Source organism: Maritimimonas sp. 2205BS37-2, from assembly GCF_056591755.1.
The window spans coordinates 1153427-1268769 of sequence record NZ_JBWQOI010000001.1 but is presented as its reverse complement, the minus strand read 5'-3'; the positions used below and the strand labels follow the sequence as shown (position 1 = coordinate 1268769).

The window sequence follows — 115343 nt, the reverse complement described above, 5'->3', positions numbered from 1 at the left end:
TCATTGCATTATTTGTATAGTTTGTAGTTAGAAAGAGAATATCTTCCCAGAAATTTGAAATTGTTTTTAAATGCGAATCGAGCTGTTCTTCTTTTGTAATATGATCAAAGAAATGCTTTAATTTATGGTCATTTAGAAGCTTTTGATAAAACTTATGAACAAACAACTCAATATCTGCTCTGTTAGCGATATCTTTTTTCATCTTCTTTATAAGAAAGATTTATCAAAACCAAGAGGGAGTAAGTTTTCAAGCGACTCTGTTTGTACCACCTTTCCAGTTTCGCCCATAAATAATATGGTTATAGGTTGCTCTTGTTTTACCTCGTATTCGGCAATTGTCTGTCTACAGGCCCCGCATGGAGCTACAGGTTTATCAACTTGTTTAGATAATGAGCTTGCCGAAATGGCAATTTTTAAGATAGAATTATCCGGATAATTAGCTCCTGCATTGTAAATAGCAACTCTTTCTGCACACAAGCCCGATGGGTAAGCTGCATTTTCTTGATTATTACCTAAAATAACTTGCTGATTATCTAACAAAATAGCAGCTCCAACACTAAAATTTGAATAGGGAGCATATGCTTTTTTTCGAACGTCAATAGCTTGCTTCATTAAATGTTGATCATCTTTTGATAATTGAGTTAAATCATCATAAACCACAAACTCTGATGTAATTGCTATTTTTTTCATTTAGCTAAATAGGAATTTTAAATATAGGCAAAAAAATAATCATTTTAGCGACTAGCCAAAATGATTATTTCTTAATGTGTTATTATATAATGTTATATTTTAATAATCTTCATAAACATCACCAAAGTTAAATGCTAAAGAGAATCTCAAAGTATTCTCAAGAGGGTTATTTACGTCAGATGAGTTTAGAAGATATGATAAGTTTAATTCAATTGCATTAAATCTAAAACCAGCACCTAAAGTAAAATATTTACGTTGACCTTTTTCTTCACTTTCATTAAAGTACCCTGCTCTAAAAGCAAATGTATTATCATATAAATACTCTGCACCTAAGGCCCAAGTAAATTCTTTTATTTCTTCGCTAAATCCACCAGGAGCATCACCAAACGATTGGAAGATACCACCTAAGAATCCAACATCTTCTTGTCTATATGGTGGTTGCCCATCTCCATTAATAGATTCGCTAGGTGTAGGTACCAATAATTTATTAAACTCAAGATTTGTAGAAATGGTATTAAAGTCATCTAAAATGAAATCAAATCCACCACCCAATTTAAGGTTTGTAGGGATAAAATTTTCTTGTCCTCCATCTGTTAAGGTAACTTTAGGGCCTATGTTAGAAATATTAAATCCACCACGCCATTTACCATTGAAGCTGCCATAGTTTTTTTCTTCACTTTGGTAATAACCGGCAACATCTACTGCAAACGTATTTACTGTATTAATATTAGAATTTTCAACATTTAACGCATAATCTGAGCGAATATAGCGTAGTGCTACTGCCATTGAATATTCTTCGCTTAATTTCAATGCATACGAAAGATCAAGAGCTAATTCATTTGGGTTTTCAGAGCCAATACCTTGCCCTTCAAAATTTGTTAAATCAATAGTACCTAGAGAAAAGTATTTTAAACTGGCTCCCCAAGCACTGCCTTCATTAATTCTATTTGAAAAAGTTACACTACTAATAAATACATCATTCGTTAAATTACGTAACCATGGTGTATAATTAGCTCCGATAGAAAATTGAGATTCTTGAAAAGCATATTTTGCCGGATTATGATGTTGAGAATTTGCATCTGGTTTGGTAGCCACACCTATGTCACCCATACCACCAGCTCTCGCATCCGGCACAATTAACAGAAAGGGTGCAGCAGTTGTTATTGGATTGTCCTCTTGAGCGATTACTTTCGAAAAAGATAATAAAGTAGAGGCTGCTAATAAAAATAAAGTTATTTTTTTCATGAAAATGAGAGTCAATTATTTAATAAAAAAGGAATTTACTGTAATATTACTAATTTTTCAAATTTTTTGGCCTTGGCATTCGAAAGAGTTGAGCGTACATTTAGTTTATAAACATAAACTCCCTTACCTATTTTATTGCCAAAATCATCTAAACCATCCCATGAAATTGATCTTGCTAAATTTCCTTCAGTTTGCACAGTTTGATTAATCGTTTTAATTAATTTACCTGATACTGTGAAAATTTGAACTTGAACTTCAAGGGGTTCATTGGGTTTATTATGATTAAACCAAAATTGTGTATAGTTGATCATTGGATTTGGATAATTTAAAACATTATCCAATACCAAGTCTCTATCATCTACTACAACAAAACTTAACGTAGCTTCTGAGGGATTATTGTATGTATCCCAACATTTAAATTCTATTGTATGTGTTCCAGCTTCTAAATTTCTAAAAGGAAACTTTACTTTTCCTTTTGTAAAGTCATCTAATTCAGTCTGATAGAAGTCGTTTAATATAAACGGATTTGCCCGATCACCATCTAAAATAGCAATAATATCATGATCAACAGCAGTAATAGAAGTATTAATACCTGAGGCATCCTCTAAACTAGCTATTAAAAATGGCGATTCGTTGGTGTTTCCGCCATCTACAAAAGACTCATCATTCATGAAGAGTTGAATGGTAGGGCCAGTAGTATCTTCTGGAGCATTCTCATTAATTCCACCAATAATAACATCTGTATTAAAACCAGACTTATCTAATTGTTGGTTATCAGCATACATACTAATTTTAGCCTTACCAAAAGCAACACGAATATCTCTTGGAACGATAAAGTCGAATTTAAACGTTCCATTAGTAACAGATGCTTGGCCTCTAAAAATTTTACTTTCTATGGCATCAAAAGTTAGGGTTCTACCAAAATTGTCATTGTCAAGTGTAGTTCGATCTACAGATTTATCAAAAATCGTTGCTGAAAGTGTTCCATTAAATGAATTTAGTAGATTATCAGACGCATCTGTTACAATACCTTCTAAAGTTACTCTAGATAAGGCCTTTAGGGTATCTAATGATTGAGTTACATCAACGTCATTCATTTTAGTGATCTTAATATTTGGCCTAGGCTGTGCCAATTTCATTGCTGGATCTCCTAAAAAATATACGAATAATCGTTGGCTGGTTCTTGGCGACAATGGGTCGTTTTTCATTTCCATTAGAGCTTGAGCAATGGTATAATCTTCATTGTTAAAAGCGAATAATTTACGTACCAATACTTCATTAAATCGTTGCCCAACTGAAATAAAAATTTCTCTCGTAGTGGTTATCATGCTTGTAGCACCACCACTTGGATTTAGAAAGACAAATTCGCCAGCTGTTGGTCTAATAGGATTATCAAATCTTGAAAATTCACAAGTAACAGTAATCATTAAGGGCAATGTATTCGGATTGCGCCAGTCTCTTATTTGATCGACTTCCAGTATTCGTTCACTTGCCCAACCATCTTCACCTCCATGCCCAAAATAATCTACCACAAGCGATCCGGTTTCAATAGCATTGTTAATAGCCTCTTCAACATCAGGATATCGTTCTCCTCCAGAAGATGTTTGTTGCACAAAAGCGTCCGAATAGACTTTAACAATATTAAACTCTGGTTTATTAGCTGCTATATCATCAGCAATTCGTTCTACGGTTTGTTGTAGAACAAATTCTCCGGCTGTATCGGGGTCATCGGCAATTACCGCTATTTTATTTCGCCAATCTCCAAACGAAGTAGTTGCATAATAAGATAAGGTTTTATCTACTGCTTGTTTGGCTTCAGTGATTGTAGATACCGGAAACCTTCCTGTGGCTACATCTTGTTGATCGGTGACAACTAAAGTGCCTTCATTAAGGTCCATCATACCGTAATAATCATCGGTTACATAAGAACGGGCAAGATCAAAACTTTCAAAAGATTGAAATGCAGGAACAATATTATTATTGCTGCCGATTCGATCTTTAAAATCAAAAGTAGCATCCCCAAACAAGCAAACGTACTTAATTCGATTTTCTTGAGTTGTGGCATTAATGTATAAATGCCTTATGAAATCACGTATAGCGGTGAGATCTGGAGAGCCCGACGCGAATTCATTATAGATTTGCTGTAGCTCTATTACGCGTACATCTAAGTTGGAATTAACCCTGTGGTATTGTGCAAGTTTTTCAGCTTCCCCCATTAAATAATTCTGAGTAACAATTACATAATCAACATCTTGTAGCGCGTGTAAGTTCTGATTGATAACCGTATTGTCTATGGGTATTTCGGGGATTATATAGTCATTATTGCTTAATACAACGTATTCTTTTAATGCTCCACCTGTAGCCTTAAAACTAAAATTTGTTCCTCCAGACTGATTTGTGATAATTAGTGGGGTGATAGGGTCGGATACATCCCATACGCTATTAATTAAATTCGCATTTTGAATTGAATATTCAATAATTGAGGTAAAAGGTTGATTTGAGGCTTCAAAATTTCTAAAAGAGTATTGCTTATTGTTTGCTATTAAGTTTTTCTCACCAATAACTTCAACATAGTCTAAATGAGCTTTCGCCGAAGGGTTTCCATTATTATTATAGGTTATTTCTACTGCTATTTGTTCACTTGATACCCTAATTGCATCTATTGCTTCTCTTGGAATAGCAAGTGTTAGGTTATTAATCGATGTAGAAATAGCTGGAAAATTGATTGTTGTTAGATCTTGACCATTTACTCTAATACGCATGGAGGTTGGCGTGAACGATTCAATAACACCTCGAACTCGCACATAAATATCTTTGCTAGTATCAATATTGCTAAAAGTAAAGTTAACAAGCGTTGTATTTTCAAAACTTAAATTTTGCCCAAACCATTGTTGACCATTTGAGAATAAATTTACTTCATCTTCTTCATGCACAAGATAATCATTAAAAGTGGTGACTTGCAGATTAGCAGTGCCATTAATATCAGGCGCGGTTGTTAGGCGTTTTCCAACTCCATTATCAACGCTTAAAAAATAATAGGCCTTTTCACTATAAATATTGTTTTCATGGCGTGTTAATTCAGGTTGTGTTGTATTTGGCGTCCAACCATGCGGACCTCGCGCATAGAAAAGAATAAAATCATTTGTATCGAAGCTATTATCATCTTCACCTTCAACATAAATGGCATTTTCTTGTAATCCATCATACCGAAAATCACTGTTAAGCATAGGTAGTAAGCGCCCGCCGTTTCCAAAAATCCTAATGTCTTTTGGATTGAGTTCATTAACATTGACTCCAAGATTTTGCAAAAAAGCTCTATCTATTCTTACAACACCGGTTGTATCAACAGAAAACTTATACCAAGTACCACTTGAAAGCACCGAGTTTTTTACTGTAGAAGATTTGGTAAATATGGTTTGTGCTTGCTGAGCCTCTATAAAAGAACAACAAATAAATACTAGAACTACTACGTATTTTAAGGATTTTAACATCATATAATTTAAACGAAGTCAAAAATGAGTTATTTTAATATTTTGCAACGATACACATAATAAAGAAAAAAAACAATCGTTATACATGCATCAAAGGCATTTTACGCCAAGTTGAATCAAATAAATAAACAGGACTTCAAAACCCCTAAATTAAATATTAAAGTAAATATGAAAAGGTTTATAGGTAAAAAAGTTTTCTTAGCTGTTCTCGCTGCAGGTCTTTTGATTAGTTGCGGTAGAAAAGGTAGAACATCTTCTGAACTAACAGGTTGGAACTTTAATGATCCTACGTACGGAGGATTTACAGCTAACACCAATTATCAAGGGCAAAAAACGCCTCCAGGAATGGTACTTATTGAAGGTGGTACATTCACCATGGGTAGAGTACAAGACGATGTGATGTTTGATTGGAACACAACTCCTACTAAACAACAAATTCGTTCGTTCTATATGGATCAGGCTGAGGTAACTAATCTTGAATATTTATTTTATTTACAATATTTAGAAAAGGTATTCCCTCCAAGTGATGATAACTATAGAAAAATCTATCAAGCGGCCTTACCCGATACTTTGGTGTGGAGAGATGCTTTAGGATTTAATGAGTTATTAACCGAGACATATTTACGTCACCCATCGTACGCAGATTATCCTGTGGTTGGAGTATCTTGGTTACAAGCTACAGAATACTGTAAGTGGAGAACGGATCGCGTGAATGAAAAAATATTAATAGATAAAGGTGTTTTGAATTCTACTTTTGAAATGGATTCTGTTACAGTAGAAGGAAAAAACAGATTTGATACAAGTACCTATTTGGCAAATCCTAATTTATTATTTGATGGTGATTCTTCAATCTATAATAGAGGATTGCCAGATTATAGTCAAAAACGTGCTAAAAGCAAGAAAAAGAATAAAGCTCCAAAAGTTGATGCTGACGGAAATAAAATTTCGAAAAGAGAAAGAAGAAGATCGGGTAAATCATCTAAAGGACAGTTTACAGGTCGTCATGTTAAAACATCTGATGGTATCTTAACTCCTCGTTTTAGATTACCTACCGAGGCTGAGTGGGAGTATGCAGCAAAAGCATATATTGAAAATAGAGAATATAACACGATTAGAGGTCGTAAAAAATATGCCTGGAATGGTCGTCATACTAGAGATCGTTCAAAACGTAGAGCTGGTGATCAACTGGCAAACTTTAAACAAGGTAAAGGTGATTACAGTGGTTTAGCTGGATGGAGTAATGATGGTGCTGATATCACAATTAAAGTAAAATCTTATGACCCAAATGCATTTGGATTATATGATATGTCGGGTAATGTTGCTGAATGGGTAGCTGATGTTTACAGACCAATAGTTGATAACGATGCAAATGACTTTAACTACTTTAGAGGGAATGTATTTAAGAAACCATTAATAGATGAAGAAGGTAAGGTAGTTGTGGTTGATTATAATAATGTTGAATTTGATACATTAGATAATGGTAAAATTGTACCAAAAGATTTACCAGGTAGTGTAAAATATGTTCCAATCACGAAGCGTGATGCGTTTATGAGACCTAATTATGAAAAAGCTAACAATATAGCATATAGAGATGGAGATATTGCTTCAACAAAGCAATACTACCAAGACGAAGATGAGTTAGAGATTAAACCAAGAATGTATAATTCACCTAAGAACCCACGTCAGATTGGTGAAAGTGGATTAATCATACAGCAATATGATACAAAAAAGCGTACTACGTTAATTAGTGATCAATCTAGAGTATACAAAGGTGGGTCATGGAGAGATAGAGAGTACTGGTTAGATCCTGCGCAACGTAGATATCTACCAGAGTATATGGCAACGAACTTTATAGGTTTCCGTTGTGCAACAGATAAACTAGGCGCAATGACCCATAAACGAAGACGTAAGTCGGCTGTAGTAAAATAATTAAATCAGACACCAACCAAATATTAAAAAAGCTCGGTACATTGTATCGAGCTTTTTTCTATTTTTAGCCAATGAATATAAACGAACTTTATAATTTATATACACAATCGTATCTTGTAACAACAGATACCAGAAAGATTGCTAAAAACAGCATCTTCTTTGCCTTAAAGGGCGATAACTTTAATGGAAACAAATTTGCGGCAGAAGCATTAGAAAAAGGAGCTTCCTATTCGGTGGTTGACGAAAAGAAGTTTCAAACGAATGAAAGGATTATTTTGGTGTCTAATGTATTAAAAACACTGCAAGACTTGGCGAGATTTCATAGAAGAAAACTTGGAGTTCCAATCATTTCTTTAACAGGAAGCAATGGTAAAACAACAACTAAAGAACTTATCAATACTGTATTGTCAAAAAAGTTTAATACAACCGCTACCTTAGGAAATTTAAACAATCATATTGGAGTTCCACTAACATTATTATCAATGACTCCTGAAACAGAATTAGGCATTGTTGAAATGGGGGCGAATCATCTAAAAGAGATTGAGTTTTTATGTACGATAGCCGAACCAGATTATGGGTATATCACCAATTTTGGTAAAGCGCATTTAGAGGGTTTTGGAAGCCTTGAAGGCGTAGTACAGGGGAAGACCGAACTATATGAATTTTTAAAAGCAAATAATAAACATGTATTTGTTAATACCAATGATAAGAAGCAAGTTGAAAAATCTCACAATATTCAAAAAACTACTTTTGGTAATAATGGTGTCGCTGTTAAAGTAGCATTTGTAGATGCAGACCCTTTTGTTAAGGTAGTTTATAGAGATGAACAAATTGATAGTCAACTCATAGGGTCTTATAATTTTAATAATATCGCTGCTGCTATAACCATTGGTAATTATTTTAAAGTTGATGATGCCCAAATTAAGGAAGCAATTGAAAATTATAGACCGACTAATAATCGTTCTCAAATTATTCAAAAAGGGTCGAACAAGATTATTTTAGATGCATATAACGCAAATCCTAGTAGCATGCAAGCGGCTATTGAGAACTTTTCTGGTTTAACAGACGATCATAAAATTGCTATTTTAGGTGATATGTTCGAATTAGGAACTGAAGCAAAAGAAGAGCACCAGAGAATAGCTGATTTAGCCACGGATTTGAATATTGACAAGATCTTTTTAGTAGGTGAAAATTTCTATAATGTCTCTTCATCGAATATTTACCGATACAAAACTTTTGAAGATTTTAAAGATTATTTTATAAATCAAACCACCAAAGATTCAACATTACTTATTAAAGCTTCTCGAGGAATGGCTTTAGAGCGTATTCTAGACTTATTATAATTTTAAGTCGTTTGTTTATTTTAATAAAAAAAGGAAATAGAATGCTCTTATTTTAGTTAGCGATCTTTTCTAAAAACGTTTTAAATGCATCCCAGTACCCTTGATATCCATCGGTAGTGTTCCAAAGTGCGCGAGAACCATGAATCCCAACTTCCTTTGGTTTATAGTGCATTACATATTCTGGCTTTACATTTCGTAATAATTTAGTAACCGGTGATGTTTCACGTTTAGAAGATGTAATAAAAACGGGTATTTTTATCGGTTTTATAAGCTTAGCTAAGTCTTTACCCTTTAGATATTCTCCCGGACTGAACGCGGCTACCGCTTTAATTTTCTTATTACGCTCACCGGCAATCCACAAGGCCAATGAAGCCGAGTAGGAGCTTCCTATTAGTATAATTGGTTTTTCATTATTATATGTATACAAATAATTAATAGCAGCTTCAACGTCTTGTTTAGCTCCGGCAAACCCTACATTTCTTCTCTTTTTATTAGCATCTATTGCAGTTAGATTCTTAATATTATTTACTTCTTTACCAGAGCGTTGATCAATCGCCATACACGAGAAACCTAATCCGTTCAATTCTTTTGCTGTTTTTATATATTCTCCACGGCTAAACCCAGCTTGGTGGCATAAAAGCACCGTAGCCTTGGCATTATCAATAAAATAGGTGTCAGCCGTTATTTGAACAGAGTCTTTTGCATAAAACGTAATCGTTTTACTTTCTCCGTTTTGAGCAGAAAGTATAGACACCGTTGCTAATAAAAATAAGAGTATAATCTTTTGCATTTGTTTATTTTATATGTTGTACCTGCTCTTTATTAAACAAAACTCTTCTAAACTCATTAGGTTTTTTGCTGTTAAGTAACCTTAGTTTTCCTCTTTTTTTAATAAGTTCTTGAAAATGTTCCTCCCTTTTGTCGTATTGTTCTTTATTTGCATACGTTGTGATTAAAACTATCTCAACTTTACTCTCTTTTGTTAAAGGTGTTTTTAATAATTGATAAGACTTTATGTAGTTTTTCTCTAATGCTAATATTCTTAATTGTTTCCAGTTATTATTATAGTAGTATAAGACTTCATCTACATTATTATTTAAAATTTCTACAAAATCTATAGTTGAAATCCTTTGATCTGTGTGAATTAATTCAGGATTGTTATTGTTTTGAGAATAAGTGGCTAACGAAATCATTAGAACCAGAGCAGAAATATATAATCTCATTTTTATTGATTTATAGTTGTTACTAATTTAATCAATAAGAGAATGGCAATTAAAAATTTAACACGACTTTAGCAAAATGGCTATTTTAACTGAAGATTGCCTGTTGCATATCTTAAATTGTATATCATTTTCGTAATACGCCATCCTTCAGGATTTTTTACAAGATTGAAATCATAGGTTCCAATAAAGTTACGGGTAGTACCATGTTTCGCATTTTTTTTATAATGAGTGGCTGTGGCATAAGCGAAAACTTCAGCTTTATGGTCTTTTATAGTTACTAAATGATTTCCTGAAAGGTGATTAACGGCATCAAGATCTTTAAATCCTTGTTGCCAATTTTCACAAATTTCATGAGCTAATAATTCTCTGGCTTCACCACCCATAGAGGTCATATCTAAATTAACAAACTTGGCAAAAACTTCATTTTGAAGCTTATCCCAGTTCATATGATCTGTATATATAAATAACTTATTAACGGTTTCAATAACCTGTTCTCTTTCTGAAAACTGATTCATAAATTTTTAAGATTTTTGATAAATGTTATAGCCATCCAGCACCAACGAACTCAAGTTTTTCAGCTTTCGGAGGATGAACAGGGCCGCTTGCTTTTAATTGCATTCTAAAACTTCCGAAGGCCTCAACATTATTCAATTTACTCATCGTTTCATCGTCTTTCGCTACATTTAGATGCATAAATGTAACATCATCTTCAAGTTGATAAGTAGAATAATACATTCCTTCTATTGGATTAGCCTTTAGTGCTTCCATTACTGCCTTAATATTTTTCTTATTCTGCTCAACATATTCTGGCTTTACTGTGTATTGTACGCGTACCGCTTTCATTTGTATTAGATTTTTTCTTAAAAATACAAAGTATTAGTTTAGCTACCTAATACAATTGAGTAATGTACTTTGAAAAATTTCTTAAAATGATTTCTAAAGAAGGCTTGCATGTTTTAGATGCAACCATTCCATTGAATGCCTACGTTAACATTGATTTATCTATTCACAATGAAGGTTTAAAGGCCATTGATATTTCATTGGTTGAAGCATGCGAAGCGTATATTTCTAATTACTTATATGAAAGAAAAGCTCAGGTAGCTTATGGTGGTTATCTTGAAGAGCGAAATTTATATAACGGGGCGCATAATTTTATCGGTGTAGAAGAACGATCAATACACTTAGGGATTGACCTTTGGAGTGCTGCGGGAACAAACGTATTAGCCGTACTTGATGGTGAAATTCATAGCTTTCGAGATAATAAGAATTCTGGTGACTACGGGCCAACAATTATTTTACAACATAATATGAATAACATAATGTTTTATTCGTTATATGGACACTTAAGTTTAGATTCATTGAAAGATTTAGAAATTGGCAAGAAAGTGTTTCAAGGTGAAACAATTGCAGTATTGGGTTCGTCTGAGGTTAATGGCGGTTATTCACCCCATTTACATTTTCAGTTAATTAAAGATATTCAAGGATTATTTGGCGATTATCCTGGCGTTAGCAGTAAAAAGAATTTAGATTTTTATAAAGAAAATTGTCCAAACCCTGATTGGTTATTGAAGTTAGCTTAGTTCTATATAAAATAACCCGTAGTAGATTTTAAACTTTATAATTGTTCGATCAATGCTCTTGCAAGCACGGTGTCATAAATGATTTTTAGCTTCTTAATTTTATTTTGAGAATTAAATTCTACAATATCAACAACATCAAAAGTTACTTTTTCATTATTCTTTAATGTCCAATTATAAGTAAAATAAAGTGCTAGATCGTTGGAATCACTATCTTCAAATATTCCTTTTAGAATAAGTTTAGAATTAGAGGTGTCATTATTTAGTTCTTGATAAAACTCTGGAGCAGATTTAATTCCATATAAAGGAGAATCTACGATTCCATCCTTATCAAATAATTCTATAATCTGCTCAATATTTCCCTGTTCAAGAAAATTTAAATATTCTTTTACTAATTCTTTTTTACCCATAGTTAGTACCAACATAAGTAGGCTTAGTAAGAAAAACTAGGCTTGTTAGCTAGTAGCTAATTTAACAAATAAAACTGGCGATAGTTCTTTTGCGAGTGATTTTCCGAGGTAAAATTCCGTCGCAATTAATTATACACGTTGTTAACAAATGTATTCTATATTCCCAAAATTTGTTCAGTTCGGTTTAGGTCAAATTCATTCCAATCTTTAATATACACTTTAATGTTCTCATTTTTAAAATCTGAATAATTTTTCATTCCTATTCCAATAAAGTGCAATCCTAAATTTCGTGCAGTTTTTAAGTCCCAAATCCCATCTCCAACTGAAATTATATTGCTAAATGATTCTACTTTATGAAATTCTTTCGCTTTTTCAATGGCCATTTTTACAATTCCTTCTCTTTCATAAATTCCATTAGATCCAACAACTAAGTTCTCATCATAATTTATTTCTGATTGCTTTAGTTTGATGAATGCTGGTTTTAACAGTGAACCTGTGGCGAATGAAATAACGTAGTCATTTTTATCAATAAAAAAATCTATGATGTTTTTAGCGCCCTTGACTTCAGTAACTTCCTTTAAGGAAAGAATTAATTCCGTCATTCGATTTTCAAAACCTTCAATGAATGAAAAATCAAACTTTCTCAAAAGATTCTTTTCATAGTTCTCTTTTAAAATATAACTATCGGTATGATGCTTATACTCTTTCCAATTTTGGTTGATTTTTGTAATTCCGAATTCCTTCATCGTATTTACATAAGCCAATTGATGTTGGTATTCACTTTTCGTCAGCGTATCGTCTATGTCAAATACAATTAAGTTCATTTGCTCTTTTAGTAACTATTGTTATTATCGTATATATATAAGTACATCTATTTAATATCTACAAATCTAACAGATTCTCAAAAAAGGAAAAGCTTTATAAAGACAAATACGTTCTTATTTTATGACAAGATTATATGGATAAGAAGAATGAGATTAAATGATTTTATGTAATTAGCTGAAATTATTTTCCAATACAAAAAGTAACAATATTTTATTTTACTGGGCTTACAGCCTATTGAGGTGTAAATGAGACGCAAAATAATGATACTTTATATAATCCTTTACGATTTTATAGGCAATATTAATAAAATTTGATTACGTTATCTTCAATATAGTAGCTTTATTAAAAGGGAATTTAATATTAAAATTCACTTTCGAAATTAATCGTGTATTGATTTAACGGTTCTAATTGACTTACATTATTCTTATATTTATGAATACTTATTACTTACAGTATACTAGAAATAATTAAACCTGTACGTTATTTGGTAAGATGGTCATTTATATGAAGAATATTAAATTATAATGAAATACAGAATGAAAAATTTATATTCCTTTAAAGTCGGTAATTTCAAATGTACACTTTTTAAAGATTTTCAATACAGCTACCATATGAAAGATTATTTCCAAAATGTCAGTACAGAAGTGGCCCTTAAAGCTCTTGAAAAATATAGTGTTAATGAAGGTTTGATTCCATCTCCTTATGTAGCTTTATTAGTTGAAACGGATGATAAAAAAATACTGGTGGATACGGGATTGGGTAAGCGATCTCAGATATTAGAATTCAAAGGACATCAATTTAGATTCGATGGGCACCTAATACCAGATCTAATTGAAAACAAATTGCTATCTAAGATAGATAAAATTGTAGTAACCCATTTGCATCCTGATCACGTAGGAGGATTGTTTTCGGAGGACAAAAAATGTTTTTTTCCAAATAGCGAAATTATAGTGCATCAAGCAGAATGGGACTATTGGCGTAAGGATTACATCATGGGTTCCTCTCCAGTATTTGATTATACTGTTCTAGAACAGGTGAACCCACTTAAGAATCAATATTTAACATTGATCGATAAGCCGGAGGTAGAAATTATTCCAGGTATTAACTTGATTCATATTCCAGGTCATACACCCGGCCAACTTGCTGTACATCTCAATTCAAATGAAGAAAATTTATTGTATATATCTGACGCTTGGCTTCACCCACTGCATATAGAACATTTGGATTGGAAGAATACTGTTGACCTAAACCACGAGCTTGCTAAAAAGTCAAAGCTACGATTGTTAAGTATGGCCTATGCTAATTCGATGCTAGTACAAACTTTTCACTTCGATTTTCCCGGGTTAGGTCGAATAGACAAAACAAATAACAATTGGTCATGGGTTATCGAAAAATAATATGTAAGCAACCCCCTTATTCTATTGCAATTTTTATAACCAACCTAAATTTTTACATTTTCTATAAGCTTCAATAGCAGTTTTAGTTTCCATTTTGTCAATAATGTTTCTTCTATGTGTATCTACAGTGTGAACACTAATAAAAAGCTTAGATGCAATAACCCGACTTGTAAAGCCTTCGCTAAGTAAATTCAAAACTTCTTTCTCTCTATTTGTTAAAATGCATTCCTGACCATTTCCTGACCTGTACATTTGATAAAACTTTTCCTTATTAGGTCCGTCCCATTCACAATCAAAATGCTGAAAATTGGTCAAGCCTGTTAAGTCAGTAAGCTTGCCTAGCGTATAACGCAATGCTCCGGCTGAGTCATAGATTAAACCCGTAGTAGATTTTAGTAAAACCTTCCCGTTAATTGTCTTATACAAACATTTGTATACATCTTTCTCAATTTGTACACCTGTAGACTTATGGAAAGATGTCTTTAAATTGGTCATCACCCAATGGTAAAGAGCAGCAGAATTCGAATCATCTACATGATCATATAATAAAGATATATCGTTTTTATTCTTTCGTTCTATTCCAATGATTTTATAGAAATTCTCTGAAATTGCTTCTAATTGTGCCTGCTTACAGTCAATAACATACAATGCCTCATTTGGAAACGCATGGTACTTATTCAATATAACATCAATATCAAGCTGTACCTTCAACTCACCATAGGGTTGATTAAGATGATATTCAACTATATCTTTCTTCCATGGTTGATTAGTGTCAGAATTTCTCATATCACTAATTTAAAACTTTATTTCTTATATCTGCTAATTTAGAGCTTTCTCTAATTCTAAAAAATACTCACTATTGAGTATTTCAGAATCAAATTCAGTCTCTTAACTTTGAACTCAATAACTATTTATAAAACCATTTACTATGAAAAATGTTCTAGTTGTTGGTGCTACGGGTAATCTTGGACCACATATTGTAAAGGCCTTAGTTAAAAATGGTCATCAGGTATCAGCATTACTAAGGTCGACAAGTATAGCAGATATTTCTAAAACCCAACCGCTTAAAGATCAAGGCGTGGAACTCTTGGAAGGAAATTTTGAAGACTATGACAGTTTAAGAAGAGCTTGCCATAAGAAGAACGTTGTTATCTCTTGTGCAGGAGGAGATCAAATTTTGAATCAAATCCATTTAGCGAAGGCAGCAAAGAATGCTGGTGTAGAAAGATTTATTCCAAGCGAATTTGGTATAGATCCATATGTTGCCAAAAAGGGGTCTTGTGATTTGTTTGATGCCAAAGCCGCAGTACAAGAACAAATTAAAGAAACAGGTATTGGATTCACTCCTATTTACACCAATGGTTTTATGGAATTTTGGGCTACCGGACTAGGTGAACTTGGAGCCCTTTCCCCGCCAGATCATGTAAAGGTTTTTGGGGATGGACATACATCTGCACATATGACAGCCTTGTCTGATATTGGGCGATATACTACCTCCATTCTTGAAGACCCAAAAACAATAAATAAAGAAGTCCTAATATCTACTACAAGCTCAACTCAGAATGAGATGATTTCTTTGTGGGAGGACATCAGTGGGAAAACTGTGGAAAAAGAATTTGTTGCTGCTGGTCAATTAGATCAGGTCATAAACTCGTCGAATACATCAGACAGTATGTTGACCAAAATATTCACTCAACTGCATCGGTCTGTGTGGATTAAAGGAGAGGCAAATAAAGAAAGAGATGGGGTGCTGAATGCAGTGTCTAGATATCCTGATATTCAACCGATGAGTTTGAAAGCATATTTAACGAATTTCATTAATTAAGAGCTATTCTCATTCATCATAAACCTTAATAGGTATAGTACATAAAAGCCTAAGTAAATGACAGATATTAAACTTAAAAAAGATTTTAGTGGAACAAACTAAGGGCTATAGACTCTAAAACCGAACGGACTGTTTAGGTTAAAACTAATTTAACATTTATTAGCTCTTATCAATAGAGAATATTTTAAAAGCAATTGCTTATGCAATGGTGCTATAGGATGTTATTGTCTAAGGATTCGCAAATCAAATTACATTTTAGTCGTTTTTGTACCTCCTTATTAGTCTTTTTATTCAATATTTTTCACAAAAAAAAGAAGCTATGAACTTTACAAAAAGAAACAACAGAAACTATTTAAACAAAATACGGATAAAACTACCATTATTAATTATTGCATTGATCTTTATAACAAACGGACATGCTCAGCTGTTAAAAAAACTACAAAAAAGAGCTGAAGAAGCTGCAGCACGTGCTCTTGAGCAAAAAGTTGAAGAAAAAACAGAAGATGTAACTGCAAAAGCATTTGATTCTGTATTCAATAATCAAGGCAAGCTTTTTAAAATAAAGCGAAAGAATAAATCTAAAAAGAATAAGCCAGTTAATGAAAATGTACCTGAAGCTTTCAAACCATATGTTAAGTTTGATTTTATACCTGGTGATGAAATTATATTATATGATGATTTTTCATTAGATGAAATAGGTGACTTTCCTTCAAAATGGAATACCAATGGTACTGGTGAGTTGGTAGAGATAAATGACAGTAAATGGTTGATGCTTTCAGGTAAATCAACTTATGTTCCAGATGTTCAAAAGCTGCTACCCGAAAATTATACCATAGAATTTGATATGGTAACCAATGGGCTAGACCAGAAAACGAGCTCACAGGCAAAATTTGAGATTTGGTTAGAGGACAATAATTCATTTATACGCGCTAAGAACAGAGTAAAAATTGAAATACCACTCGCACTGTTTATTAGTACTGGGTTTACATTTGAAAACAATATTGATGGTGAGCGTGTCATTAGAAATACTATTGAAAAAGATATTCGGGCAGCGATTGTTGATTTTTTACATGTTTCAATAGCAGTTAATGGAGCTAGGCTTAGACTATGGATTAATGAAAATAAAGTGATTGACATACCCAGATTAGTGCCTGAGAATATCACTTCTTTTAAGCTACATCCAAGACAATTACGAGATGAACAAGATCAATTATTCATTACCAATTTAAAAATAGCAGAAAGTGGTGTTGATTTACGAAGCCAGTTGGTAAATAATGGTAGGTTTTCAACTACAGGTATCTTATTTAATTCAGGTTCTGACCAGATTAAGCCAGAATCATATGGGGTATTAAAACAAATTGCTGAAGCCCTACAGCAAGAAACGGATCTAAATGTAAATATTATTGGTCATACTGATGCCGATGGTGATAATGAAAACAATCTATTGCTTTCAGAGCAAAGAGCGACGTCAGTAAAGAATCTATTGACCTCACAATTTGGAATTGATATAAGCAGATTACGTACTGAAGGAAAAGGAGAAACTGAACCTGTTAGTGATAATTCTACCATAGAAGGAAAAGCAAATAATAGGAGGGTGGAATTTGTGAAAATCTAAAATAGAGGCAGTATCAACAAAACAAGAATCACTTAAAATAAAATCATGAAAAAGATCATAAAATTTTTAACGCTTTTATTCTTCTTTAATCTAAATGCACAGAAAATTATTAGCCATGTGGCTAATACAAGTAATACCATTGGTCATATAACCACAATTGATAACCAAGCTACAAATGGGAAAAGCAATACGGTTTTAATAGTTACACAGAACTACGGTGTAAAAAACTCTGGAACATATAATAACAATGAAATAGGGGTTTGGTATAATGGCGGAAAATGGAAAATTTTTAATCAGAATAGAAAACCTATACCAAGAAATGCAAGATTCAATATTCTAGTAATTCCAGAGAACTCAGATAAGGTATTTGTATATAAAACAAGTGCTACTAATACCAAAGGTCACATAACAACTATAAATTCTTCATTAACTGACAACAAACCAAAAGCATTGATTTTTGTGACTCAAAATTATGGAAAATATAATACTTCAAATATAGGTACTTGGTATAGCCAAGGTAAATGGAAAATTTATAACGAAAACACAAAACAGAAAATACCTATTGGTACAAAATTTAATGTACTTGTATTAAATTCTGGTAAAAACAAAATCGGTTATTTAAATCTTCACGGCTTTAAGTATAGTAATAATTCTAAGGGGCATGTCAGTATAATAAACTCTCCTTTACAGTTAACAAAAGAATCTACGCTATTCACTACACCAAACTGGATAGGCACATATAACCCTAATGCTACTGGTGTTTGGTATAATGGCAGTAAATGGACTATTTATAATCAAAACAGGAAACTACTTCCAAAAAAAGTGCAATTTAATGTGTTGACAACCAATAAGTATATTAGGGCGAAGCCGAACTCTTCAGTTATAAGTAATGTAAAAGTTTTGAAGAAGAATGTGTTACTTCCAGGTTTTAAAACAAAACAAAACATTTCTTATATAATAAAAAATAATCTTGCTATTTATCAAGGAGATATTGTTTTAGGAGATTCACGAAATGTAGTTGATCCTAAACCAAAGCCACACCCTAAAAAAAGAGATTTTAGTACTTTCAAGACATCTAATTCTACTTCTCAAGCTGCTACTGTGCGTATTAGTGATGGGCTTATAGACAGAGACTGGTTATGGCCTCATGGTATAATTCCTTATAGAATTAGGAATGAGTTCAGTTCTTCAGAACGACGAGCGATTAGAGAGGCAATTCAAGAAATAAATTCAAGAACTAACTTAAATATCGTACCAAACAATGGACAGGTACATCATATTGTATTTTTTAAGAAGCCTGGTTTAGGAGGAGGAACTAGTAGAGTAGGTAGACATAGGTTGTGGCAACGAATAAACCTTGATCATGATATGCCAAAAGATGTGATTATACATGAAATCTTACATGCTGCTGGGTTTTGGCATGAACAAAGTAGAAGTGATAGAGATAGATTTGTAAAAGTACTTTGGGAAAATATTATAGATGATCAAAAGCATAATTTCGAAAAACATGTTGGTGATGCCTATAAAGTTACACCATACGATCCAAATTCCATTATGCATTATTCTGGAAATGCCTTTAGTAAAAATGGCAGACCAACTTTAGTGAATTCAAGAACCAATGATGCAGTAAGAGGTGGTAGAGGATTATCGGATATGGATGTGGATGGTGTTAATTTAGTTTATAAAAAAGATTACATAAGCTTCGTTACAAAGCCTTTGACTTCAATACGTATTGTAAAAACTACTATACAAAGAGTGAGATCAAATGATAAAGATGGAGGTCGTAAAACGGCTATAGATTTTTATATGAAAAATGAAACTGGTCCCGGTTGGAACTGGAGACCAGGAAATAGCGGTAATCCAACTGAAAGGTTTAACAGTGGTAAAGTAGAAGAATCAGATAATGATATTTCACCAAATTGGCAATTTAGATATGCCATACCTAGAAATGAACAATTTGCTAAAGTTTGGTTAAAACTGAGGGATGATGACGGGCTTGCTAGTAATGAAAATAGAGATGAAACTGTAGATATTAATCCTTTTCCTGGTATTAAAGGGATTGAGCTTTTTATAAACACATCAAATGGTGAAATATATCTAGGCGATATAGATGGGGTACGGTTTGATGTAAATTATGTAGGTCAAGTAGGTGAAGAATTGGAGATTGAAGGATATGATAGTGGAATCAAAGCCAAGTTAACTTTTAAAATTGAGATTGAATAAAATTAAAAAGCATTAATCATGAAAAAATTAGTAATAGTCATTTTAGCTGCATTCGCAATTACAGTTAATGCACAAGTTAAGCCAAAGATATATACAAGTAATAAAAAAGTTAAGATAAAGAAAAATAAGCCTACACCACAAGGTATAAAAATTACAAATTTTAAAAAGATATCTATTAATGATTTGAATAAACTCGATATCCCAATTTCACAAATTAGTGCAGATAAACTCACCGATAAGCCAACGAGAATATGGAGTATAAATCCAATGAAACAATATGACGATAACTTATATCTAACGTTGTTATATGGAATATGGAGTCGAGAAACTTGGATGATTGGAAGTGGAGCTGTGAGTGAAAGAATAGGTTTAAATATTATAGACCGTAAGGAAGAATTTAGTAATAGAGGAGGTTATAATGGTAGTGGACAGTGGAGGCATATTTTCCCTCAAATAATAAAATTTATAGCCGCTGGCGGAACAGAATATATTTTAAAAATAAAATTTCACGAAAGCATAAATATTAGTAGAAATCCCTCAATTTATATAGGTAGAGAATCATATATTTCAGAAGTTAATTTAAATGAACATAAGGAAGTTAACTACTTATTCAAGCAAAATAACTCGGGAGAAGTTTATATATATATATCGCCAAGATTACACAAATTAAATGGTAAAGTGGATGGTTTTTTATCCACAGGAATAAAGGAAATAATAATAAGTCGTTTTGACTAGAAACAGGAATTATACAAATTGAATTCTAATCATTTACAATGATACTTTTTTACTAAACCAACATCAAATAGATAATAATATTCATTTTAAAAACTAAAACTATGGACTTTTCAAAGAAAAACCACGAACACTACAAGGGTAACACCAATTTTGTAAATAAAAAAACGCTCTCTACGGTCATCTTAATAGTGCTAACACTTAGCACAATCTATGCACAAGTTAAACCTAAGGTGTCAGTAAACTCTAAAAATGTTAAAATAGGTAATGCTAGACAAAGCTTGAAAGTGATGGATTTAAGTAAAATAAAATCCATTGAAAATTTAAACAAACTCAATATACCAGTAGCCAAGGCGACAAAAGAAAAATTAAGTGCTAAGCCGACTAGAACATGGAAAATTCATCCTCAGAGGCTAAATGATGGATTCCTAAGATTCGAATCAATTAAAGGAACATTTAATAAAGACAGGTGGATTTGGGGTTGGAATATTGATAGACAATTACAAAACTCACTTGAGTTATTGGATAAAGGTCGTGTAAAAAACAATAAATATGATACTTTTCCACTTAAAATTAAATTTAGAGTAACAGGAGGTGTAGAATACAGGTTAAAAATCAGGCAGCTTTATGTTTATCCAGAATCTAGATCTCATTATTTATATATAGCGATAAATTCTTTATCTAATAACCAGGGATCTATTTCTAAAATATATAATGAAAACAATGTGTTTAACTATGTTTTTAAAAAATCAAAATCAGGAGAGGTTATAATTTCATTATCTGGCGTACCCATAGTTAATCGCAAAATTAATGATGGTAGAGGATACTGGCAACTTATCAATACTCACGAGATAAAAATTGACCGTATTAATTAAAAAATTGACCCTATGAAAAAAATAGCAATGACAATCGTTTTTACATTATTAATGTTAACAGCAACTTATGCCCAAATTAGAAAACCTAAAGTATCAATTAACACAAAAAAGGTTAATAAAGTTAAAATAGAACAAGGGCTAAGAATAAATAACTTAAGTAAATTAAAATCAATTAAGGATTTTGAAAAATTAAAAATTCCAATTGCACGAGCTACGCAAGAACAGATAGAGTCAGAACCCAAGAGAATATGGACAATACGCCCTAACAAGATGATTGATGGGGCATTAAAATTAACCGTAAATCGTGGGTCAACTTCTCCAAGTTATTGGTATTATAACGAAAAATATGGACCTGACAGTGAAATCGATGATTATGTTAATGATATGAATGATGGCTATTCTTATTTTCCTAAAAGTAAAATTTGGCAGTTATGGTTCAAATTTAGAGCAATAGGAGGGGAGGTTTACCGTATAAGTTTTAAGAATAATACAAGAAGGAAACAGGCTAGAGAGTTTATTTATATAAATAGATCAAATGGGCGAACATATGCATCTGATAGTTGGGTGTCAAGAGTCGAATTAAACGAACAAAACGAATTCATATATATATTTGAACAAAACGAAAACGCCGATATTATCTTCAGTTTTTCACCAATTCCAATGATTGATAGAGGAGGAGAGAATCATACGTGGCATGGTGTTCTGATTAGTGAATTAAAAATCGAAAACCTTAAATAATATTGAAAACATGAAAAATTATGTCTTTATAAACTTATTCATTTTTGTTACATTCTCAATAACCTCACAAAACCTTACAGGAAATAGTAAAGTTGATAATTTATATCATCAAATGATTAAAGTAAATAGTAAAAAATTGCATAGTTGGGCTAAAAAAAATGCAAGGAAAAGTTCTTCTAAGTCATTTAATCTTAATTCTTCTACCAAATTACCACTAGGATTAAAATTTAAAAACCTTACCGCTTCTGACAAATTACTGTTGAAGTTTTTTACTGTAGCTGAGGGATACAAACTAATCGATGAAAAGATACGAGAACTTGAAACACTAATGGACTTTGATTGTATAACCCTCAAGCAACTTTTAAAAAAAAGAAAAGAGGTAAAGCATGAATTAAACAACATGGAAACTAATTCAAATAGTGCATTAAAGAAAAAGGATGGTACCTATAACGCCGTAATTCAAAAGGTGGGGTAAAAGTAGATCAAATTAATTAAAAAAAGAGACAATGAAAAAGGTAGTGATAATAATCGTTTTTGCGTTATTAACGTTAACAGCAACCCATGCCCAAATTAAAAAGCATAAAAAGTCTGTCAATATTAGCAAAGATGATATCAGTAAAAAAATAAAAGAACTTAAGATTAATCTTAAGGGTATCTCAATCAATGATCTTAATAGATTGAAAATACCTGTATCTAAGGCAAATAGTGCACTTCTCAATGAGGAACCAATAAATTCTTGGAAAATCACTCCGTCAAAATCAGTTGATGCCCAACTAAAACTAGAATCATTTTATGGCCTATGGAGAGAACGTGCATGGAGCATAGGAAACATCTTATGGGGGTATGCAACTTCTAAAGATGAGATTACAAGATTAAAAGGCTCTTTCCAGGAGAGAACTTCAGATGGTAGTATAAATTATGGAAGAATATTTCCGATAGTATTAAAATTTAGAGCAACTGGAGGAGCTAGATATATCCTTAGCTATAAGATGTTTAATACTCACCCTGGTGAATCAGTTCTTCTAGGAAGAGGACAGTATATAACTGAAGTTTATGCAGTTGATGGAGAAATAAACTATGTATTTAATCAAGATACTTCAAAAGAAATCTATATCTATATTTCGCCAAAATTAGCAAAGATATCTACAGGAGAAATTCAGTTTTTTAGACCTTCTTATCTTCATAACGGAATAGAAATAAACCGTATTAATTAAAAGTGGTTGAAATCATTTATGAGTATAATTTAACCTTTTATACTAAGCTTGATATTACTTGTTGTTTCTAGATATGTTCTCAATAGTGGTAGTTTGTTTAGGTTTTTCTGGGATTACGTTTGTCTGATAAGCATACTCAAAGATGCCACTGAAATCACAATTGCAAGAATAAAAGTAATAATCGCCCATTTAGGATAGACTCCTGCTTTTTTAAATAAGGCTTCAAATCTTCTATATTGTCTTTCTTGTAGTTCGCTTTGCCTTTTAAGTTCCTTATTATACTCTTCTAAGAGAGGTTTGATTTCCGAAAGGTCAATGGCTACTTTTACATCTTTGATTTGGTCATTAATATTCTCCAACCTGTTTACGTCACTACGGAACTCTTCTAGTTCAGAAGTTAGCAGTTCCATATATTCTTTGATTCTAGTCATTATTTTAATTTTTTAAATTCCTATTCCTGCATCAATAGAATGCTTTATAATACGTTTCGCAATTTTCTTTGCTATACTTAATGCCAATCTTGGAGCTAATGGTATAGCTTTATCCAAAACTTTTACCGGAGCAATATTTTTCACCAAATTGTTAGATTGCCCATAAAGCCGTTGCCCGATGTTGCCTCCGGTCATACTACGATGCACTTCACTTCCCTTTAAATTATAACCGTTAAATTCAAATCGAAATCCCTGAATATTCCCTGCTTTATTGATACTTGGAAGTACTTTTACGCCATTGGTATGCATGGCTTTGATATAAGCTTCAAAATTCTTAGGAGTGAATTGTTTTAGGCTCAATTCATGCCTTCTCCTGATTTCCTGTCGAACTTCTTTTAACAAAAATTGCTTTTCAAATTGTACTTGCTTCACCATAGTCAATTGTAGTTGCTCCGCCACTCTTTCAGCTGCATGTTGACTTCGTTTTCCGATAAAGCTATCATTATAAGCGACACCATGAAAGTCAATACGATTTACATATAAGTGGATATGTGTATGCTCTTTATTTCTATGGACAAATGCAATAGCCTGTCTTTGCTCCAATTTCATTTCTTTCATAAATCGCTTACAGATCATTTCTAAATCTTTTTGCTGTAATCGTTTTCCATCTTCTATGGTTGGACTAATCACAAAGGACAGTGTATTCTTTTGGCAATGGTAGTTCTGGTCCTGGACCATTTTAAACTCCTGGGTAATTTCATTAGGGTTATCCCCAACCAGTCCCTGCTTGAAGATAACTTCCGCTCCTTTTTCCTGATTCCATCCATATGCTACCGAAGCTTGTGTATGAGCGATTGCTTTTCCTTTTCCAATCATGGTGACAATTTTTGTAAATGAGTTTTTATCTCATTGGCTAATCGATATACTTCTTTAGTAAGTTTAGGATTGCGTTTGCGATACATGTTACCAATAGATTTAAAGTTGTTATGAAATTTGACCAGTGTGCTGTATATTAGAATCTCATCTTCTGTTAAGCGTTCAGTAATCTTTTTTTCAAATGCTACTCGTCTAAAATATTCACTGAGTGTCAACCCAGATCTTTTCGCCCTGTTCTTCAATAATTTTTTTTCCATGGCAGTACACCTGAATTTTATGAGTTCGGTTTTCCGCTTAAACCGACTCTTTTTTTCATTGCGACCATCGGGAGTAATCGAGACTGTGCCCACAGGCACACATCTCGAATTTGTTTCCAACAAATCTTTTTTACCGATATCTAAATGAATAGTAATACCATTTTTTAAATGTTCTTCAGTTAACTGAAGAACTGTTTTGTCAGGATTTTTTTTGTTATGTTTATTTGTTGTTATTCCCATGACATCAGCTTTTCATTTGCATCCTTATATTCTTTGTAAAACTCCCTGCAATCATGTGCTTGTGAGCATGCATTCAATAGATAATTTGTTACCAAATCACCCGAACCGTCATTGTCTAAATAGAGAAGGACTTTTTCATAATTATTGAGAATAGGAATTATTCTTTTTACAAAAGCCACGGAATTAAGAATTAATAGACCGAGTTCGTCTATTTTCTCTTGTAACAAAATATCCAGAGAAAACAGATCAAACATACCTTCGGTAACCAGTAAACTTTTATGACCCTTATTGATGTAACTAAATGTTTTAGGGGAGGTAGAAGTTTTATAGTATTTGTTTCGCAATTCCCATCCGCCATCATGATTTTTTAACCCCATAGCAAAAAATGATTTACCATTATTTTGATACCAGACCTCTTGACAATAATTCTTGGCAATAACCAATGGTATTTTTCTTGAGGTTACATAATTTATTAGCCCCGAATGCTGTATTGGTTGTACTTTTATAATTGACAACCCAGTACTTTTCATTTTAGAAATGGGCGGCTGTTGAAAAGAGAAGAGAGAAGTGTCATTGTTTAAAAAAATCAAAGCTTCTTTAACTGTACAATTCAATAGTTGAATGATTAAGTCAATAACATTTCCACCAATGCCTAAACCATGATCGTACCATCTATTTTTTAGTTTAGATACTTTAAAAGAGGCTTGTGTTTCTGACCGTAATGGACTTAGAAACCAAGCTTCTTTTTCCGATTCCTTTTTGGGAAAATGCTCAAATTTTGCCAACACCTGGAGCAGGCAAAGATTTCGAGCTTTTTTACAGTTTATTTTTTCTTTTTTCATGAGCTCTTCATTTTTTAGAACATTTTTGATGATTTGATGACAATCCCTCTGTAAGATTGGTAAACATTGAGTTTTCTCTGTCATCGTTTTGTCATCACGTCATCATTTTTGTGTTTTTTACATTATTTTCTGTCATCACTTTTTATTTTGATGACAGAATGATGACAAAGTGATGACGGCGTTAAGCCCCATAAACACTGGCTTCGGCTCAATCTGTCATCAATTCATCAAAATTTTGGGTTAGGAAAGGCTTTTCTATGGTAAAATACCTCCCTTTTGCATCTTTTAAATCCATATCACCATCACTCCAAATCACAAACTTTTGATACTTATTAGAATTGTCCTGGTTCTTTAATTTCCAATCCTTTTTTAATAATCTTCGAAGTTGTGTTAAATCTGTTTTAACTCGTGTCTTGTTAAGTGCATGTAATGCATCAATAGGGCATAGGTGTACTTTTTCCAAATCAAATTTTTCCATCACACTTAAAATGATACTCGCCAACTCTTTTTCAACACGATTACGATTGTGTTGAACTAATTTTTTCAAAGCAATTGTTTTGATTTGCTGTGGTGTAAACCACATGCGTGTCAAATGTTTTGTAGAGAGTTGTCTTTGTTTAAGGAAATGAAGAAATGCGGGAATTTCAGAGGTAAGCTTTTTAAGGTAATCTGTATGTTCTTTTTCAATGACTGGTACTTTGATTACCCAGAACCGGGTTTCGTTGGCGTCAATTTTAATAAAGTTGTCTTCGTTATTACTACAAAGGATAAATTTTCCGAAGAATTCAACTTCACGTTTGTCTTTACCCTTAGCTTCAAGCTTATTGATATTAGTAGTGCTTAGATATTTGATCCGTTCAGTAAGTTCTTCTTTATTAAATAATACTTCATCAATACAAATCAATAGCTTATTTGCCCAATCAGAATTGAATTGACTACTAAAGCTGTCATTGGTTAAATAGGTAAGGTTATTATCAAAGATCTCCTTAAGCCATTTCAAAAAGGTACTTTTCCCAGTTGAACGCTCTTTTGATACTAAACAAAGAATAGGGAGCACTTGAATGGGTCTAACATATAATAGTTGTAGATAATCTAGGCCTAATTCATATTGTTTCCCAAAAATGTGTTTTACAAAATTCAGAGAAGTTTCTATTATACCTTCTTTCGGTGTTTTGCTAAGAGGGGAGTAGATATTATAAAAGCCTTTGTATTCCTGTTTAAAATCAATGTGATTTGGTATACAAGTAAATCCATCATACTTTGAGATTTTACTCAAATAAGACTTACCATGATCTTGCCGAATGGTTTCAATACTCCATGGTACTAGTATTTCATTAAAATGTCCAGCTATGGTAGGAGCTTGTACTTTTTTATAATAGGAGGTTCCCACCCTTATATATGGTATTGTCTTCATGATGATGTGATTTAGATGTTTATTTTTTCTTTAAAACATAGTCTAGTGCCATGTTCTCTATTTCACATTTGGATTTTCGATCATTTCGTAAAAGCCATTCATTTAGGCGATTGATATCAAAAAATATCATTTTACCATTTGGTTTACTGTGAGGAATAATACCAGCGGAAGTTAATTTATAGAGATAGCTGCGTGATATACCTGTATAATCACACGCTTCTTCTAAAGTAAGTACTTGTTTAGAGCCTAATAATAAGCTCTCAATTCTATCGAGTTTTTCTTCTAGTTTAATATTGTCCATTTTCTTCTATTTATAGATTAATAATGAACAAAGCGCTTTGTTTCTTTTTGTTGAATTCTTGAAATAAAAGTAAAAAGAAAGAAGGTGTAAGGTGGATTTTTCAGAATTTTTTTATTCACAAATAACTGATAAACAGTTAAATACATTCATTTAAGCACATATAAATCCAAAATACACGAAACTCATAAATTAAAATTTTAAAACGTTTGATTTAAAAGTAAATAAAATGAGATTAAATGATGAAATATGAAGTTATTAACAACAAAAACGTTAGATTGAGTCTTATTCGATGTTTTCAAGTTCAAGTTTAGGTACTAAATGTGCTGCTTCTTTCATTTTTTTATCAATAATTTTGGCATAAATCTCTGTAGTTCTTATTTCTTTGTGTCCTAGTCTTTTAGAAACTGTATAAATATCAGCTCCATTTTCTAAAAGTAGAACAGCATTCGTATGTCTGGCGGAATGAAAAGTGATATGTTTAGTAATGCCAGCAAACATACACCATCGCAATAATTTTAGATTCATATGGGCACTATAATGAAGATTGGTAAATACGCGATCATTTGGCTCTTTCCGTTCTCCAAGCAATTCCCTTGCCTGTTTAGAAATATACAAGTACTCCATTCCTTCCGTTTTTTTCTGCTTGAAAATGATACGAAAGATTTCATTTCCTGAACTATCTATTCCTTCATTTCTTACTTCAGACCAGGTTAATTTATTGATATCCGACCATCTTATACCGGTTAGTGCTGAAAATAGAAAGGCAGACTTTAATACCTTTACTTCACAAGGGGTTCTCGAGAGTTTTTGCAATTCTGCAGAAGTTAAATATTCTCTTTTGGATTCCGCCATGGTAAACCCTTTGACCTTTGTTATTAGGTTTTCTTTCATATAGCCTTCGTCAAAAGCAGCTCGCAATGCTGCTTTAAACTTGTTAAAGTATGTGTGTTTTGTATTTTGTGCCAGATTCTTATTGCCTTTAGTTACTGCTACAGTATTCAAATATTTCTTGAACCCTTTTATGAAATCAATATCTACATCATTAAAGGTTATGTGTTTCGGACAATACTTTTTTAAGTGCTTTTGTGCGGCTTCCCAATTGTCATAATTCCCTTTTGTCTCATAACGTTCCTCTTTCTTTTGTTCATAAAAATCTAGTAAAGTAGTCTTACCTTTATGTTCACTCCGAATTCTGTATTTTCCTTGGTAGACTTCTGCTTTCCTGATTGCAAGAATTTGCTCAGCTAATTGGAGTTGCTCTTTATTCTTCTTCTTTTCAATGGCAGATTTTGGGTTAGTAACTAAATAGAGTTGTAAATACTCGTAATCTCTAAGGTGTTTAATTTTTCCGCTTTCTAGGGTTTGTATGCCTTTATAATATTCAATATATAGACTTAGTTTTCCTGTCCTTAATTTTTTCTTTCTTAAATGAACTTTTATCATAACGACACATTTTTTTGTGTCTCGCCAAAAATGCGACACACATGAGACACAATAAAAGTATGAATATTATTAAATTAAAGGAAAGAAAAATTTATAAAGTTTTTAACAATCATTTGATTTACAACTATTTGAGGGTAAATAGAACCAAATAAAATTAATATCTATTTTCCAATACAAAAGTTAGAAAATATATTCCCTAAAATATCTTTATCAACATCATATTCTCCTGTAATATTACCCAAATGTCGAAGACACTCTCTAATATCAATTGCAAAAAGATCTGACGGTAAATTATTTTCTATACCATTTTGTACAGCAATAATACTTTCAAGAGCTTTATTCAATGCTTCAAAATGACGTGAGTTCGTAACAATGGTTTCATTGCTACTTAAAGCACCAGTATTTACCAAAGAGGTTAATTCAGATTTTAAATTTTCGATACCAGTTCTGTTTTTAGCAGATAGCAACAATGCCTCAGGAATATCTAATTTTATTGAAGCAATTGTTTGTTTAGAAAGCGCATCAATTTTATTTATTATGATCAAAAGACGTTTATTAGCAAATCGCTCTTTTATCTTTTTCAGATCAGTATGAAATTGAATGCTATTCGCATTGAGTTTTTCGGCACTTACTAAGAAAACTACTAATTGCGCTTTTTCGGCCTTTTCATATGCTTTTTTAATACCTATGTTCTCAACTATATCTTCTGTATCTCTTATGCCTGCCGTATCAATAAACCTAAACGCAACACCATCGATAATTACTTCATCTTCAATGGCGTCTCGAGTGGTTCCGGCAATAGCAGATACAATAGCCTTTTCTTCATTTAATAAGGTATTTAAGAGTGTAGATTTTCCAACGTTCGGTTCGCCAATAATCGCAACAGGAATCCCATTTTTCATAGCATTTCCAAAGGCAAAACTATCGATTAAGCGCTTTAAAACAGAAGTTATTTTAGCTACTAATTCTTTAAATTGTGTTCTATCTGCAAATTCAACGTCTTCACCAGAAAAATCTAATTCTAATTCAATTAAAGAGGCAAAATCTAATAATTGTTGGCGTAATGCTTTTAATTCATTGGTAATACCGCCTCTCATTTGCTGAATTGCCATTTGATGAGAAGCTTCTGAATTAGAGGCGATAACATCGGCAACGGCCTCTGCTTGGCTTAGATCCATTTTTCCGTTAAGGAAAGCACGCATGGTAAATTCACCATTATCGGCCATTCTACATCCATTTTGTAAAAAAAGTTGAATGATTTCTTGTTGAATATAAGCAGAGCCATGGCATGAAATTTCTACTACATTTTCACCTGTGTATGAATTAGGGGCCTTAAAAATAGAAATTAAGACCTCATCTAATACCTTCTGGTCATTTATAATATGACCGAGATGTATTGTATGCGTGCGTTGTTTTTTTAAATCTTTATTATGTATCGATCTAAAGAATTGTGCTACAACATGTATTGCATTGGTTCCAGAAATCCTTAATACTGATATAGCTCCAACACCAGAAGGCGTTGCAAGAGCAATAATGGTATCATTTTGAATCATAAGTTTACTATAAAGAGTGTAAAATTAGTAAAAACTAAAGCTTTAGCGCTTAAATTAGGAAGTACTTCAATGAGTTGATTCATAATGTATTGTAACAAAAAAGTAGTTTTAGCGTCCTATTTATAGAAGCATTCATTAATCAAACTGCCCGTAATAACGGGACAAAAGCCAAAAACCATGAAAAAAAATAATCAATTATTAGTCATTACACACTTAAGTCAATTGTTAGATTTAGTAACTATAATAGGTGGATTTTTAGTACCGCTTATTATTTGGGTAACCAATAAAGACAAAATTAACGATATGGATGAGCATGGAAGGAGTATTATCAACTTTCGCTTAAGTATGATTATATACTCTTTATTATGTATACCATTAATCTTATTTTTTGGTCTTGGATTGTTAGGTTTTGTAGTACTTTCAGTCTTTTACTTTATATTTCCAATAATTAATGCTATAAAAGCGAGTAATGGAGAGCAACCGAACTACCCGTTTTCCATGAGAATTGTGTAATTGTGAAAAAAAAATGAAAAAAAATACCGGTTTTTTTGACCGGTTTTTTTGGCATAAATCAGATTTTCGGCATTTTTTTAGTGTTAAAACATTGTTAATAAGTTGTTTATAAATACTATTTAAACTCCCTGAAAACCATGAGTTTTAAAAATCACCGATAGCTCTATTGACTGATAATGATGTTCGCCATACATTTGTCCTGTACAATAATCAAAAGTATAATAACGTTCATAACAATATACTCCTAGAGAGTAAAGTATAAGGGGAGAAAGGAGAGAAGTGAAAAGTTTAATAACGCTACAAGTAGCTTTTCTCCTTACTATACAACTTATCTACTCTTTAACGGAGCTAAAGAAAAGGGGAGAAAGGAGAGAAGCGAAAAGTTAAAACTATGAGTTAACACCTACGAGTAACTTTTCTCCTTACTATTTTTTTCGTAAAATTCACTCCAAATTAATTTGGAGTTAACAGAAAGGGGAGAAAGGAGAGAAGTTATCAGCTAAACCAAGCAAATTCTACAATAACTTTTCTCCTTATTTTTTTGCCCAAATTTAATCGATTCTCTTACTTACTATTAAGATTTAGCCATGTACTTTAGGCTTTGTGCCTCTAGATTTCATAAAATCTGCTTCATAAGCTAATAATCCTTGCCATTTTTCATCTACAAGATCTCTATCTAAATACGTACGAGCAAACCCTAAAAACAATGTGTAATGATTGGCTTCAGAAACCATAAGGTCTTTATAAAACTCAGAAAGTTCTTGATCTTCTAAATTCTCTGAAAAGACTTTAAAGCGCTCACAGCTTCTGGCCTCGATCAAGGCAGCATATAATAATCTATGCACTAATTGTACTTTTCTATCACCGCTTTTTTGAAAGAACTTATGCAAATATAAGGCATAATCATTACGTTGTTCTCTTCCTAAAGTCATACCGCGAGCTTTCATTAGTTCATGTACCATTTTAAAATGTTCCATTTCTTCTAAAGCAACATCTGCCATCGCTGTAACCAATTCTGTTTCTTCAGGATAATTTATAATTATAGAAACAGCATTAGATGCCGCTTTTTGTTCGGCAAAAGCATGATCGGTTAATATTTGTTGCAAATCATTTTCAGCAACTTCTGCCCAAGAAGTTTCGGTATCAAATTTTAATCCTAACATTTTACAAATCTAATTTAAACGTATTCTTTAGTTTGGCTAGTGCTTTATTCTTTTCGAGCAATTTATTATATTTTTCTTGAGGAGTGTACGCAAACTTCTTTGTGTTTTCTTCATTTACATTTATCTGAAAATCAATACTATAATTGTTTAACGCCTCTCGTAAGAATTTTAATATTCTTGGTTTTACTTTATTAAACTCACCTTTCATCATACTGTTTGGAAAGGTAAGTTCGGCTATAAATCCATTTAACTTAGGGGTATCGGTGTTCATAATTGACGCTACAATTTTCTCACCATTATTTTGTAATTTTTCTATATACTGATGCCATAGTTTTAAAAATGAAGCTTCAGTAAATGGGTCTTTAGGTAAATCATCACTATTAATTTCATCTACATTAATTGATTTTTTTACCTCTTTCTTTTTATGAATACTGTTTAATGAAAGGGCAGATGCTCTTCTTCTTTCTGTTCTTAAAACAGGCTTTTCAAGTATTTCTACTTGCTCATCCACCTTTTTTGCAGGTTTTACTATAGAAGATTGTTTAGTAGTGGCCAATGGTTTTGCACGTTTTTCTTGTTTTACCTGAGAAACATCTGCAGGAATTTTAGAAGTATTAATAAAATTCTTTGCCGAAATTATAAAGTGCTTAGGCTTTTTTTTTTCTCCATCAAAAGTGATAGAGGCTAATTGCATAAGAGTTAATTCAACGAGTAAACGCTGATTTTTACTCAACTTATATTTTAAATCACAATCATTAGCAAGGTCTATAGCCTGCAACAAAAAGCGCATAGGTGCTTTTATGGCCTGTTCTAAGTATTGCTTCTTGGCGGTATCACCAACTTCTAATAGCTCAATTGTGGCTTTATCTTTTGCAACTAATAAATCTCTAAAATGAGATGCCAATCCGCTAATAAAGTGATGCCCATCGAATCCTTTGGCCAAAATTTCATTAAAATGAATTAAACCATTAGGAATATCATTCTCTAAGATGAAGTCGGTAGCTTTAAAATAGGCATCATAATCTAATACATTCAAATTTTCAGCTACAGCTTGTCTCGTAAGTTCTTGACCAGAAAAACTAACAACCCTGTCAAAAATTGATAAAGCATCACGCATGGCGCCATCAGCTTTTTGTGCTATAATATGTAATGCATCATCTTCTGCATTAATACGTTCTTTCTGGGCAATTTTCTTTAAATAGTCTTTGGCATCAGAGACTCCAATTCGTTTAAAATCGAATATTTGACAACGAGATAATATGGTAGGTATAATCTTATGCTTTTCGGTAGTTGCCAGAATAAAAATAGCATGTGCAGGTGGTTCTTCAAGAGTTTTTAGAAAAGCATTGAAAGCCGCTTGCGAAAGCATATGTACCTCATCTATGATATATACTTTGTATTTACCCGTTTGAGGAGGAATACGTACCTGATCTGTTAAACTTCTAATATCATCTACAGAATTGTTCGAAGCAGCATCTAATTCAAAAATATTAAAGGCAAAATCTTCATCAGGATTAATCTCTTGCCCATCTTGATTGATCTGCTTCGCTAAAATTCGGGCACAAGAAGTTTTACCTACACCTCTTGGGCCAGTAAATAAAAGTGCCTGTGCTAGATGATTATTTTTTATAGCGTTTTGCAACGTATTTGTAATGGCTTGTTGCCCTACAACATCCTCAAAATTTTGAGGTCTATATTTTCGTGCAGATACTATAAAATGTTCCATTGATTGGGATAGAAATAATAAGGACGAAATTATAAATTAAATTTAAAAATGTGCTATTACGCACCCTCTTTTTCAATGATATTATTAACATTATTTTTAGTAGATAAGAATTTTCTCACATTTTTCATTTCTTTCCTAACAGATGGATGCATCAGCATTACTTTTTGAAAGTTAATAGAAGGCTTACTCATTAATCTTCCTGTTGCAGGTTGTACCACTTGGTATTTTATAGAAGTATCGGCAGTTTGATTTTCAATTAAATCAATTATTTGTTGATTACTTTCTTCAATTAACTTAATTATTTCGAGTTTTTCTGTCTTATCAAAATCGGGTTCACCACCTAAGGTGCTTACCAAGTCTTTAAAAGAAAATGTATGTGGTAATACAACCTGAATTAATCGACCACTATTTCTCAATTTATTAAGTATATATGCTGGCACACCGCTTGTTGCAGCCCCAGTTGCGATAATTGCAGGTAATTCAGCGGAAGCTTTAATTTCTTTTCTCTGAATTTTATTTCTGTCAATAAAGTCTTGTATAAATGCATTTTTAGATACACTTATATTGATAAACTTCACTGCTGAGCTATCTTTGATTTCTTTTTTAAGATAATTGTAAAGATTTTCGGTGCTTAACGCTGCAGAATTATCAAAACCACCTCCATCAATAAAGTGCCCCTTACCTTCAATGCTAGCAGAAGGACTTAAAATAGGAAATCTATTTGTTGGTGAGGCCGCTCCCAAATATGATAAAGAGGTGTCTTTTTTACTGTTCAGTATATTAATTGCTCCCGGGAAGATAGTATCAAAAGTACGATTATTGTTTACGGGTAATGAGAAGGAGATTCCCTGCTTCCCTGTAGTTGAAATGGTATTAATTATTAATGGCGGGAAATAGTTTCTAGCATCAAAAGTACGTTTAAATTGTTCAAAATAGCCAACATCATGTAAAGAGCAAGGAGACGCATCTCGTGCCAATAAATGTTGTTGCATACCATAATAAGCTCGATCTCTACCTTTAAAATAATTCTTAGAAGGTATATATTCTCTTATTAAATCACCTCCAGTTAGATATGTTAGGTCTAACGTAATGAAATTGAATCGAGAAATAGCATCAATTTGTTGCTTCCGTCGGGTAGGATCATCACTAAGTAAGGCATAATTGGTAATACCTATTCCGCCACCAGAAACTCCAGAAAGGCATCGCACATGATCGAAAAAGTTATCTGTAGCGTTTTCTTTCTCTAATGCATTTAAAACCAACATGGTCCATACATTAGATTTTAGACCTCCGCCATATGAACTAACAAACAAGTGCTTATCTTTAGTTCTAATAGCGTCTTTAAAGGCATTTAAACTTATTTCGTTAGAAGGCTCTCTTTCAATGTCATTCTGTATATAATGCAAGTCGTTACCATTTACAACCGTAAAAGCGCCAACACTAATAAAAAGAACCGCCAATAATGGCATTAGTGACTTCCAAAAGAAATATTTAAAACCAGAAAACAGAACATATTTTCTTTCTTGATTGATATAAAGACGATGCTTATAATAGATAAGAAATACACCGTAGTAGGTCATATAAACAATTAATAAAACAGTAATAAAATTGATTAGATGATTTAATTTCCAATCTACATTTAAAGCAATAAAAGCAGCAACACATAAACTTCCTAAAATAATAATGCCTCTTAGATATTTTATATTATCACTAAACCAATACAACTTATTCAAAAATGACATAGCCTTGGGGGCTTTACTAATATTCCCAGCAACAACCGTACTTGTATAATTAGCAGACCCATCTTCACTTACCGGACCACCTGCCTTAAACCAGAAAACATATTTAAACCACGACCTACAAACACTAAATAATATAAAAGTGATTGCCATAATTATTAAAGTAAGTACAGTAAAAAACAAGGTGGAAGCTCTCCAATCACTAATATTTACAAGATATAGGCCTGTAGCTATACAAGCTATACTTATTAAAAACATTGGATAAAACCCAGCGACGTATTTTTGAAATTTTTTAATGGCATTTTTTTCACTTTGAGTTGGTGTTTTTTTGAAAATATGTTGAAAAGCCTCATTTTTTAAATTAGAGATGTAATTCACAAAGAGAATTAATAATAAAAGAGTACAAAAAACAAAAGCTCTTACAGGGAACTTTACATTTAAAAAAGTTCGATAGTTATCTAGAAGAATATAAATAAAAGCAATGAATAAAAGAACACCAATGCTTCTTCTAAAAACACTAAACTGCGCCCCTTCTCTTTTTTGAGCACCAGAGAGTGTGGTTAAATTTGGCTTTCTTTTGTAATAGATTATCCGAAATGGTGAAGCTTCTATAATCTTATTGAAAATGCCTAATAAAAAAGGTCTGGATTTTTTTGCTTGGTTGATATGAAATGCATACCTAGAGTTATTTCCATCACTTTTAATTTTAAAATATTCTGGATAATGAGATGTTGGTATCGCTATGGTGACAATAAGAATCAAGGTGATTACATAACTCCAAGGGGTGTAGAAGAGATGAATAACAATATCTCCACCCATTTCAATTTTGGTAATCAATACTACAATTACACCTATAAAAATCAAACTTACCCGGGCGTACCACACAAACCTTAGTAATTTTTTATAAACCGGAAGTATTAGAAAATAAAGAAATAGTAAAAAACTTAGAGCATAGAGTCCCTCTTTTACTGCTATAAATGTTTTGATAACAGAAATGTTACATGCAAGATATAAACTATTCTCTATGAAATCTGTTATTAATGCTAATAGCGCAACTACTATAAAAATAATTTTACATGCTTTAAGCCTAAATCGTTTTAGGCTTTTTAAAATCCGATAAAGCATAAACATTAAAAGTGGTGCCCAGAAAAAATCTGTGATAAAAAACAACACTTTAGATGTAATTCTATTCTTCTCTTCAATTAATATGTTCGCGTTTTCAATAAAAGCATTACTGCTATCAGATTTTATAAATTGAGGATGACTAACTGCTTCGTTGATATAAAACGCATAGGCGGCAGTAACCATGCCAATAGATAGTAATAAAACGATGAAAAAAAGATGGTGTAGCTTTAGCTTATTGAGGTATTGGTAGAAGGTCTTAAACATAGCAGTATAAAGGTATTAAAAAAAACAATACCTACTGCAAGATGTAGTTGTAAAATTGGTTAAATCAGATTGTTAGAAAGGAAACTGTCTTAATTAACTATAAATTTTATCATAAAGATCCTTATAGATTTCTTTAATAACTTTTCGTTTCATTTTCATAGTAGGGGTAAGCTCGCCACCATCAATACTCCATACTTTAGGAGTTAATTCAAAACGCTTAATTTGCTCCCATTTACCAAATTTCTCATTACAAGCAAAAACTTCTTCTTGTATCTTATTAATGATAATTTCAGAAGTAATTATTTCTTCATTGTTGGTTCCAACTTCAACTCCTTCTTTTTGACTCCATTCTTTTATAAATTCAAAATTAGGTTGAATTAGCGCAGCTGGCATTTTCTCACCTTCTCCAACTACCATTATTTGTTCAATAAATAACGATTGCTTAAACTCTCCTTCTAATAATGGAGGTATAACATACTTTCCACCAGATGTTTTAAACATTTCCTTAATACGTCCGGTAATTTTTAAGAAACCATCTTCAATTTTTCCTTTATCACCAGTATGAAAGTATCCATCTTTTAATACTTCTGCACTCTTTTCTGGGTCTTTATAATATCCTTGCATAATATTCGGCCCTTTCACAAGTATTTCATCATTTTCAGCAATTTTTACTTCAACGCCATCAATCACTTTTCCTACAGTACCTATTCTAAAACCACCATTTCTTTGGTCGTTTACAGAAACTACCGGCGAAGTTTCGGTTAAGCCATAACCTTCCATAATAGGCATTCCGGCTGCCGCAAAAACTTTTGTTAATCTAGGTTGTAAAGCTGCACTACCCGAAACCATTAATTTTAATTCACCACCCAATGCTTCTCGCCACTTAGAAAAAATGAGCTTACGCGCCATACCTAGTTGTTTCTCATACCACCAACCATTTTCACCATAAGGTTTATATTTTAAGCCTAAGTCAATCGCCCAAAAGAATAATTTTTTCTTAATGCCACTTAGCTCTTCACCCTTAGCATAAATTTTATCATAGATTTTTTCATAAAGCCTTGGAACTGCCGTCATAACATGTGGCTTCACTTCTTTGGCATTATCACTCAGCTTATCAATAGCTTCGGCAAAGTAAATTTCTACCCCACAATATTGATATAAATAAAGAATCATGCGCTCAAAAATATGGCAAATAGGTAAGAAACTAAGCCCTTTTGCATTGCCATAATCAAGAGGCACCCTTTTTTCTGAGTTAATTACGTTAGAAACAATATTATTATGTGAAAGCATTACACCTTTTGGTCTACCTGTAGTACCCGAGGTATAAATAAGTGTTGCCAAATCATCTGGTACAACCGCATCTTTTCTATCATCAACTACATCTTGATTGCTCGTATCTTCTCCCAACTCCAAAACTTCTTTCCAATTCTTTTCCCCTTCAATTTCATTAAAAGTATAAACTCCTTTAAGTTTCGTGTTTCTTTTAATTTGATTTAGTTTTTCAAGAATAGCCTCGTCTGAAACAAAACAATACGTGGCCTCAGAATGATTTAAAACATATTCATAATCTTCTTTAGATATGGTTGGATAAATTGGTACATTTTGAGCACCTGTTTGTAAGATTCCAATATCACAAACGTTCCATTCGGTTCTATTTGTAGTAGAAATTACCGCTATTTTGTCATTTTTTTTAACTCCTAAACGCAATAATCCTCTACTAATGGCATTTGCCTGGTCTATATATTCTTGCGTAGAAATTGAAATCCATTTACCATCATATTTTGTGGTCAATGATTTTTGAAGGTTAAATTTGGCAAGTTGATAATACGGAAAATCAAATAATCGTGTAACTTCTGGGGTCATAAATCATAAATTTCGAGCAATGCAAAGTAATAAAATTTAACGAATTATAGAAACCCGTTCATCGGCCGGTAAACACTCGAGGTTCTATAAAATCATTTCTTAAACAACTCGATTCTATTATGTATCTTTGCACACTTTAAAAAGAAATCTGAATGAAAATATCATACAATTGGTTACAACAATTTTTAAAGTTAGACTGGCCTTCTGAAAAGACAGGAGAGTTATTAACCGATTTAGGTCTGGAGGTAGAAGGTATTGAAACGGTTGAATCTATAAAAGGAAGCTTAAAAGGTGTGGTTGTCGGTGAAGTACTAACTTGCGAGCAGCACCCAAATGCAGATAGATTGAAAGTAACAACTGTAGATTTAGGAAATGGAGAACCGGTTCAAATTGTCTGTGGTGCACCGAATGTATCGGCTGGACAAAAAGTTCCTGTAGCAACTATTGGTACCTTGTTATATGATAAAGAAGGCAATGAGTTCAAGATTAAAAAAGGAAAGATACGAGGAGAAGAAAGTCATGGAATGATTTGTGCTGAAGATGAGCTTGGTTTGGGTGAAAACCACGATGGAATTATGGTATTAAATGAAAATATGGAAGTTGGTAAAACCGCCGCTGAAGTATTTAATATTACTACTGATGAAGTTTTTGAAATTGGCTTAACTCCAAACAGAGCAGATGCCATGAGTCATTTTGGAGTTGCTCGTGATCTTAAAGCCGGGCTACAACAGCAAGATGTTGATTTAGAGTTAATTACACCTTCGGTAAGTAATTTCGATGTTGATGTAAGAACCCTTAAAATTGATGCTGAGGTAGAAGATCATAGTTTAATACCACGTTACGCCGGAGTTACCATTACAGATATTAAGGTTGAAGATTCACCACAATGGATTCAAGACCGATTAAAAGCTATTGGATTAAGCCCAATAAACAATGTTGTTGACATTACCAATTACGTATTGCATGAATTAGGTCAGCCTCTACACGCTTTTGATGCTGCTAAGATTAAAGGAGGTAAGATTGTTGTAAAAACACTGCCAGCAGGTATAAAATTTAAGACATTAGATGAGGTAGAGCGCGAATTGCATGAAGAAGATATTATGATCTGCGATGGTGAATTAAATCCGATGTGTATTGGAGGCGTTTTTGGAGGTATTGATTCTGGAGTAACTAAAGATACAACTTCTATTTTCTTGGAAGCAGCGTATTTTAATCCGGTTTCGATTCGTAAAACAGCGAAACGCCATGGATTGAATACAGATGCTTCATTTCGTTTTGAGCGAGGTATTGATCCTAACATCACAGAATATGCCTTGAAAAGAGCAGCTTTATTGATTGAAGAAATTGCGGGTGCCAAGATTACTTCTGATGTAATTGATATTTATCCTGAGAAGATTGAAGACCATCAAGTACACTTATCGTATGAAAGCGCTTTTAAACTAATAGGTGAAGAGCTTCCACAAGATACTATTAAAAATATATTGGCTTCATTAGATATTAAAATTAATAATCAAACCGAAACGGGGTTGGGTCTAACCATTCCGGCATATAGAGTAGACGTAACTCGGGAAGCAGATATTGTTGAAGAGATCTTAAGGGTTTATGGTTATAATAATATTGCCACATCACCTAAAATGAATACTTCAATATCATATTCTAATAAGATAAATGCCGATAAAATACAAAACTTGGTTTCTGATCAACTGGTTTCTTTAGGTTTTAATGAAATGATGGCTAATTCATTAACGAAACCTGAGTATGTTGAATTATCAGAGCTTCTTAAGACAGAACATAATGTTGAGATGCTAAATCCCTTAAGTATTGATCTTTCCGTAATGCGACAGTCGTTACTTTTTAGCGGGTTAGAGGCCATAGCTTATAATATAAACAGAAAGAATGCACGTTTAAAATTCTTTGAGTTTGGAAACACCTATCATAAATATGAACGTGGATATAATGAAGATAAGCGCCTAACCCTCACAGTAACTGGAAACAGAACTAAAAATGATTGGGGCGCAACAGCTAAGACATCTGATTTTTTCTATTTAAAGGGCGTTTTAGGTAGTATTGTTCAAAGACTCGGAATCAATGGGGTAAAATCTGCACCAACCAAGAATGATATTTTTTCTGAAGGATTATCTTTTAAACAAGGTAAAACGCAATTAGTTGAGTTCGGTGTTGTAAAACGTTCAATTTTAAAAGAATTCGGGATTAAACAAGAAGTACTTTTTGCAGATTTTAACTGGAATACAATTTTAAAAGTAATTGGCAACAAATCAATAAAAGTTAAAGATCTACCTAAATTTCCTGAAGTAAAGAGAGATTTAGCTTTACTTTTAGATGATTCGGTTTCATTTAAAGAATTATATACTGCAGCATTGCAAACAGAAAAGCAGTTATTAAAATCTGTAGATCTATTTGATGTGTATGAAGGTGAAAATTTACCTAAAGGTAAAAAATCGTATGCGTTGAGTTTTGTATTACAAGATGAGTATAAAACCTTAAATGATAAACAGATCGATAAGGTGATGCAAAAATTGCAGCAAGTTTTTGAGCGTAATTTTAACGCTAAACTAAGATAAAGTTTCGTTTTAATGCTCGTTATTTTTCTAAAAGAGTAACCATAAAGAACTATGTACCAAACCATTATCAGGCCATTTTTATTTCTTTTTGACCCAGAAAAAGTACATCATTTTACTTTTTCGTTCTTAAAGCTAGGATTTAAACTACCGTTTGTTTCATCACTTACAAGAAGTTTTTATCGCGTAAATGATGAGAAATTAGAGCGGAAACTATTTGGATTAACATTTAAGAATCCGGTTGGTTTAGCTGCAGGTTTTGATAAAAATGCATTGCTAATTGATGAGCTTCCAAATTTTGGATTTGGTTTTATTGAAATAGGAACAGTAACGCCTAAACCTCAAGAAGGAAATCCTAAAAAAAGACTTTTTCGCTTAAAACAAGATCAAGCTATTATTAACAGAATGGGCTTTAATAATGATGGCCTTGATATTATCTGTAGACGTTTAAAGAATAGAAAAGGAACAATTTTAATTGGTGGAAATATTGGGAAAAATAAAATCACTCCAAATAGTGAAGCTGTAGAAGATTATTTGCTAAGCTTTAATGATCTCTACGATTATGTAGATTATTTTGTAGTAAATGTAAGCTCTCCTAACACACCTAACTTACGCGAATTGCAAGATAAAGAGCCTTTAACAAAATTGTTGAATGCTTTGCAAATCGAGAATAAAAAGATGACAGATAATAGTGCGCTAAGAACAATGAAACCTATCTTATTAAAAATTGCACCAGATCTTAATGAGGAGCAATTACTAGATATTATAGACATTGTTAAGAGCACAAAGATTGATGGTGTTATTGCAACGAATACTACCATTACTCGTAACGACTTACAATCTGAGAATAAAAAAGAAACGGGTGGCTTAAGCGGAGAACCGTTAACAAAAAGATCAACTGAGGTTATTCGTTTTTTATCAGAAAAATCTAATAAAGCATTTCCTATTATCGGTGTTGGAGGTATTCATTCTGCAGAAGATGCCTTAGAAAAAATTAAAGCCGGCGCAGATTTAGTTCAAATCTACACAGGCTTTATATATAAAGGACCACGCCTTGTTAAGCAAATTAACAAGGCTTTGCTCAATTAATTATTTAGAAGGTATTTAGATAACCCATCTCCATTAATATCAGTATACTTTGAATTGATATCATGGGCAACTTTCATTCCTTTAATATTAAAATCACCTCTTACTTTTGTATATTTTAAATTAAGATCTTCTTCAAATCTAGCATTATTAAAAGAAACACCATCTTTGAACTTTGTGTATTTAAAAGTGGCATACTCTTCAAAAAGGGTATCAGAAAAACCAGCATGTGTATCAAACTTAGCATATTTAAATGTTGATTCTCTTAAGAATTTTGATCCTGAGAAATTGGCTGTACGTTCAAAGGCAGAATATTTAAACATAGCATTCCTTTTAAACTCACAGTTTTTAAAACGTACATCGTTTTCAAAATTTGCTACAAATGTATATTTACTGTACTCGTCATGAAAATAAGCTAATACATCATCTTCAAATACGCAGTTTACAAAAGAGATTTTTCCTTCAATGGTTTCTTTTATGGTATTACTACCTCCATTCTTGTACCATTTATGCTTTTTAGGCAAATCTGGTAGTTTTTCATCCATAAAGGTCATATCAAGCGTTCCGGTGATGGTTACATTTTCATAAGAAACTGATTTTCCGGCTTTAATATCTTTCAAAATTTTCGAAGCACTTACGGTGCGTTGTGCCGATGCACTTAATGAAAGAGATAAGATAAAAACAAAAGTTAAAAGTTTATTCATGATTGGTAGTTTTTGTAGTATTATTATACTATTAAGACTACATAAAATAAAAACTGTTACAGTTTTTTTATATTTTATACAGAGGCAGCCAATAGTAAAACTGTAACAATTATTAATAATAGATGTCTATACAATAAAACCATTAAAAACTATAATAAAAAGTACGATGAAACTACGTTTACAATTAACAATTTTATTCTTAGCATTCAGTGCTATTTATACAGCTGTTGCTCAGGAAAAAGTAATTACACTTACCGATGATTTTGATAAAATTATTGTGAGTCCTCATTTAGAAGTAGAATTTGTTCAAGGGGATACACCAAAAATTGAAGTTCAAGAAATTATAGTTCCTATTGAGAAATTCAACTACGAAATTGTCAATAAAACACTTCAGGTATATCTAGAAGGAGCAAAAACAGTAACTAAGCACGAAAAGTATAAGCATGGAGACTACAAACATAAAGTACCCATTTATAAAAATACTGTGGCTAAAATTAAGGTTACTTATACCGATGTGAATGTATTTTCGCTGAGAGGAGAAGAAAAGATAACTTTTGAAAGTCCACTTGATCAAGATGAATGTGCAATGAGAATATATGGTGAATCTGAAGTTTTGGTGAAGAAAGCGAAGCTTAATGATTTGAGAGTTGCTATTTTTGGGGAGAGCCATTTGGTAATAGATGCGGGCAGTATCATGAATCAAAAGATAACGGCTTACGGATCAAGTAAAATAAGAGCTTTGAATGTGAAAACAAAACAGGCTAAGATAGTTGCATATGGCGAGGGAACCTATCAATTGAATGTGTCAGATAGATTAAAGGTAACCTCATATGGTGAAGCGAGCATTCTTTATAAAGGTAATCCAGACCTTAAAAAAGGAATTGTAATTGGTGAATCTACAATAACAAGCGTTAGTGAATAATATTATATAGTTATAAATAAAAAACGGCTATAGAATTTTCTATAGCCGTTTTTTATTGAGTTATTGCTCTACTAGCTCTTGTTTTCTATCCACTTTCTTGCATTAACAAATGCCTCTAACCAAGGTGAAACCTCATCTTTTCTAGTATCAGGATAATGCGCCCAGTTCCACTGGAACGTTGAGCGTTCAATATGCGGCATTGTTACTAAATGACGTCCTGTCTTATCGCACATCATAGCTGTATTGTAGTCAGAACCATTTGGATTATGAGGATAGCCTTCATAGGAGTACTTAGCACAGATATTATAATTTCCTTCTTCTTCTGGAAGCTTATATTTCCCTTCACCATGTGAAATCCAAACACCTAAGGTGCTTCCGGCTAAAGACGATAACATTATAGAATTAGTATCTAGAACTTTCACTGAAGTAAAAGCACTTTCATGTTTTCCAGAATCATTATACGTGAGTTTACCATGTATTTTATGATCCGGATTAATTAACTCTAACTCCATCCATAACTGAGCGCCATTGCAAATCCCTACAGAGAGCGTATCTTCCCGTTCAAAGAATCTTTTTAGGGCGACATTGGCTTTTTCGTTATATAAGAATGCACCTGCCCATCCTTTGGCTGAGCCTAATACATCTGAATTTGAAAAACCACCAACGGCACCAATAAATTGAATGTCTTCTAAAGTTTCACGTCCAGAGATCAAATCGGTCATATGTACATCTTTTACATCAAAGCCTGCTAAGTACATGGCGTTTGCCATTTCGCGTTCAGAATTACTTCCTTTTTCACGAATAATAGCTGCTTTAGGCCGTTTTTTGCTGTTATTGGTTTGATTTATTCCACCGGAAAAAACGTCAGTAATTTTACCCGTAAAATGTTCTGGAAACTTATAGTTTAATGGTTGGTTCTTATAATTTTCAAAACGATCTTTTGCTAATTCGTTCGCAGTTTGTTTATCGTCTAAAAAGTAAGAGGTTTTGTACCATGTATCTCTTAATTCAGAAATTGATAGGGCGAAAGCATCTGATCCATTCTTAATATTTAATCGATCACTTTCTGTTACAGTTCCTATTTTGAAGAATTCAACAGAATTCGATGATAATAGATGTTCAACAGATGTATCTGTTGCTTGAAATACGATTCCGGCATTTTCAGCAAAAAGAAGTTTTATGCTGTCAGATTCGTTTAATGCGGATAGATCAATATTGGCACCTACATTAACCTCTGCAAAAGACAATTCAAGTAGGGTAGTAATTAGTCCGCCTGAAGCAACATCATGACCCGCAACAATTCTATCTTCTTTTATTAGCTGTTGGATCGTATTAAATACCGATTTTGTGTAATTAGCATTCTTAACGTTAGGTGTCTCATTACCAATTTTATTTACAATTTGAGCAAATGAACTTCCACCTAACTTAAAATCATCTTTTGATATGTTGATATAATAAACAGGGCCGTTGTCTACTTTAAATACAGGTTCTACCACTTTTGTTATATCATTACAATTGGCACCTGCGGAGATAATGACTGTACCAGGAGCTATAACTTCCTCATTTGGATACTTTTGCTTCATTGAAAGAGAATCTTTACCCGTTGGAATATTGATTCCTAATTCAATTGCAAATTCTGAACATGCTTTTACAGCTTCATAGAGCCTCGCATCTTCTCCTTCATTCTTACAAGGCCACATCCAGTTTGCTGATAATGAGATAGACTGAAGCCCATCTTTAAGCGGAGCCCATATAATATTCGTTAAAGCTTCGGTTATAGAATTTCTACTTCCTGCAATGGGGTCTATCAGTCCTGAAATTGGTGAATGACCTATAGAAGTTGCGATCCCTTCTTTTCCATTAAAATCTAGTGCCATAACACCAACATTATTCAAAGGTAACTGTAAAGAACCAACACATTGTTGCTTAGCTACCCGGCCTCCAACGCATCGATCCACTTTATTTGTTAACCAATCTTTACATGCTACTGCTTCTAACTGTAAAACCTGTTCTAAATAAGTGTGAAATTTATCATTGGTATATGAAACTTGATCATAATTTCTGATGATCGTTTGATCATTCATAATGGTTTTAGGAGAGCTTCCGAACATATCTTCTAGTGCCAAATCCATGGGTTTATTGCCCTTGCTTTTTGACTCAAAACAAAATCGATTGTTTCCTGTTACATCACCAACCGTATACATAGGAGAACGCTCGCGTTCGGCTATTTTTTCTAAAGTCTTAATATGTTCATTAGAAATTACAAGTCCCATACGTTCTTGAGACTCATTGCCAATAATCTCTTTGTCAGATAGTGTAGGATCACCGACGGGTAATTTGTCTAAATCAATAGTTCCACCCGTATCTTCAACTAATTCAGATAAACAATTTAGGTGACCGCCCGCACCATGATCGTGAATAGAAACAATAAAATTCTCTTCACTTTCTACCATGCCACGTACTGCGTTCGCAGCTCTTTTTTGCATTTCGGGATTTGAACGTTGAACGGCGTTCAGCTCAATACCAGTTGAAAATTCTCCGGTATCTGCAGAAGATACGGCCGCGCCTCCCATACCAATTCTATAGTTTTCACCACCTAATAAAACAACCTTGTCACCTTCCTTCGGAATATCTTTAATTGCTTGGTTGGCTTTACCATAACCAATTCCACCGGCAAGCATTATTACCTTGTCGAATCCTAGTTTCCGAGCCTCTTCTTTATGCTCAAATGTTAATAATGATCCACAAATTAATGGTTGCCCGAATTTATTTCCAAAATCTGAAGCACCATTAGAAGCCTTTATTAAAATGTCTATGGGGGTTTGATATAACCATTTGCGCGCGTCCATTGCACGTTCCCATGGGCGATTTTCTTCTAAACGAGAATACGAAGTCATATATACAGCAGTTCCTGCCAGGGGAATGGCTCCTTTTCCTCCTGCTAAACGATCTCGAATCTCACCTCCCGAACCAGTGGCGGCACCATTAAAAGGCTCAACTGTAGTTGGAAAATTATGAGTTTCTGCTTTTAGCGAAATAACAGATTCGAAATCTTCTGTTCTATAGTAATCAGGAAGGTCTGGGCGCTTAGGAGCAAATTGCGTTACTTTTGGCCCCTTTATAAAAGCTACATTATCTTTATAAGCCGAAACTATATCATTAGGATGTTTCTTTGATGTTTCTTTAATCAGTTTAAAAAGGGAAGTAGACTTTTCTTGTCCATCTATAATGAAGGTACCATTAAATATTTTATGGCGACAGTGCTCAGAATTTACTTGCGAAAATCCAAATACTTCAGAATCTGTAAGCTTTCTGCCTATTTTTTTTGAAACATTATCTAAATAGTCAATTTCATCATCACTAAGAGCCAAACCTTCTTGTTCATTATAGGCAGCAATATTAGCTATTTCTATAATAGGTTCAGGTTGAATATCAATAGTGAATGAATCTTGATCTAATCCATCATATTTTTCTGAGATCATAGGGTCATAATCAGAAAAATCTTTTGAGACCGATTTAAATTCTTCAATACGAATGATTCCTTGAATACCCATGTTCTGCGTGATCTCTACGGCATTCGTGCTCCAAGGTGTAATCATTGCCTTACGAGGTCCAACAAAAAAGGCGTCAAGAGACGCCGTGTTTATCTTAGGTTGGTTGCCGAACAACCATATTAATTTTTCTTCTGTATTGTTTGAGAATTCTGATGTGGCTTGCACAGCATAAATCTTGCTGTTTACATCCCCAAAAAAGTGAATCATTTAGTTGTGTTTTTTGAAAGCACAAAAATACATATTTTGATGATTTGATGGCGTAGATTTATTACGATTTATTAACGGTTTTAATTTCTTGATGAACAAAGCCCCCTTTTTCTTTTGCTACTATAGCATCCCATTCAGCAATTGATGTTAAAACAGGCGTCAAACTTTGACCAAATGAAGTGAGTGCATATTCTACTTTTAGCGGCGGTTTTTTTATAGATACTTTTTCTGAAATTAGTTTATCTTGATTTCATTAATAAATCAAACAGAAAAAATATTGAAATAACTAACTTATATTGCATATAAATTGAAGTTTAAATGCAAAAGGTTATTCCAAATATAGTCTTTGAGTCTAGTTATAAAGAGATTAATGGAATAGAAATTATTTCACTTGAAAATCTAATTCAAAGAAAGGACACAATTGATCATGATTCTGAAAAAGCACATCAATTGGCCTTTAATATTATTGTATACTACACCGCTGGTAAGAGTAAGCACCTGGTAGATTTTGTTTGGCACAGTGTTCAAAAAAATTCTGTTATTTATGTACCAAAAGGGCAAATAAATGCGTTTAAATTTACGGAAGGACTTAAAGGATTTATGATTCTTTTCACCGAACGTTATTTCGAACAACAGTTAAATAAATTGCCTAAACAAGCCATTGTTCGACTCTTTTCATCTCATATGTTCTCGCCAAAAATTCAAGTGCCAGAAAATTACAATGTTGGCACATACATAACGCTTTTTTTCAATGAATTCTATAATGAAATTAATGCTTTTAATAAAGTAAATATTATTAACTATTTATTTAATATTATCTTTTCTAAACTTGAGAATCTAAAGAAGCAACAAACATTTTATTTAAAGGAGTCTGTAAGATTAGAAGCATTTTTAAAATTTAAAACCTTGCTTGAAGAATCATATCAAAAGAGTAGAAATGCAGATTTCTATGCAGAAAAATTGAATATTACATATAAGCATTTAAATAGTATTTGTAAGGAAGTAGTTGATATCACTGCCAAACAATTTATAGATGAATTTGTTATCCTCGAAGCCAAAAGAAAACTTATAAATTCTGAAATTAAAAGCTCTGAACTGGCATATTTAGTGGGTTTTGAAGAGCCGACTAATTTTATAAAATACTTTAAAAAACATACAGGATTTACCCCTAATAGCTTTAAAAAACTGCATAAATAATTATTAAGGTTCGATATTTACCATTTTTTGAATGCTTTTTACCTTTCTACACACTAGTTTCAAAAGTAAATTTGCAATAGAAAATTAAACCGATATGAAACAAACTGTAATAGCTTTTGCGGTACTATTAATAGTTGCTTGCAAAACAGAAAAAAAGGAACAAAAAGAAGTTCAAGAAGTAAAACAAAAAACTGAAGAAACAATGGAATTATCGAACAAAGAAAAGGCAGTTGCTTTATTAGAAAGTCTCGAAACAGGAGCCAAAGAACCAGTGGGATACATTAACCCTAACAAATATATTCAGCACAATTTAGCCGTTGGTGATGGTATGGCTGGTTTTGGAGAAGTTATACAAAATGCTCCCGAAGGAGGATTCAAAGCTAAAGTAGTGCGTTCTTTTGAAGATGGTGATTATGTATTCACACAAACAATTTACGATTTCTTCGGACCAAAAATCGGATTTGATGTTTTTAGATTTGAAAACGGAAAAATTGTAGAGCATTGGGATAACTTAATTGATATACAACCCGCTAATCCAAGCGGACATACGCAAACAGATGGCGCCACTGAGGTTAAAGATTTAGATAAGACGACAACCAATAAAGCATTGGTTAGTGACTTTATCACTACAATTTTAATGAAAGGAGAAATGGACAAGATCGGCAACTTTATAGATGCGGGGGAAGCCAATTATATTCAACATAACCCTGCTATTGCTGATGGTCTATATGGTTTAGGAAAAGCACTGGAAGGTATGGCGAAGCAAGGAATTTCTATGGTATATAATACAACGCATAAAGTATTAGGTGAAGGTAATTTCGTTTTATCAATAAGTGAAGGAACGTTTGCAGATAAACCAACTTCTTACTATGATTTATTTAGAGTAGAAAATGGAAAAATAGTTGAGCACTGGGATGTTATGGAAACCATTGCACCTAAAGATACTTGGAAGAATAAAAATGGTAAGTTTAATTTCCCAAACGAATGAAAAAATGCCTTTTTATTTTAATCTGCATGACACTTTTTGGATGCCAAAAAAAGACGAAAACCATGGATAAGTCACATGTTGTAGAGATTACTACTTTTAAATACAAACCTTCTGTAAATATCGATGACTTTTGGAAAGAGGATGCTAAGATTCAGGAAAATTATACGAGCAAGCAACCGGGATTTATACGTCGAGAAAGTGGCTATTCTAATGACAAAAACGAGGTGTTGGTTGTGGTGTATTGGGAAACTAGCGCTGATGCCGAAGCTTCTATGAAGAAATTCATGCAAGATAGCTCTCTGGTTGAATTTACCAATATGATTGACGGTAGTTCAATGAAAATGGCACGATATACCATTAAATAAACAATCTAGTTTTATACATTGAATCCTGTTTTCGAAAATGCTCGAGAGCAGGATTTTTTAATTCCTTTTTCTCATAAAATGATTTTGAACAATGGCATTTAGATATATTTTAGAAGATATACACTCAAAATGGAGTTTTTTGGATAATTCACCAAATAAAGGAGAGCCGCCTCCCAATAGGGTAGGAATTATTGTAATTACCATTTCATCAATCAAGTCTTCATTTAAAAAACTTTGAATCACCCTTCCACCATCAATATACAATTGATAGTATCCTTTACTGTGGATAGTTTTTAATACTTCTTGAAGGCTTCCGTTAACCAAAAATACCTTATTAATTAAATCTTCAGGTGCTTCTTTTAAAGTGCTGCTCAAAACAAAAACGGGCTTTTTGTAAGGCCATTCAATACCAAAACCTAAAACAGTTTCGAACGTAGTACGCCCCATTACTAAGGCATCGATATCTTTCGTAAATGCCTCATAACCTGCGTCAATACTGTTGATTTCAGGGATTTCATCTAGCCAATCGATTCCACCATTTTTATCGGCGATATAACCATCTAGGCTTGTTGCGATAAATACCTTGTTTTTTGTTGCCATAGACTCAAAGTTAAGAATTGAATAAGACATAATGATGACATCTGTCTAGAACATTTATAAGTACTTACTAATAATTCGCTTTACAGAACTAGCGTAAGTGCTTCCGAACAGGTTTAAATGTACCAATAAGTAATAGAGTTGATATAGTTCTAATCTGACAGTAGTTTTAGGCGTTGAAGGAATTATTTCATTATAAGCTTTGTAAAAGGATTTAGAAAAACCACCAAAGAGTTTGCTCATGGCAATGTCAATTTCGCTATGTCCATAATAAACTGCTGGATCGATCAAATAAGGCGTACCATCTAATGCAATTAAATAATTACCACTCCAAAGATCACCATGAAGTAAAGATGGTTTTATATTTTTAAAAAGCTTTTTTAAGATAGGTTCCATAGATTCTTTATCAGGAATTTCATTTTGATGTAATAAACCATTTGAAACTGCCATTTGAAATTGTGGAATTAGCCGTTCATTAATATAAAAGTTGGTCCAAGTGGTATGATTATTATTACGTTGAGGCAAACTACCAATAAAATTATCTTTTCGAAAACCATGCTTTTCTGAAGACACTTGATGTAATTCTGCTAGTTGAGATCCTAAGATTTCAAAATCTTTTTCGTCAGGATTTTTAGGCTCAATATATTCCAGTAGTAAAAAAGCGCTGCTATTTAACTTGTCAATGAGGAAAATATTAGGGACGGCAATTTTTCCTGTTTTATGAATTTCTTCTAAACCATTTTGTTCAGCTTTAAACATTTCAAGAGCATTTTTTCTTGAATTTACCTTTAAAAAATAACGCTGATGAGATGATTCTAATAAAAAAGCCCGTGAGATATCGCCGCCCAAAATTGGTTTGTAAGATTTAATTTTCTCATTAAGTAGTTCTGAGATATAATGAACGAGCTTTTCCATAAAACAAAAATAAACCAATGAAGTTTACCTCATTGGTCTATCAAGTTTGATATTGTTGATTTATTAAACTTTTACTTCTTTAATCTCTTGATCTAAGTGCTTAATAAATGGTTGTTTGAATAAACGTTGCCCTGTAGCTGCTTTAATTGCGTTGGCAATAGCACCTCCTGCAGGCGGTAATCCTGGTTCACCTAATCCGGTAGGAGAGAGGCCATTTTCAACGAAATATACTTCTACTTGCGGGGTTTCATTCATTCGTATTAATCGGTAATTATCAAAATTCACGGACGAAGGCCTACCATTTTCAAAAGTAAGATCTCCATACATGGCATGACCTATACCGTCGAGCACGCCACCCTGAACTTGATTAATAGCTCCGGTTGGATTCACCACAATACCACAATCTACAGCAGCTACTACTTTTTTAATAACAGGTTTTCCATCTTTCATTTCAACTTCTGCAAGCTCTGCCACGTGCGTATTATGGCTATAATAAGCACAAAAGCCTTGGTATACACCTTCTGGAGCATCACCCCATTTTCCTTTTTCTGCACAGAGCTTTATAGTATCTTCCATGCGCTGACCAGAATATTGAATATTTTCATCAGTAGTTCCTTTTACATTTTGCAAAAGATCTATTCTTAGTTGAACCGGATCTTGTTCTAATTCTTCAGCCAATTCATCGAAGAAACTTTGCTCTGCAAACGCAAGGAAATTCGTATATGGAGCTCTCCAAGCACCTGTAGTAATATTACTTTGATAGCTATCAGTTTCTACCTTATAATTTGGAATACATCCAGCTGGAAAAAAGTGTGGGATTAATCCATACATATTTGAATTTATAGCTGCTTCTTTAAGGTGATAACCCGTTATTTGACCATCTTTAAGTGAAGCGGCAATTCTATATTTAATTGCGGGTCTATATACACCATCTGCCATATCATCTTCTCTAGAGAAAACAACTTTTACTGGTTTTTTAACCATATCAGAAATTTCTGTAGCCTCTACTACAAAATCTCCATAAAGCCTACGTCCAAATCCACCACCCATACGAGTCATTTCTAAATGAATATCTTCTTCAGGGCGCTCTAGCATTTTTGCTATATATCCGGCTGTCCATTGAGGTGTTTGAATAGGACCGACTAAGTGAATTTTTTCGGGAGTTACATCTGCATAAAAATTCATAGGTTCTAAGCAGTTATGTGGCAAAAAAGGAGATTCATAGGTTCGAGCAATTACTTTATCTGCTTCAGCAAAAGCTTTTTTCACATTACCATCTTCTCTTCGAACTTCTAGTTTTGGGCTATCTAAAATTTTATCTAATTCTCTATTATGATCGGCAATGCTCTCTAGTTTTCCACCCGCTTTCCACTCTGCTTTCAATGCCTTTTTTCCTTTCATAGCGGCCCATGTACTAGTAGCAATAACAGCAATTTTATCGGCAACTATGGTAAAACGATCAACTTGTTCACTAATAGATTTTGCTTTACCTCCGAATCGTATTACATCAATAACTCCGTTTACAGCTCTTGCCTCTGCATCGTCAAAACTAACTAGTTCTTGCCCAAATGCAGGCGGACGTAAAACCGAAGCATAGACCATTCCATCTTTTTTATAATCAAGACCAAATAACGGTTTACCTGTAACAATTTTTTCTAGATCAACATTGGTAGCATCGGTGCCAATAATTTTATAATCTTTAGGATCTTTCAGAGCAACATTTTCAGGAATTTCTAGAGCAGCGGCGTCAACAGCTACTTCACCATAACCTAATTTATCACCATTAGCATTGGTGATCACTCCTTCAGAAGCTTTACAAGTATTGGCATCAACACCCCATTTTGCGGCAGCAGCATTCAGCAACATCTGCTTGGTTGTAGCGCCTGTTTGACGTAATGCATCCCACCCTTGTCTAATAGATTGGCTACCGCCAGCTACCTGACGTGTGTATTCATTTTTATTATAATCTGCCTGCGCTACTACAACATGATCCCAAGGAACATCTAATTCTTCTGCAATAATCATGGGCATGGATGTTTTTACTCCTTGACCAATCTCAGGGTTTGGGGCATATATGGTTACATAGCCATTATCGGCAATCTTAATAAAAGCATTAAAATCGTTAAAGTTTAAGCTAGAAATATCTATTACTTCTTTGGGTAGCGATGCTTCATTCTTACAAGCTGTGAATAAGTTAAACCCAATGAGCATTCCCCCTCCGGCAAGTGCCGAGGTTCTTAAAAAGTTTCTTCTACTTACGGTAAGTGTATTTTGTTCTGTTTTCATGATCTTCATTTTTAAGAAACTTTTTTAGCAGCTATTGCTACGGCTTTTTCAATTCTATTGTAAGAAGCACAGCGGCAAATATTACCATGCATGGCTTCACGTATTTCTTCGGAAGAAGGGTTAGGATTATTCTTTAAAAAAGATGCTGCAGTCATTATTTGACCAGCTTGACAGTAACCGCATTGCGGTACGTCTACTTCTTTCCAGGCTTCTTGCAATGGATGATCACCATTCTCTGAAAGTCCTTCAATAGTGGTAATTTTTAGTCCATCAAGATTTGATACACGTAGCTGACAGCTTCTAGTTGCTTGTCCATCTACATGTACAGTACAGGCTCCACATTGTGCGATGCCACAGCCGAATTTAGTACCGACTAAGTTAAGCTCATCACGTAAAACCCATAATAAAGGAGTGTCTGCGTCAACGTTTACAGATAAAGTTTCTCCGTTGACATTGAGATTGTAGTTTGGCATTTTTGAGAAGTTTAAAATTGCCTGATTAAATTACAAAAAAGTAACTGGCTTAAGTGTTAAACTTTTGGCAAACTTTTGTGAAAAATGTTTATTTAGAAATATTCTAAACAGAAGTTAGTTTTGTTTTACAGCAGCAAAACCAATAGGTTGATCTTGATAATATATCTTGCCGTAGGTAAATTCTCCGTTAACAGGGAAATCTATAAAATAAGTAGCTTTAGATTTAAGAATCACATTCTTTATTGACTTAATTGAAGCAACTTGTCCTTTCTTTTTCTTGCCCAAAATATTTGGCTTGTAAGTTTTTTCTTGTTGATTCTTAAATCCTTCAAGAGAATGAGCTTCAAAAGCATTATAATTTGTATTAACAGCTTTTGACTTTATGTATACTTTTTTATCTCGTCCTTTTATATAATGAGCAGCACTAGGGCGAATTCTTGTTTTTTTAACTTCATCAACAAGTGATAAATGATTAAAGTTTAATTCTTCATTCTTAGTAGTAGGCTCAACAATTACACGAACGGTTAAGCTACTTAATTCTTTATTTTCATAACGATAAGGTTGTAACCAAAGTGATTTATTTACCTTGGCCCATTCAACTTTAAATTTAAACTCGTCTTTATTTGTAATTGAAAAAGAGGAGCTTAAAAGAAGAATAAGAACTGAAAAGATCAGTGTTTTTTTCATCTTTTACTTAATTATTAGTAACGTTCTCAATAGCCATTCATTTATTAGAATGTATCCTAAGAACGCAAAAAGTAATAAGTAAATTGTTTAAGAATAATTTTAGCCGATTAAATTAGAGGTAGCCGGCACATAGTTTTCCTTCTAATAAAGTGAAAGCTTTTAGTATGTTTCAAGTCTTGATTCTAATTATTTTCTTTCTAATAAAGCCATATAAAACCCATCATAATTTGATGTAGAAGAAAGCACTTTATGATCGCTAATAAAGCTAAACTCATTATTAGATTTTAAGAAGTCCTCAACTTGATTTTGATTCTCAGATGGTAATACAGAACATGTTGCATATACCAATTTACCACCGGGCTTTACCATTCTTGAATAGCTTTGTAGTATTTCTTGTTGTGTTTTTTTAATATCATCTAAGAATTCTGGCTTCAACTTCCATTTAGAGTCGGGGTTCCTTCGTAAAACACCTAGGCCTGAGCATGGCGCATCAATTAAAACTCTATCGGCTTTCTCATAAAGTTTTTTAATCGGTTTAGTTGAGTCAATTACTTTAATTTCTATATTATGAACACCATTTCTTCGAGCCCTCACTTTTAATTTTTTAAGTTTACTTTCGTAGATGTCCATAGCAATAATTTGACCCTTATTTTGCATTAAAGATGCCAAATGCAATGTTTTTCCGCCTGCTCCCGCACAAGTATCTACGACTTTCATACCTGGTTGAACTTGTAAATAAGCCGCGACCAATTGAGACGAAGCATCTTGCACTTCGAATAGTCCATCTTTAAACGCTTGTGTTTTAAAAACGTTAGCTCGTTCAACTAGTTTTAGTGCATCAGGATGATTAGCTAACTGCTCGGTAATTATGTTTTCTGTTCTCAATTGCTTTTGCAATTGTGTCTTTGAAATTTTTAAAGTATTCGTACGTAAAATGACTTCTGCCTGTTTATTAAGAGCGGCAATTTCTTTTGTCCAGGCTTCCTCACCAAGTTCACTAACGCAAAGCTCATCAATCCAATCGGGAATAGACTCGCGAAATTTTCTAGTTTTTGATAGTTCATCAAAACGTCCTTTAATCCTTCTTGATGGTGTGGGTTCAATCTGATTCCAATCTGGTAATGGGATACCTTTTAAAACACACCATACTGAAAAAAGCCTCCATAAGTTTGGTCGGTCAAAGGGTTCTTTTACATTTGCTATTTCGGCATACAATCGTTTCCATCGAACAATTTCATAGATGGTTTCAGCAACAAACTTTCGATCTCTACTTCCCCAGCGTTTATCTCTTTTAAGTGCTTTTTCTACAGCTTTATCTGCATATACGCCTTCATTAAAAATATCGCGTAGGCTATCGATAACCGCAAAAACTAAATTTCTGTGTAGTCTCATTAAAATAGTTGTTTTTATTTGGAGAAATTGCCGAATAAAATGTTTGCAAAGGTAGCTATTTAAAACTTCTCAAACACACCTAAACCAAATAAAGCGAAGTCATACTTTACAGGATCATTGGCATCGAGCCTTCGAAGATTTAGATCTAACTCATTTAATGCTTTGGCATCGTTTTGCTTTCTTTTTAATAATCCTAATTTACGAGCCACATTCCCAGAATGTGTGTCCAGTGGACACGATAACTGAGAAGGTGATAGTGAATTCCAAATTCCAAAATCAACACCATTAGTATCTTTTCGTACCATCCAACGTAGAAACATATTGATCCGTTTAGCGGCCGATCCTTTTACCGGATCCGAAACATGTTTTGTAGTTCTTTCAGGATGCTCTAATTCAAAAAATACTTTTTTAAATACACTGATAGTTTCTTGCAAGGAACTTTTGGAATTCGCTCTAAATAAAGATTCGAGTCCATTATGATTTCTATAAATATTTTGAAGTGCTTTTATAAAATATTGTAAATCAACGCCATTAAAGGTTCGATGCACAAAAACCTCTAATTTCTCTAAATGATGTTCTTGATGATTTTCAATAAAATCATAAGGAGAGTTTCCTAAAAAGTCCATCATTTTTTGAGCATTATTAATGATCATTTTTCGATTACCCCAGGCAATGATCGAGGTAAGAAACGCCGAAATCTCTATATCTTCTTTTAAGGTAAATTGATGTGGTATTTGTATAGGGTCTGATTCAATAAACTTCGGATTATTATATAAAGCAGCTTTTTCATTAAGGAAGCTTTGTAGCTCATTAAAACTTAAATCCATCTACGTACTTTTGAGGTATATTCAAGGTATTTACCACCAAAGATGCTGGTTAATACTTTTTCTTCAGGTTTAATTTGAAATTCGGTTATATACCAAATATATGCAACTATAATTATAAGATTATAAAAATTACCCAATCTTATAAAAAATGCTACTAATACAAATAACATAGCGACGTACATTGGGTTTCTTGAATATTTGTATAGTCCTTTAACAACTAAATTAGAGGCTTTATTAGGGTTTAATGGATCTACTGTTGTCTTTGCCTTTTTAAATGAATACACGGCTAGTATACCTATAAAAACACCTATTATGCAGATGATCCAGCTGGATTCTTTTTGATAGCTAAATTCGAAATGCGTTACACTAGTAAGTTTCTTTAATAACCACATTAAGAATCCAAAAAATAAAACTTGAACGGCCGGTGGTATTTTTAGTTTCATCAATGAAAACTTTTATAGTTTTCAAATATAGATGTTCTTTAAACAAGAAAAAAGGCGATGTCTAAAGAGTACCCTAGATGTCATTTTTAAAACGAATGACACAATTTCAGACATCGCCAGTTAATTTATAATACGGAGCTGTTTATTTCAATATCGGCATCTGCCCAGGCTTTATCAAATTCTTTTTTAATTGCTTTTGCTTCTTCAGTTTTCCCTTGCAATTCTAAGCTATTATATAACCCGATTAAAGACCATCCATTTTGTCTTAATTTCGCTAGATCTTCTTTGTAGATGGCTTCAGCTTCAGCATACCTATTAGCTTTCAATAGAATGGCACCTAGATTTTGTCTAGTTGGAATATACCAAGCAGCTGGCTCTGTATAGGTTAATTGATCTTCATATTGAACTGCTTTTTTAAGATGTTTTATGGCATTTGTTAGATCCCCTTTTAAAGCAGATAACTCACCAGCTACTACTTCATAGGCAATATTCGCTGATCTTGATGAAGGATTATGCGCTGTAGCAACCAACTCTTCTAATTCTTGATCTTTTTTTAATTCGGCTAACGCATCTAATTCCTCTTGTGCTTCTTTGATATTATTTTTTCTAATGAAAGCAATTCCTCTTGCATAGTGCCAGATAAGATTAAGATGTTTAATGTCTGCATTCGGCTTTGGTACTGTTAAGATTTCATTCCATTTACCAAATCGTGTATATGCTAATAGTGGTGTTGAGGCAAAATCTTGAAGAAATGGTAACTCTTTTAACTCTCCTGTTGGAACCTTTTCAGCAGTTTTTTTTGCCGCATCTATGGCAATAGCGCTTGCTCCTAATAAACTAGCTGATGACCATAAGAAATGAATATTATGAGGGTAATAGGCTAGAGGATAGATACCTTGCGAATAGCATTGCGAAATATAATCTTCGTCCGCTAAAATAGCTTGTTGATTAACCTTCACTGCATCTTTATAGCGACCAATTCGAATATAAATATGTGAAGCCATATGTACTATATGGCCAGCACCAGGCATTAAAGCGCCAATTCTATCTGCACTATCTTCAGCAAGGTCAGGCATTGGAAGTTCGACCATATGTATATAATAATGATGTGCACCGGCATTATTTGGGTTACTATTAATTGCTTTTTCTAATGCATTTTTAGCTTGATCTATATAGGGAGAAGGATTACCGTCTTTATCCCAATAATTCCAAGGTGTGGTGTTCATAATTGCGGCAGCATATAATGTTAGTACATCATCATCTTGTGAGAATTTTTCAGCTACTTTAGCCATAGCTTTCATATAGTTCATGTTTAACTCAGCAATGTCTTTTGTAAGATCATCACTATATCTAGTTTGTAATGCTTCGATTAAGGCCTTTTCCTTTTCGGTAGCATTAGCCAATAAGTTTTTCGCTTTTTGAGCAGCTTCAAAAGCCTGTTTTTTACGATTATCATCGGGTAGTGGGTCATTGATATTTGGTCCTAAAGCATATGCCTGCCCCCAAAAAGTCATAGCAGCATTTGGATCTAATCTTGACGCTTCCAAAAATGAACGATGTGCTTCTGCATGATTAAAAGCATAGGTTAAGTTTAACCCTTGATCGAAAAAACGTTGTGCCATTTTGTTTTGAGTACTAATTGCTACACTGTGACTTCCTAAGTTTTCAAAAAGTGGAGAGATTTGTCTTGTAGTGTCAACATTCTCTAATAAGAACTTTGCAGGAGTACATTTTATAAAATTCATTGCAATCTTCTCATCTTTAATACTTTCCTTCTTTAGTGATGGGATAAAAGTGAACATAGTAAGTAGTACTACAACTGCGATCATCAATACGGATACTAATTTAGTTTTCATCTGTTTAGATTTTAAGGTTTAAATTGGTTAGGTGAGTTTCTCTATAACATCAATGTGAAAATCAATCTTAATGTTTTGAACTCATTTCGCAACCGATAATTTCTATTATTTTGAATATAGCTGTCTTAAAACAGCTTAGTACGCAGTTAATTAGGGTAGGGACTTCAAATTTACAAAAACCTAAACTCAGTTGACGACATTTTTTACCAATAGCATCATTTATTGTATTATACAACTGTTTTTGTGTGTAATTGAATTAAACTCCAATAGTAATTAGACAGAAAATAAGTTTGAACGGTTTTTAGACGCTAGTTTTGAATAATAAAAGGTTGATGTGTCTTTTCTAAACATCTTTGATTTACCTTGTTCTTATCGTTATTCATCATTGGTGCGATATTATCAATTGATTTCAACGAATTTATTTTAGGGGTAGTTTTTTTAACAGTTAAGGTGCAAGTTAATTTCTGTCTATTAGGAGCTTGTTTGGCACCGCCAGCTATATCATAAAACGGAAAGATTAAAACGAATGGGACTAAAATAAATAGTAAGGTTAAAGAGATGGTTAACTTTAAATTTAATTTCATATTTCAGTTTTTTCTAAAAAGAGATATAACCAGAACGATGAATACTCAAGTATATTTAGATTTTAAAAGTAAGTATAGTTTCTTGCTAAAGTTCCCAAAGTAATGTTAAAGATTTGTGAGTATTTTATTAAAGTTATTTATATACCAAATTAGTATCTTCGTTTTTATTTAAAACTTACGTTACAATTGATAGATCTGCATACTTCTATTGACTATCTAAAAGGTGTTGGACCAACTAGAGCTGATCTTTTAAGAAAAGAGCTAGGAATACGAACTTTGGCAGATCTTGCCAATTTTTTTCCTAACCGATACATTGACAGAACGCAATTCTTAAAGATTAATCAGCTGCAACAAAATTCAACAGAAGTGCAGGTAATTGGAAAGATTACTCACTTAAAAACGATTAAACAAAAGCGAGGCAGTCGTTTGGTAGCTACTTTCGTTGATAGTACCGGTGTAATGGAATTAATTTGGTTTCGCGGAACAAAGTGGATCAAAGATAATTTAAAAGTGGATGAACCGTATGTGGCTTTTGGCCGTGTAAATTGGTTTAATGGTATGTTTAACATGCCGCATCCTGAGCTTGATTTAATTCAAGATTATAAAAAAAGCCTACAGACAGCCATGCAGCCTGTGTACCCATCAACAGAAAACCTTTCAAATAAAGGAGTTACAAATAGAGTGGTGGTAAAGATGATGCAGAATTTATTTGAGATCACAGGTAAAAATTTCATAGAAACATTATCAGATAATATCTGCAAGCAGTTACAATTAATTCCAAAAGGGGATGCGCTATTTAATTTGCATTTTCCACAAAATCAAGAGCTACTAACCAAAGCTCAGCAACGATTAAAATTTGAAGAATTATTTTTTATTCAACTGCAATTACTTCGTAAAAAACTCATTCATAAGTCAAAGATCAAAGGATTTGTTTTTGATAAGGTGGGCACGTATTTTAATAAGTTTTATACAGAACATTTACCATTTGAACTTACAAGTGCTCAAAAACGTGTTATTAAAGAAGTTCGTAGAGATTTGGGTTCTGGAGCGCAAATGAACCGTTTGTTGCAGGGAGATGTTGGCTCTGGAAAAACGATCGTAGCTTTGCTATGTATACTACTTGCATTAGATAATGGTTTTCAATCAGCTTTGATGGCTCCAACCGAAATTTTAGCTACACAACACTTTAATGCAATTATAGAACTCTTAGAAGAAATGGAGCTTAATGTGGCGCTTTTAACAGGATCTTCTAAGATGAGTGAAAGAAGAGTTATTCATGAGCAATTAGAAAGTGGAGAATTGCACATTATAATAGGAACACATGCATTGCTAGAAGACAAGGTAAAGTTTAAAAACCTAGGACTGGCAATCATTGATGAACAACATCGTTTCGGTGTTACTCAAAGAGCAAAAATGTGGATGAAGAATCAATTGCCACCACATATTTTGGTAATGACAGCAACTCCGATACCACGAACTTTAGCTATGAGTGTTTATGGTGATTTAGATATTTCTGTTATTGATGAATTACCTCCTGGAAGGAAAGAAGTCAAAACGGCACATCGTTACGACAGTAATCGTCTAAGTGTTTTCAAGTTCTTAAAAGAAGAAATTGCTAAGGGAAGACAAGTGTATGTCGTTTATCCGTTAATACAAGAATCTCAAAAATTAGACTTTAAAGATTTAATGGATGGATACGAAAGCATTACCAGAGAATTTCCAAAACCGGCCTATCAAATTAGTATTGTGCATGGTAAAATGAAATCTGATGATAAAGAATATGAGATGCAGCGTTTTCTAAAAGGCGAAACCCAAATTATGGTGGCCACCACCGTAATTGAAGTTGGAGTTAATATCCCTAATGCATCGGTAATGGTTATAGAAAGTGCTGAACGTTTCGGTTTGTCACAATTGCATCAGCTTCGAGGAAGAGTTGGTCGAGGGGCCGAACAAAGCTATTGTATTTTAATGACTAGTTTTAAGCTTACCAATGATGCTAAAACACGATTGGAAACAATGGTGAGAACGAGCGATGGTTTCGAAATTGCTGAAGCCGATCTTAAGCTAAGAGGGCCAGGTGATTTAATGGGAACTCAACAAAGCGGTATTCTAAATTTGCGCATCGCAGATGTAGTTAAAGATTCAAACATTCTACAAAAAGCAAGGAAGGTGGCGATAAGTGTTTTAAAAGAAGATCCAAATCTTGAAAAGCCCGAAAACAAAAAAATTAATATGGTGTATCAGGAGATTACAAGAAATAGAGCAATTTGGGCAAATATTAGCTAAAAAAAGCTGAGTATCTACTACTCAGCTTTTTAATCATTTACTTTTCTAAATCTTTAAGAAAGTCTTTTACAACTTCCCAATGTTGAGTGGTACCTCCTTTTACTCGCTCATTTACGAGCATAGACGATCCATGAACACCATTTTCGGCAATATAAGTTTGGTGGCCTAAGCTTTTTGCTAATTCAAATTGTTTTTTTGAATTTTCAGATTGCATTTCACTAGTTGGCCGTAGCATTAGCAATGGCACTTTCAAGTCTGTAAAATATTCATCTGGTTGACATTCTTTCATTGGTTTTCCAGAAGCAGGTGAGAACGCCAAAACCCCTTTAACTTGGCTACTATGCTCTTTAGCAAGTTTAATAGATAGTGTGGCACTATAACTACTTCCCCATATTATTTTATCACCTGTAAATCCAGAATCGATTACAAATTTAAGAGCCGCTTCCAAATCGGGATAAGCATCACAATAGGTATAGCCGTTAAATGAAAAATTCTTGTATGCTATGTTCGAAACTGTTTTATTATAATGCCCAAAAAGCTGACCTCCCAATCGTTGATCAATACTTAATATGTTGTATCCAAGATCGGTAAGCTTTGGAATTATGGAGGTGTATTCTCCTTTGGCATTGGCTCCACCTTGATGAAATAATATGATGATACTCGACGATTTATCATGTTTGAATAAATCGCCAAATATCTGTATGCTATCTTGTGTGTAAAACTGCACTTCTTCAAACTTGTTTTTAGGAGTTGACACACTCAAATCTTCTTGTTTGGAAGACGCTTCCTTGCAAGAAACCAAACTGAAAAAGGCTAGTATTACAATGATTAATTTTTTCATAATTAATCTTTAGTTAATATCTTCTCCTTTTTTAAGCTTATCAATATTAGCTTGTACTCTGTCTTTATTTGCTTGAGCAGGTGCCAATTTTAATGCTTTGTCTAAATATTTTAAAGCTGTTTTATAATCACCTTTTGCAGAATATGCTCTAGCCAAACCGTAATTTACAGGCCAAGTATTTTTGTTGTTAGCTGCATTCCATTTAAATACCTCTAATGCTTTATCTTTTAATCCTAAGCCAATTAAAGTACGTCCATAACCATGAACTTGAAACACGGTACCGTCTTTTAACGATTCATTCATTAATTTAAGCCCTTCATCTTGTTTTCCCATTTTATTCAAGATGTTCGCTTTTATTTGAGCGTTAGCAAACGTTTTTTGACTGAAGAATTGACCTTGTCTTGCGGCATCTACCCATGTTAACGCCTGTTCTAAATCTCCACCATTATTAGCGGCCCAGTTCGCTGCTTGCTCCCAGTTGGTTCTTGTAAATCCTTTTTGACCTTTTAATACATTCTTTAGATCAGTCATTACAATATCTGCAACAGGTACTTCAATCTTAAATGGTATTTGCTTTTTCTCCCAGACAAGAGCAGCTGTTGTTGAAGTTGGTTGAATATCTACAAATTCAAATGTTAGAAATTCTCTATGTGGTACTTCTTCTGTTTTAACAGTTACTTTTGCTACATCATTAGCTGGATCGTAAAAGAAACTTCCCCAAGCCGAATGATCTTTAGATAAAATTATATCGGCGTCACCATTTTCTTTAACTACCATATGAAGTCCATATTTGCCAGCTTTTACAGGTACTCCTTCAAGAGTAACGTCATCAGTAAATTTAATAATGGTGTTTTCGTTAGCACCTGCACGCCATGGTGATTCTTTAGCAGTTCCAAAACCTAGATTATTCATTCCATAAGGAACTAGTTTCCCCCAAATTTCACGTTTGTTTACACGTGGTCTTGAATAGTTAATGTAGATATCTGTAGTACCTACTCGTTGTTTAACGGTTCCTTGTTGACTTCCTCTAGGCGTATTTAATTGTGCCTCAGCAGAGGTTCCCAAAATCAAAAAAAGGGTAAGCACAAGTGTGGATAAAAGATTTTTTGTAATAGACTGTTTCATAATAGTTTGGTTTATGTTAATAATTAATTAGTAAAAATGGAAGAAAGTGGTTTTGGTTGTAAGCCTTGAAATTACCCATAACCTTATCTTTTGCTAGTTATAGCTTTGTTAAAGTTTTTTTTAAAGTGTTAAAAAGTCTAAGAATTCTATTCAATTGATATCGATATTTTACATAACTACAAAGAAATCATATAACTAAAATTATCATGAGTACAAGAAATAAGAGGCGAAAGCCCCGGCTCTCATGGATTTTTTCTTGATTAAAATTATAAAGATGTCAAAATAAGCTACCTGTAGATTATCATATTGCATTAAAGATAATTTTACATACCTATTTTTTAACATTCTATAAAAAAATGAGACAAGCTTGGATGAGTTGTTATGTTTTTTAACTTTACCGCTCCTAATTTTATAGAATGAAATTTATAGTTGATAGTGGGTCTACGAAATGTGATTGGATAGCAGTAGATGAAAACGGAATTCAATTATTTGAAAAAGTGCGGACAAAAGGGTTAAATCCTGCAATTTTGAGCTCTGATGAATTGTTGGGCAGAATGAAAGAGAATGAGGTATTAAGCCTGCACAAGAGTAATGTTGAAGAACTATATTTTTACGGTGCTGGATGTGGAACCGAAGGCCCAAGGATAGCTTTAAAACAAGTACTCGAAAGTTATTTTGAAAATGCTAGAGTAGTTGTTGAAGAAGATACTTTGGCTGCGGTATATGCGACTATCGAAAATAATGAAGCTGCAATTGTATGTATTATGGGTACAGGGTCTAATTGCACTTATTTTGATGGAGCTAAAGCTCACCATAAAGTAGCTCCTTTAGGTTACACCATTATGGATGATGCTAGCGGAAATTACTTTGGCAAAGAATTAATTCGTGATTATTATTATAATCATATGCCAGAAGAACTTAAAGTTTCGTTCGCCGAAAAATATAATGTAGAAGCAGATTTTATTAAATATAATCTATACAAGCAACCTAACCCTAATGCTTATTTAGCTTCATTTGCAGAATTTATGTTCTTAAATAAAGAAAGCGATTATATAAAAAATTTAATTAAGGTTGGTTTCAAACGTTTTACCCATAATATGATTTATCAATATAAAGATATTCTTGATGAGGTACCCGTTCATTTTGCGGGCTCTATCGCTTTCCTTTCACAAGATGAAATCAAAGAGGTGGCAGATGAAATGGGTTTTAGAGTAGGTAATTTTGTAAAACGCCCTATTGATGGATTGGTAAAATACCATACGCAACAGTACAAGGTTTAAATTGAGGCATACCCATTACCTCAGAATGGTGAAAATTGAACTCAACTAATAAATTAGCAGCAGAAGCTATTTGATAGCAATCATCGAAATTTCTACGTTCACATTTTTAGGCAAACACGCTACCTGTACTGTTTCTCTCGCTGGAGCCGTCTCATTATTAAAATATGATCCATAAACTTCGTTTATTGCAGAAAAGTCATTCATGTCTGCTATAAAAATAGAAGTTTTAACAACATCTTGAAAAGACATGTTTGCTTCATTCAAAACGGCTTTCATATTTTCCATCACCTGCTTAGTTTCTGTTCTGATGTCATCTACTATAAGCATTCCATTTTCTGGATTTAAGGCTATTTGCCCTGAAGTATAGAGTGTATTGCCGCTTAAAACTGCTTGGTTATAAGGGCCAATAGGTGAAGGTGCTTTGCTAGTATTGATTATTTTTTTCATTTTATTTAATCTTTTATCAATTGTGTATTTAGAATAATCTACGGTCAGGTACTTTACGTTGATCGTATTTAAGATCACTTAAAACAGATGCTTTTACCCCAATAAAGAAATAGTAAGTAGTATTTCTACCAAAAGGAATCCAATTAAAGCTCATCCGCCAACTGTCAAGATCACGTTCAAAGTTTAAGCTGGTTGGTGTTATACCTTTGTTTTTAAAATCATAACCAGAGGAAATACCTACATTCCATTTTGGAGATAATTCTACACTACCCGAAAATTGTAATGAGTTTGTTGAAACTTCATTTTGTCGTCTGCTATTTGAATAACCAAACGTATGTCTAAAACTTAAATTCCAAGGTATGCTTGCTTGGTAGAGTTTGGTTGTTTCAGTTTCTTCTTTTTCAGAATTTTTATCTTCAAATTTACTATTTCTAGTGGTTAGGTTACCACCCAATAAATCTTTTGAATCTGGACTTTGACCTTGAGGTGATTCTCCCTGTTTCGATTTCTCATTCTTTTTGCCGAGTTCTTCACTAGAAATTGAATAACTGGTAGAAATACTTGCACTCGTTAGTCTGAATAAACTTCCACCATTATTAATATTAAATGTATTAATACGTGTTCCGTTAGCATTTAAAGCATAAGGGTCTAAGCTAGCGCTCATGGTAAGGTTAAGCTTATTATTAAAAAAACTTGTATTGGCGCTGGCCCTTACTGGGCTCCATTTTAAAGAATCAGCGGCTACATTATAGCTAGTAGAGAAGTTTAGACTATTTAAAAGTGTAATCTTTTTAGCTTCGGTTTCAGTTGAGTCTTTAGACATAATTTTAGCTTCAAATACATTGTTTAATGAGATACCAATGCTACTTGAAACACCCCTGCTTGGTTGTCCAAAAATACCACCTTCAAAACGGGTGTATTCTAATAGATCATCTTCATCTTCGCTTTGTTGAACTTCATCGTAAAAATTACTAAAATCCGGGCGATAATTAAATGAGATGGAGGGGCGGAATGTATGACGAATGGCTTTAAGTCGTCCTTTCTTAAAGTTAAACGTTCCATAAATATTTGTTGAAGCCGAAACACCCATCGAATATTCTCTAAAAGCATCAAAACCATTAATAGTGTCGGTTACCACTTGATTACCCTCGGGTAACGTTTCATCAAAAGTTCTATCAATAGTTTTTAGATACCATACTTCATTATAGTTTGCACTTGGTGAAATGGTAATATAATTTAGTGCTTTTATATTAGTACTTGCCGATACTGTTTGACGAGCTCCGCTTCTAGCATTTTTAAACATGTCAGACTTAAAAAAATCTTCATCGTTAGTAGAAATACGATTTTGAAGATCTAGATTATAGGTAACACCAATATTTTGAATGGCATTTTTCTTAGTACCTGTTTTTGGTGCAAACGGATAGATACGATCCATGCTCAATTGTAACGAAGGCAAATTCATGTCTATTTGCTCTGTATTTGTATTTTGAGTATGCGTAAGCGACATGTTCATATTAAACGGAGTGCCAACAAATTTTTTATAATAAGAGATAGACGAGCTGAAGGTATTGGTTACATTTTGAGATTGATTGATCTCGTTCAATGATTCTCTAAAATATTGACTGCTTCCCAAATTTACTGAAGCTGAAAAACGTGAATTGGGATTAGAAAGCGCATCTTGACTATGTGTCCAACGCAAGTAAAAATTATTCGTTTTTCCAAAATTTGGGAAACCACGTTGTCCAGAAATTAAATTTTCAAAACGTAAACTAAAATTACCGTTAAACTTATAACGTAGGGCATAACTTGATTCTAAACGTAATCCCCAACTACCATTCGTATATACGTCACCTAACACAGCAAGGTCAATATAATCACTAATAGCAAAATAATAACCTCCGTTTTGCAGAAAGAACCCCTGATCATTATTCTCTCCCCAAGTTGGTAAAATAATCCCTGATTCAGCTCTCTCTTTACTTAATGGGGCATAAAAGAAGGGTAAAATTGCCGGTGTTGGTACTTCGGCAAGATATAACTGAGATAATCCTCCAACTACCTTTTTACCCGGTACAACTTTAATATTATTAGTTGCGATATGATAATCTGGCCGTTCTTTTCTAGAGGTGGTAAATCGAGCTTTGTTAATGTAAAGTGTAGAATCGTTTTCGCGCTTCGTAATTTCACCTGTTATAATTACACCCGTTTGCTCGGTCTTAGTATTATAAATAACGGCCTTTTCATTTTTAAAATTATAGATAAGCGAGTCTTGTTCAGATTCTTGACTACCTTGCTTGAATATAGGTTTTTGAACATAATTACCTGTACTATCAATAATTCCTTTGGCATAGGCCAAATTCTTACTATAATCTATTATAATTATCCCTGCCTGCAGTTCAATATCTTGATATAATACTTGTGCATTATTATACAATGTTGCGCGCCTATTGATAAAGTCATTTGAGATATAATCGTCAGATTTTTTCTTTATAATATCTTCGAGAAATTCCTTAGGAGTTTTTAGAGTATCAGTTTTTATAGAATCAGTGGCCTTTACAATGAGCCTGTTTTCTAGATTTATAGTGTCAAGTTGCTTGGTATTGACAGAATCTTTTTTGTTAATCTCCTGTGAATAAATTACCTGAACCATACTGCTAAAAACAAGTAAAACTAAAAGTATGTACCTTAAATTTGTGTGCAACGCGATTAATACTATTTTTGTGTTCGTTTAAAAACGGCTCAGTTTTTGAGTTTACAAACTTACATATATTTTTTATGTACGATTGCTTAAAATGAAGTTAAAAAAGGGAAGCTTTTATTTTTCTTTTAAATCATAATTTAGATTGATGAAAAAGATATTTATAATTTTAATTGTAGTAGGCTTATTAATACTACCAACAGAGATTTTTGCGCAAGATAAGTTTAAAGTGGTGCTTGATGCGGGGCATGGAGGAGCTGATCCTGGTAATTTAGGTGCGCCAAAAACTAAATATCGTGAAAAGGATATTGTCTTGAAAATTGCACTAGAGGTTGGAAAACTCTTAAAGAAAGACAAATCTATTGAAGTGATTTATACACGGAAAGATGACACTTTTATTGGCCTTAGAGAGAGAGGTGAGGTAGCGCATAAATCGGATGCCAATATTTTTGTTTCAATCCATTGTGACGCGTTTACAAGTTCACATGCTTATGGCGCAGGCACATTTGTTTTGGGACAACGTGGGAACGAAGGTAATTTTAGAATAGCTCAAAAAGAAAACTCAGCCATTTTTTTAGAAGATAATTATGAAGAAAAGTATGGAGGCTTTGATCCGAACTCACCAGAGTCTACCATTGGGATAACAATGATGCAGGAAGAATTCTTGGATGAGAGTTTACTTATTGCAAGCTTAATTCAAGAACAATTTGTCGAATCCTTAAAGCGTAAGAACAGGTTAGTTAAGCAAGACAATTTTCAAGTGCTTAGAGAAACATTTATGCCAAGCGTTCTAGTAGAGACCGGGTTTTTAACGAATCCAAAAGAGGGTGCATATCTCAACTCTCTAAAAGGCCAAAGGGAAATAGCCAAAGCTATTTATAATGGCATAATTGCTTATAAAAAACAATTTGACGCAAACACCGTGGTTGATGTCAAACCTGAACCCAAAAAGCCTATTAAAAAGAAAGATAAACCGCGGGTGTTTAAAGGAGTTGATTTTAAAGTGCAAATTGCTTCTAGCACAAAAAGAGTGAGTACAGAATCATATAACTTTAAAGGTCTTAAAGGGATAGAACGTATCAGAATTGGAGCTCACCATAAATATTACTATGGAAAGACGTCAGATTATACAAAAGCTAAGCAATTACAAAAAGAAGCAAAGAATAAAGGTTATAATTCAGCTTTCTTAGTTGCTTTTAAGTCTGGAAAGAAAATTTCTGTAAGAGAAGTTTTGAAAACAGAACAAAAATAAATCACAGCTTTCTACTGCCAAAAATAATTAGTAATATTGCTTGACTAAAAAGCAATCTATTGAAAATTTCAAGTGAATTAAAAACTGGCCTTATTGCATTGATAGCAATGGCTATGTTTATATGGGGATTTAGCTACTTAAAAGGAGAGAAGTTATTTGAAAATTCTCGCCATTTTTATGCTGAATATGATAATGTTCAAGGCTTGGAATCTTCAGGTTCGGTAACCATTAACGGTCTTAAAATTGGTAAAGTAGATAAAATATACTTTCATCCTAAAAAAGTTGGTAAGCTTGTTGTTAAATTTTCAATAGATAATCCTGTTAAATTTTCAAAGAATAGCACAGCCGAAATTTATAGTCCAGATTTTATTAGCGGAAAGTCGATCAAAATAATTCCTTCAATGGATAATGGATCGATAGCCAAAGCAGGAGATTCCCTACGAGGAAATATTGAAACAGGTATTTTAGGAACAATTAATGATCAGATTGCACCATTACAATCAAAAATTGAAAGTTTTTTAACAAGCGCCGATGCAGTCTTTAAAGAATTCAAACCTATTTTAGAAGATGGCGGAGATTTAAAAAAATCACTTGAAAATCTTAACTATACATTGGCAACTTTCAAGAATGCTTCAAGATCACTAGATAAAATGTTAGCAGATAATGGACGAATAGATTCTATTACAAGAAATGCGCAATCTACATTTGCAAACCTTTCTGATCTTACAGATTCATTAAATAATGCAAACCTTAAAACTACTGTGAAACAGTTGGAAACAACCGTTGCGAACTTCAACGCTATCTTAGCAAAGGTTGATAGTGGAGAAGGGTCATTAGGCAAACTCTTAAAGGATGAAGGCCTCTATCAAAATTTAGAAGGAGCTACCAAAGAAATGGAAGAATTACTACGTGAGTTTAAATTAAACCCGAAACGTTTCGTTCATTTTTCGTTATTTGGTAAAAGACCAAAACCATATCAATCTCAAGAAGATCAGCAGGTAGAAGAAAAGTAATGGCTTTCATTAAAACGATATTATATAAAGATGCTGTTGGTACTTTAAAACGTTTATATAATAGAGTGAAGGGCCCAAATGGTTCTATTGATAATATTCTCTTGGTACATAGCTTAAGGCCTCATACTTTATCTGGCCACATGAGTTTGTACAAAAATGTACTTCATAATAGTAATAATACTTTACCTAAATGGTTTTTAGAAACCATTGGAATATATGTTAGTATTCTTAATAACTGTGATTATTGTGTAGAACACCATTATCAAGGAATGAAGAGGCTACTTAAAGACGATGAGAAATCAACAATTATTAAGAAAAAGTTAATAACTAATTCTTATGAGTCTATCTTCAATAAAGATTATTATTTAGTTTTACGCTATGCTGAAAAGCTAACCTTAGAGCCTCAAAATATTACCGAAAATATGGTCGAAGGGTTAAGAGTTGAAGGGATAGATGATGGACAAATTCTAGAGGTGAACCAAGTAGTAAGTTATTTTAACTACGCTAATAGAACGGTTTTAGGCTTGGGTGTAAATACAAAAGGTGATATTTTAGGATTATCGCCAAATGACAGTGATGACGAATCAAATTGGAATCACGATTAATTAAGTTTAAAAATTAAATGCAATACTTACCAAACATACTTTTTGCAATTATACTGATTGTAGGCATCGGATTTTTTGCAAAAAATATCAAAAAGCTAGCTCGTAACATCAAATTAGGGAAAGATGTTGATCGGTCAGATAATTCATCAGAGCGATGGAAAAATATGATCAATATAGCTATGGGGCAATCTAAAATGGTTCGAAGACCAATTGCTGGCTTACTACATATAATAGTTTACTTAGGTTTTATTATTATAAATATTGAAGTTCTTGAGATTATTATAGATGGATTGTTTGGAACGCATCGTGTTTTATCTTTCTTAGGAGGATTTTATAGTTTTTTGATTGGATCTTTTGAAGTACTGGCACTGTTAGTATTGATATCTGTTATAGCATTTTGGATTCGAAGAATGATTCTTCGAATACCTCGTTTTTGGAATAAAGAGATGAAAGGATTTCCTAAAAACGATGCACTTTACATCTTGTATTTTGAGATGGTTTTAATGATATTATTTCTAGTAATGAATGCTACTGATGTATCTTTTCAAGAAGCTGGTTCTGGTAATGTAATAAGCCAATTTATGGCACCATGGTTTAGTAGTTTAAGTATGGAAACATTACATATTGTTGAGCGTGCTGCATGGTGGTTACATATCGTTGGAATTCTTACATTCTTAAACTACCTCTATTATTCTAAGCATCTACATATTTTATTAGCATTCCCTAATACGTATTATGCAAACTTAAAACCTAAGGGACAGCTTGATAATTTGCAATCTGTGACTAATGAAGTTAAGATGATGTTAGACCCTAATGCTGATCCTTTTGCCGCTCCTGCCGAAACTGATGCTGAAGAGGTGCCTGAGAAATTTGGTGCAGAAGATGTTACCGATTTAAATTGGGTACAATTATTAAATGCTTACACATGTACAGAATGTGGCCGTTGTACATCATCATGTCCAGCGAATTTAACAGGTAAAGAGTTGTCTCCAAGAGCCATTATGATGAAAACAAGAGATCGTCTTGAAGAAGTAGGAAGAAATATTGACACTAATGGAGGTGAATTCAAAGATGATGGAAAAAAATTACTAAATGATTACATAACACCCGAAGAATTATGGGCTTGTACTACTTGTAATGCTTGTGTAGAAGAATGCCCTGTTAATATTGATCCATTATCTATTATCATGGATATGAGAAGATTTTTAGTGATGGAGCAATCGGCAGCGCCGCAAGAATTGAATATGATGATGACGAATATTGAGAATAATGGAGCACCATGGCAATACAATCAATTAGATAGATTAAACTGGAAAGATGAAGAATAAATTTAATAAACAATTAGAAGAGTTAAGAGATCAAGAAGGCAAACTAATTAGCCCTTCTTTGCCCGAAGGAGTTAAGAATTACCTTATAGATATAGACGGAACTATTTGCGATGATATTCCAAATGAAGAACCAGAACGTATGTTAACTGCAGAGGTCTATCCTGATGCGCTAAAAACGATTAATGAGTGGTATGAAAAGGGTCATGTAATATGCTTTTTCACATCACGAACAGAAGAACATAGAACGTATACAGAGATATGGCTAAGAGATAACGGATTTAAATATCATAGCCTATTAATGGGGAAACCTCGCGGAGGCAATTATCATTGGATTGATAATCACTTAGTTAAGGCAACTCGTTACAGAGGAAAATTTACCGATCTTGTAAGAAAAGAAGTTACCATCGAAGTTTTTGATGATGGTAAACATGAATAAAAAAAATTATTATCTTTTATAACTAATTAAACTAGAATGAACGTACCTACAATGGCAGATTTAGGAGCTCAAGGAAAACAACCTGAAGTATTATTTTGGGTTGGTTCAGCAGGGAGCTATGATGATAGAGCCAAAAAAATAACAAAGGCTTTTGTGAAAGTATTGCACAAAGCTAATGTTGATTTTGCAGTTTTAGGTACAGAAGAAAGCTCTACAGGTGATGCAGCGAAAAGAGCTGGTAATGAATTTTTATTTCAGATGCAAGCCATGACAAATATTGAAATTTTAAATGCATATGAAATAAAAAAGATTGTTACCTGCGACCCTCATTCGTTTAATACTTTAAAAAATGAATACCCTGGTTTGGGAGGTGTATATGAAGTATATCACCATACACAATACATAAAAATGCTTATTGAAAGTGGTAGATTAGCTTTAGACTCAAACAAATTACAGGGTAAAAGAGTGACATTTCATGACCCTTGTTATTTAGGTAGAGCTAATGAAGAATATGAATCGCCTCGAGATTTAATAAGAAGGCTAGGAGTTAATTATATTGAGATGGGACGCAGCAAATCAAATGCGCTTTGTTGTGGTGCAGGTGGCGCTCAAATGTTCAAAGAACCAGAAAAGGGAAATAAAGATATAAACGTATTGCGCACAGAAGATGCGTTGAAAACAAACCCAAATATTATTGCTACAGGATGTCCTTATTGTAATACAATGATGACAGATGGTATTAAGAATAAAGAAAAAGAAAATGAAATAGAAGTTTTAGATATTGTTGAGCTCATTGCTAATGCTCAAGATTTATAAATAAATATCAAACCTAAACTATGCCATATATTAAAGACAAGAACTTAGTAAACATCTACGAAGAAGTAGACAAGGCTAACCAAACTATTAGTAAGCTTTCAGATCTTTTAAAAGAACAAGAAGAGAACAATTCTATTCTAAAAAAGCACCGAGCGATGTTAGGAATCTTTGGTTTGTTATTGCTAATTTTATTTTTATGGTCTTTTTTAAGTAAAGATGATGAAAAGAAAGCCCTAGATAAACATTTAGAAAAGAATAACCTAGCGGTAATAGATGCTGACAGTTTACAAGTTTTAAAAGATGCATTACTTATTGAAGACGATGGCGATTTTGTTGGAGGAGAAGATGGCGAGAATTTAGGTTTATCTGGTGAAACTATCGTTTATAGCGTTCAAATAGGAGCTTTTAATAATTTTAAGGCAAAATTATTTTCAGATGATTTGGCACACATGAAAGAATTTCAAGAAGGAGGCCTCAACAAGTATGCTATTGGTAACTATATTACTTATGCTGAAGCAAGACAATTAAAAGAAGACTTACGTAAATTAGGCTTTAAAGATTGTTTTGTTATTGCACAATCATATGGTGAGCCTGTTGATATTAAAGAAGCTTTGCAACTAAGTGAAGAAACGCAGTATTTAAAGTAGCCGTATGATTAAAGCTTTTATAAAAGCTGCACGTTTACGCACCTTACCACTATCTATTTCCGGGATTATTGTTGGATCGGCTTTGGCTTTTGCCGAAGGTAAAACCGATTGGAAAATATTTGTACTTGCCTTACTTACAACTACTGGTTTTCAAGTGCTTTCAAATTTTGCCAACGATTATGGAGATGGGGTAAAAGGAACCGATAATGATGATAGAATTGGCCCAAAACGAGCTCTACAAAGTGGAGAAATTTCTCCAAAACAAATGATGAAGGCCATAAAAGCTACCGCCATGCTTACTTTTTTAGTAGCGTTGTTATTAATCTATATTGCATTCGGATTTAAAGAGTATAACAATTATTTCTTTTTGTTTTTGATCTTTGGAATTGCAAGTATTGCTGCTGCTATAAAATATACAATGGGTAAAAAAGCGTATGGTTATAGTGGTTTTGGAGATGTCTTTGTTTTCTTATTCTTTGGTTGGTTAAGCGTAGTTGGAAGTTATTTCCTGTACACCAAGCAATTAGACTTCACCATATTTTTGCCTGCTACATCGGTTGGAATGCTGAGTGTTGGTGTTTTAAATCTTAATAATATGCGCGATCGAATATCTGATGAAAAAGCTGGTAAAAAAACATTGGTGGTAAAAATAGGTGAAGAGTTTGCAAAGTATTATCATTACTATTTATTAATAGCAGCTTTCTTATTAACATTACTTTACACTACATTTCATTATAAAAGTATTAAGCAATTTTTGTTTGTTATTGCTTTTATACCAATTGCATTACATTTATATACAGTTTATAAGAATGATAATGCTAAAATGCTCGACCCAGAGCTGAAAAAGTTAGCACTGAGCACTTTTCTATTTGCAATACTCTTTGCATTAGGTGTTATTTTATAGATCATTTTTTTAACTTTATGATCCAATTTTAGTAAGATCATGAAAATCTCCTATCTAGGGCATGCCACACTAGCGATAGAAATTGCTGATAAAAACTTAATTATTGACCCCTTTATTTCTGGTAATGAGTTAGCAAAACATATTGACATAGATTCGCTTAAGGCTGATTATATTTTAATTACCCATGCACATCAAGACCATATTTTAGATGTTGAAAAAATAGTTAAAAATACAGGAGCCAAGGTTATTTCTAATTATGAAATCGTAACATACTTCTCAGATAAAGCTATTGAAGGCCATCCAATGAACCATGGAGGTTCTTGGCAATTTGATTTTGGTAAAGTTACCTATACAAATGCCATTCACACAAGCTCGTTTCCAGATGGAACCTATGGAGGACAACCCGGCGGATTTATCCTTGAAACCAATGAAGGTAATGTTTATATTGCTGGTGATACAGCGTTGACATACGATATGAAATTGATTCCGCTTAAAGCAAAAATTGATTTAGCAATTCTACCTATTGGAGATAATTTTACCATGGGTATAGATGATGCTGTTATCGCTTCAGATTTTATTGAATGCAATAAAGTATTAGGTTATCATTATGATACTTTTGGGTATATCAAGATCAATCATATTGAGGCTAAATCAAAGTTTTCAGTAAAAAATAAAGAACTTATCTTATTAGAGATAGGGAATAGTTTAACTATTTAAATTCAAAAATATGAATACACTACTTTACATTTTAATTGGATTAATAGCGCTAATCATAATATTAGCTATTATCGCTCCAAAAGGTTACGAGGTAAGCAGAAATGTTGTTATAAATAAACCTGTTGCTGATGTATATAATTATTTGAAATACTTAAAAAATCAAGATGATTGGAGCCCATGGCAAGAGAGAGATCCTGATATGAAAAAAACATTCACTGGAAATGATGGCGAAATTGGATTTATTTCTGCCTGGGAAAGTGACCATAAGCAAGTAGGGCATGGAGAACAAGAAATAGTTGGTTTAAAAGAAAACGAGGAAATCACTACACAGCTTCGTTTTTTAAAGCCTTTTAAATCAGAATCTAATGCTTATATCCGCACAGATGAATCAAATGGAGGCACACAAGTAACTTGGGGTTTTTCTGGTACTAACAAATTTCCAATGAGCATTATGATGTTGTTTATGAATATGGACAAGGCAGTTGGTGCAGATTTTGAACAAGGATTAGCAAAGTTAAAATCAGTTTTAGAAAAATAGAAGCTATGGAAAGAAATATGGTTGGTTGGTTTGAAGTGCCTGTCACAGATATGAGCAGGGCCGTTCGGTTCTATAATAAAGTATTTAATATTGAAATTTCAGTTCATGAATTGGGCCCATTAACCATGGGATGGTTTCCTTTTACCGAAGATCAAAATAAACCGGGAGCGGCAGGATCTTTGGTATTGCATAAAGATGCTTATAAACCTTCATCGGATAGTGGAGTTTTGATTTATTTTTCTTCTAGATCAGGAAATTTACAAGATGAGTTAAATAGGATAGAAGATGCTGGAGGTAAAATCCTACAACCCAAAACCCAGATATCTGAAGATTATGGTTATATGGCACTATTTATTGACTCCGAAGGGAATAGGGTGGCTTTACATTCTAATAAATAGCATCTATTTTCTTTAATGAGAGCAAGCTACAAAAAGTATACTTTAAATTTTAAGCAACCAGGTGGTACATCTCGAGGTGTATTGCATACAAAAGATACTTATTTTTTACTGATAGAAAATCAGGCTAAAAAAGGCATTGGTGAATGCGGACTTTTTCGCGGATTAAGTGCTGATGATCGACCGGATTATGAAGAAAAATTACAATTTATTTGTGATAACATAGCAAATGGTTTAAAATGGCTGTTAAATGAAACCCATGATTTCCCTTCAATTCAGTTCGGTATAGAGCAAGCTTTTTTATCATTAGAAAATGAAACATGCTTTAATTTATTTCCATCAAAATTTACTTCAGGTAAAGAAGCCATTGCTATTAATGGCTTGATTTGGATGGGGAGTGAAAAATTTATGAAGCAACAGATAATTGCAAAAATTGAGCAAGGTTTTACAACTGTAAAGCTTAAAATTGGCGCAATTGATTTTCAAACCGAGCTTAATTTATTAAAATTCATTCGAAAAGAATTTTCAACTAAAGACATTGAACTTAGAGTAGATGCCAATGGCGCATTTAACTCAAAAGAGGCATTAGATAAATTAAAGCGTTTATCTGAGTATCAACTGCATTCTATAGAACAACCTATTAAACAAGGACATTGGCAAGAAATGGCTGGTCTATGTGAAAAAACCCCACTGCCAATTGCACTAGATGAAGAATTGATTGGAATTTTTAATTATGCTAATAAAAAAAGCCTTCTTGAAACCATTAAGCCACAGTATATTATTTTAAAGCCAAGTTTGGTTGGTGGTTTTAGAGGTAGTAATGAATGGATTGATTTATCAGAGGCCAATAATATTGGGTGGTGGATTACTTCGGCTTTGGAAAGTAATATAGGCTTAAATGCCATAGCTCAGTTCACATATTCACTTAATACATCGATGCCACAAGGTTTAGGAACTGGTGGTCTTTTTACCAATAATTTTGATTCTCCATTATATGTAGATCGAGGAAAATTGCACTATAATCCAAAATTGAACTGGAACTTCCATCTATAAATGGTATTTTTGGATAACTAATTTAAGATTGAATGGATTTTATACAACAAGCGAGAAAGGGAAGAAATGATTGGTGGATGTATGTTTTGGCGTTCTTCGCCATGTTTTTTGGGATACAAGTTGCTAGTATTCCTTTATTAGTAGCAGGGTATATGGCAGTTGATGGCGATATGGATAAATTATTTGCTGATGCTTCCAATAATTTTATGGGCATAGGCATCGATAAAAATTTATACCTAGCTATTATGATATTCACATTTATGGTAGCTCTTGGGGTTTTATACTTGTTTGTGAAGTTTGTGCATAAAAAAGACTTTAAAAGTATCATTACTTCAAGATCTAAAATTGATTGGAAGCGTTTTTGGTTCGCTTTTTTTCTTTGGGGGAGTGTAGCTGCAGCAACAACTCTGGTTGGAATCTATTTATATCCTGATGACTTTGTATGGAACTTTAAACCAATACCTTTCATTATTTTATTATTAATTTCCTTGCTAATGTTGCCTTTTCAAACAAGTGCTGAAGAGCTGGTGTTTAGAGGGTATTTGATGCAAGGTATAGGTTTGTTGGCAAAAAATAGATGGGTACCCCTTGCAGTAACTTCTCTAGCATTTGGTTTATTGCATGGTATGAACCCTGAAGTACAGAAATTGGGTTGGGGAATTATGGTTTTTTATATTGGAACCGGTCTGTTTTATGGAATTGCAACGTTGATGGATGAAGGTACAGAATTGGCATTGGGATTACATGCAGTGAATAATATTGTTGCTGCATTTTTGGTGACTACTGATTGGACTGTATTTCAAACTAATGCATTGTATGTAGATACTTCTGATCCTGTTCTTACATGGGATGCCTATATTCCTGTATTTGTTTTTTATCCGATAATACTGCTTATTTTTTCTAAAAAATATGGTTGGACTAACTGGCAGAAAAGGCTAACCGGAAGGGTTGAAGCTCCAGACTTAATTGCAGAAAACTAATGTATTTTTGTTAAAGTGAAGAACCTACATTTTCACAATGATTTTACCCTTAATGGAAAAGCTTTTGCATCAAAAGAGGTTCTCCTAAGTTATTCTAAAGAACTCTCACCTCCAATTCATGATTTTCTAACCAATTGGTTTAACGAAGATACTTCTCTTAAAGTTAAAACTTCTGGGTCTACAGGTAATCCGAAAAACATATATCTTAAAAAAGAGTATATGGTTAATAGTGCTTTAGCTACAGGTAGGTATTTTGATTTACCAAATAAAACCAAAGCACTACTGTGTTTATCACCGCACTACATAGCAGGGAAAATGATGTTAGTTCGAGCTCTAACTTTAGGTTGGAATTTAGATATAGTAGAACCGGGATCGGCTCCATTAAAGACAATAATTAAAGATTATGATTTTAGCGCAATGGTACCTTTGCAAGTACATAATTCTATTGCTAAACTAGCACAAATTAAAAAACTAATTATTGGAGGAGGCGTTGTTTCAAGGGAGCTAGAGAGCCAATTACAAAACCTACCAACCGAAGTTTATGCAACATATGGTATGACAGAGACTATCACCCATATTGCGGTTAAAAGACTAAACCATGACGATACTGAACTTATTTCGACTTCTCCTTATCAAACACTACCTGATATTACAATTTCAAAAGACACCAGAAATTGTTTAGTTCTTAAAGCTCCAAAGATTTCCGATCAAGCTGTGGTGACTAATGATTTGGTAGAAATTTTATCTAATAAAGAATTTAAATGGCTGGGCAGATATGACAATATTATTAACTCAGGCGGAATTAAATTGATACCAGAACTTATAGAGAATAAACTCTCGAAAATAATTCATAATCGATTCTTTGTAGCTGGTATTCCTGATAAAGTCTTGGGCGAAAAATTGATTTTAATTATAGAAGGTAAAGAAGAACAAGATCTCATTTCGAACAAAGTGAAGAATCTAATTTCCTTAGATAACTATGAAATACCTAAACAAATTTACTTTATTTCACAATTCATCGAAACTGAAACAAAAAAAATCCAACGTCAAAAAACATTGGATTTAATTTTTAATATCTTGCCTTTGCAAGAATAATATACGATCTATTCAACAAGTACCCATTCACCTTTATCAATCAATGGAATGGCCTGTTTATATTTTACATCTTTACTTTCACCGCTCATCACATTTTTAATAGTAACGCGCTCATTTCTTCCAATTTTGCGCTCAGAGCGAACGATAGTTTCCGTAATTTGCTGCTCTTGCGTTTGATTGGCTGAAGTACCTTCTGTTGGACTTTTAAAATCAGCTTTGCTTACCTGAACCTTTTCTCTTTTTTGTTCACGAGCTTGCGATACTTGATTTGCATTTTGATTTGGTAATTCACCTTTGAATAAGAAAGAAAGTACTTCTTTATTTACCTTATCAATCATTTTCTTAAACAATTCGAAAGCTTCAAATTTATAGATCAACAACGGATCTTTTTGCTCATAAGTGGCATTTTGAACCGATTGTTTTAACTCATCCATTTGGCGTAAATGATCCTTCCAGGTTTCATCAATAATAGCTAACGAAATATTTTTCTCGAAATCAGTAACCAATTGCTTCCCTTGTGTTTCGTAGGCTTCTTTCAAATTAGTAACTACATTTAAGGTCTTTACACCATCGGTAAACGGAACGGCTATTCTTTCATATTGGGTTCCTTGCTTTTCGTATACATCCTTTATTACAGGAAAAACAGCTTCTGCATTACGAGCAATTTTATCTTGATAGTGTTTGTATACTACATCAAATAATTCATCTATTAACTCTTGTTCTGATTTACTTTCAAATTCTTCTTTAGAGAATGGAGATGTAGTTGATGAAAAACGAATTAATTCAAACTCAAAGTTTGCATAATCATTTGCAGCCTTATTTTCAAACACAATACTTTCACAGGTGTCGTATACCATGTTTACAATATCAACTTGTAAACGCTCTCCATATAGGGCATGACGACGACGTTTATAAACCACTTCACGTTGTGCATTCATAATATCATCATACTCTAGTAATCGCTTACGTATACCAAAGTTATTCTCTTCAACTTTTTTCTGTGCGCGTTCAATAGATTTTGAGATCATAGAATGCTGAATTACTTCCCCTTCCTTAAGCCCCATTCTATCCATCATTTTTGCTACACGCTCTGAGCCGAATAAACGCATTAAGTTATCTTCTAACGATACATAAAACTGTGAAGAACCCACATCACCTTGACGACCTGCACGACCACGTAACTGACGGTCTACACGACGTGAATCATGGCGTTCTGTACCAACGATGGCTAACCCACCAGCATTTAAAACCTCATCCTTTAACTTAATATCTGTACCACGACCAGCCATATTCGTCGCAATCGTCACAATACCAGGTTTTCCTGCTTCAGCCACAATATCAGCTTCCTTTTTATGAAGCTTTGCATTTAGTACGTTATGCTTAATTTTCCTGATCGTTAACATACGAGACAATAATTCAGAAATTTCAACCGAAGTTGTACCTACTAATACAGGACGTCCGTTATTAACTAAATCAACAATTTCTTCAATTACAGCATTATATTTTTCTCTCGTAGTTTTGTAAATCTTATCTTCTCTATCGTCACGAGCCAATGGTTTATTGGTAGGTATTTCAACAACATCTAATTTGTATATTTCCCAAAATTCTCCGGCCTCGGTAACCGCAGTACCCGTCATACCAGATAGCTTCTTATACATTCTAAAGTAATTCTGCAAAGTAACGGTGGCAAATGTTTGCGTTGCAGCTTCAATTTTTACATTTTCTTTAGCCTCAATAGCCTGATGTAATCCGTCCGAATAACGTCGGCCATCCATTATACGACCAGTTTGCTCATCAACAATTTTAATCTTGTCATCCATTAAGACATATTCAACATCTTTTTCAAAAAGTGTATATGCCTTAAGTAATTGATTCATAGTATGAATACGCTCACTTTTAATACTAAAATCACGATAAAGATCTTCTTTGGCTTTGGTTTTTTCGTTAACATCTTCAATATCGTCTTCAATCTTAGCGATTTCAATACCAATATCTGGTAAAACAAAGAAATTATCTTCTTTATTACTACTTCCACTAAGATACTCGATGCCTTTATCTGTAAGCTCGATAGAGTTATTTTTTTCATCAATCACAAAATACAAAGCTTCATCTATCTTTGGCATTTCACGATTGTTATCTTGCATATAAAAGTTTTCAGTTTTTTGAAGTAATTGACGAACTCCTTCTTGGCTCAAAAACTTGATTAAAGCTTTATTTTTAGGTAATCCTCGATAAACTCGTAGTAATTTAAAAGCGCCTTCCTTAGTGCCTCCTTCGGTAATTTGTTTTTTCGCTTCAGCTAAAACACCAGTTAAATAGCTACGCTGTTTTTTAACAATATCATCGACTTTAGGCTTTAATTCATTAAACTCATGGCGGTCTCCTTGCGGAGTAGCTCCAGAAATAATTAAAGGTGTACGTGCATCATCGATTAACACAGAATCTACCTCATCAATTATTGCGTAATTATGCGGACGCTGTACTAAGTCATTTGGCGAATGTGCCATATTATCGCGTAGATAATCAAAACCAAACTCATTATTTGTACCATAGGTGATATCTGCATTATATGCTTTTCTTCTGGCATCAGAATTAGGTTGATAATAATCAACGCAATCAATACTTAAACCATGAAATTGGAAGATTGGTCCCATCCAGGCTGCATCACGTTTTGCGAGGTAATCATTCACGGTAACAACATGCACACCCTTACCTGTTAATGCATTTAGGTATATTGGCAACGTTGCTACTAATGTTTTACCCTCACCAGTCATCATTTCAGCTATTTTACCTTGATGTAGTACTGAACCACCGATTAATTGAACATCATAATGTATCATATCCCATGTGATGGGTTTACCGGCAGCATCCCAAGAATTACTCCAAATAGCTTGTTCACCATCTAGTGTCACGAAATCATGGTCGCCTGACAATTCTCTATCATAAGGAGTAGCTGTAACTTTTAAGGTTGCATTTTCTGTAAAACGTTTTGCGGTTTCTTTAATAACAGCAAAAGCTTCAGGTAAAATATCGTTTAATACTTCTTCAGAGGCTGTATAGATTTCATCATTGAGTGCATCGATCTCTTTATAGATTTCTTCTTTGCGATCAATATGTGCGTTTTCGAGTTCGTTCTTAAGTGAAATAATTTTATCCTCGGCTTCACCCGTGGCATCTTTAATCTTTTGTTTAAACTCATTCGTTTTATTCCTCAATTGATCTAATGTTAGTGCAGTGACCCCGTTGTCAAAAGCTCTAACATTGTCAATAATTGGTTGTAATTCTTTTAAGTCTTTTTTGCGTTTATCACCAACAAAAACCTTTAAGACAGAATTTAAAAGACTCATAATTTTATATTGAAAAATTTAAGTAAAATGACTAATAGTTTAGCCCCAATTTTTTAGGAACACAAATATACGATATTGCGTTACCCTTGTGTAATTTAATTCGTTAAATATCTAGTTTAACGGCAAAAAAAAGGTCTCAATGTTGAGACCTTTAGATTGTTAGTATTCATCTTCGTTCCAGAGAAAATCCTCATCAGTAGGATAATCTGGCCAAATCTCTTGAATGGTTTCATAAACCTCTCCTTCATCTTCAATTGCTTGTAAATTTTCTACAACTTCAAGAGGCGCACCTGTTCTGATAGCATAATCTATCAATTCGTCTTTAGTGGCAGGCCAAGGAGCGTCACTTAAGTAAGATGCTAATTCTAATGTCCAGTACATAGCTTATAATGTATATTTTTTAACTTTTTGCAAAAGTAATTTTTTTAAGCAAAAATGCAAGTTATTTATATATTATTTTTATTCAATAAAAAAAGAACTTATTTTTTATTTCTAATTTTGACTACTTATTTTTCGTTGGAATCCAAGGAATTTCAGTAGCTCCAGTATCGATTGTCAATTTTCGTGCCAGTACAAAAAGAAAGTCAGACAGTCGGTTAAAATATGATAGAATTAGCTCTTCAATTGGCTCTTGTTCATTAAGATAAACGGTTAAACGCTCTAATCTACGGCATACGCAGCGCGCTATATGACAGAATGACACTGTTTGGTGTCCTCCAGGTAAAATAAAGTTTGTCATAGGCTCTAAAGATTGCTCCATAAAATCAATTTCCCCTTCTAAAAATGTAATATCCTTTTTTGATATGGTATTAATGTTAAGTCGCTTTTTCCCACTTTTTAAGATTTCTTTTTCAGGAGGTGTTGCTAACATGGCTCCAATAGTGAAAATATCGTTTTGAACTTTTAGCAACGTATTTGAAGTGTGTTGGTCAATCTCTTGATCGCGAATTAGCCCTATAAATGAGTTGAGTTCATCAGCCGTACCATAAGCTTCAATACGAGCATGAAATTTTGGTACGCGTGAGCCACCATAAAGTGCTGTGGTACCTTTATCACCTGTTTTAGTATATATTTTCATTATTTAAGTTTATAGTTATAATCTAATTATAAAATGTTGCTTAGGTTGCTCGTTTCTAAAAAATAGAATTCCCCATTTATACGTGTCAATCGACACCTTTACTTCAGGGTGATCTTTAATATAATTCCAAGCTTCACTCATTCCTTTGCTCCAGTAAATATCATCAAAAATAAAAATTGAATTATTATTAATATGATTTAGACATTGTTGAAAATAATCAATAGTAGGCTTTTTTTGATGATTCCCATCAAAGTAAACAAGATCAAACGTGTTATTTTTTAATTGATTTGGCAATGTTTGATTGAATTCACCAACAACAACTTCAATATTTTTTAAGTTATATTTTTCAAATTGATTTTGTGCAATTTTTGCAGTTTGAGGGCATCCTTCAAGTGAAATTATTTTTGCTCCTGGTTTAGCTAGTGACATGCTTGAAGTCGCAAGACCTAAAGAGGTTCCAATTTCAAGAACATTTTTCACATTAAAATATCTCACAATTCTATAAAGTAACTCTGCTCGTTTTTGAGAAATACCAGCGTTTCTTGCGATAGATAAAATCGAGCGCTCATTTTTATCTAGTTTTTTGGAGCCCGCACCAAAATCAGTAATAGCAATTTTTGTGTTGTTAGTCAATAAATCTCGTCGATAATTTTGTAGGATTTTATAATGTTCTTGGTGCCTTTTATTATATAAACATTTTGTAATTAGATCATAGATAAAAGGCGAATGTACACCATGTTCATTGGTGGATTTAAAAAGGAAATTCAAATACGTTCTAAATTGAAATAGCATACTTATGTTAAAGGCTTCGAAAATAGCCAGAAATATTGTTTTAATAAACAATTTAAAATTATATTTGCCGTTGGTAAAAGCGATAATGAATGAGAAAAACGATAATACTTCTTTTTGTGATTAGCTGTTTTCAATCTTGTGTGCCAAAGAAAGATTTGGTGTATTTTCAAGGTGATTCTATTACAAAAAACAATATTAATTTTGGAGAACCTTATAAGCTACAGGTAAACGATATACTAGATATTCGAATCAAAGCTGATGATGAGAAGTTAGTAACTATGTTTAGCAGGAATGATCCCAACGCGCAAGGCGGAAACCTATTTAATACCGAAAGTTTATATTTTACTTCTTATTCTATAAACAAGCACGGAAATATTAGAATGCCTTATTTAGGAGAAATAAATGTATTGGGCTATACAGAAACAGAAGTTCGTAAGAAAATTGAAGAAGAACTCAAGAAATTCTTCAAAGATGGAGCTGGTATTTTTGTAACTGCCAAACTTGCCGGTGTGCGATTTACAGTTTTAGGAGAAGTGAATGATACGGGTACTATTATTTTATATCAGAATCAGGTGAATGTAATTGAAGCAATCGCTAATGCCGGAGATATAAAAGTTACTGGGAATCGTAAAAAGGTCATCATTATTCGAAAGAGTGCGAGTGAAACAAAAAAATATGTTATTGATTTAACAAATGTTTCTTCTTTAAATTCTGAAGCATATTATATTCAATCTAATGATATTATTTATGTTGAGCCGTTGAAACAAAAATCATGGGGTACAGGTACCACAGGTTTACAAACGCTAACAACGCTGGTTTCCATTGTATCTTTGGTGGCATCCGCGGTTTTAATTTCTAGAAACTTATAAATTTTCTCGATGAATAAATTGGAAAAGTTTGACATTGATGATATAAAATCTTTTGATGTAAAAGATTATATACTCAAAGTGATTTCACATTGGAAGCTGTTTTTGACAATGCTCCTTTTAGGCTTAACTATTGCTTTTTTTATAAATAAGAGAAAACCACGAATTTATAGCTTAAATAGTGTTATTACCGTTAAAGAGGAACAAAACCCTCTGTTCACTTCTAATACAAATATTGCATTTAATTGGGGAGGACCAAGTGATAAAGTAGAAACGGTTATTACCATATTAAAATCTAGAACACATAATGAAAAGGTAGTTAAGAAACTAAAATATTACATTCAGTATTTACAATTAGGTGATTACAGATATGAAGATGTATATGGTAAGGTTCCCTTTGAAGTTGAATTAGATTCTGGTAGTTATAATATTTTACATGTACCTCTAAAATTGGAATTTATAGGTAATAATGAAGTGCAATTATCTGTTGACTTTGATAGGGAACAATATAATTTGGTCAATTATGAAGATGATCTTACGAGAAGTTTTACAACAAAAGATGAAAATTATATTCGTAAATTTTCTATCAACGAACAAATAGAATCCCCTTTTAGTAATTTTAGAATTTTACCTAAGACGAACGAAATATTTAAAGGAAAGACCTATTATGTGTACTTTAAAAGTTTTAATGGCACAGTTGGAAGTTATAGAGGCATTAATGCAAGTGCTACAACGAATGGTACCTCAATTATTCAGTTAGAGCTTAAGGGAACCAATAAAAAGAAAATAGAAGATTATATTAACGCCACTGTTGAGGTGTTGGATTATGATCAGAAAGAGCAGAAAATTCAATATGCAAAAAGGACTAAGGATTATATCGACGATGTTTTTGATGATGCTTCTAGAAATTTAAAAGATATTGAAAAGGATTTGGGAGATTATAAACGTAAAAATAATGTTTATGATTTAAGTGCGCAAGGAGGAGCTTTGTTATCTGAAGTTACAGAATTAGATAAATTAGAACAACAAACGCAGGACAGATTACAATACTTTAACAGCCTCGAAAATTATATTCTTACTAATATTGATGTTGGAGATGATATTCCGGTACCGGTAAATGTTGCAATAGAGGATGCGAATATTACTAAAAATATTGGCGAATTGGTAGAATTGTCTAAACAGAAGAAGAACTTGGAACAAACGGTTACTCCAAATTTCCCAACACTTAAATCTATCAACTCTAGAATAAATACTACTCGGAATGTAATATTAGAAAATCTTTCAAATTTAAAGGGTGCTACTCAAACGAATTTAAATAATATTAAAAGAAGAATAGGTACATACAATTCGAGATTAAACACCTTACCTAAAAAAGAGCAAGGACTCATAAAATTCGAACGAAATTATAATTTAACTGCGGCAAACTACGAATATTTAAAGCAGAAACAATATGAAGCTGGTACGGCAATAGCTGCTAATGTTTCTGATGTAAAAATATTAGACAAAGCTAAAGACATTGGACAACCACCTATTAGTCCGAACACAAGATTTAACTATTTGGTAGCTGCAATGCTTAGTTTTGGATTACCTTTTTTGTTTATTCTGGTGAAGGAAGCAATAAATACAAAAATTTTAACGGTTGAAGAATTAGAGAAGTTATTTGATATCCCTGTTTTAGGAGTTATTGGTAGCGGTAAAATAGATAACTATTTGGCAGTATTTAACAAACCAAAATCATCTATGGCTGAATCTTTTAGAGCCCTACGTTCTAATATTCAGTTCTTATTTAAAAAAGGAAGAGAATCGAAGACCGTTGTTATTACTTCTTCTGTTAGTGGAGAAGGGAAAACCCTAACGTCTATCAATATGGCGACGGTCTTTGCAATGAGTGATAAAAAGACTGTTCTATTAGGCTTAGACCTTAGGAAACCAAAATTACAAGATGATTTTAACGTATCTAATGAAACAGGTGCGGTGAATTATTTAATAGGTCAGAAAGATGTTTCAGAAATAATTCAAAAAACTCAAATTCCTAATTTAGATATTATTACAAGTGGGCCCATTCCTCCAAACCCGTCTGAACTTTTGCTAAGCAATCAAACGGATGATTTGATGCAATACCTTAAGGAGAATTATGATTACATAATAATTGATACACCACCGGTTGGTTTAGTAGCTGATGCTATTGAACTGTTTAAGTTTTCTGATGCTATAATTTATATTGTAAGGCAAAATTATACTCAAAGAGGAATGCCAAAAATGATAAACGATAAGTATAAAAACGGAGAAATTAAGAATATTAGTTTTGTGTTAAACGATTTTTCTGTTAAAAATAGCTATGGATACGGGTATGGTGGTTATAATTATGGGTACGGATATGGTGGTTATGGAAAATATGGTAATGGTTATCATGTAAATGAAAAAACTCCTTGGTATAAACGCCTATTTAAATCCTAGGAATTTCCCTGATGCTTAATAAAAGACAACAATTAATTAAGAGGTTATTCGACATTGTGGCTTCTGGTTTTGGTCTAATTGTTTTCTTGTTACCCATGTTGCTCTTAATATTTTTGGCTACAATTTTTATCGGCACTAGCGGCTTATTTTCGCAAAAAAGAGTGGGTAAAGAAGCTAAAATTTTCACTATTTATAAAATAAGATCAATAAAACCTAATGGTGAAAATTCATCCTTAAATACCTTCGGGAAAATACTAAGAGCCTCTAAATTAGATGAGCTACCTCAGTTATTTAATGTGCTAATTGGAGATATGAGCGTGGTGGGCCCTAGGCCTGATATAAAAGGTTATGCAGATAAACTCAAGGGAGATGACAGAATTATTTTATCAGTTAAACCCGGAATTACAGGTCCGGCTACTTTAAAATATAGAAACGAAGAAATGTTGCTTGCAAAAAAACCTAACCCAAAAGAATATAATGATTCATTTATTTGGCCTGATAAAGTAAAAATTAATAAAGAATATGTTAAAAACTGGAGCTTAATAAATGATATAAAATATATCTTTAAAACAATTTTTACCTAAATTTGCGTCTTATCAAAAAAAAATGAAAAAACCTAAAATTGCTATTATCGGATTGGGTTATGTTGGTTTACCCTTAGCCGTCGAGTTTGCAAAGAAATATCAAGTTGTTGGATTTGATATTAATAAGCAAAGAATTAATGAACTTAGACAAAATTCTGACGTTACACTTGAAACTGAATCGGAGGAACTTAAAGCGGTAAATACCACATCTCTTTCTGTGCTTGAAAATTCTAAAAATGGTTTGTGGCTTACAGATGATTTAAGAGAAATTGAAACGGCTAATTTCTATGTAGTTACCGTACCAACGCCAGTTGATAAAAATAATCGGCCTGATTTAACACCATTATATAAAGCCAGCGAATCGGTAGGAAAAGTTTTGAAAGAAGAGGATATAGTGGTATATGAGTCAACAGTTTTTCCAGGAGCTACCGAAGATGAATGTGTTCCTATTTTAGAGAAAGTATCAGGACTCAAATTTAACAAAGACTTTTTTGTAGGGTACTCACCGGAACGTATAAACCCTGGTGATAAGGAGCATACTGTCACCAAGATATTAAAGGTAACATCGGGTTCAACACCAGAAATTGCTAAATATATCGATGAGATTTATAAATCGGTTATTATTGCCGGAACACATTTAGCATCTTCAATAAAAGTCGCTGAGGCAGCTAAAGTGATTGAAAACTCGCAAAGAGATATTAATATTGCTTTTGTTAATGAGCTATCTAAAATTTTCCGTCTCATGGATATTGACACCAATGATGTGTTAGAAGCAGCAGGAACTAAATGGAACTTCTTACCATTTAGACCAGGTTTGGTTGGGGGTCATTGTATTGGTGTAGATCCTTATTATTTAGCACAAAAAGCAATGCAATTAGGTTATAATCCTGAAATTATCTTAGCAGGAAGACGTTTGAACGATAGTATGGGGCCATTTGTTGCGCAAGAAACAGTGAAAATGATGATTCGTGAAGGGATACGAGTTAAAGATGGTAATGCACTTGTATTAGGTATCACCTTTAAGGAAGATTGCCCAGATATTAGAAATTCAAGAGTAATCGATATTATTGATGAGTTAAAAACCTATAATTTAAATGTTGATGTATATGATCCTTGGGCTTCGCCTGAAGAGGTAAAGCATGAGTATGGTATAGATATCATTAGAAAAGATGAAGAGGTTACAAAAAAATATGACTGTGTCATCATTGCTGTCTCTCATAAAGAATTCAAAAAGTTGAACTTATTGAAAAATGTAGCTGAGAATCATGTAATTTTTGATGTAAAATCAACATTACCTAAAGAACAATCACATTGTAGATTATAAAAATATGAAGAAGGTATTAGTTACCGGAGCTGCTGGTTTTATTGGATTTCATTTGTCAAAATTGTTAGTAAAAAGCAATTTTGATGTTGTTGGAATTGATAATATTAATGACTATTATGATCCAAATTTAAAATTAATTCGACTCCGTGAGTTAGGAATTGATACAGATTTAATTAGTTATAATACTGCTTTAAAAGGAGAAATTACTTTTTTAAAACTAGACCTTCAAGATAAAGATAATATTCTTAAATTATTTGGAACTGAGAAATTTGACTATGTTATTAACCTTGCCGCCCAGGCGGGTGTTCGCTATTCTCTTGAAAACCCACAAGCTTATATAGATAGTAATATCACAGGTTTTTTAAATATTCTAGAAGGATGTAGACATTACCCAGTTGAACATTTAGTATACGCTTCTTCAAGTTCTGTTTATGGTTTGAGTGAGCAGATACCATTTTCGGTTAGCCATCATACTGATCATCCTATGGCAATGTATGCGGCTAGTAAAAAAGCAAATGAAATGATGGCGCATTCATATTCTCATCTGTTTAATATACCCAGCACGGGACTGCGTTTCTTTACGGTATATGGTCCATGGGGAAGACCAGATATGGCTTTACATATTTTTACCAAAGCTATCGTTGAAGATAAGGAATTTAGTGTTTTCAATTTTGGTGATATGAGTCGTGATTTTACGTATGTAGGTGATATTGTTGAAAGTATTAAGAGATTAATTCCTCTTGCACCAAAAGCAGATAACCCATCTTTTAATGCTGAAAACCCCAATCCATCAATTAGCTCTGCTCCATATAGAATATTTAATATTGGTAATAACAGTCCGGTTGCATTAATGGATTTTGTAAACGCTATTGAAGAAACTTTGGGTAAAAAAGGAAAGATAAAACTAGAGCCTATTCAAGCCGGTGATGTACCTAGAACATATGCAGATGTTCGAAGTTTGTTTGATTATATAAATTTTAAGCCTTCTACAAATATTAAAGATGGTGTAAAAGCGTTTATTGATAAATATTTGGAGATATACTCAAATAAAAATGTTTAGAAAAGAATTAAAGATTGCGATTGAAGCAGCTATTGAAGCAGGAAAAGAAATCATCAAGGTTTATGAAAGTGACTTTGCTTATGAAGTTAAAGATGATAAATCACCACTTACTTTAGCAGACAAAAAGGCAAATGAGGTTATTAATTCGTATTTATTAAGTACAGATATACCTATTATAAGTGAAGAAAATAAACAGATTGACTATAATCTTAGAAAAGACTGGACAAAGTGTTGGATTGTAGACCCTCTTGATGGCACCAAGGAATTTATAAAGCGTAACGGTGAATTTACAGTCAACATTGCTTTAATTGATTCTGGAGTCCCAATGCTGGGAGTAATATATGTTCCAGTTCAAAATAAACTATTCTTTGCAGATGTTAAAGAGCAAGAGGCCTATAAATATGAAGTTTCTGAAGATGTAACAGATATAGATGAGATTATCGAAAAGGCTGAATTAATGAATACTAATATTCAAAAAGATTCCAATTATGTGCGTGTTGTTGGAAGTCGTTCGCATATGAATCAAGAGACACAAGATTTCATAGAAACCCTCAAGGCATCAAACAAAAAAGTGGAAGTTCTTTCAAGTGGAAGTTCATTGAAATTTTGCCTAGTTGCTGATGGGGAGGCAGATGTTTATCCGCGTTTTGCTCCTACCATGGAATGGGATACAGCAGCAGCACATGCAATATGCAATGCTTCTGGAATATCTGTAAAGAATACTAAAACAAATAAAGAGTTGATTTATAATAAAGAGGACTTATTAAATCCTTGGTTTATTTGTGAATAATGAATGATGTTTCTAGAAAACGACATTTAGCCAAAACAATCACTTGGCGGCTGGTAGCAACCTTAGATACGATAATTCTTTCTTGGTTTATTACCGGTAATCCTTTTACTGGATTGAAAATTGGTATGGCGGAGGTAATTACCAAAATGTTTTTGTATTATGGGCACGAGCGTTTATGGTATAAGGTAAATTTGAATAAGAATGGTGAGTTAAGAAATAGCAGTAAAAGACACTTAGCTAAAACGATAACTTGGAGAGTAATAGGCACAATAGATACTATGATATTGTCTTGGATAATTTCAGGCAACCCTATTGTTGGCCTTAAAATTGGATTAGGTGAATTAGTTACAAAAATGCTATTATATTATTTCCATGAAAGGGTATGGTATAAAATTAATTTTGGCTTATCATCAAGAAAGAATATAGTAAAAGATGAGTAATATTATTCCCCATCAATATCAGGTAACTAAAGAAGATAGAAATCAACTGAATAAGCACAGGTCTTTATTAATTTGGTTTACAGGCTTGTCAGGATCTGGTAAATCTACTATAGCTAATGCTCTTGAGGCTAAGCTTTTTGAAAATAGTATAAGAACCTATACCTTAGATGGAGATAACATACGAGATGGAATTAATAAAGATCTAACATTTTCTCCAGAAGATAGAACTGAAAATATTCGTAGAATAGCCGAAATAGCTAATTTATTTATCGATGCTGGTATGGTGGTTTTGGCGGCTTTCGTATCGCCATATATAAAAGATAGAGATGATATAAAGAAAATTGTTGGTGGTGAGAATTTTATAGAGGTGTATATCAACACATCAGTTGAAGAATGTGAAAAGAGAGATGTTAAAGGGCTCTATAAAAAAGCCAGATTAGGAGAGATTAAAAATTTTACCGGTATAGATGCACCTTATGAGGCACCTATAAATCCAGATATCGAAATTAAAACAGAAGAATTAACAATTGACCAATCTGTAGAGAAATTAATGAAATTGATTTCAAAAAAAATGAAGCATGAATAAGTACTATTTAAATTATTTAGATGAGTTAGAATCAGAAGCAGTTTTCGTAATGCGAGAAGTGTTTGCGCAATTTCGAAATCCAGTGATTTTATTTTCTGGAGGCAAAGACTCTATTGTGTTAACTCATTTAGCAAAAAAAGCATTTCACCCCTGTAAAGTGCCATTTTCGTTAATGCATATCGATACTGGGCATAATTTCCCAGAAACAATTGCTTTTAGAGATAATTTGGTAAATAAATTAGGAGTACAACTATTAGTAGGATCTGTTCAAGAAGCTATTGATGATGGTAGAGTGGTAGAAGAACACGGGAAGAATGCCACACGTAATAGTTTGCAAATTACTACCTTGTTAGATGCGATAGAAGATAATCAAATTGATTGTGCCATTGGAGGAGGTAGAAGAGATGAAGAAAAAGCCCGTGCCAAAGAACGCTTTTTCTCTCATAGGGATGATTTTGGCCAATGGACTCCAAAAAATCAGCGCCCTGAACTGTGGAATCTATTTAATGGACGTATGAATCAGGGTGAACATTTTAGAGTGTTTCCTATAAGTAATTGGACGGAAATGGATGTTTGGAATTATATAAAGAGAGAACAAATAGAAATTCCGTCGTTATATTTTGCGCATGAACGTGAAGTAGTTTGGCGCAATAATAGCTGGATACCTGTATCAGAATATCTTCCTAAAATTGAAGGAGAGGAAACTTTCAAGAAAAAGATACGCTTTAGAACATTAGGAGATATTACAATAACAGGTGGAATTGAAAGTGATGCTGATACATTAGAGAAAATTGTAGAAGAGGTTGCTGCCATGAGAGAAACTGAACGTGGTAATAGAGCTGATGACAAGCGTTCTGAAACGGCGATGGAAGATCGAAAAAAACAAGGGTATTTCTAAAAGAGACTAAATTATGAGTAATATAGATAACAACCAATTACTACGTTTTACAACTGCGGGTAGTGTAGATGACGGGAAAAGTACTTTAATAGGTAGATTGCTGTATGATTCTAAATCAATATTTGAAGATCAAATAGAAGCGGTTGAAAAAACGAGTAAAAGAAAAGGACAGGAGACTGTAGATTTAGCGTTGTTTACAGATGGTTTACGTGATGAACGTGAACAAGGAATTACCATTGATGTAGCGTACAGATATTTTACGACACCTAAGCGAAAATTTATTATTGCAGATACTCCTGGTCATATTCAATATACTCGTAATATGGTGACAGGAGCTTCAACAGCTAATGTTGCCTTAATTTTGATTGATGCTAGAAAAGGCGTTATAGAACAGACAAAAAGGCATTCATATATAGCATCTTTATTGCAAATTTCTCATGTGATCGTATGTGTAAATAAAATGGACTTGGTTGACTATAAAGAAGAGGTATTCAATGATATTGTTGCGCAATACGAGGGTATTTCATCTAAAATGATGATTAAAGATGTACGATATATTCCAATAAGTGCCTTAGAAGGGGATAATGTGGTGCATCGTTCCAAAAATATGGATTGGTATCAAAATGCTCCATTATTACATACTTTAGAAACGATTCATATTAGCAGCGATAATAACATGGTAGATGCCCGTTTCCCGGTACAAACGGTTTTAAGACCTCAAAGCGATGAACATAGAGATTATAGAGGGTACGCCGGTAGAATTTCGAGTGGAATTTTTAGAGTTGGTGATGAAGTTAAAGTATTGCCTTCTGGTTTAGTATCGAAAATTAGTTCGATTAACTATTATGATGAAGATGTTTCAGAAGCATTTTCAGGAATGTCTGTCGCTATTACGCTTCAGGATGATGTTGATATTAGTAGAGGGGATATGATTGTTAAATCGAATAATACCCCAAGAGTAACTCAAGACGTATCAGCTATGATGTGCTGGTTAAATGATAATAAAGCAAGACCTCGTGCAAAGTATATTTTAAAGCATACATCTAATGAGCAGAAAGCGGTTGTTAAGGAAATAATTTATAAAGTGAATATTGATACATTCAAACGTATCGAAGATGATAAAGATTTGAATATGAACGATATTTGCAAAGTAAGTTTAAGAATCACTGCGCCCATAATGTCGGATGAGTATGATGTGAATCGAGAAACGGGAAGTTTTGTGTTAGTAGATGAGGCAACAAATGAAACGGTTGCAGCAGGAATGATAATGTAAAAGAAAAAAATTGAGTAGAAAAGTAGCTTTAATTACAGGTGTAACAGGACAAGATGGTGCTTATCTAAGTGAGTTTCTATTAAAAAAAGATTATATAGTTCATGGTTTAAAACGAAGATCATCTTTGTTCAATACAGAAAGAATAGATCATTTATATCAAGATCCACATATTGAAAATCAAAATTTTATTCTCCATTATGGAGATATGACTGATAGTACTAATTTGATTCGAATAATACAAGAAGTTCAGCCAGACGAAATATATAATCTCGCGGCAATGAGTCATGTTAAAGTATCATTCGATATGCCGGAATACACAGCCAATGCTGATGGTATTGGTACCTTAAGATTATTGGAAGCTATTCGAATTTTGAATATGGAGAGGAAGGTGAAAATTTATCAAGCTTCAACTTCTGAATTATACGGAAAAGTACAAGAAATACCTCAAAATGAAGATACTCCTTTTTATCCTAGAAGTCCGTATGCGGTAGCAAAAATGTATGCTTATTGGATTACCGTAAATTATAGAGAAGCTTATGGTATATATGCCTGTAATGGTATTTTATTCAATCATGAATCTCCAATACGAGGGGAAACTTTTGTGACTAGAAAAATTACACGCGCCGTTTCGAGAATCGCTTTAGGGCTTCAAGAAAAGTTCTATTTAGGTAATCTAGATGCCCAACGAGATTGGGGTCATGCAAAAGATTACGTTCGTATGATGTGGATGCTTATGCAGCACGAGGAAGCTCAAGATTGGGTAATAGCCACGGGAAAAACCACATCCGTGCGAGATTTTGTAAAGATGGCATTTAAACAAATAGATATAGAACTTGAATTTATCGGAAAAGGAATTGATGAAAAGGCACATATAAAATCATGTTCCAACCCCCTATATCAACTTGAAATAGGAAAAGAAGTTTTAGCAATTGATCCTAGATATCATAGACCTACGGAAGTAGATTTATTGATTGGTGATGCATCAAAAGCAAAAGAAAAATTAGGATGGGAGCCGCATTATGACTTACAGGATTTAGTGAAAGATATGATGGAAAATGATTTGAAATTAATGCAAAAAGATCAATATTTACATGATGGAGGATATGAGACTTTAAATTATTATGAATAAAGATTCTAAAATATATATTGCAGGGCACAGAGGGTTAGTAGGAAGCGCAATTTTAGATAATTTAAAAACAAAGAACTACACAAACTTTATTACTAAAACTCATACAGAGTTAGACTTAACTAATCAAAAAGCGGTTGCAGATTTTTTTGAAGAAGAGAAACCCGAATATGTTTTTTTAGCAGCTGCTAAAGTAGGTGGTATTATAGCAAATAATAAATACCGAGCAGACTTTATTTATGAGAACATGATGATTCAAAATAATGTGATTCATCAGGCGTATGTTCATGGGGTTAAGAAACTATTATTTTTAGGTAGTACCTGTATTTATCCGAAAAACTGTCCTCAGCCTATGAAAGAGGAATATTTATTGACAAATACTTTAGAGTATACTAATGAACCTTATGCAATTGCTAAAATAGCCGGTATTAAATTATGTGAAAGTTATAATCTGCAATATGCTACAAATTTTATTGCAGTTCAACCTACTAATTTATATGGGCCAAATGATAACTTTGACTTGGAAAAATCACATGTCTTACCGGCTCTTCTCCGTAAAATACACCTAGGTAAAGCTTTGGAGCTTGATAATTGGGAAATGATTAGAAGAGATTTAAATAACTTACCCATAGAAAATGTTTCTGGATCTAGCAGTAGAGAAAATATCATTAAAGTATTAGAAAAATATGGAATTTTTAAGAATGATAAAGGTGAGATTAATGTAGAGATATGGGGTTCAGGAAAACCAATGCGCGAATTTTTGTGGAGTGAAGATATGGCCGATGCTTGTGTTCATCTTATGAAGAATGTTGATTTCAGTGATTTGATAAAAAAGAATGAGAATAAAAAAGAAATTCGTAATACACATATCAATATTGGTACTGGAAAGGAAATATCAATTGAAAAACTTGCAAAAACTATTAAGGATATTATTGGTTTTGAGGGTAGCTTTTTCTTTAATGCCTCAAAACCAGATGGAACTATGAGAAAGCTTACCGATGTAACTAAATTAAATAACTTAGAATGGAATTATAAAGTGGACTTGGAATTAGGTATTAAAAAATATTATAAACATTTTTTAGTAACATCTTAATAATAGAATTTAGAATAATGAATGAAGAAATGAAAATAGTTACTATTCTAGGTGCACGACCACAATTTATAAAGGCCGCTTGTTTAAGTCATCAAATCTCGAAGAATGAAAGTATAAAAGAGGTGATCGTTCATACAGGGCAGCACTTTGATGAGAATATGAGCGAGATTTTCTTTAAAGAAATGAAAATACCTCAACCGAAATATAACCTCAATATAAATAGCCTTACTCATGGGGCAATGACAGGAAGGATGCTTGAAGAGATAGAGAAGATCTTAATAGTTGAGAAACCAGATTGGGTTGTTATTTATGGAGATACTAACTCTACTATTGCGGGAGCATTGGCGGCAAAAAAAATGCACATTAAAGTTTGTCATGTTGAGGCAGGATTAAGATCTTACGATATGCAAATGCCTGAAGAAGTTAATAGGATTTTAACAGATAATATAAGTGATATTTTGTTTTGCCCAACCGACACAGCAATAAAAAACCTGGTCAGCGAAGGTTTTACAGAAAAGAATGTAGATATTATAAATTGTGGTGATATAATGTATGAAAGTGCTTTATTTTTTAAAAGTAAAATGAAGAAAGTACCTAATTTGGGTAATAGTTTTATTTTAGTAACATTACATAGACAAGAGAATACGAACGAAAGATACAAGCTTGAAAAAATTATTGAATCCTTTAACGAACTATCTTTGAAAGGCGAGAGCATTGTAATGCCTTTGCATCCTCGTACAAAAAAGTTTATAGAAAATTATAATCTTAAAGTTGAATTTAAAACAATAGATCCGGTCAGTTATCTGGAGATGATTTATCTTTTAGATAAATGTAAGATGGTAATTACCGATAGCGGAGGTTTGCAAAAAGAGGCATATTTTTTTAATAAATATTGTGTTACTCTAAGAGAATCCACCGAATGGGTGGAGCTTGTTGAAAACAAAGTAAATACTTTACTACCAATAAACGATAATTTAACGAAGAATATATACAAATATCTAGACTGTAAAGTTAATAATGATTCTAACCTTTATGGGAAAGGAAATAGTTCTAATATTATTTTAGAAAACTTATTAAAATTGCATACTAGAGTATGACCAAAAATTCACATAATAAGTATTTTACTTAATTTGCTAATAAATTTTTTAAAAATCGAATAAAGATTTAATAATAAAATAGATGTTAGATTTAAATAAAAAATCAATACTAATAACTGGAGGAACAGGCTCTTTTGGGAAAATGTTTACTAAACTAATTTTAAATAAATACCCAAATGTTAAACGTTTGGTAATTTTCTCTAGAGATGAACAAAAGCACTTTCAGATGGCTATGGAATATCCAGAGCATAAATATCCAGCTTTGAGATACTTTGTGGGTGATGTAAGAGACGAAAAAAGACTTATGAATGCTTTTGAGGGGATAGATATAGTTATTCATGCCGCAGCAATGAAACATGTTCATATTGCTGAATATAACCCTATGGAATGCGTTAAAACTAATATTTTAGGTGCTGAAAATGTTATTAATGCTTCTTTACAATCTGGTGTTAAAGATGTTGTTGCATTATCAACCGATAAAGCCGCCGCCCCAATAAATTTATATGGAGCTACGAAATTAGCTTCAGACAAATTATTTGTTGCAGCTAATAATATTAGAGGAAAGAGAGATATTAGATTTTCTGTTGTTCGATATGGTAATGTAATGGGTTCGAATGGTTCAGTGATGCCGTTTTTTTTAAAAAAACGAAAAGACGGAGTTTTACCAATTACTGATTCTAGAATGACACGTTTTAATATAAGTTTGGAAGAAGGTTGTGAAATGGTATTTAATGCAATTGAAAATGCTTGGGGAGGTGAAATATTCGTTCCTAAAATACCTTCTTATAAAATTACTGATGTTGCAACTGCTATTGCTCCCAATTGCAAACAAGAAATCATAGGCATAAGACCTGGAGAGAAGCTCCATGAAGAAATGATTACCGCTTCAGATTCTTTCAATACTTGGGATTTGGGGAAATACTACACTATTTTGCCACAAAAAACCGTGTTTTCATTGAAAGATTTTATAAACCATTTTAAAGCGATTAAGGTTAAAGAGGGTTTTAATTATAATTCTGGGAAAAATAGTGACTGGGAAACAGTTGAAAGTTTAAGAGAATTAATAAAGACACATGTTGACCCTAATTTTATAGTTTGATGGAACCAATACCTTATGGAAGGCAACATATAGATCAGAACGATATTGATGCTGTTGTAGAAACATTAAAGGCTGATTTTTTAACTCAAGGACCTAAAGTAAAAGCTTTTGAAGAAAGCTTTGCAGATTACCTTGGAGTAAAATATGCTGTTTCCGTTAACAACGCAACCGCTGGTCTACACTTATCGGTTTTGGCATTAGGTTTAAATGAAGGTGAGCGTGTAATAACAACTCCAATAACTTTTGCTGCTTCAGCAAATTGCGTAAGATATGCCAGTGGAGAAGTGTGGTTTGCAGATATAGATCCTGATACTTATTTACTATCGTTTGAAAGTACAAAAAAGCTCATTGAAAGTAAACCTAAGGGGTTTTTTAAAGGAATCATTCCGGTAGATTTTGCTGGACTCCCAATAAACCTCGAAATGTTTAAAAAGCTAGCTGATGAACATGATTTATGGATTATAGAAGATGCATGTCATGCACCTGGCGGGTTTTTTACAGATTCTAATGGAGTGAAACAAAAATGCGGAAATGGTAATTACGCCGAATTAAGCGTTTTTTCTTTCCATCCAGTTAAGCATATAGCTTGTGGGGAAGGCGGAATGGTTACAACAAATTCTAAAGAATTATATGATAAGTTGATGCTATTGAGAACTCACGGCATTACAAAAAATAATATGAGTGAAAATCATGGAGGATGGTTTTACGAAATGCAAGAGCTTGGTTTTAACTATAGGTTAACCGATATCCAATCAGCCTTAGGAATAATACAGTTAAGAAAAAATAAAGAGGGTGTAATTAAAAGAAATGAAATAGCCAATATATATAAAAAAGCATTCGATGGAATATTAAAATATCAGAGCTTACCAGCTAAAACTTACAATGCCCATCATTTGTTTATAATTGAAGTTGATGATAGAAAGAGATTGTATGATTTTTTGAAATCAAACAAAATTTTCGCTCAAATACATTATATTCCAGTTCATACATTACCTTATTATAGAAAAATTGGTTATGGTATGGCAAAATTAGATAATTCCGAAAATTACTATAAAAGATGTATCAGCTTGCCTATGTATCCAACATTAACGGTTAGAGAGCAAAATTTTGTCATTGAAAAAGTATTAGAATTCGTCAATGGCTAATCTTGCTATAATACCGGCTAGAGGTGGGAGTAAACGGATTCCTAAAAAGAATATAAAATTTTTTTATGGAAAACCAATAATCTCGTATTCTATAAATGTAGCGCTACAGTCAAACTTGTTTGACGAAGTGATGGTATCAACCGACAATGAAAATATTGCTAAAATATCTGAAGAGCTTGGAGCAAAGGTGCCATTTATGAGAAGTAATGAAAATGCAAACGATTTTGCTGTTTTAGCAGATGTAATAGAAGAAGTAATCTTGAACTATAAAAAACAAAAAAAGAACTTTGCTAATATCTGTTGTATTTTACCAACGGCTCCATTTATTTCGATTGAAAGCTTGCAACTGTCATTAAAGAAATTATTGAAAAATAGTTTTGATACAGTTTTTCCTGTGCTAGAATTTTCTTTCCCTATACAACGCAGCCTTCAAATAGAAGAGAACAAAGTTTCTATGGTTAATCCAGAATACTTGAATGTTAGATCTCAGGATCTACCCTCAAGATATCATGATGCTGGACAATTTTATTGGTGTAAAACAGATATTTTTCTTCAGAACAAAAAGTTAATTACAGATAATTCTGGAGCTCTCTTAATTTCTCCATTAGAAGCCCAAGATATTGATACGGAGAATGATTGGAAGTTGGCAGAGTTAAAATTTAAAATGCTTAATGAAATTTCCAAATAAATACCCATTTTTAAGCAAAAACATCTATCATAATGGAGGCTATTTATTAGTTCCTATTAGATATGAAGATAGGCTTAGAATTATGAAATGGAGGAATGAGCAAATTCACCATTTGAGACAAGTTAAGCCCTTGACTACTGAAGATCAAGAACACTATTTTTCTACTACAGTTATAAAGTTATTTTATGAGGAGAAACCTACTCAGGTTTTATTTTCATATTTAAATGATGACTTATGTATCGGGTATGGAGGCTTAGTTCATATAAATTGGATTGATAGAAATGCAGAGATTTCATTTATAATGAATACTGACTTAGAAAAAGAAGAATTTCATTTTCACTGGAAAACGTACTTGCATTTGATTGAAGAAGTAGCGTTCGAGAGCCTAAATCTTCACAAAATATATATTTATGCATTTGATCTAAGACCACATTTATATGAAGCTATAGAAGCTGTTGGTTATACTAAAGATGCAGTTTTAAAAGAACACTGTTTTATTGATGAAGAATATAAAGATGTTGTTATTCATTATAAGGTAAATAATAATAAGTAGATTTTATGTTGCGTTTAGGTGTGCTTTGTTGTGGTGGTTTGGGATTTTCTTCGTTAGAGCATTTAGTTGAAAATTATGATATCAGATTTGTATTAACAGATCGAAAATCAGATTTAATCATAAAACTTTCTAAAGACAGAAACATCCCCATTTTCATAGGAAACCCAAGAGAAGGAAAAGGTTATGAGTTTATTGAGCTTATTGAAGTTGATATAATTGCTTCAATAAATTATTTGTATTTAATTGAAAAAGACATAATTGAACACCCAAAGATAACGGCATTTAATATTCATGGATCGCTATTGCCAAAATATCGCGGACGTACACCACATGTTTGGGCAATTATAAATGGAGAACGAGAAACAGGAATTACGGCGCATCTTATTGATTCAGATTGCGATACAGGTGATATTATTCATCAGATAGGTGTAAAAATTGAATCAGATGATACTGGCGCTAATATTTTGAAGAAGTATGCTAAGTTATATATTCCACTAATAGACAGGGTTTTAGTAGCAATTAAAAATGATGGTTTAAAAACTACGAAACAGAATGATTCATTAGCAACCTATTTCGGTAAAAGAACGCCAGAAGATGGAGAAATAAATTGGAACTGGAATAAAGAGAATATAAGAAATTGGGTACGGGCACAAGCTAACCCTTATCCAGGCGCTTTCACCTTCTTGGATAATAAAAAGGTAATTGTCGATAAGGTTTCGACGAAGTTAAACAATGACTTTTCCGTAAAAAATGGAGTAATAGTACAAGTTAGACCTAAAGTTATAGTTAAAGTTGAAGATGGTTTGGTTATTTTAGAAGAAATACGAGGTAAAAATCATAAATTTAGTATTGGAAAAAGATTTACAAATGAAGATAGGAAATAAGAAAATAGGAGGGGAAAACCCATGCTTTATTATTGCTGAGTTATCAGCTAATCATAACGGTAACTTAGATGTTGCTATTCAAACTATACGTGCTGCTAAAGAGGCAGGTGCTGATGCTATAAAGTTACAAACTTACACCCCAGACACTTTAACAATTGATTGTGACAATGAGCATTTTCGAATTGATGGTGGCACACTTTGGGATGGGAAAACATTATATGAATTATATCAAGAAGCATATACGCCTTGGGAGTGGCATGAAAAATTGTTTGAAGTTGCTAAAGAAGAAGGGTTAATTTGTTTTTCTTCTCCTTTTGACAAAACTGCTGTAGATTTATTGGAAAAATTTAATGTTCCTGCTTACAAGATTGCCTCATTTGAAATTCAAGATATTCCTTTAATTGAATATGTAGCTTCCAAAGGCAAACCAATTATTATATCTACAGGAATTGCTGAAATGAAAGATATAGAATTAGCCATTAGTACATGTAAAAAAGTAGGGAATAATGATATAGTACTACTAAAGTGCACTTCTGCATATCCTGCTCCTTTAGAACTAGCAAATTTAAACACAATACCTGACATAAAAGAAAGGTATAATGTAGAGGTTGGATTTAGTGACCACACATACGGTTCATTGGCACCAACTGTTGCTATTGCTTTGGGAGCGAAAGTTGTTGAAAAACATTTTATCTTAGATAAATCTATTGGCGGACCCGATGCAGATTTTTCTTTAAACCTTGAGGAATTTTCAGAAATGGTAGATAAAATCCGTGATACTGAAAAATTACTTGGAATAGTATCGTATAATTTATCAGAAAAAGTTAAGAATAATAGAAAATTTGCACGTTCTTTATTTGTTTGCGAAAATGTAAAAGATGGCGATTTAATTACAGAAAAAAATGTGCGTTCAATACGTCCGGGTTATGGATTGCATCCAAAATTTTATGACGAAATCTTAGGGAAAAAATTTATACGAGATGTTGAAAAAGGAACACCGTTAAAATTTGAATTTATGGATACTAACTAGTATTAGAGTGAACATTAGATGACTTTATATATTAAAAATAGTAATACATTTTATTTTGAAGTATTGTTAAATGATAGCAGCTTCTTCGAAAGCACAAGTTTTGATCAAAAAACGCTTCTACTGGAAAATGCCTTAGAAAATCTTGAAAATGATATGAGTAACTTATCATTACCGGTCAGAGATAATAAATATTACAATTTTTTTTGGGAGTTTACTTATGACATACACAGAGATGATGGGATAAAAGACACTGTGGCCGATTATTATTTGGTAGAAATAATTAATTATGCAATAAATAAATTTGAAGTTAAAAAGGTCATTATTGAGTTTCCATTGCGAAAACCTGTTATAAAGAAAATCTCAGAAGTATTATCTGTCCATTTGAAGGTGTCTTATAAGCATTATTTAAAAGAAAACATTAGATTTCGATTTGGAGCTTTAAAGTACCTGAAGAATTATTTTATTCATTTATTAAGACATAAGACTGACGAACGAGTAGTAGAGCATAAGGGGAAAGTATTTTTTTTTACCAAAGACACATTTTCTTTATCTAGGTTTAAGGAATTTCCCAGAATTATTAGTGATTTTAAAGAAGTTTATTTATTAAATCTTTCGTTGACAAAAACAAAAAAATATTCTGATGATAGTTTATCTTTTATAAAAAGTTATACGTTTAAATCTCTTCTTACAAACTTTGTTAAAGCATTAAAACTCTTCAGTTTTATACAGTCTTCAATAAGAAAATACGAGAGCCCAACAATTTATTCAATGAATTTAAAGAGACAAAGCTTTTTACAAACATATTATTTATTGGTAAGATATGAAGCTCTAAATAGATTGTTCCTTTTGTATAAGCCGGAATATTTTGTTGTAGCAACAACTGTCGGAGATCCTATTAAAAGAATGGCTTTATATGTGGCTAAAATGAACGGGATTAAAACAATCGTTTTTAGTTGTAGATCAGTGCTAAGTTACTTAAGGTCTGAAGATAGAGTAATTAACCTTGATTTTGATAACGATAATAAATTTTTTACTGATTATTTTATATCGCTAGATAAAATTAGTGATAAACATTTGTTGAACTCAGGAATTCGTAACAATAGTTTATTTAGCTATGAAGTCACTAACTACATGGGAGAAGGAGAAATAGTAAATTATAAAGATGGACTACTTCTACTGTTTGCACATAAAGAATATAATGAGCAGTTAATTGATTTAATAGAATCATTGAACATTGAAAATCTTAAATTTGAAAATATTTACCTTAGAGAACACCCTTCGGTTAAAGTCTCCAGAGAAGAATTATTCAGATTAAAAAAAATAAATAGTAAGTTAATTTCTTTGACAAACCTACCATGGGAGAAAATTTCTTTCCAGAATGTAATAGCAGTTACATCTAATAGTACATCTGGTATAGATGCTAGTTCAAGAGGGGCATCTATTGTTTGGCTTCCTTTTTTAACCGAACATAGTACACAGTTTAAACCAATGATGAATGCCATTGGTAAAACTTGCTATTCTAATAAAGAATTCAATGGGTTTATTAATGAAATTACCTCTAATAAGGTTAGAGAAGCGTTTAATTGTAACTGTAGAGAGGAGTATAAAAAGAACATATTTAAGGAAAATAATCTAAATAAGTTGATTAAGGAAATTGCTAAATAGCTATCATCTAAACGTTTTTGAAAAAGTATGAGAGAAATTACTAATAAGAAAGAAAATCCTTCGCCAATATTCGTTGTTGGTATGGCACGTTCAGGAACCACACTTTTACGTGTAATTTTAAATAGTCATCCTAATATTGCAATTCCTAGAGAAACAACTTTTTTTTATTTAGTCAATGATTATATTAAAGCTAATAATGTGTCTTCTTTTTCAGAAGATGAAATGAAGAAATTTTGGAATTGGTATGCATCAAAAAGAAAGTTCACTTATCTAGGACTCGAAAGAGAAAGAGTTGAGAATAATTTTAAAAACTTTAACAATGAAATGCACTTTAAAAATATTTTGGATTCTGTAATGCTGACAAATCTGGAGAAAAACGGTAAGAAGCGTTGGGGGGAGAAAACACCGGGACATGAAGAGTATTTAGATAGGATTTTTGAATTATATCCAAATGCAAAAGTTATATATATTATAAGAGACCCACGTTCAGTATATGCTTCTTTAATTAATGTGCCTTGGAACGATCAATTTGTTTCGATAATTATCAAGAGATGGAACAAGAGTATAGCAAAATATAAAGAATACATGCATGATGAACGATTGACTTTGGTTACATATGAAGACTTGGTAACCGATACTAAGAAAATTACTAAAGATATATGCGAATTTATTGGTGAAGATTTTACCGAAGCGATGATTCATAATCGAATAGATGATTTACCAGATAAAAATGATGATAGTTGGACGACCGTTTATGAAAAAAATGTAATTAATAAAAGAATAGATGGCAGTAGTTTGACTAAATGGAAAAAGCAATTATCGAAATTCGAAATTTCAGCAATAGAGACATATTCAGACCAAACAATATTTAATGAATTTTACAAAAAAGAAGGAAAAGTATTTAATTTATTTGATGAAATAAAATACTCCACTCTAAAAGTGAATTACTATTTAAACAGAAAGGTTTTAAGACATGTTAAGTAATTACAGATATAAAAATTGGAATAACAATATACCGTCTAATATTATAGAATATTTTTTTTCTCCAACATCTAATAGTCTAAGAATGGTAAATTTTATATTCCAGAAAATTTTTAGAATAAATGGAGAAATAAAGTTTATGGTACATTATACATCTAAAGTCAATGGCAATGTAATTTTTGGAAAAGATGTAGCGAGATATTTTGCCAACTCAGGAGGATGCTATTTTTCAGCTATAAATGGTATTGAAATTGGCGACGGGACTATTTTTGCTCCTGGAGTAAAGGTTATTTCTGCAAATCATAATATAAAAGATTTTAATAGGCATGAAAAGCATGAGCCCATAAGAATTGGAAATGATTGTTGGTTGGGCGCAAACTCTGTGATCTTACCAGGTGTTCAACTCGGAAATAGAGTGATTGTAGCTGCTGGTGCAGTTGTGAATAAGTCTTTTGGTGATAACGTTATTATAGGAGGTGTACCAGCTAAAATTCTTAAAAAGACAATATGATTAAAACTATTATTAAAAAATATTTTAACAATTTTAGTTTCTTCTACAGTCATTTGGGATATCGAATGTTTGTTTCTTTGGGGCTTTCTATTGCCGTTGGAGTTTTAGATGGATTAGGAATAGCAATGTTTTTACCTTTATTGCAGATGGTTTCTGAAGAAGGCCTTTCTAATCCTGAAAATTTAGGCTATATGGCTTTTTTAATAAGGCTTTATGAATCCGTGGGGATAAATCTTAATCTTGCCGTTGTTCTAGCTACTATGGTTTTATTCTTTATATTGAAGGGAATAGCCACTTATACTAAAGCAGTTTACAACGTAAAGTTATTAGAATTGTTTAGCCGAATGCTTAGAATTAGAACTTTGAAGGGGTTAAATGGGATAGATTTTAAAACTTTTGTGGTATCCGATATGGGAAGAATTCAGAATTCGATGACCGGTGAAATTGATCGTGTAGTAAGAGCTCAAATGACCTATTTTGGTGCAATGCAACAGAGTGTAATGGTCTTAGTATACGCGGTGTTTGCTTTTATGACCGATTATCGTTTTGCTGTTATGGTAATTATAGGAGGTTTAGTTATTAATTTTTTATATCAATTAATATATAGACGGACTAAGAAGGCATCAAGAGAGCTATCATATTATTATGATGTCTATGAAGGAAAAATTATACAACATGTCAAAAATTTTAAATACATAAAAGCTACTGGTTTATTAAACTATTTTGGAGATAGATTACGGAAAACCATTTTGGATATTCAGGCCAGCAGAGTTAAAATTGGGATGCTATCTTCTTTTATGTCAGCCACACGTGAGCCAATATTAGTAATTATTGTAGCCATTGTTATTTTTATGCAAACAACTTATCTAGGAGGCGAACTTAGTACTATCCTATTAAGCTTGCTTTTCTTCTATAGAGCACTTACATCAGTTACTCTTTTACAGAATAATTGGAATCAGTTTCTAGGTGTCCATGGTTCTGTAGAAAGCATTAAAGAATTTTTCAGTTTGCTTAAAAAAAATAAAGAGCCTAATGGAAATGAAAAAATGACCCATGTTGAAAATAGTCTTGAGTTAAAAAACATATCTTTTAAATATGGTAATACTCAAATCATAAAGAACTTAAACTTGAGTATAAATTGTAATGAAAGTGTTGCTTTTGTAGGAGAGAGTGGTAGTGGTAAAACAACTTTAGTGAATATTCTCGCAGGTTTATTGCCAACTAATAATGGAAGATTCCTTGTTGATGGTAAATCAATAACAGATATTGATAAAGAAAGTTTTCAACAACGAATAGGATATATCACCCAGGAACCGGTAGTGTTTGATGATACCATTTATAATAATATCACACTATGGTCTGAAGAGAACGATGAAAACTTAGAGCGCTTTAATAATGCTATTAAGAAAGCTTCGTTGATACGGTTTTTATCAGAATTGGAGCATGGTAAAGAGACTAAACTAGGCCATGGAGGAATTAATCTTAGCGGTGGGCAAAGACAACGACTTTCGATTGCTCGTGAACTTTATAAGGATATAGATGTATTGATAATGGATGAAGCTACTTCTGCTCTTGATTCTGAAACCGAAAGATCTATTCAAGAAAACATCGAAGCACTTCAGGGAGAATATACATTGCTAATTGTTGCACATAGACTCTCCACAATCCGCAACGTTGATCAAGTTGTGTTTATGGATAAGGGTGAGATTATTGCTAAGGATAGTTTTGATAAATTAACAGAAACACTACCAAAGTTTAGAAAAATGGTAGCCCTTCAAGAACTTTAATCTATACGACGTGCGTAAAATACTAATTATTTGTGATGTTTACCCTCCAAGTTTTGCTCCTCGTATGGGGTATTTAGTGAAATACATTAAAGTTATCGGGTGGGAGGCAGATATAGTTACTCGCGGTCATGATAATGATTTTAGTTTTAAATCTCTTGTTGGTAGCGAACGAATTATAAGAATAAAAGAAGCAAATAATAAATTAAAAACTAATAAGGATAAAATTATTCGATTAATCAATAAAAAGAAATCTCATATTCGGAAAAGTAAATCTTTTTCACAAGAGATTTTAGATAACCTAAATTGTAATAATTACGACTTGATAATATGTTCGACGGCGCATAGAACGTTTATTTTAGATGTTGCGAATCAGATAGCGAATGCTTGGAAAAAACCTTGGATAGCAGATATAAGAGATTTATATGAGCAAAAACCAAAATCAAGAATAAGGAAGAAAAGAATTAAAGAATACATAATTGATAGAATCGATAAAGAATATTTAAGGTTTAAGTTAAAAGAACGTAACAAAAATCTTAAAAATGCCGATGCCGTGGTAACTATAAGTCCTTGGCATTTAAATAAGATAAAAAAGTATAATAATAATTCTCATTTGATTTATAATGGTTTTTCTCCTGATTTCTTTTTTCCAAGACCTATTAAAAAGCAAAATGAATTTAAAATTACATATACAGGATTAATTGTCTCTATAGCTTACCGAGACCCAACATTATTATTTTTAGCAGTTAAAAAGTTAAAAGAAAATAACCTAATTGATCACCGATTTCGTATACAGTTTTATACACCCAAAAAAAAGAGAACTCCGGTAACCGAGAATGCAGCTTATAAAGAGGTAAGTGATTGTGTAGATTTTTTTGATTATGTAGATACTTCCGATGTTCCGCAAGTTTTAGCGAATTCGGCAATATTACTTTTGTTAACGAATGTTTATAAAGATGATGGACCTAAGGGTATTATGACAACTAAATACTTTGAATATTTGGCAATGGAAAGGCCTATTTTATGTGTTAGAAGTGATGAAAATTTATTAGAGGACTCAATTACAGAATCTAAAGCAGGAATCGCGGCAAGAAATGTTGAACAGGTATATGATTTTTTGTTGGAAAAATGGAGGGAATGGAAAGAAAAAGGATATACAAACGTATCAGTAAACAGAGAGTATACCAAGCAATTTTCTAGAAAACTCCAAGCCCAACAGTTCGTTAATTTATTTAATGAAGTAATTGAATGAAAAAAATAAGCTTTATACTTCCGGTTTACAATGTAGAGCCCTATCTTAAAAAATGTATTAAAAGTTTATGCGATAAAGATATGCCCTATGAAGAATACGAAATAATTGTGGTAAATGACGGTTCTCCGGACAATTCAGAAAGGTTAGTACGGGATTTACAAACAAGAATTCCAAATATTCATTTGATTAATCAGAAAAACTCTGGAGTATCGGTAGCTCGTAATAAAGGTATCATTAACGCCACTGGCGAATATATTGTATTTGTAGACCCCGATGACTATGTGAATCCAAACTTGTTGAAAAGATTATATGATAGGGCGAAAAAAGATGATTTAGATATCTTGTTATGTGGTCGAACAATTGTTAAAGCTAACGGTGAAATTTTTCATAAAGTAGGCTATGATAGACAAGAAAAATTTATTTTTGATGGTGTAGAAGCGTTTTACGAAAAGGATAAACCATTTAACGTTTTTGATAGTTGTTGGGGAAGACTCTATAGAAGAGAATTAATAATAAACCAAAAAATTTATTTCCCTAAAAATGTAATACATTTGGAAGATGGAGTGTTTATTCGGAAGATATTTACTGTTGCTAAAAGAGTTGGTTTTGAAAACTGCGATTTTTATCAATCTTTTGAAAGAATAGGGTCAGCCACTAGGTCAAATGTAGGCGTTTCTAAAAAAGCAGCAAAAGGGGACATCATTTCATCAAAAGATTTATTGTACTTTAAAGAATCTCGAAAACTTAACTTATCACAATTAAAACTTATAAATACTGGAATTGTTAAATATACTTTACTACCATTAATGCGAGCTTTAAGGACCAAAGATTTGAAATTACTAATAAGCTATAATAAAAAGTTAATTGATGAGGGTTTAAAACCGTTGGAAGTTAAATATATTGATAAGGGCATATATTTAACCTTAGCAAAAGCTTACAATAGATCACTATGGGCGTTTGTTATTAGATACTTGTTTAAAAAGCGACTACAAAAATTTAAATCAAACAATCTTCAATAAAATTATTACTTTAAGTGCTTTTTAATTCAATAGAGTTTGCGATATTCTTACCAATAGTTTTTATACTATACTGGTTTGTTGTTAACAAAAGTCTAAGACTACAAAACCTTTTAATTGTAGCAGCGAGCTACCTATTTTATGGATGGTGGGATTGGAGATTTTTGTCATTAATTTTGTTTAGCACAGTTGTAGATTTTTTGGTTGGATTGAATTTATCCAAACAGAATAATCATAGGAATAGGCTGATTTTTTTATGGATTAGTATAATAGTGAATCTTGGCTTTTTAGGCTTCTTTAAATATTATAATTTCTTTTTAGAGAATTTTGTAAACGCTTTTAGTTTTTTTGGATATAGCATTAATCCACAAGGATTGAATATTGTTTTACCAGTAGGAATTAGTTTTTACACTTTTCAAACTTTGAGCTATACAATTGATGTATATAAAAGAAAATTGGAGCCAGTAAAAGATTTTGTAGCTTTTTCAGCTTTTGTTAGTTTTTTTCCTCAGCTTGTTGCGGGTCCTATTGAAAGAGCTACAAATTTACTGCCTCAATTTAATAAAAAGAGAATTTTTGATAATGGAGCCGCAATCAATGGATTACGACAAATTCTGTGGGGATTATTTAAGAAAGTTGTTATTGCAGATAATGCAGCTGAGTATGCAAACCTAATTTTTAACAATTCTGAAGATTACTCAGGAAGCACATTAATATTAGGAGCTCTATTTTTTGCATTTCAAATATATGGAGACTTTTCTGGGTATTCTGATATTGCAATTGGTACATCAAGACTTTTCGGGTTTAATTTGATGAAGAATTTTGCTTTTCCATATTTTTCAAGAGATATCGCGGAATTCTGGAGACGTTGGCATATTTCTCTTTCAACCTGGTTTAGAGATTATCTATATATTCCTCTTGGCGGAAGTAAAGGAGGAGTAAAGCTAAAAATAAGAAACACACTAATAATATTTATTGTTAGTGGATTTTGGCATGGAGCAAACTGGACATTTATTGTTTGGGGAGCGCTTAATGCTATTTATTTTATACCGTTATTACTACTAAAAAAGAATAGAGTTAATAAAGATATAGTAGCAAAAGATAAAAATATACCTACATTTAGAGATTTTGTTAATATTTTTATAACCTTTGGATTGACCACTTTTGCTTGGATTTTTTTTAGAGCAGAAAATATTAACCACGCCATAAATTATATTATCAAAATATTCTCACCTTCATTTTTTTCATTACCATATTTTGAAAATGGTACTGAAGCTATTCCAGTAATTTTGTTAATTCTTATTTTTTTAATGATTGAATGGTTTGGTAGAGAGGGAGAGTTTGCGATTGATAAAATAGGATATAAATGGAAACGAGTGTATAGGTGGAGTTTATATTATGCAATAATATTTGCTATTTTTTGGTTTACTGGTAAACCTCAAGAGTTTATATATTTTCAATTTTAAGTAGTAAAATTTTGAAAGCATTCATTGTAAAATTATTATATTTCTTTTTAATACCAATTACACTTTTTAGTTTAATATTGTTAGGGAATTATACTATTTATAAACGAGAAGTTGATTCAGCTTTAGAAGAAATCTCTCAATACGAATGTGTAATTATGGGAGATTCTCAAATGCAAAGGTTAAAACCAACTTACTTTGATTGTAATACTTATAATTTTGCAAGTAGTGGAGAACATTTTTATTTTACTTATCACAAAATAAAAAAGCTTATGAGCTATAAAAACAGGAAAGTAGATAAGATTGTTTTAGGTGTTTCTTTACCTAATTTTTCCCCGGCCTACAATAGATTGTTTGATTTGAGCTTTTCTGAAGGGCAGGGTAGTTTAAAGAGATATTTTTATTTTACAGACTCTTTTAGTTCAAATTTTTTGAAATTAAAAAACATAACTGAAAAAAATACGGTAGTGCATTATATTAAAGGTATTTTTAATAAACCTGATTGGGGGGGGCTTTATATCTCAAATGAGAAAGACCCAGATTCTTTGTTAATAAATAAGGTCTTCAATATACACTATAAAGTGAAGGAAAATGAAAAATTAATTAGTACAACTCAAATAGAATATTTGAAAAAGATAGAGCAAATATGCAGGGAGAATAACATAAATTTGTACGTTGTCACCTGCCCAATTCATAAATCATATAAAGAGAAGGTTGATAGTATTTATTATAATACTTTGAGTAATACGCTTATGAAAATTGAGGGGATTAGGTATATTAATTATCTCTATAATGATGTTGATCCTAAGTTGTTCTCTGATCCGGTTCACTTAAATTCAGAGGGAGCAGATTTATTTTCTAAAATGATAAGTGATTCAATAAATATAAAATTAAATGGTATTGGTAATTAGTAAATCGTAGTTAAGATTTAAAAAGTTTTGCCGTTTATTTAAATAATAAATAATTTAATGAATGATAATTTTTTAGGCTTATGTGTGGTATAAGTGGAGTTTTGGGTTACAACAGAGTAGACGTCTTATCTTTTGTTAAAATGAATCAAATTATTCAACATCGAGGACCAGATGATGAGGGGTTTGTTTTTTTCGATAAAGCCTTAAACTCTGTAATATATGGAAGCGAGGATACTGATAAGGAAGCATGGCAAAGCCAGTATAATTATAAACCTAAAAAACGAATAGAAGAAAAAAGATTTGGAAATTATAAAATAGCGTTTGGACATCGTA

General features: G+C 32.7%; 107 protein-coding genes (2 of these 107 running past the window's edge). 63 read left to right on the top strand and 44 right to left on the bottom strand.

Annotation, left to right across the window (positions count from 1 at the left end):
- The 4 genes from AC1EUU_RS06050 to porU form a co-directional block, all read right to left on the bottom strand.
- Positions 1-202: the 5' portion of a group III truncated hemoglobin gene (locus tag AC1EUU_RS06050; RefSeq protein ID WP_480200486.1), read on the bottom strand. The gene continues 173 nt to the left of window position 1, outside the view; 202 of the gene's 375 nt are visible here — the first part of the coding sequence; the start codon lies at positions 200-202; its stop codon lies beyond the left edge, outside the window.
- Positions 203-207: 5 nt separating this feature from the next.
- Entirely contained in the window at positions 208-690 is a 483-nt protein-coding gene (gene cdd, locus AC1EUU_RS06045; protein WP_480200485.1) for a cytidine deaminase, read from the bottom strand.
- A 99-nt stretch (positions 691-789) separates the two neighbouring features.
- On the bottom strand, positions 790-1935 hold the full coding sequence (porV, locus tag AC1EUU_RS06040) for a type IX secretion system outer membrane channel protein PorV (protein WP_480200484.1): 1146 nt from the start codon (positions 1933-1935) through the stop codon (positions 790-792).
- Positions 1936-1970: 35 nt separating this feature from the next.
- Positions 1971-5426: a type IX secretion system sortase PorU gene (gene porU, locus AC1EUU_RS06035; RefSeq protein ID WP_480200483.1), complete on the bottom strand. Its 3456-nt coding sequence runs from the start codon at positions 5424-5426 to the stop codon at positions 1971-1973.
- A 168-nt stretch (positions 5427-5594) separates the two neighbouring features.
- Between porU and gldJ the strand changes: the two genes are divergently transcribed.
- Together gldJ and AC1EUU_RS06025 are read left to right on the top strand one after the other, a co-directional pair.
- Positions 5595-7355 carry a gliding motility lipoprotein GldJ gene (gene gldJ, locus AC1EUU_RS06030; RefSeq protein ID WP_480200482.1) on the top strand — a complete coding sequence of 587 codons (1761 nt, stop codon included), beginning with the start codon at positions 5595-5597 and terminating at the stop codon, positions 7353-7355.
- A 71-nt stretch (positions 7356-7426) separates the two neighbouring features.
- On the top strand, positions 7427-8698 hold the full coding sequence (locus tag AC1EUU_RS06025) for a UDP-N-acetylmuramoyl-tripeptide--D-alanyl-D-alanine ligase (protein ID WP_480200481.1): 1272 nt from the start codon (positions 7427-7429) through the stop codon (positions 8696-8698).
- A gap of 52 nt (positions 8699-8750) precedes the next feature.
- Here AC1EUU_RS06025 and AC1EUU_RS06020 read toward each other — a convergent pair whose 3' ends face one another.
- From AC1EUU_RS06020 to AC1EUU_RS06005, 4 genes are all read right to left on the bottom strand, one after another.
- Positions 8751-9488, bottom strand: coding sequence for a serine aminopeptidase domain-containing protein (locus AC1EUU_RS06020; RefSeq protein WP_480200480.1), 738 nt, complete (start codon positions 9486-9488; stop codon positions 8751-8753).
- 4 nt (positions 9489-9492) lie between these two features.
- Positions 9493-9921 carry a hypothetical protein gene (locus tag AC1EUU_RS06015; protein WP_480200479.1) on the bottom strand — a complete coding sequence of 143 codons (429 nt, stop codon included), beginning with the start codon at positions 9919-9921 and terminating at the stop codon, positions 9493-9495.
- 80 nt (positions 9922-10001) lie between these two features.
- Positions 10002-10436 (bottom strand): nuclear transport factor 2 family protein, encoded by a 435-nt coding sequence (locus AC1EUU_RS06010; protein ID WP_480200478.1) that lies wholly within the window; start codon positions 10434-10436, stop codon positions 10002-10004.
- A gap of 25 nt (positions 10437-10461) precedes the next feature.
- A complete protein-coding gene (locus tag AC1EUU_RS06005) occupies positions 10462-10764 on the bottom strand; it encodes a hypothetical protein (protein ID WP_480200477.1) in 303 nt (100 codons plus the stop codon).
- An 86-nt stretch (positions 10765-10850) separates the two neighbouring features.
- Here AC1EUU_RS06005 and AC1EUU_RS06000 point away from each other — a divergent pair, with 86 nt between their 5' ends.
- Complete coding sequence (locus tag AC1EUU_RS06000; RefSeq protein WP_480200476.1) at positions 10851-11501, top strand: peptidoglycan DD-metalloendopeptidase family protein; 651 nt, start codon at positions 10851-10853, stop codon at positions 11499-11501.
- A gap of 35 nt (positions 11502-11536) precedes the next feature.
- Here the strand turns inward: AC1EUU_RS06000 and AC1EUU_RS05995 are convergent, their stop codons facing one another.
- Both AC1EUU_RS05995 and AC1EUU_RS05990 read right to left on the bottom strand, forming a co-directional pair.
- Complete coding sequence (locus AC1EUU_RS05995; protein ID WP_480200475.1) at positions 11537-11908, bottom strand: nuclear transport factor 2 family protein; 372 nt, start codon at positions 11906-11908, stop codon at positions 11537-11539.
- A gap of 155 nt (positions 11909-12063) precedes the next feature.
- Entirely contained in the window at positions 12064-12732 is a 669-nt protein-coding gene (locus AC1EUU_RS05990; RefSeq protein WP_480200474.1) for an HAD family hydrolase, read from the bottom strand.
- 612 nt (positions 12733-13344) lie between these two features.
- Here AC1EUU_RS05990 and AC1EUU_RS05985 point away from each other — a divergent pair.
- Positions 13345-14130, top strand: coding sequence for an MBL fold metallo-hydrolase (locus tag AC1EUU_RS05985; protein WP_480200473.1), 786 nt, complete (start codon positions 13345-13347; stop codon positions 14128-14130).
- Between the two features lie 33 nt (positions 14131-14163).
- On the opposite strand, the gene AC1EUU_RS05980 is transcribed toward AC1EUU_RS05985, so the two are convergent.
- Positions 14164-14916 carry a response regulator transcription factor gene (locus tag AC1EUU_RS05980; protein ID WP_480200472.1) on the bottom strand — a complete coding sequence of 251 codons (753 nt, stop codon included), beginning with the start codon at positions 14914-14916 and terminating at the stop codon, positions 14164-14166.
- Positions 14917-15058: 142 nt separating this feature from the next.
- Between AC1EUU_RS05980 and AC1EUU_RS05975 the strand changes: the two genes are divergently transcribed.
- The 8 genes from AC1EUU_RS05975 to AC1EUU_RS05940 all read left to right on the top strand — a co-directional run bounded on the left by AC1EUU_RS05975 (position 15059) and on the right by AC1EUU_RS05940 (position 23352).
- Positions 15059-15955 (top strand): aromatic alcohol reductase, encoded by an 897-nt coding sequence (locus tag AC1EUU_RS05975; protein ID WP_480200471.1) that lies wholly within the window; start codon positions 15059-15061, stop codon positions 15953-15955.
- 319 nt (positions 15956-16274) lie between these two features.
- On the top strand, positions 16275-17570 hold the full coding sequence (locus tag AC1EUU_RS05970) for an OmpA family protein (RefSeq protein WP_480200470.1): 1296 nt from the start codon (positions 16275-16277) through the stop codon (positions 17568-17570).
- 45 nt (positions 17571-17615) lie between these two features.
- Positions 17616-19793: a M12 family metallopeptidase gene (locus tag AC1EUU_RS05965; protein WP_480200469.1), complete on the top strand. Its 2178-nt coding sequence runs from the start codon at positions 17616-17618 to the stop codon at positions 19791-19793.
- Positions 19794-19811: 18 nt separating this feature from the next.
- On the top strand, positions 19812-20528 hold the full coding sequence (locus AC1EUU_RS05960) for a hypothetical protein (RefSeq protein WP_480200468.1): 717 nt from the start codon (positions 19812-19814) through the stop codon (positions 20526-20528).
- Between the two features lie 101 nt (positions 20529-20629).
- The gene (locus tag AC1EUU_RS05955; RefSeq protein ID WP_480200467.1) at positions 20630-21400 is read left to right on the top strand and encodes a hypothetical protein; all 771 of its coding nucleotides are present in this window, start codon (positions 20630-20632) and stop codon (positions 21398-21400) included.
- A 12-nt stretch (positions 21401-21412) separates the two neighbouring features.
- A complete protein-coding gene (locus AC1EUU_RS05950; RefSeq protein WP_480200466.1) occupies positions 21413-22138 on the top strand; it encodes a hypothetical protein in 726 nt (241 codons plus the stop codon).
- Positions 22139-22148: 10 nt separating this feature from the next.
- Entirely contained in the window at positions 22149-22613 is a 465-nt protein-coding gene (locus tag AC1EUU_RS05945) for a hypothetical protein (RefSeq protein ID WP_480200465.1), read from the top strand.
- Positions 22614-22644: 31 nt separating this feature from the next.
- On the top strand, positions 22645-23352 hold the full coding sequence (locus AC1EUU_RS05940; protein WP_480200464.1) for a hypothetical protein: 708 nt from the start codon (positions 22645-22647) through the stop codon (positions 23350-23352).
- 113 nt (positions 23353-23465) lie between these two features.
- Here AC1EUU_RS05940 and AC1EUU_RS05935 read toward each other — a convergent pair whose 3' ends face one another.
- The 8 genes from AC1EUU_RS05935 to mnmE all read right to left on the bottom strand — a co-directional run bounded on the left by AC1EUU_RS05935 (position 23466) and on the right by mnmE (position 30709).
- Positions 23466-23783 carry a DUF6730 family protein gene (locus tag AC1EUU_RS05935; protein WP_480200463.1) on the bottom strand — a complete coding sequence of 106 codons (318 nt, stop codon included), beginning with the start codon at positions 23781-23783 and terminating at the stop codon, positions 23466-23468.
- A 12-nt stretch (positions 23784-23795) separates the two neighbouring features.
- The gene (locus AC1EUU_RS05930) at positions 23796-24659 is read right to left on the bottom strand and encodes a relaxase/mobilization nuclease domain-containing protein (RefSeq protein WP_480200462.1); all 864 of its coding nucleotides are present in this window, start codon (positions 24657-24659) and stop codon (positions 23796-23798) included.
- A complete protein-coding gene (gene mbpA, locus AC1EUU_RS05925) occupies positions 24656-25156 on the bottom strand; it encodes a mobilization protein MbpA (protein WP_480200461.1) in 501 nt (166 codons plus the stop codon). The genes AC1EUU_RS05930 and mbpA overlap by 4 nt, the downstream gene beginning before the upstream one ends.
- Entirely contained in the window at positions 25147-25998 is an 852-nt protein-coding gene (locus AC1EUU_RS05920) for a toprim domain-containing protein (protein ID WP_480200460.1), read from the bottom strand. The genes mbpA and AC1EUU_RS05920 overlap by 10 nt, the downstream gene beginning before the upstream one ends.
- A 208-nt stretch (positions 25999-26206) precedes the next feature.
- A complete protein-coding gene (locus AC1EUU_RS05915) occupies positions 26207-27412 on the bottom strand; it encodes a primase-helicase family protein (protein WP_480200459.1) in 1206 nt (401 codons plus the stop codon).
- 19 nt (positions 27413-27431) lie between these two features.
- Entirely contained in the window at positions 27432-27713 is a 282-nt protein-coding gene (locus AC1EUU_RS05910; RefSeq protein ID WP_087522710.1) for a helix-turn-helix transcriptional regulator, read from the bottom strand.
- Positions 27714-27995: 282 nt separating this feature from the next.
- Positions 27996-29153 (bottom strand): tyrosine-type recombinase/integrase, encoded by a 1158-nt coding sequence (locus AC1EUU_RS05905; RefSeq protein WP_480200766.1) that lies wholly within the window; start codon positions 29151-29153, stop codon positions 27996-27998.
- 164 nt (positions 29154-29317) lie between these two features.
- Positions 29318-30709, bottom strand: a complete 1392-nt coding sequence (gene mnmE, locus AC1EUU_RS05900) for a tRNA uridine-5-carboxymethylaminomethyl(34) synthesis GTPase MnmE (protein ID WP_480200458.1) — start codon at positions 30707-30709, stop codon at positions 29318-29320.
- A 177-nt stretch (positions 30710-30886) separates the two neighbouring features.
- Here mnmE and AC1EUU_RS05895 point away from each other — a divergent pair, with 177 nt between their 5' ends.
- Complete coding sequence (locus AC1EUU_RS05895) at positions 30887-31222, top strand: DUF4870 domain-containing protein (RefSeq protein WP_480200457.1); 336 nt, start codon at positions 30887-30889, stop codon at positions 31220-31222.
- A gap of 581 nt (positions 31223-31803) precedes the next feature.
- Here AC1EUU_RS05895 and AC1EUU_RS05890 read toward each other — a convergent pair.
- The 4 genes from AC1EUU_RS05890 to AC1EUU_RS05875 form a co-directional block, all read right to left on the bottom strand.
- The gene (locus AC1EUU_RS05890; RefSeq protein ID WP_480200456.1) at positions 31804-32385 is read right to left on the bottom strand and encodes a MiaE family protein; all 582 of its coding nucleotides are present in this window, start codon (positions 32383-32385) and stop codon (positions 31804-31806) included.
- A 1-nt stretch (position 32386) separates the two neighbouring features.
- Complete coding sequence (dnaX, locus tag AC1EUU_RS05885) at positions 32387-34111, bottom strand: DNA polymerase III subunit gamma/tau (protein WP_480200455.1); 1725 nt, start codon at positions 34109-34111, stop codon at positions 32387-32389.
- 56 nt (positions 34112-34167) lie between these two features.
- Positions 34168-37239 (bottom strand): hypothetical protein, encoded by a 3072-nt coding sequence (locus tag AC1EUU_RS05880; protein WP_480200454.1) that lies wholly within the window; start codon positions 37237-37239, stop codon positions 34168-34170.
- A 93-nt stretch (positions 37240-37332) separates the two neighbouring features.
- Complete coding sequence (locus AC1EUU_RS05875; protein WP_480200453.1) at positions 37333-39102, bottom strand: AMP-dependent synthetase/ligase; 1770 nt, start codon at positions 39100-39102, stop codon at positions 37333-37335.
- A gap of 152 nt (positions 39103-39254) precedes the next feature.
- Here AC1EUU_RS05875 and pheT point away from each other — a divergent pair, with 152 nt between their 5' ends.
- Both pheT and AC1EUU_RS05865 read left to right on the top strand, forming a co-directional pair.
- A complete protein-coding gene (pheT, locus tag AC1EUU_RS05870; protein WP_480200452.1) occupies positions 39255-41684 on the top strand; it encodes a phenylalanine--tRNA ligase subunit beta in 2430 nt (809 codons plus the stop codon).
- A 51-nt stretch (positions 41685-41735) separates the two neighbouring features.
- Positions 41736-42770, top strand: a complete 1035-nt coding sequence (locus tag AC1EUU_RS05865; protein WP_480200451.1) for a quinone-dependent dihydroorotate dehydrogenase — start codon at positions 41736-41738, stop codon at positions 42768-42770.
- Here the strand turns inward: AC1EUU_RS05865 and AC1EUU_RS05860 are convergent.
- Entirely contained in the window at positions 42767-43471 is a 705-nt protein-coding gene (locus AC1EUU_RS05860) for a pentapeptide repeat-containing protein (protein WP_480200450.1), read from the bottom strand. The two genes, AC1EUU_RS05865 and AC1EUU_RS05860, sit on opposite strands and share 4 nt — an antisense overlap.
- Positions 43472-43637: 166 nt before the next feature.
- On the opposite strand from AC1EUU_RS05860, the gene AC1EUU_RS05855 reads away from it, so the two are divergent.
- Positions 43638-44393 carry a head GIN domain-containing protein gene (locus AC1EUU_RS05855; protein WP_480200449.1) on the top strand — a complete coding sequence of 252 codons (756 nt, stop codon included), beginning with the start codon at positions 43638-43640 and terminating at the stop codon, positions 44391-44393.
- Between the two features lie 71 nt (positions 44394-44464).
- On the opposite strand, the gene purL is transcribed toward AC1EUU_RS05855, so the two are convergent.
- Both purL and AC1EUU_RS05845 read right to left on the bottom strand, forming a co-directional pair.
- The gene (gene purL / locus AC1EUU_RS05850; protein WP_480200448.1) at positions 44465-48154 is read right to left on the bottom strand and encodes a phosphoribosylformylglycinamidine synthase; all 3690 of its coding nucleotides are present in this window, start codon (positions 48152-48154) and stop codon (positions 44465-44467) included.
- 61 nt (positions 48155-48215) lie between these two features.
- Positions 48216-48389: a winged helix-turn-helix transcriptional regulator gene (locus tag AC1EUU_RS05845; RefSeq protein WP_480200765.1), complete on the bottom strand. Its 174-nt coding sequence runs from the start codon at positions 48387-48389 to the stop codon at positions 48216-48218.
- Positions 48390-48472: 83 nt separating this feature from the next.
- Here AC1EUU_RS05845 and AC1EUU_RS05840 point away from each other — a divergent pair, with 83 nt between their 5' ends.
- The 3 genes from AC1EUU_RS05840 (at position 48473) to AC1EUU_RS05830 (ending at position 50704) form a co-directional block, all read left to right on the top strand.
- Positions 48473-49351 carry a helix-turn-helix domain-containing protein gene (locus AC1EUU_RS05840; RefSeq protein ID WP_480200447.1) on the top strand — a complete coding sequence of 293 codons (879 nt, stop codon included), beginning with the start codon at positions 48473-48475 and terminating at the stop codon, positions 49349-49351.
- Positions 49352-49445: 94 nt separating this feature from the next.
- A complete protein-coding gene (locus AC1EUU_RS05835; protein ID WP_480200446.1) occupies positions 49446-50339 on the top strand; it encodes a nuclear transport factor 2 family protein in 894 nt (297 codons plus the stop codon).
- 62 nt (positions 50340-50401) lie between these two features.
- Positions 50402-50704, top strand: a complete 303-nt coding sequence (locus AC1EUU_RS05830) for a hypothetical protein (RefSeq protein WP_480200445.1) — start codon at positions 50402-50404, stop codon at positions 50702-50704.
- Positions 50705-50761: 57 nt separating this feature from the next.
- Here the strand turns inward: AC1EUU_RS05830 and AC1EUU_RS05825 are convergent, their stop codons facing one another.
- From AC1EUU_RS05825 to AC1EUU_RS05780, 10 genes are all read right to left on the bottom strand, one after another.
- Positions 50762-51304, bottom strand: a complete 543-nt coding sequence (locus tag AC1EUU_RS05825; RefSeq protein ID WP_480200444.1) for a dihydrofolate reductase family protein — start codon at positions 51302-51304, stop codon at positions 50762-50764.
- A 54-nt stretch (positions 51305-51358) separates the two neighbouring features.
- On the bottom strand, positions 51359-52216 hold the full coding sequence (locus AC1EUU_RS05820; protein WP_480200443.1) for a fructosamine kinase family protein: 858 nt from the start codon (positions 52214-52216) through the stop codon (positions 51359-51361).
- A gap of 63 nt (positions 52217-52279) precedes the next feature.
- On the bottom strand, positions 52280-54502 hold the full coding sequence (locus AC1EUU_RS05815; protein WP_480200442.1) for a xanthine dehydrogenase family protein molybdopterin-binding subunit: 2223 nt from the start codon (positions 54500-54502) through the stop codon (positions 52280-52282).
- An 11-nt stretch (positions 54503-54513) separates the two neighbouring features.
- Entirely contained in the window at positions 54514-54975 is a 462-nt protein-coding gene (locus tag AC1EUU_RS05810) for a (2Fe-2S)-binding protein (protein ID WP_480200441.1), read from the bottom strand.
- A 114-nt stretch (positions 54976-55089) separates the two neighbouring features.
- Complete coding sequence (locus AC1EUU_RS05805) at positions 55090-55662, bottom strand: hypothetical protein (protein ID WP_480200440.1); 573 nt, start codon at positions 55660-55662, stop codon at positions 55090-55092.
- 186 nt (positions 55663-55848) lie between these two features.
- Positions 55849-57054 (bottom strand): RsmB/NOP family class I SAM-dependent RNA methyltransferase, encoded by a 1206-nt coding sequence (locus AC1EUU_RS05800; RefSeq protein WP_480200439.1) that lies wholly within the window; start codon positions 57052-57054, stop codon positions 55849-55851.
- 59 nt (positions 57055-57113) lie between these two features.
- Positions 57114-57881, bottom strand: coding sequence for a TIGR02757 family protein (locus AC1EUU_RS05795; RefSeq protein WP_480200438.1), 768 nt, complete (start codon positions 57879-57881; stop codon positions 57114-57116).
- Positions 57872-58324, bottom strand: a complete 453-nt coding sequence (locus tag AC1EUU_RS05790) for a methyltransferase family protein (protein ID WP_480200437.1) — start codon at positions 58322-58324, stop codon at positions 57872-57874. Before AC1EUU_RS05790 ends, AC1EUU_RS05795 begins: the two co-directional genes overlap by 10 nt.
- Before the next feature lie 125 nt (positions 58325-58449).
- The gene (locus AC1EUU_RS05785; protein WP_480200436.1) at positions 58450-60180 is read right to left on the bottom strand and encodes a tetratricopeptide repeat protein; all 1731 of its coding nucleotides are present in this window, start codon (positions 60178-60180) and stop codon (positions 58450-58452) included.
- 308 nt (positions 60181-60488) lie between these two features.
- A complete protein-coding gene (locus tag AC1EUU_RS05780; protein WP_480200435.1) occupies positions 60489-60764 on the bottom strand; it encodes a hypothetical protein in 276 nt (91 codons plus the stop codon).
- 186 nt (positions 60765-60950) lie between these two features.
- On the opposite strand from AC1EUU_RS05780, the gene recG reads away from it, so the two are divergent.
- On the top strand, positions 60951-63050 hold the full coding sequence (recG, locus tag AC1EUU_RS05775; RefSeq protein WP_480200434.1) for an ATP-dependent DNA helicase RecG: 2100 nt from the start codon (positions 60951-60953) through the stop codon (positions 63048-63050).
- A gap of 37 nt (positions 63051-63087) precedes the next feature.
- On the opposite strand, the gene AC1EUU_RS05770 is transcribed toward recG, so the two are convergent.
- Positions 63088-63891: an alpha/beta hydrolase family protein gene (locus AC1EUU_RS05770; RefSeq protein ID WP_480200433.1), complete on the bottom strand. Its 804-nt coding sequence runs from the start codon at positions 63889-63891 to the stop codon at positions 63088-63090.
- Between the two features lie 9 nt (positions 63892-63900).
- Positions 63901-65016 (bottom strand): DUF2911 domain-containing protein, encoded by a 1116-nt coding sequence (locus AC1EUU_RS05765; protein WP_480200432.1) that lies wholly within the window; start codon positions 65014-65016, stop codon positions 63901-63903.
- 416 nt (positions 65017-65432) lie between these two features.
- On the opposite strand from AC1EUU_RS05765, the gene AC1EUU_RS05760 reads away from it, so the two are divergent.
- On the top strand, positions 65433-66296 hold the full coding sequence (locus tag AC1EUU_RS05760; protein WP_480200431.1) for an N-acetylglucosamine kinase: 864 nt from the start codon (positions 65433-65435) through the stop codon (positions 66294-66296).
- A gap of 66 nt (positions 66297-66362) precedes the next feature.
- On the opposite strand, the gene AC1EUU_RS05755 is transcribed toward AC1EUU_RS05760, so the two are convergent.
- Both AC1EUU_RS05755 and AC1EUU_RS05750 read right to left on the bottom strand, forming a co-directional pair.
- Positions 66363-66743, bottom strand: a complete 381-nt coding sequence (locus AC1EUU_RS05755) for a RidA family protein (RefSeq protein ID WP_480200430.1) — start codon at positions 66741-66743, stop codon at positions 66363-66365.
- A gap of 28 nt (positions 66744-66771) precedes the next feature.
- On the bottom strand, positions 66772-69390 hold the full coding sequence (locus AC1EUU_RS05750; RefSeq protein WP_480200429.1) for a putative LPS assembly protein LptD: 2619 nt from the start codon (positions 69388-69390) through the stop codon (positions 66772-66774).
- 196 nt (positions 69391-69586) lie between these two features.
- On the opposite strand from AC1EUU_RS05750, the gene AC1EUU_RS05745 reads away from it, so the two are divergent.
- The 14 genes from AC1EUU_RS05745 to AC1EUU_RS05680 are packed head-to-tail and all read left to right on the top strand — an operon-like array spanning position 69587 to position 81217.
- A complete protein-coding gene (locus tag AC1EUU_RS05745; RefSeq protein ID WP_480200428.1) occupies positions 69587-70690 on the top strand; it encodes an N-acetylmuramoyl-L-alanine amidase family protein in 1104 nt (367 codons plus the stop codon).
- Between the two features lie 59 nt (positions 70691-70749).
- Positions 70750-71703, top strand: coding sequence for an MlaD family protein (locus tag AC1EUU_RS05740; RefSeq protein ID WP_480200427.1), 954 nt, complete (start codon positions 70750-70752; stop codon positions 71701-71703).
- The gene (locus AC1EUU_RS05735) at positions 71703-72308 is read left to right on the top strand and encodes a carboxymuconolactone decarboxylase family protein (RefSeq protein WP_480200426.1); all 606 of its coding nucleotides are present in this window, start codon (positions 71703-71705) and stop codon (positions 72306-72308) included. The genes AC1EUU_RS05740 and AC1EUU_RS05735 overlap by 1 nt, the downstream gene beginning before the upstream one ends.
- A gap of 17 nt (positions 72309-72325) precedes the next feature.
- The gene (locus AC1EUU_RS05730) at positions 72326-73636 is read left to right on the top strand and encodes a 4Fe-4S dicluster domain-containing protein (RefSeq protein WP_480200425.1); all 1311 of its coding nucleotides are present in this window, start codon (positions 72326-72328) and stop codon (positions 73634-73636) included.
- On the top strand, positions 73626-74072 hold the full coding sequence (locus tag AC1EUU_RS05725) for an LNS2 domain-containing protein (RefSeq protein WP_480200424.1): 447 nt from the start codon (positions 73626-73628) through the stop codon (positions 74070-74072). The genes AC1EUU_RS05730 and AC1EUU_RS05725 overlap by 11 nt, the downstream gene beginning before the upstream one ends.
- A 36-nt stretch (positions 74073-74108) precedes the next feature.
- Positions 74109-74888 carry a (Fe-S)-binding protein gene (locus AC1EUU_RS05720; protein WP_480200423.1) on the top strand — a complete coding sequence of 260 codons (780 nt, stop codon included), beginning with the start codon at positions 74109-74111 and terminating at the stop codon, positions 74886-74888.
- Between the two features lie 20 nt (positions 74889-74908).
- Entirely contained in the window at positions 74909-75535 is a 627-nt protein-coding gene (locus AC1EUU_RS05715) for an SPOR domain-containing protein (protein WP_480200422.1), read from the top strand.
- 4 nt (positions 75536-75539) lie between these two features.
- Positions 75540-76439 carry a 1,4-dihydroxy-2-naphthoate polyprenyltransferase gene (locus tag AC1EUU_RS05710; protein WP_480200421.1) on the top strand — a complete coding sequence of 300 codons (900 nt, stop codon included), beginning with the start codon at positions 75540-75542 and terminating at the stop codon, positions 76437-76439.
- A gap of 39 nt (positions 76440-76478) precedes the next feature.
- Positions 76479-77156: a metal-dependent hydrolase gene (locus tag AC1EUU_RS05705; RefSeq protein WP_480200420.1), complete on the top strand. Its 678-nt coding sequence runs from the start codon at positions 76479-76481 to the stop codon at positions 77154-77156.
- Between the two features lie 10 nt (positions 77157-77166).
- Positions 77167-77694, top strand: a complete 528-nt coding sequence (locus AC1EUU_RS05700) for an SRPBCC family protein (protein WP_480200419.1) — start codon at positions 77167-77169, stop codon at positions 77692-77694.
- A gap of 5 nt (positions 77695-77699) precedes the next feature.
- Positions 77700-78092 (top strand): VOC family protein, encoded by a 393-nt coding sequence (locus AC1EUU_RS05695; protein ID WP_480200418.1) that lies wholly within the window; start codon positions 77700-77702, stop codon positions 78090-78092.
- A 15-nt stretch (positions 78093-78107) separates the two neighbouring features.
- Positions 78108-79142, top strand: a complete 1035-nt coding sequence (locus AC1EUU_RS05690; protein ID WP_480200417.1) for an o-succinylbenzoate synthase — start codon at positions 78108-78110, stop codon at positions 79140-79142.
- 32 nt (positions 79143-79174) lie between these two features.
- Positions 79175-80122: a CPBP family intramembrane glutamic endopeptidase gene (locus AC1EUU_RS05685; protein WP_480200416.1), complete on the top strand. Its 948-nt coding sequence runs from the start codon at positions 79175-79177 to the stop codon at positions 80120-80122.
- A 15-nt stretch (positions 80123-80137) separates the two neighbouring features.
- Positions 80138-81217 carry an AMP-binding protein gene (locus AC1EUU_RS05680; protein WP_480200415.1) on the top strand — a complete coding sequence of 360 codons (1080 nt, stop codon included), beginning with the start codon at positions 80138-80140 and terminating at the stop codon, positions 81215-81217.
- 8 nt (positions 81218-81225) lie between these two features.
- On the opposite strand, the gene secA is transcribed toward AC1EUU_RS05680, so the two are convergent.
- From secA to AC1EUU_RS05660, 4 genes are all read right to left on the bottom strand, one after another.
- Positions 81226-84564, bottom strand: a complete 3339-nt coding sequence (gene secA / locus AC1EUU_RS05675; RefSeq protein ID WP_480200414.1) for a preprotein translocase subunit SecA — start codon at positions 84562-84564, stop codon at positions 81226-81228.
- 159 nt (positions 84565-84723) lie between these two features.
- Positions 84724-84945 carry a DUF2795 domain-containing protein gene (locus tag AC1EUU_RS05670; RefSeq protein ID WP_480200413.1) on the bottom strand — a complete coding sequence of 74 codons (222 nt, stop codon included), beginning with the start codon at positions 84943-84945 and terminating at the stop codon, positions 84724-84726.
- Between the two features lie 121 nt (positions 84946-85066).
- Complete coding sequence (locus AC1EUU_RS05665; RefSeq protein ID WP_480200412.1) at positions 85067-85642, bottom strand: cob(I)yrinic acid a,c-diamide adenosyltransferase; 576 nt, start codon at positions 85640-85642, stop codon at positions 85067-85069.
- Positions 85643-85657: 15 nt separating this feature from the next.
- Complete coding sequence (locus AC1EUU_RS05660; protein ID WP_480200411.1) at positions 85658-86275, bottom strand: O-methyltransferase; 618 nt, start codon at positions 86273-86275, stop codon at positions 85658-85660.
- A gap of 248 nt (positions 86276-86523) precedes the next feature.
- On the opposite strand from AC1EUU_RS05660, the gene AC1EUU_RS05655 reads away from it, so the two are divergent.
- From AC1EUU_RS05655 to asnB, 28 genes are all read left to right on the top strand, one after another.
- Entirely contained in the window at positions 86524-87303 is a 780-nt protein-coding gene (locus tag AC1EUU_RS05655) for a polysaccharide biosynthesis/export family protein (RefSeq protein ID WP_480200410.1), read from the top strand.
- A gap of 9 nt (positions 87304-87312) precedes the next feature.
- Entirely contained in the window at positions 87313-89757 is a 2445-nt protein-coding gene (locus AC1EUU_RS05650; protein ID WP_480200409.1) for a GumC family protein, read from the top strand.
- 11 nt (positions 89758-89768) lie between these two features.
- Positions 89769-90341: a sugar transferase gene (locus AC1EUU_RS05645; RefSeq protein WP_480200408.1), complete on the top strand. Its 573-nt coding sequence runs from the start codon at positions 89769-89771 to the stop codon at positions 90339-90341.
- Between the two features lie 22 nt (positions 90342-90363).
- Positions 90364-91665, top strand: coding sequence for a nucleotide sugar dehydrogenase (locus AC1EUU_RS05640; protein WP_480200407.1), 1302 nt, complete (start codon positions 90364-90366; stop codon positions 91663-91665).
- Positions 91666-91669: 4 nt separating this feature from the next.
- The gene (locus tag AC1EUU_RS05635) at positions 91670-92725 is read left to right on the top strand and encodes an NAD-dependent epimerase/dehydratase family protein (protein WP_480200406.1); all 1056 of its coding nucleotides are present in this window, start codon (positions 91670-91672) and stop codon (positions 92723-92725) included.
- A complete protein-coding gene (cysQ, locus tag AC1EUU_RS05630) occupies positions 92685-93515 on the top strand; it encodes a 3'(2'),5'-bisphosphate nucleotidase CysQ (protein WP_480200405.1) in 831 nt (276 codons plus the stop codon). The genes AC1EUU_RS05635 and cysQ overlap by 41 nt, the downstream gene beginning before the upstream one ends.
- Entirely contained in the window at positions 93515-93955 is a 441-nt protein-coding gene (locus AC1EUU_RS05625) for a DUF2061 domain-containing protein (RefSeq protein ID WP_480200404.1), read from the top strand. Before cysQ ends, AC1EUU_RS05625 begins: the two co-directional genes overlap by 1 nt.
- A complete protein-coding gene (gene cysC, locus AC1EUU_RS05620) occupies positions 93948-94541 on the top strand; it encodes an adenylyl-sulfate kinase (RefSeq protein ID WP_480200403.1) in 594 nt (197 codons plus the stop codon). Before AC1EUU_RS05625 ends, cysC begins: the two co-directional genes overlap by 8 nt.
- Positions 94534-95439, top strand: a complete 906-nt coding sequence (gene cysD, locus AC1EUU_RS05615; protein WP_480200402.1) for a sulfate adenylyltransferase subunit CysD — start codon at positions 94534-94536, stop codon at positions 95437-95439. Before cysC ends, cysD begins: the two co-directional genes overlap by 8 nt.
- 13 nt (positions 95440-95452) lie before the next feature.
- Positions 95453-96712, top strand: coding sequence for a sulfate adenylyltransferase subunit 1 (locus AC1EUU_RS05610; protein ID WP_480200401.1), 1260 nt, complete (start codon positions 95453-95455; stop codon positions 96710-96712).
- 10 nt (positions 96713-96722) lie between these two features.
- Positions 96723-97841, top strand: coding sequence for a GDP-mannose 4,6-dehydratase (gene gmd, locus AC1EUU_RS05605; protein ID WP_480200400.1), 1119 nt, complete (start codon positions 96723-96725; stop codon positions 97839-97841).
- The gene (locus AC1EUU_RS05600) at positions 97834-98931 is read left to right on the top strand and encodes a GDP-L-fucose synthase family protein (RefSeq protein WP_480200399.1); all 1098 of its coding nucleotides are present in this window, start codon (positions 97834-97836) and stop codon (positions 98929-98931) included. Before gmd ends, AC1EUU_RS05600 begins: the two co-directional genes overlap by 8 nt.
- A gap of 17 nt (positions 98932-98948) precedes the next feature.
- Entirely contained in the window at positions 98949-100028 is a 1080-nt protein-coding gene (wecB, locus tag AC1EUU_RS05595) for a non-hydrolyzing UDP-N-acetylglucosamine 2-epimerase (protein ID WP_480200398.1), read from the top strand.
- Positions 100029-100110: 82 nt separating this feature from the next.
- Entirely contained in the window at positions 100111-101127 is a 1017-nt protein-coding gene (gene pseB, locus AC1EUU_RS05590) for a UDP-N-acetylglucosamine 4,6-dehydratase (inverting) (RefSeq protein ID WP_480200397.1), read from the top strand.
- A complete protein-coding gene (gene pseC / locus AC1EUU_RS05585) occupies positions 101127-102272 on the top strand; it encodes a UDP-4-amino-4,6-dideoxy-N-acetyl-beta-L-altrosamine transaminase (RefSeq protein ID WP_480200396.1) in 1146 nt (381 codons plus the stop codon). The genes pseB and pseC overlap by 1 nt, the downstream gene beginning before the upstream one ends.
- On the top strand, positions 102265-102960 hold the full coding sequence (gene pseF / locus AC1EUU_RS05580; RefSeq protein WP_480200395.1) for a pseudaminic acid cytidylyltransferase: 696 nt from the start codon (positions 102265-102267) through the stop codon (positions 102958-102960). The genes pseC and pseF overlap by 8 nt, the downstream gene beginning before the upstream one ends.
- Positions 102944-103513, top strand: coding sequence for a GNAT family N-acetyltransferase (locus AC1EUU_RS05575; RefSeq protein WP_480200394.1), 570 nt, complete (start codon positions 102944-102946; stop codon positions 103511-103513). The genes pseF and AC1EUU_RS05575 overlap by 17 nt, the downstream gene beginning before the upstream one ends.
- A 5-nt stretch (positions 103514-103518) precedes the next feature.
- Positions 103519-104397: a methionyl-tRNA formyltransferase gene (locus AC1EUU_RS05570; protein ID WP_480200393.1), complete on the top strand. Its 879-nt coding sequence runs from the start codon at positions 103519-103521 to the stop codon at positions 104395-104397.
- Complete coding sequence (pseI, locus tag AC1EUU_RS05565; protein WP_480200392.1) at positions 104381-105427, top strand: pseudaminic acid synthase; 1047 nt, start codon at positions 104381-104383, stop codon at positions 105425-105427. The genes AC1EUU_RS05570 and pseI overlap by 17 nt, the downstream gene beginning before the upstream one ends.
- Before the next feature lie 18 nt (positions 105428-105445).
- Positions 105446-107092: a hypothetical protein gene (locus AC1EUU_RS05560; RefSeq protein ID WP_480200391.1), complete on the top strand. Its 1647-nt coding sequence runs from the start codon at positions 105446-105448 to the stop codon at positions 107090-107092.
- Positions 107093-107119: 27 nt separating this feature from the next.
- A complete protein-coding gene (locus tag AC1EUU_RS05555) occupies positions 107120-108076 on the top strand; it encodes a sulfotransferase family protein (protein ID WP_480200390.1) in 957 nt (318 codons plus the stop codon).
- 82 nt (positions 108077-108158) lie between these two features.
- The gene (locus AC1EUU_RS05550) at positions 108159-108584 is read left to right on the top strand and encodes a DapH/DapD/GlmU-related protein (RefSeq protein WP_480200389.1); all 426 of its coding nucleotides are present in this window, start codon (positions 108159-108161) and stop codon (positions 108582-108584) included.
- A complete protein-coding gene (locus AC1EUU_RS05545; protein WP_480200388.1) occupies positions 108581-110371 on the top strand; it encodes an ABC transporter ATP-binding protein in 1791 nt (596 codons plus the stop codon). The genes AC1EUU_RS05550 and AC1EUU_RS05545 overlap by 4 nt, the downstream gene beginning before the upstream one ends.
- Before the next feature lie 10 nt (positions 110372-110381).
- Positions 110382-111620 carry a glycosyltransferase family protein gene (locus tag AC1EUU_RS05540; protein ID WP_480200387.1) on the top strand — a complete coding sequence of 413 codons (1239 nt, stop codon included), beginning with the start codon at positions 110382-110384 and terminating at the stop codon, positions 111618-111620.
- The gene (locus tag AC1EUU_RS05535; RefSeq protein WP_480200386.1) at positions 111617-112639 is read left to right on the top strand and encodes a glycosyltransferase family 2 protein; all 1023 of its coding nucleotides are present in this window, start codon (positions 111617-111619) and stop codon (positions 112637-112639) included. Before AC1EUU_RS05540 ends, AC1EUU_RS05535 begins: the two co-directional genes overlap by 4 nt.
- 14 nt (positions 112640-112653) lie before the next feature.
- Entirely contained in the window at positions 112654-114102 is a 1449-nt protein-coding gene (locus AC1EUU_RS05530) for an MBOAT family O-acyltransferase (RefSeq protein WP_480200385.1), read from the top strand.
- 11 nt (positions 114103-114113) lie between these two features.
- Positions 114114-115010, top strand: coding sequence for a hypothetical protein (locus AC1EUU_RS05525; protein WP_480200384.1), 897 nt, complete (start codon positions 114114-114116; stop codon positions 115008-115010).
- Positions 115011-115090: 80 nt separating this feature from the next.
- Positions 115091-115343 carry the beginning of an asparagine synthase (glutamine-hydrolyzing) gene (gene asnB, locus AC1EUU_RS05520; RefSeq protein ID WP_480200383.1) on the top strand. Its footprint extends 1760 nt past the window's final position, so 253 of the gene's 2013 nt are visible here — the first part of the coding sequence; its start codon is at positions 115091-115093; its stop codon lies off the right edge, out of view.

Excerpts from the sequence above, each read along its gene's own strand:
- cdd (WP_480200485.1), bottom strand. The coding sequence starts at position 690 with ATGAAAAAAATAGCAATTACATCAGAGTTTGTGGTTTATGATGATTTA.
- porV (WP_480200484.1), bottom strand. The coding sequence starts at position 1,935 with ATGAAAAAAATAACTTTATTTTTATTAGCAGCCTCTACTTTATTATCT.
- porU (WP_480200483.1), bottom strand. The coding sequence starts at position 5,426 with ATGTTAAAATCCTTAAAATACGTAGTAGTTCTAGTATTTATTTGTTGT.
- gldJ (WP_480200482.1), top strand. The coding sequence starts at position 5,595 with ATGAAAAGGTTTATAGGTAAAAAAGTTTTCTTAGCTGTTCTCGCTGCA.
- AC1EUU_RS06025 (WP_480200481.1), top strand. The coding sequence starts at position 7,427 with ATGAATATAAACGAACTTTATAATTTATATACACAATCGTATCTTGTA.
- AC1EUU_RS06020 (WP_480200480.1), bottom strand. The coding sequence starts at position 9,488 with ATGCAAAAGATTATACTCTTATTTTTATTAGCAACGGTGTCTATACTT.
- AC1EUU_RS06015 (WP_480200479.1), bottom strand. The coding sequence starts at position 9,921 with ATGAGATTATATATTTCTGCTCTGGTTCTAATGATTTCGTTAGCCACT.
- AC1EUU_RS06010 (WP_480200478.1), bottom strand. The coding sequence starts at position 10,436 with ATGAATCAGTTTTCAGAAAGAGAACAGGTTATTGAAACCGTTAATAAG.
- AC1EUU_RS06005 (WP_480200477.1), bottom strand. The coding sequence starts at position 10,764 with ATGAAAGCGGTACGCGTACAATACACAGTAAAGCCAGAATATGTTGAG.
- AC1EUU_RS06000 (WP_480200476.1), top strand. The coding sequence starts at position 10,851 with ATGATTTCTAAAGAAGGCTTGCATGTTTTAGATGCAACCATTCCATTG.
- AC1EUU_RS05995 (WP_480200475.1), bottom strand. The coding sequence starts at position 11,908 with ATGGGTAAAAAAGAATTAGTAAAAGAATATTTAAATTTTCTTGAACAG.
- AC1EUU_RS05990 (WP_480200474.1), bottom strand. The coding sequence starts at position 12,732 with ATGAACTTAATTGTATTTGACATAGACGATACGCTGACGAAAAGTGAA.
- AC1EUU_RS05985 (WP_480200473.1), top strand. The coding sequence starts at position 13,345 with ATGAAAGATTATTTCCAAAATGTCAGTACAGAAGTGGCCCTTAAAGCT.
- AC1EUU_RS05980 (WP_480200472.1), bottom strand. The coding sequence starts at position 14,916 with ATGAGAAATTCTGACACTAATCAACCATGGAAGAAAGATATAGTTGAA.
- AC1EUU_RS05975 (WP_480200471.1), top strand. The coding sequence starts at position 15,059 with ATGAAAAATGTTCTAGTTGTTGGTGCTACGGGTAATCTTGGACCACAT.
- AC1EUU_RS05970 (WP_480200470.1), top strand. The coding sequence starts at position 16,275 with ATGAACTTTACAAAAAGAAACAACAGAAACTATTTAAACAAAATACGG.
- AC1EUU_RS05965 (WP_480200469.1), top strand. The coding sequence starts at position 17,616 with ATGAAAAAGATCATAAAATTTTTAACGCTTTTATTCTTCTTTAATCTA.
- AC1EUU_RS05960 (WP_480200468.1), top strand. The coding sequence starts at position 19,812 with ATGAAAAAATTAGTAATAGTCATTTTAGCTGCATTCGCAATTACAGTT.
- AC1EUU_RS05955 (WP_480200467.1), top strand. The coding sequence starts at position 20,630 with ATGGACTTTTCAAAGAAAAACCACGAACACTACAAGGGTAACACCAAT.
- AC1EUU_RS05950 (WP_480200466.1), top strand. The coding sequence starts at position 21,413 with ATGAAAAAAATAGCAATGACAATCGTTTTTACATTATTAATGTTAACA.
- AC1EUU_RS05945 (WP_480200465.1), top strand. The coding sequence starts at position 22,149 with ATGAAAAATTATGTCTTTATAAACTTATTCATTTTTGTTACATTCTCA.
- AC1EUU_RS05940 (WP_480200464.1), top strand. The coding sequence starts at position 22,645 with ATGAAAAAGGTAGTGATAATAATCGTTTTTGCGTTATTAACGTTAACA.
- AC1EUU_RS05935 (WP_480200463.1), bottom strand. The coding sequence starts at position 23,783 with ATGACTAGAATCAAAGAATATATGGAACTGCTAACTTCTGAACTAGAA.
- AC1EUU_RS05930 (WP_480200462.1), bottom strand. The coding sequence starts at position 24,659 with ATGATTGGAAAAGGAAAAGCAATCGCTCATACACAAGCTTCGGTAGCA.
- mbpA (WP_480200461.1), bottom strand. The coding sequence starts at position 25,156 with ATGGGAATAACAACAAATAAACATAACAAAAAAAATCCTGACAAAACA.
- AC1EUU_RS05920 (WP_480200460.1), bottom strand. The coding sequence starts at position 25,998 with ATGAAAAAAGAAAAAATAAACTGTAAAAAAGCTCGAAATCTTTGCCTG.
- AC1EUU_RS05915 (WP_480200459.1), bottom strand. The coding sequence starts at position 27,412 with ATGAAGACAATACCATATATAAGGGTGGGAACCTCCTATTATAAAAAA.
- AC1EUU_RS05910 (WP_087522710.1), bottom strand. The coding sequence starts at position 27,713 with ATGGACAATATTAAACTAGAAGAAAAACTCGATAGAATTGAGAGCTTA.
- mnmE (WP_480200458.1), bottom strand. The coding sequence starts at position 30,709 with ATGATTCAAAATGATACCATTATTGCTCTTGCAACGCCTTCTGGTGTT.
- AC1EUU_RS05895 (WP_480200457.1), top strand. The coding sequence starts at position 30,887 with ATGAAAAAAAATAATCAATTATTAGTCATTACACACTTAAGTCAATTG.
- AC1EUU_RS05890 (WP_480200456.1), bottom strand. The coding sequence starts at position 32,385 with ATGTTAGGATTAAAATTTGATACCGAAACTTCTTGGGCAGAAGTTGCT.
- dnaX (WP_480200455.1), bottom strand. The coding sequence starts at position 34,111 with ATGGAACATTTTATAGTATCTGCACGAAAATATAGACCTCAAAATTTT.
- AC1EUU_RS05880 (WP_480200454.1), bottom strand. The coding sequence starts at position 37,239 with ATGTTTAAGACCTTCTACCAATACCTCAATAAGCTAAAGCTACACCAT.
- AC1EUU_RS05875 (WP_480200453.1), bottom strand. The coding sequence starts at position 39,102 with ATGACCCCAGAAGTTACACGATTATTTGATTTTCCGTATTATCAACTT.
- pheT (WP_480200452.1), top strand. The coding sequence starts at position 39,255 with ATGAAAATATCATACAATTGGTTACAACAATTTTTAAAGTTAGACTGG.
- AC1EUU_RS05865 (WP_480200451.1), top strand. The coding sequence starts at position 41,736 with ATGTACCAAACCATTATCAGGCCATTTTTATTTCTTTTTGACCCAGAA.
- AC1EUU_RS05860 (WP_480200450.1), bottom strand. The coding sequence starts at position 43,471 with ATGAATAAACTTTTAACTTTTGTTTTTATCTTATCTCTTTCATTAAGT.
- AC1EUU_RS05855 (WP_480200449.1), top strand. The coding sequence starts at position 43,638 with ATGAAACTACGTTTACAATTAACAATTTTATTCTTAGCATTCAGTGCT.
- purL (WP_480200448.1), bottom strand. The coding sequence starts at position 48,154 with ATGATTCACTTTTTTGGGGATGTAAACAGCAAGATTTATGCTGTGCAA.
- AC1EUU_RS05840 (WP_480200447.1), top strand. The coding sequence starts at position 48,473 with ATGCAAAAGGTTATTCCAAATATAGTCTTTGAGTCTAGTTATAAAGAG.
- AC1EUU_RS05835 (WP_480200446.1), top strand. The coding sequence starts at position 49,446 with ATGAAACAAACTGTAATAGCTTTTGCGGTACTATTAATAGTTGCTTGC.
- AC1EUU_RS05830 (WP_480200445.1), top strand. The coding sequence starts at position 50,402 with ATGGATAAGTCACATGTTGTAGAGATTACTACTTTTAAATACAAACCT.
- AC1EUU_RS05825 (WP_480200444.1), bottom strand. The coding sequence starts at position 51,304 with ATGGCAACAAAAAACAAGGTATTTATCGCAACAAGCCTAGATGGTTAT.
- AC1EUU_RS05820 (WP_480200443.1), bottom strand. The coding sequence starts at position 52,216 with ATGGAAAAGCTCGTTCATTATATCTCAGAACTACTTAATGAGAAAATT.
- AC1EUU_RS05815 (WP_480200442.1), bottom strand. The coding sequence starts at position 54,502 with ATGAAAACAGAACAAAATACACTTACCGTAAGTAGAAGAAACTTTTTA.
- AC1EUU_RS05810 (WP_480200441.1), bottom strand. The coding sequence starts at position 54,975 with ATGCCAAACTACAATCTCAATGTCAACGGAGAAACTTTATCTGTAAAC.
- AC1EUU_RS05805 (WP_480200440.1), bottom strand. The coding sequence starts at position 55,662 with ATGAAAAAAACACTGATCTTTTCAGTTCTTATTCTTCTTTTAAGCTCC.
- AC1EUU_RS05800 (WP_480200439.1), bottom strand. The coding sequence starts at position 57,054 with ATGAGACTACACAGAAATTTAGTTTTTGCGGTTATCGATAGCCTACGC.
- AC1EUU_RS05795 (WP_480200438.1), bottom strand. The coding sequence starts at position 57,881 with ATGGATTTAAGTTTTAATGAGCTACAAAGCTTCCTTAATGAAAAAGCT.
- AC1EUU_RS05790 (WP_480200437.1), bottom strand. The coding sequence starts at position 58,324 with ATGAAACTAAAAATACCACCGGCCGTTCAAGTTTTATTTTTTGGATTC.
- AC1EUU_RS05785 (WP_480200436.1), bottom strand. The coding sequence starts at position 60,180 with ATGAAAACTAAATTAGTATCCGTATTGATGATCGCAGTTGTAGTACTA.
- AC1EUU_RS05780 (WP_480200435.1), bottom strand. The coding sequence starts at position 60,764 with ATGAAATTAAATTTAAAGTTAACCATCTCTTTAACCTTACTATTTATT.
- AC1EUU_RS05770 (WP_480200433.1), bottom strand. The coding sequence starts at position 63,891 with ATGAAAAAATTAATCATTGTAATACTAGCCTTTTTCAGTTTGGTTTCT.
- AC1EUU_RS05765 (WP_480200432.1), bottom strand. The coding sequence starts at position 65,016 with ATGAAACAGTCTATTACAAAAAATCTTTTATCCACACTTGTGCTTACC.
- AC1EUU_RS05760 (WP_480200431.1), top strand. The coding sequence starts at position 65,433 with ATGAAATTTATAGTTGATAGTGGGTCTACGAAATGTGATTGGATAGCA.
- AC1EUU_RS05755 (WP_480200430.1), bottom strand. The coding sequence starts at position 66,743 with ATGAAAAAAATAATCAATACTAGCAAAGCACCTTCACCTATTGGCCCT.
- AC1EUU_RS05750 (WP_480200429.1), bottom strand. The coding sequence starts at position 69,390 with ATGGTTCAGGTAATTTATTCACAGGAGATTAACAAAAAAGATTCTGTC.
- AC1EUU_RS05745 (WP_480200428.1), top strand. The coding sequence starts at position 69,587 with ATGAAAAAGATATTTATAATTTTAATTGTAGTAGGCTTATTAATACTA.
- AC1EUU_RS05735 (WP_480200426.1), top strand. The coding sequence starts at position 71,703 with ATGGCTTTCATTAAAACGATATTATATAAAGATGCTGTTGGTACTTTA.
- AC1EUU_RS05730 (WP_480200425.1), top strand. The coding sequence starts at position 72,326 with ATGCAATACTTACCAAACATACTTTTTGCAATTATACTGATTGTAGGC.
- AC1EUU_RS05725 (WP_480200424.1), top strand. The coding sequence starts at position 73,626 with ATGAAGAATAAATTTAATAAACAATTAGAAGAGTTAAGAGATCAAGAA.
- AC1EUU_RS05720 (WP_480200423.1), top strand. The coding sequence starts at position 74,109 with ATGAACGTACCTACAATGGCAGATTTAGGAGCTCAAGGAAAACAACCT.
- AC1EUU_RS05715 (WP_480200422.1), top strand. The coding sequence starts at position 74,909 with ATGCCATATATTAAAGACAAGAACTTAGTAAACATCTACGAAGAAGTA.
- AC1EUU_RS05710 (WP_480200421.1), top strand. The coding sequence starts at position 75,540 with ATGATTAAAGCTTTTATAAAAGCTGCACGTTTACGCACCTTACCACTA.
- AC1EUU_RS05705 (WP_480200420.1), top strand. The coding sequence starts at position 76,479 with ATGAAAATCTCCTATCTAGGGCATGCCACACTAGCGATAGAAATTGCT.
- AC1EUU_RS05700 (WP_480200419.1), top strand. The coding sequence starts at position 77,167 with ATGAATACACTACTTTACATTTTAATTGGATTAATAGCGCTAATCATA.
- AC1EUU_RS05695 (WP_480200418.1), top strand. The coding sequence starts at position 77,700 with ATGGAAAGAAATATGGTTGGTTGGTTTGAAGTGCCTGTCACAGATATG.
- AC1EUU_RS05690 (WP_480200417.1), top strand. The coding sequence starts at position 78,108 with ATGAGAGCAAGCTACAAAAAGTATACTTTAAATTTTAAGCAACCAGGT.
- AC1EUU_RS05685 (WP_480200416.1), top strand. The coding sequence starts at position 79,175 with ATGGATTTTATACAACAAGCGAGAAAGGGAAGAAATGATTGGTGGATG.
- secA (WP_480200414.1), bottom strand. The coding sequence starts at position 84,564 with ATGAGTCTTTTAAATTCTGTCTTAAAGGTTTTTGTTGGTGATAAACGC.
- AC1EUU_RS05670 (WP_480200413.1), bottom strand. The coding sequence starts at position 84,945 with ATGTACTGGACATTAGAATTAGCATCTTACTTAAGTGACGCTCCTTGG.
- AC1EUU_RS05665 (WP_480200412.1), bottom strand. The coding sequence starts at position 85,642 with ATGAAAATATATACTAAAACAGGTGATAAAGGTACCACAGCACTTTAT.
- AC1EUU_RS05655 (WP_480200410.1), top strand. The coding sequence starts at position 86,524 with ATGAGAAAAACGATAATACTTCTTTTTGTGATTAGCTGTTTTCAATCT.
- AC1EUU_RS05650 (WP_480200409.1), top strand. The coding sequence starts at position 87,313 with ATGAATAAATTGGAAAAGTTTGACATTGATGATATAAAATCTTTTGAT.
- AC1EUU_RS05645 (WP_480200408.1), top strand. The coding sequence starts at position 89,769 with ATGCTTAATAAAAGACAACAATTAATTAAGAGGTTATTCGACATTGTG.
- AC1EUU_RS05640 (WP_480200407.1), top strand. The coding sequence starts at position 90,364 with ATGAAAAAACCTAAAATTGCTATTATCGGATTGGGTTATGTTGGTTTA.
- AC1EUU_RS05635 (WP_480200406.1), top strand. The coding sequence starts at position 91,670 with ATGAAGAAGGTATTAGTTACCGGAGCTGCTGGTTTTATTGGATTTCAT.
- AC1EUU_RS05625 (WP_480200404.1), top strand. The coding sequence starts at position 93,515 with ATGAATGATGTTTCTAGAAAACGACATTTAGCCAAAACAATCACTTGG.
- cysC (WP_480200403.1), top strand. The coding sequence starts at position 93,948 with ATGAGTAATATTATTCCCCATCAATATCAGGTAACTAAAGAAGATAGA.
- cysD (WP_480200402.1), top strand. The coding sequence starts at position 94,534 with ATGAATAAGTACTATTTAAATTATTTAGATGAGTTAGAATCAGAAGCA.
- AC1EUU_RS05610 (WP_480200401.1), top strand. The coding sequence starts at position 95,453 with ATGAGTAATATAGATAACAACCAATTACTACGTTTTACAACTGCGGGT.
- AC1EUU_RS05600 (WP_480200399.1), top strand. The coding sequence starts at position 97,834 with ATGAATAAAGATTCTAAAATATATATTGCAGGGCACAGAGGGTTAGTA.
- wecB (WP_480200398.1), top strand. The coding sequence starts at position 98,949 with ATGAATGAAGAAATGAAAATAGTTACTATTCTAGGTGCACGACCACAA.
- pseB (WP_480200397.1), top strand. The coding sequence starts at position 100,111 with ATGTTAGATTTAAATAAAAAATCAATACTAATAACTGGAGGAACAGGC.
- pseC (WP_480200396.1), top strand. The coding sequence starts at position 101,127 with ATGGAACCAATACCTTATGGAAGGCAACATATAGATCAGAACGATATT.
- pseF (WP_480200395.1), top strand. The coding sequence starts at position 102,265 with ATGGCTAATCTTGCTATAATACCGGCTAGAGGTGGGAGTAAACGGATT.
- AC1EUU_RS05575 (WP_480200394.1), top strand. The coding sequence starts at position 102,944 with ATGAAATTTCCAAATAAATACCCATTTTTAAGCAAAAACATCTATCAT.
- AC1EUU_RS05570 (WP_480200393.1), top strand. The coding sequence starts at position 103,519 with ATGTTGCGTTTAGGTGTGCTTTGTTGTGGTGGTTTGGGATTTTCTTCG.
- pseI (WP_480200392.1), top strand. The coding sequence starts at position 104,381 with ATGAAGATAGGAAATAAGAAAATAGGAGGGGAAAACCCATGCTTTATT.
- AC1EUU_RS05560 (WP_480200391.1), top strand. The coding sequence starts at position 105,446 with ATGACTTTATATATTAAAAATAGTAATACATTTTATTTTGAAGTATTG.
- AC1EUU_RS05555 (WP_480200390.1), top strand. The coding sequence starts at position 107,120 with ATGAGAGAAATTACTAATAAGAAAGAAAATCCTTCGCCAATATTCGTT.
- AC1EUU_RS05550 (WP_480200389.1), top strand. The coding sequence starts at position 108,159 with ATGGTAAATTTTATATTCCAGAAAATTTTTAGAATAAATGGAGAAATA.
- AC1EUU_RS05545 (WP_480200388.1), top strand. The coding sequence starts at position 108,581 with ATGATTAAAACTATTATTAAAAAATATTTTAACAATTTTAGTTTCTTC.
- AC1EUU_RS05535 (WP_480200386.1), top strand. The coding sequence starts at position 111,617 with ATGAAAAAAATAAGCTTTATACTTCCGGTTTACAATGTAGAGCCCTAT.